97 protein-coding genes, 2 tRNA genes and 1 pseudogene (2 of these 100 running past the window's edge) are annotated in these 113,443 nt (G+C 72.6%); 56 read left to right on the top strand and 44 right to left on the bottom strand.

Annotated elements, in window-relative coordinates:
* Both IEY99_RS00775 and icmA read right to left on the bottom strand, forming a co-directional pair.
* A protein-coding gene (locus IEY99_RS00775; protein ID WP_189198727.1) for a tetratricopeptide repeat protein crosses the window boundary here: on the bottom strand, positions 1-875 show its 5' portion. The gene continues 58 nt to the left of window position 1, outside the view; 875 of the gene's 933 nt are visible here — the first part of the coding sequence; it begins with the start codon at positions 873-875; its stop codon lies beyond the left edge, outside the window.
* 81 nt (positions 876-956) lie between these two features.
* The gene (gene icmA, locus IEY99_RS00770) at positions 957-2,630 is read right to left on the bottom strand and encodes a coenzyme B12-dependent isobutyryl-CoA mutase large subunit (protein WP_189198726.1); all 1,674 of its coding nucleotides are present in this window, start codon (positions 2,628-2,630) and stop codon (positions 957-959) included.
* 66 nt (positions 2,631-2,696) lie between these two features.
* Here icmA and IEY99_RS00765 point away from each other — a divergent pair, with 66 nt between their 5' ends.
* On the top strand, positions 2,697-3,329 hold the full coding sequence (locus IEY99_RS00765; protein ID WP_229797964.1) for a Pr6Pr family membrane protein: 633 nt from the start codon (positions 2,697-2,699) through the stop codon (positions 3,327-3,329).
* Here IEY99_RS00765 and IEY99_RS00760 read toward each other — a convergent pair.
* The 4 genes from IEY99_RS00760 to IEY99_RS00745 all read right to left on the bottom strand — a co-directional run bounded on the left by IEY99_RS00760 (position 3,322) and on the right by IEY99_RS00745 (position 8,433).
* Positions 3,322-4,437, bottom strand: coding sequence for a sugar ABC transporter substrate-binding protein (locus IEY99_RS00760; RefSeq protein ID WP_189198725.1), 1,116 nt, complete (start codon positions 4,435-4,437; stop codon positions 3,322-3,324). The genes IEY99_RS00765 and IEY99_RS00760 overlap by 8 nt on opposite strands.
* A gap of 88 nt (positions 4,438-4,525) precedes the next feature.
* A complete protein-coding gene (locus tag IEY99_RS35045) occupies positions 4,526-6,085 on the bottom strand; it encodes a GGDEF domain-containing protein (protein ID WP_308427001.1) in 1,560 nt (519 codons plus the stop codon).
* 144 nt (positions 6,086-6,229) lie between these two features.
* A complete protein-coding gene (gene meaB, locus IEY99_RS00750; protein WP_189198724.1) occupies positions 6,230-7,249 on the bottom strand; it encodes a methylmalonyl Co-A mutase-associated GTPase MeaB in 1,020 nt (339 codons plus the stop codon).
* Positions 7,246-8,433 (bottom strand): acetyl-CoA C-acetyltransferase, encoded by a 1,188-nt coding sequence (locus IEY99_RS00745; RefSeq protein ID WP_189198723.1) that lies wholly within the window; start codon positions 8,431-8,433, stop codon positions 7,246-7,248. Before IEY99_RS00745 ends, meaB begins: the two co-directional genes overlap by 4 nt.
* 119 nt (positions 8,434-8,552) lie before the next feature.
* Between IEY99_RS00745 and mce the strand changes: the two genes are divergently transcribed.
* From mce to IEY99_RS00730, 3 genes are all read left to right on the top strand, one after another.
* Entirely contained in the window at positions 8,553-9,041 is a 489-nt protein-coding gene (gene mce / locus IEY99_RS00740) for a methylmalonyl-CoA epimerase (RefSeq protein ID WP_189198722.1), read from the top strand.
* A gap of 280 nt (positions 9,042-9,321) precedes the next feature.
* Positions 9,322-10,644 (top strand): DivIVA domain-containing protein, encoded by a 1,323-nt coding sequence (locus IEY99_RS00735; protein ID WP_189198721.1) that lies wholly within the window; start codon positions 9,322-9,324, stop codon positions 10,642-10,644.
* A gap of 224 nt (positions 10,645-10,868) precedes the next feature.
* Complete coding sequence (locus tag IEY99_RS00730) at positions 10,869-12,461, top strand: Laminin subunit beta-1 (RefSeq protein ID WP_229798197.1); 1,593 nt, start codon at positions 10,869-10,871, stop codon at positions 12,459-12,461.
* A gap of 61 nt (positions 12,462-12,522) precedes the next feature.
* Here IEY99_RS00730 and IEY99_RS00725 read toward each other — a convergent pair whose 3' ends face one another.
* Both IEY99_RS00725 and IEY99_RS00720 read right to left on the bottom strand, forming a co-directional pair.
* Positions 12,523-13,323, bottom strand: coding sequence for an alpha/beta hydrolase (locus IEY99_RS00725; RefSeq protein WP_189198720.1), 801 nt, complete (start codon positions 13,321-13,323; stop codon positions 12,523-12,525).
* A 29-nt stretch (positions 13,324-13,352) separates the two neighbouring features.
* Complete coding sequence (locus tag IEY99_RS00720) at positions 13,353-13,679, bottom strand: Rv1322 family protein (protein ID WP_189198719.1); 327 nt, start codon at positions 13,677-13,679, stop codon at positions 13,353-13,355.
* A gap of 56 nt (positions 13,680-13,735) precedes the next feature.
* Here IEY99_RS00720 and IEY99_RS00715 point away from each other — a divergent pair, with 56 nt between their 5' ends.
* From IEY99_RS00715 to IEY99_RS00695, 5 genes are read left to right on the top strand one after another with little or no spacing between them, the layout of a single operon-like run.
* Positions 13,736-15,229: an aldehyde dehydrogenase family protein gene (locus IEY99_RS00715; RefSeq protein ID WP_189198718.1), complete on the top strand. Its 1,494-nt coding sequence runs from the start codon at positions 13,736-13,738 to the stop codon at positions 15,227-15,229.
* 25 nt (positions 15,230-15,254) lie between these two features.
* Positions 15,255-15,896, top strand: a complete 642-nt coding sequence (locus tag IEY99_RS00710) for an ABC transporter ATP-binding protein (RefSeq protein ID WP_189198717.1) — start codon at positions 15,255-15,257, stop codon at positions 15,894-15,896.
* Entirely contained in the window at positions 15,893-17,392 is a 1,500-nt protein-coding gene (locus IEY99_RS00705; RefSeq protein WP_189198716.1) for a DUF6297 family protein, read from the top strand. Before IEY99_RS00710 ends, IEY99_RS00705 begins: the two co-directional genes overlap by 4 nt.
* A 56-nt stretch (positions 17,393-17,448) precedes the next feature.
* The gene (locus tag IEY99_RS00700) at positions 17,449-17,964 is read left to right on the top strand and encodes a hypothetical protein (protein ID WP_194505952.1); all 516 of its coding nucleotides are present in this window, start codon (positions 17,449-17,451) and stop codon (positions 17,962-17,964) included.
* The gene (locus tag IEY99_RS00695; protein ID WP_189200460.1) at positions 17,964-18,209 is read left to right on the top strand and encodes a helix-turn-helix transcriptional regulator; all 246 of its coding nucleotides are present in this window, start codon (positions 17,964-17,966) and stop codon (positions 18,207-18,209) included. The genes IEY99_RS00700 and IEY99_RS00695 overlap by 1 nt, the downstream gene beginning before the upstream one ends.
* Positions 18,210-18,413: 204 nt before the next feature.
* Here the strand turns inward: IEY99_RS00695 and IEY99_RS00690 are convergent, their stop codons facing one another.
* A complete protein-coding gene (locus IEY99_RS00690) occupies positions 18,414-20,294 on the bottom strand; it encodes a penicillin-binding transpeptidase domain-containing protein (protein WP_308427000.1) in 1,881 nt (626 codons plus the stop codon).
* A 262-nt stretch (positions 20,295-20,556) separates the two neighbouring features.
* Here IEY99_RS00690 and IEY99_RS00685 point away from each other — a divergent pair, with 262 nt between their 5' ends.
* Positions 20,557-25,542 carry an NAD-glutamate dehydrogenase gene (locus IEY99_RS00685; RefSeq protein ID WP_189198713.1) on the top strand — a complete coding sequence of 1,662 codons (4,986 nt, stop codon included), beginning with the start codon at positions 20,557-20,559 and terminating at the stop codon, positions 25,540-25,542.
* 87 nt (positions 25,543-25,629) lie between these two features.
* On the opposite strand, the gene IEY99_RS00680 is transcribed toward IEY99_RS00685, so the two are convergent.
* A complete protein-coding gene (locus IEY99_RS00680) occupies positions 25,630-26,412 on the bottom strand; it encodes an alpha/beta fold hydrolase (RefSeq protein WP_189198712.1) in 783 nt (260 codons plus the stop codon).
* Positions 26,413-26,503: 91 nt separating this feature from the next.
* Positions 26,504-27,652, bottom strand: a complete 1,149-nt coding sequence (locus IEY99_RS00675; RefSeq protein WP_189198711.1) for an MFS transporter — start codon at positions 27,650-27,652, stop codon at positions 26,504-26,506.
* Between the two features lie 50 nt (positions 27,653-27,702).
* Here IEY99_RS00675 and IEY99_RS00670 point away from each other — a divergent pair, with 50 nt between their 5' ends.
* Positions 27,703-29,835 carry a heavy metal translocating P-type ATPase gene (locus tag IEY99_RS00670; RefSeq protein WP_189198710.1) on the top strand — a complete coding sequence of 711 codons (2,133 nt, stop codon included), beginning with the start codon at positions 27,703-27,705 and terminating at the stop codon, positions 29,833-29,835.
* Between the two features lie 312 nt (positions 29,836-30,147).
* Here IEY99_RS00670 and IEY99_RS00665 read toward each other — a convergent pair whose 3' ends face one another.
* From IEY99_RS00665 to IEY99_RS00650, 4 genes are all read right to left on the bottom strand, one after another.
* Positions 30,148-30,957 (bottom strand): TetR/AcrR family transcriptional regulator, encoded by an 810-nt coding sequence (locus tag IEY99_RS00665; RefSeq protein ID WP_189198709.1) that lies wholly within the window; start codon positions 30,955-30,957, stop codon positions 30,148-30,150.
* Entirely contained in the window at positions 30,938-31,363 is a 426-nt protein-coding gene (locus tag IEY99_RS00660) for a thiol-disulfide oxidoreductase DCC family protein (protein ID WP_189198708.1), read from the bottom strand. Before IEY99_RS00660 ends, IEY99_RS00665 begins: the two co-directional genes overlap by 20 nt.
* Complete coding sequence (locus tag IEY99_RS00655; RefSeq protein WP_189198707.1) at positions 31,360-31,827, bottom strand: hypothetical protein; 468 nt, start codon at positions 31,825-31,827, stop codon at positions 31,360-31,362. The genes IEY99_RS00660 and IEY99_RS00655 overlap by 4 nt, the downstream gene beginning before the upstream one ends.
* 105 nt (positions 31,828-31,932) lie before the next feature.
* Positions 31,933-33,393, bottom strand: coding sequence for a glycoside hydrolase family 3 N-terminal domain-containing protein (locus IEY99_RS00650; protein ID WP_189198706.1), 1,461 nt, complete (start codon positions 33,391-33,393; stop codon positions 31,933-31,935).
* A 162-nt stretch (positions 33,394-33,555) separates the two neighbouring features.
* Between IEY99_RS00650 and IEY99_RS00645 the strand changes: the two genes are divergently transcribed.
* From IEY99_RS00645 to IEY99_RS00635, 3 genes are read left to right on the top strand one after another with little or no spacing between them, the layout of a single operon-like run.
* Positions 33,556-34,734, top strand: a complete 1,179-nt coding sequence (locus IEY99_RS00645; RefSeq protein WP_189198705.1) for an ROK family transcriptional regulator — start codon at positions 33,556-33,558, stop codon at positions 34,732-34,734.
* Positions 34,731-35,603 (top strand): ABC transporter ATP-binding protein, encoded by an 873-nt coding sequence (locus IEY99_RS00640; protein ID WP_189198704.1) that lies wholly within the window; start codon positions 34,731-34,733, stop codon positions 35,601-35,603. The genes IEY99_RS00645 and IEY99_RS00640 overlap by 4 nt, the downstream gene beginning before the upstream one ends.
* Positions 35,604-35,613: 10 nt before the next feature.
* Positions 35,614-36,522 carry a ribokinase gene (locus IEY99_RS00635; RefSeq protein WP_189198703.1) on the top strand — a complete coding sequence of 303 codons (909 nt, stop codon included), beginning with the start codon at positions 35,614-35,616 and terminating at the stop codon, positions 36,520-36,522.
* On the opposite strand, the gene IEY99_RS00630 is transcribed toward IEY99_RS00635, so the two are convergent.
* Genes IEY99_RS00630 through IEY99_RS00615 form a run of 4 tightly spaced genes read right to left on the bottom strand, consistent with a single transcriptional unit; the run spans position 36,513 to position 38,799 of the window.
* Entirely contained in the window at positions 36,513-37,400 is an 888-nt protein-coding gene (locus tag IEY99_RS00630; protein ID WP_229797960.1) for a methyl-accepting chemotaxis protein, read from the bottom strand. The genes IEY99_RS00635 and IEY99_RS00630 overlap by 10 nt on opposite strands.
* Positions 37,397-37,939 carry a PAS domain-containing protein gene (locus tag IEY99_RS00625; protein WP_189198702.1) on the bottom strand — a complete coding sequence of 181 codons (543 nt, stop codon included), beginning with the start codon at positions 37,937-37,939 and terminating at the stop codon, positions 37,397-37,399. Before IEY99_RS00625 ends, IEY99_RS00630 begins: the two co-directional genes overlap by 4 nt.
* A gap of 27 nt (positions 37,940-37,966) precedes the next feature.
* On the bottom strand, positions 37,967-38,338 hold the full coding sequence (locus IEY99_RS00620; protein ID WP_189198701.1) for a DoxX family protein: 372 nt from the start codon (positions 38,336-38,338) through the stop codon (positions 37,967-37,969).
* On the bottom strand, positions 38,335-38,799 hold the full coding sequence (locus IEY99_RS00615; RefSeq protein WP_189198700.1) for a DUF6232 family protein: 465 nt from the start codon (positions 38,797-38,799) through the stop codon (positions 38,335-38,337). The genes IEY99_RS00620 and IEY99_RS00615 overlap by 4 nt, the downstream gene beginning before the upstream one ends.
* A gap of 90 nt (positions 38,800-38,889) precedes the next feature.
* On the opposite strand from IEY99_RS00615, the gene IEY99_RS00610 reads away from it, so the two are divergent.
* From IEY99_RS00610 to IEY99_RS00595, 4 genes are all read left to right on the top strand, one after another.
* A complete protein-coding gene (locus IEY99_RS00610) occupies positions 38,890-39,663 on the top strand; it encodes an enoyl-CoA hydratase/isomerase family protein (RefSeq protein ID WP_189198699.1) in 774 nt (257 codons plus the stop codon).
* Positions 39,664-39,730: 67 nt separating this feature from the next.
* Positions 39,731-40,294 carry a hypothetical protein gene (locus IEY99_RS00605; protein ID WP_194505951.1) on the top strand — a complete coding sequence of 188 codons (564 nt, stop codon included), beginning with the start codon at positions 39,731-39,733 and terminating at the stop codon, positions 40,292-40,294.
* A 35-nt stretch (positions 40,295-40,329) separates the two neighbouring features.
* Complete coding sequence (locus tag IEY99_RS00600) at positions 40,330-41,937, top strand: Hsp70 family protein (protein WP_189198697.1); 1,608 nt, start codon at positions 40,330-40,332, stop codon at positions 41,935-41,937.
* Positions 41,938-42,002: 65 nt separating this feature from the next.
* Positions 42,003-43,625, top strand: coding sequence for an acetolactate synthase (locus IEY99_RS00595; protein WP_189198696.1), 1,623 nt, complete (start codon positions 42,003-42,005; stop codon positions 43,623-43,625).
* Positions 43,626-43,632: 7 nt separating this feature from the next.
* Here IEY99_RS00595 and IEY99_RS00590 read toward each other — a convergent pair whose 3' ends face one another.
* The 3 genes from IEY99_RS00590 to IEY99_RS00580 are packed head-to-tail and all read right to left on the bottom strand — an operon-like array spanning position 43,633 to position 44,821.
* Positions 43,633-43,971 (bottom strand): PLDc N-terminal domain-containing protein, encoded by a 339-nt coding sequence (locus IEY99_RS00590; RefSeq protein WP_189198695.1) that lies wholly within the window; start codon positions 43,969-43,971, stop codon positions 43,633-43,635.
* Between the two features lie 54 nt (positions 43,972-44,025).
* Entirely contained in the window at positions 44,026-44,451 is a 426-nt protein-coding gene (locus IEY99_RS00585; RefSeq protein WP_229797958.1) for a DUF202 domain-containing protein, read from the bottom strand.
* Positions 44,452-44,479: 28 nt separating this feature from the next.
* Positions 44,480-44,821 (bottom strand): YidH family protein, encoded by a 342-nt coding sequence (locus IEY99_RS00580; protein ID WP_189200454.1) that lies wholly within the window; start codon positions 44,819-44,821, stop codon positions 44,480-44,482.
* A 428-nt stretch (positions 44,822-45,249) separates the two neighbouring features.
* Between IEY99_RS00580 and IEY99_RS00575 the strand changes: the two genes are divergently transcribed.
* From IEY99_RS00575 to gatB, 11 genes and pseudogenes are all read left to right on the top strand, one after another.
* Positions 45,250-46,029 carry an electron transfer flavoprotein subunit beta/FixA family protein gene (locus tag IEY99_RS00575; RefSeq protein WP_189198694.1) on the top strand — a complete coding sequence of 260 codons (780 nt, stop codon included), beginning with the start codon at positions 45,250-45,252 and terminating at the stop codon, positions 46,027-46,029.
* 14 nt (positions 46,030-46,043) lie between these two features.
* Positions 46,044-46,994, top strand: a complete 951-nt coding sequence (locus IEY99_RS00570; RefSeq protein ID WP_189198693.1) for an electron transfer flavoprotein subunit alpha/FixB family protein — start codon at positions 46,044-46,046, stop codon at positions 46,992-46,994.
* Between the two features lie 129 nt (positions 46,995-47,123).
* Entirely contained in the window at positions 47,124-48,305 is a 1,182-nt protein-coding gene (locus IEY99_RS00565) for a cysteine desulfurase family protein (RefSeq protein WP_189198692.1), read from the top strand.
* Between the two features lie 356 nt (positions 48,306-48,661).
* A pseudogene (mnmA, locus tag IEY99_RS00560) lies at positions 48,662-49,726 on the top strand (tRNA 2-thiouridine(34) synthase MnmA); the annotation flags it as partial.
* A 277-nt stretch (positions 49,727-50,003) separates the two neighbouring features.
* Positions 50,004-51,002 carry a methionine synthase gene (locus tag IEY99_RS00555; RefSeq protein ID WP_229797956.1) on the top strand — a complete coding sequence of 333 codons (999 nt, stop codon included), beginning with the start codon at positions 50,004-50,006 and terminating at the stop codon, positions 51,000-51,002.
* 171 nt (positions 51,003-51,173) lie between these two features.
* Positions 51,174-51,527 carry a VOC family protein gene (locus IEY99_RS00550; RefSeq protein WP_189198690.1) on the top strand — a complete coding sequence of 118 codons (354 nt, stop codon included), beginning with the start codon at positions 51,174-51,176 and terminating at the stop codon, positions 51,525-51,527.
* 396 nt (positions 51,528-51,923) lie between these two features.
* Positions 51,924-54,098: an NAD-dependent DNA ligase LigA gene (gene ligA, locus IEY99_RS00545; protein WP_189200452.1), complete on the top strand. Its 2,175-nt coding sequence runs from the start codon at positions 51,924-51,926 to the stop codon at positions 54,096-54,098.
* 375 nt (positions 54,099-54,473) lie between these two features.
* Complete coding sequence (locus IEY99_RS00540) at positions 54,474-56,528, top strand: putative bifunctional diguanylate cyclase/phosphodiesterase (protein ID WP_189198689.1); 2,055 nt, start codon at positions 54,474-54,476, stop codon at positions 56,526-56,528.
* A 156-nt stretch (positions 56,529-56,684) separates the two neighbouring features.
* Entirely contained in the window at positions 56,685-56,984 is a 300-nt protein-coding gene (gene gatC / locus IEY99_RS00535; protein WP_189198688.1) for an Asp-tRNA(Asn)/Glu-tRNA(Gln) amidotransferase subunit GatC, read from the top strand.
* Positions 56,985-56,989: 5 nt separating this feature from the next.
* Entirely contained in the window at positions 56,990-58,465 is a 1,476-nt protein-coding gene (gatA, locus tag IEY99_RS00530) for an Asp-tRNA(Asn)/Glu-tRNA(Gln) amidotransferase subunit GatA (RefSeq protein WP_189198687.1), read from the top strand.
* A gap of 135 nt (positions 58,466-58,600) precedes the next feature.
* A complete protein-coding gene (gene gatB / locus IEY99_RS00525; RefSeq protein WP_189198686.1) occupies positions 58,601-60,094 on the top strand; it encodes an Asp-tRNA(Asn)/Glu-tRNA(Gln) amidotransferase subunit GatB in 1,494 nt (497 codons plus the stop codon).
* A gap of 1,126 nt (positions 60,095-61,220) precedes the next feature.
* Here gatB and IEY99_RS00520 read toward each other — a convergent pair.
* From IEY99_RS00520 to IEY99_RS00510, 3 genes are all read right to left on the bottom strand, one after another.
* The gene (locus tag IEY99_RS00520) at positions 61,221-61,601 is read right to left on the bottom strand and encodes a VOC family protein (protein ID WP_189198685.1); all 381 of its coding nucleotides are present in this window, start codon (positions 61,599-61,601) and stop codon (positions 61,221-61,223) included.
* Between the two features lie 684 nt (positions 61,602-62,285).
* The gene (locus tag IEY99_RS00515; protein ID WP_189198684.1) at positions 62,286-63,872 is read right to left on the bottom strand and encodes a metallophosphoesterase family protein; all 1,587 of its coding nucleotides are present in this window, start codon (positions 63,870-63,872) and stop codon (positions 62,286-62,288) included.
* 51 nt (positions 63,873-63,923) lie between these two features.
* Positions 63,924-65,084, bottom strand: a complete 1,161-nt coding sequence (locus tag IEY99_RS00510) for a PQQ-dependent sugar dehydrogenase (RefSeq protein WP_189198683.1) — start codon at positions 65,082-65,084, stop codon at positions 63,924-63,926.
* A gap of 73 nt (positions 65,085-65,157) precedes the next feature.
* On the opposite strand from IEY99_RS00510, the gene IEY99_RS00505 reads away from it, so the two are divergent.
* Positions 65,158-66,084, top strand: coding sequence for a 2-hydroxyacid dehydrogenase (locus IEY99_RS00505; protein WP_189198682.1), 927 nt, complete (start codon positions 65,158-65,160; stop codon positions 66,082-66,084).
* Here the strand turns inward: IEY99_RS00505 and IEY99_RS00500 are convergent.
* Complete coding sequence (locus IEY99_RS00500; RefSeq protein ID WP_229797954.1) at positions 66,059-66,442, bottom strand: PH domain-containing protein; 384 nt, start codon at positions 66,440-66,442, stop codon at positions 66,059-66,061. The two genes, IEY99_RS00505 and IEY99_RS00500, sit on opposite strands and share 26 nt — an antisense overlap.
* Before the next feature lie 64 nt (positions 66,443-66,506).
* Between IEY99_RS00500 and IEY99_RS00495 the strand changes: the two genes are divergently transcribed.
* The 3 genes from IEY99_RS00495 (at position 66,507) to IEY99_RS00485 (ending at position 70,662) form a co-directional block, all read left to right on the top strand.
* The gene (locus IEY99_RS00495) at positions 66,507-67,592 is read left to right on the top strand and encodes a WD40/YVTN/BNR-like repeat-containing protein (protein WP_189198680.1); all 1,086 of its coding nucleotides are present in this window, start codon (positions 66,507-66,509) and stop codon (positions 67,590-67,592) included.
* Entirely contained in the window at positions 67,592-67,867 is a 276-nt protein-coding gene (locus IEY99_RS00490; RefSeq protein ID WP_189198679.1) for a MoaD/ThiS family protein, read from the top strand. Before IEY99_RS00495 ends, IEY99_RS00490 begins: the two co-directional genes overlap by 1 nt.
* Positions 67,868-68,040: 173 nt before the next feature.
* Entirely contained in the window at positions 68,041-70,662 is a 2,622-nt protein-coding gene (locus IEY99_RS00485) for a putative bifunctional diguanylate cyclase/phosphodiesterase (RefSeq protein WP_229797952.1), read from the top strand.
* A 693-nt stretch (positions 70,663-71,355) separates the two neighbouring features.
* Here IEY99_RS00485 and ilvD read toward each other — a convergent pair.
* Positions 71,356-73,203 (bottom strand): dihydroxy-acid dehydratase, encoded by a 1,848-nt coding sequence (gene ilvD / locus IEY99_RS00480; protein ID WP_189198677.1) that lies wholly within the window; start codon positions 73,201-73,203, stop codon positions 71,356-71,358.
* A 79-nt stretch (positions 73,204-73,282) separates the two neighbouring features.
* Between ilvD and IEY99_RS00475 the strand changes: the two genes are divergently transcribed.
* The 4 genes from IEY99_RS00475 to ilvC all read left to right on the top strand — a co-directional run bounded on the left by IEY99_RS00475 (position 73,283) and on the right by ilvC (position 79,228).
* A complete protein-coding gene (locus tag IEY99_RS00475; protein WP_189198676.1) occupies positions 73,283-75,688 on the top strand; it encodes a putative bifunctional diguanylate cyclase/phosphodiesterase in 2,406 nt (801 codons plus the stop codon).
* 146 nt (positions 75,689-75,834) lie between these two features.
* Positions 75,835-77,667, top strand: coding sequence for an acetolactate synthase large subunit (locus tag IEY99_RS00470; protein ID WP_189198675.1), 1,833 nt, complete (start codon positions 75,835-75,837; stop codon positions 77,665-77,667).
* A 2-nt stretch (positions 77,668-77,669) separates the two neighbouring features.
* Positions 77,670-78,185, top strand: a complete 516-nt coding sequence (gene ilvN / locus IEY99_RS00465) for an acetolactate synthase small subunit (RefSeq protein ID WP_071805667.1) — start codon at positions 77,670-77,672, stop codon at positions 78,183-78,185.
* 29 nt (positions 78,186-78,214) lie between these two features.
* Positions 78,215-79,228, top strand: a complete 1,014-nt coding sequence (ilvC, locus tag IEY99_RS00460; protein ID WP_189198674.1) for a ketol-acid reductoisomerase — start codon at positions 78,215-78,217, stop codon at positions 79,226-79,228.
* Between the two features lie 34 nt (positions 79,229-79,262).
* Here ilvC and IEY99_RS00455 read toward each other — a convergent pair whose 3' ends face one another.
* From IEY99_RS00455 to IEY99_RS00445, 3 genes are read right to left on the bottom strand one after another with little or no spacing between them, the layout of a single operon-like run.
* Positions 79,263-80,024, bottom strand: a complete 762-nt coding sequence (locus tag IEY99_RS00455) for a glycosyltransferase family 2 protein (RefSeq protein WP_189198673.1) — start codon at positions 80,022-80,024, stop codon at positions 79,263-79,265.
* On the bottom strand, positions 80,021-81,460 hold the full coding sequence (locus IEY99_RS00450) for a hypothetical protein (RefSeq protein ID WP_189198672.1): 1,440 nt from the start codon (positions 81,458-81,460) through the stop codon (positions 80,021-80,023). Before IEY99_RS00450 ends, IEY99_RS00455 begins: the two co-directional genes overlap by 4 nt.
* Positions 81,435-82,121 (bottom strand): class I SAM-dependent methyltransferase, encoded by a 687-nt coding sequence (locus IEY99_RS00445; protein WP_189198671.1) that lies wholly within the window; start codon positions 82,119-82,121, stop codon positions 81,435-81,437. Before IEY99_RS00445 ends, IEY99_RS00450 begins: the two co-directional genes overlap by 26 nt.
* A 312-nt stretch (positions 82,122-82,433) precedes the next feature.
* Here IEY99_RS00445 and serA point away from each other — a divergent pair, with 312 nt between their 5' ends.
* Entirely contained in the window at positions 82,434-84,035 is a 1,602-nt protein-coding gene (gene serA, locus IEY99_RS00440) for a phosphoglycerate dehydrogenase (protein ID WP_189198670.1), read from the top strand.
* Between the two features lie 33 nt (positions 84,036-84,068).
* Here serA and IEY99_RS00435 read toward each other — a convergent pair whose 3' ends face one another.
* Positions 84,069-84,419 (bottom strand): hypothetical protein, encoded by a 351-nt coding sequence (locus IEY99_RS00435; protein ID WP_373293294.1) that lies wholly within the window; start codon positions 84,417-84,419, stop codon positions 84,069-84,071.
* Positions 84,420-84,796: 377 nt separating this feature from the next.
* Here IEY99_RS00435 and IEY99_RS00430 point away from each other — a divergent pair, with 377 nt between their 5' ends.
* Both IEY99_RS00430 and IEY99_RS00425 read left to right on the top strand, forming a co-directional pair.
* Positions 84,797-85,822 carry a 3-isopropylmalate dehydrogenase gene (locus IEY99_RS00430; protein ID WP_189200450.1) on the top strand — a complete coding sequence of 342 codons (1,026 nt, stop codon included), beginning with the start codon at positions 84,797-84,799 and terminating at the stop codon, positions 85,820-85,822.
* 122 nt (positions 85,823-85,944) lie between these two features.
* Positions 85,945-87,042, top strand: coding sequence for a branched-chain amino acid aminotransferase (locus IEY99_RS00425; RefSeq protein WP_189198668.1), 1,098 nt, complete (start codon positions 85,945-85,947; stop codon positions 87,040-87,042).
* Positions 87,043-87,045: 3 nt separating this feature from the next.
* Here IEY99_RS00425 and IEY99_RS00420 read toward each other — a convergent pair whose 3' ends face one another.
* A complete protein-coding gene (locus tag IEY99_RS00420; RefSeq protein ID WP_189198667.1) occupies positions 87,046-87,792 on the bottom strand; it encodes a tyrosine-protein phosphatase in 747 nt (248 codons plus the stop codon).
* Positions 87,793-88,015: 223 nt separating this feature from the next.
* On the opposite strand from IEY99_RS00420, the gene cimA reads away from it, so the two are divergent.
* Positions 88,016-89,602, top strand: a complete 1,587-nt coding sequence (gene cimA, locus IEY99_RS00415; protein WP_189198666.1) for a citramalate synthase — start codon at positions 88,016-88,018, stop codon at positions 89,600-89,602.
* A 5-nt stretch (positions 89,603-89,607) separates the two neighbouring features.
* On the opposite strand, the gene IEY99_RS00410 is transcribed toward cimA, so the two are convergent.
* From IEY99_RS00410 to IEY99_RS00390, 5 genes are all read right to left on the bottom strand, one after another.
* On the bottom strand, positions 89,608-90,606 hold the full coding sequence (locus tag IEY99_RS00410) for an endonuclease/exonuclease/phosphatase family protein (protein WP_189198665.1): 999 nt from the start codon (positions 90,604-90,606) through the stop codon (positions 89,608-89,610).
* A gap of 66 nt (positions 90,607-90,672) precedes the next feature.
* On the bottom strand, positions 90,673-92,103 hold the full coding sequence (locus IEY99_RS00405; protein WP_189198664.1) for a hypothetical protein: 1,431 nt from the start codon (positions 92,101-92,103) through the stop codon (positions 90,673-90,675).
* A gap of 111 nt (positions 92,104-92,214) precedes the next feature.
* Complete coding sequence (locus IEY99_RS00400; RefSeq protein ID WP_189198663.1) at positions 92,215-93,561, bottom strand: M16 family metallopeptidase; 1,347 nt, start codon at positions 93,559-93,561, stop codon at positions 92,215-92,217.
* Positions 93,558-94,871, bottom strand: coding sequence for a M16 family metallopeptidase (locus tag IEY99_RS00395; protein ID WP_189198662.1), 1,314 nt, complete (start codon positions 94,869-94,871; stop codon positions 93,558-93,560). Before IEY99_RS00395 ends, IEY99_RS00400 begins: the two co-directional genes overlap by 4 nt.
* Positions 94,872-94,942: 71 nt before the next feature.
* Entirely contained in the window at positions 94,943-95,833 is an 891-nt protein-coding gene (locus tag IEY99_RS00390; RefSeq protein WP_189198661.1) for a LysR family transcriptional regulator, read from the bottom strand.
* Positions 95,834-95,898: 65 nt separating this feature from the next.
* Between IEY99_RS00390 and IEY99_RS00385 the strand changes: the two genes are divergently transcribed.
* The 4 genes from IEY99_RS00385 to IEY99_RS00370 all read left to right on the top strand — a co-directional run bounded on the left by IEY99_RS00385 (position 95,899) and on the right by IEY99_RS00370 (position 98,549).
* Positions 95,899-96,756 (top strand): EamA family transporter, encoded by an 858-nt coding sequence (locus IEY99_RS00385; protein ID WP_229797950.1) that lies wholly within the window; start codon positions 95,899-95,901, stop codon positions 96,754-96,756.
* 42 nt (positions 96,757-96,798) lie between these two features.
* The gene (gene arfB / locus IEY99_RS00380; protein WP_189200446.1) at positions 96,799-97,239 is read left to right on the top strand and encodes an alternative ribosome rescue aminoacyl-tRNA hydrolase ArfB; all 441 of its coding nucleotides are present in this window, start codon (positions 96,799-96,801) and stop codon (positions 97,237-97,239) included.
* A 391-nt stretch (positions 97,240-97,630) separates the two neighbouring features.
* Complete coding sequence (locus IEY99_RS00375; protein ID WP_189198660.1) at positions 97,631-98,104, top strand: Hsp20/alpha crystallin family protein; 474 nt, start codon at positions 97,631-97,633, stop codon at positions 98,102-98,104.
* A gap of 145 nt (positions 98,105-98,249) precedes the next feature.
* Positions 98,250-98,549 (top strand): hypothetical protein, encoded by a 300-nt coding sequence (locus IEY99_RS00370; protein ID WP_189198659.1) that lies wholly within the window; start codon positions 98,250-98,252, stop codon positions 98,547-98,549.
* A gap of 73 nt (positions 98,550-98,622) precedes the next feature.
* On the opposite strand, the gene IEY99_RS00365 is transcribed toward IEY99_RS00370, so the two are convergent.
* The 5 genes from IEY99_RS00365 to IEY99_RS00345 all read right to left on the bottom strand — a co-directional run bounded on the left by IEY99_RS00365 (position 98,623) and on the right by IEY99_RS00345 (position 101,686).
* Complete coding sequence (locus tag IEY99_RS00365) at positions 98,623-99,471, bottom strand: mechanosensitive ion channel family protein (RefSeq protein WP_189198658.1); 849 nt, start codon at positions 99,469-99,471, stop codon at positions 98,623-98,625.
* A 72-nt stretch (positions 99,472-99,543) separates the two neighbouring features.
* Positions 99,544-99,954 carry an Hsp20/alpha crystallin family protein gene (locus IEY99_RS00360; RefSeq protein WP_189198657.1) on the bottom strand — a complete coding sequence of 137 codons (411 nt, stop codon included), beginning with the start codon at positions 99,952-99,954 and terminating at the stop codon, positions 99,544-99,546.
* A 78-nt stretch (positions 99,955-100,032) separates the two neighbouring features.
* On the bottom strand, positions 100,033-100,545 hold the full coding sequence (locus IEY99_RS00355) for a YflT domain-containing protein (protein WP_229797947.1): 513 nt from the start codon (positions 100,543-100,545) through the stop codon (positions 100,033-100,035).
* Positions 100,546-100,626: 81 nt separating this feature from the next.
* Positions 100,627-101,091: an Hsp20/alpha crystallin family protein gene (locus tag IEY99_RS00350; RefSeq protein WP_189198656.1), complete on the bottom strand. Its 465-nt coding sequence runs from the start codon at positions 101,089-101,091 to the stop codon at positions 100,627-100,629.
* Between the two features lie 172 nt (positions 101,092-101,263).
* Positions 101,264-101,686: an Hsp20/alpha crystallin family protein gene (locus IEY99_RS00345; protein ID WP_189198655.1), complete on the bottom strand. Its 423-nt coding sequence runs from the start codon at positions 101,684-101,686 to the stop codon at positions 101,264-101,266.
* Between the two features lie 143 nt (positions 101,687-101,829).
* Between IEY99_RS00345 and IEY99_RS00340 the strand changes: the two genes are divergently transcribed.
* The 6 genes from IEY99_RS00340 (at position 101,830) to clpB (ending at position 109,017) form a co-directional block, all read left to right on the top strand.
* Positions 101,830-102,129: a MerR family transcriptional regulator gene (locus IEY99_RS00340; protein ID WP_229797945.1), complete on the top strand. Its 300-nt coding sequence runs from the start codon at positions 101,830-101,832 to the stop codon at positions 102,127-102,129.
* Between the two features lie 459 nt (positions 102,130-102,588).
* Entirely contained in the window at positions 102,589-104,478 is a 1,890-nt protein-coding gene (gene dnaK / locus IEY99_RS00335; RefSeq protein WP_189198653.1) for a molecular chaperone DnaK, read from the top strand.
* 29 nt (positions 104,479-104,507) lie between these two features.
* Positions 104,508-105,113 carry a nucleotide exchange factor GrpE gene (locus IEY99_RS00330; protein WP_189198652.1) on the top strand — a complete coding sequence of 202 codons (606 nt, stop codon included), beginning with the start codon at positions 104,508-104,510 and terminating at the stop codon, positions 105,111-105,113.
* The gene (locus tag IEY99_RS00325; RefSeq protein WP_189198651.1) at positions 105,097-106,065 is read left to right on the top strand and encodes a DnaJ C-terminal domain-containing protein; all 969 of its coding nucleotides are present in this window, start codon (positions 105,097-105,099) and stop codon (positions 106,063-106,065) included. The genes IEY99_RS00330 and IEY99_RS00325 overlap by 17 nt, the downstream gene beginning before the upstream one ends.
* Positions 106,062-106,370, top strand: coding sequence for a chaperone modulator CbpM (locus IEY99_RS00320; protein WP_189198650.1), 309 nt, complete (start codon positions 106,062-106,064; stop codon positions 106,368-106,370). The genes IEY99_RS00325 and IEY99_RS00320 overlap by 4 nt, the downstream gene beginning before the upstream one ends.
* Positions 106,371-106,377: 7 nt before the next feature.
* Positions 106,378-109,017 (top strand): ATP-dependent chaperone ClpB, encoded by a 2,640-nt coding sequence (clpB, locus tag IEY99_RS00315; protein ID WP_189198649.1) that lies wholly within the window; start codon positions 106,378-106,380, stop codon positions 109,015-109,017.
* 58 nt (positions 109,018-109,075) lie between these two features.
* Here the strand turns inward: clpB and IEY99_RS00310 are convergent, their stop codons facing one another.
* Positions 109,076-110,014, bottom strand: coding sequence for a 3-methyladenine DNA glycosylase (locus tag IEY99_RS00310; RefSeq protein ID WP_189198648.1), 939 nt, complete (start codon positions 110,012-110,014; stop codon positions 109,076-109,078).
* A gap of 142 nt (positions 110,015-110,156) precedes the next feature.
* Here IEY99_RS00310 and IEY99_RS00305 point away from each other — a divergent pair, with 142 nt between their 5' ends.
* A complete protein-coding gene (locus IEY99_RS00305) occupies positions 110,157-110,960 on the top strand; it encodes a fumarylacetoacetate hydrolase family protein (protein ID WP_189198647.1) in 804 nt (267 codons plus the stop codon).
* Here the strand turns inward: IEY99_RS00305 and IEY99_RS00300 are convergent.
* Positions 110,949-111,695: a TetR/AcrR family transcriptional regulator gene (locus IEY99_RS00300; RefSeq protein WP_189198646.1), complete on the bottom strand. Its 747-nt coding sequence runs from the start codon at positions 111,693-111,695 to the stop codon at positions 110,949-110,951. The genes IEY99_RS00305 and IEY99_RS00300 overlap by 12 nt on opposite strands.
* Before the next feature lie 74 nt (positions 111,696-111,769).
* Here IEY99_RS00300 and IEY99_RS00295 point away from each other — a divergent pair, with 74 nt between their 5' ends.
* The 4 genes from IEY99_RS00295 to IEY99_RS00280 all read left to right on the top strand — a co-directional run.
* Positions 111,770-112,576 carry an NAD(P)H-binding protein gene (locus tag IEY99_RS00295; protein ID WP_189198645.1) on the top strand — a complete coding sequence of 269 codons (807 nt, stop codon included), beginning with the start codon at positions 111,770-111,772 and terminating at the stop codon, positions 112,574-112,576.
* 93 nt (positions 112,577-112,669) lie between these two features.
* Positions 112,670-112,741: transfer RNA gene (locus IEY99_RS00290), tRNA-Gln, on the top strand.
* A 104-nt stretch (positions 112,742-112,845) separates the two neighbouring features.
* Positions 112,846-112,921: transfer RNA gene (locus IEY99_RS00285), tRNA-Glu, on the top strand.
* Between the two features lie 134 nt (positions 112,922-113,055).
* Positions 113,056-113,443 carry the 5' portion of an MBL fold metallo-hydrolase gene (locus IEY99_RS00280; protein WP_189198644.1) on the top strand. 305 nt of this gene lie beyond the right edge of the window, so only the first 388 of its 693 coding nucleotides appear in the window; the start codon lies at positions 113,056-113,058; the stop codon falls past the right edge of the window.

The raw sequence follows: 113,443 nt of genomic DNA, 5'->3' as shown, positions 1-113,443 counted from the left end.
CCGGCGACGGCGAACAGGGACAGCAGATGCTTGCGTACGGCGTCGCGATCGTCGCCCGTGGACCGCTTGACGGCGGCGACCAGGCGCTCGTAGGCCTCGGGCGCCTGTCCGCTGAGGACCTCGATGTCGGCGGCGAGCCGCTGCGCCTCGAGGTCGTCGGGGTCCGCCGCGGCCCGGGCCAGCACGCTCGCCGCGTCCGCGCCGGCGACCCGGCGGTAGAGCTCGACCTGGGCGAGGCCGGACTCGGCCGCGCGGTCCTGCGGCGACTCGGCGAGGATCTTCTTGTACGCCGCCTCGGCCGCGTCCAGGTCGCCGCTCATCAGGGCGTCGTCTGCCGCGTCCATCCGCGGGTCCTCGGGCGGGGCGACCTCGACCCCGCCGGCCTTGAGCACGGCGTCCACGTAGCGGCGGACCTCCACCTCGGGCAGCACGCCGGTGAAGCCCTCCACGAGCTGCCCGCCGACCAGCGCGACCACCATCGGGATGCCCTGCACCCGCAGCGCCTGGGCGAGCCGCGGGTTGGCGTCCACGTCGACCTTGCCGAGCACCCAGCTGCCGCCGCCCTCGGCGGCGAGCTTCTCCAGGACCGGGGAGAGCTGCTTGCACGGCTCGCACCAGTCGGCCCAGAAGTCGAGGATGACCGGGGTGGTCATGGACAGCTGGAGCACGGTCGTCTGGAAGTTCGCTTCGGTCACGTCGATCACCGCGGCGGCCGGCCCGCCGGGGCCGGTGGGCGCCGGCGACGCGGCGGGCCCGGCGGATGCCGCGCCGGCGCCGGCCGGGCCGGAGGGCGCGGGCTTGCTCGCCGGCCGCAGCGCGCCGAGGTCGACCGCGCCGCGGGTGAAGATCGACGGAGTGGTCCGTGGGTCGCTCATGGTTACCTAGTCTCGCACGCACCCACCGCCGGCCGCCGCGCCGCCGGGCAGGCGATATCGGACGTCACACCGACTTGTCCATCAGAAGCGGGCGGGTTCCCGGTAGATCCCCCACTCGTCCTTGAGCACGCCGCAGATCTCGCCGAGGGTGGCCTCCGCGCGGGCCGCGTCGAGCATCGCGGGGATCATGTTGTCGCCGGTGCGGGAGACCTCGACCAGCCGGGTCAGCGCCTGCTGGACCCGTACCGGATCGCGGCCGGCCTTGCGGGCACCCAGCTCGCGCTTCTGCTCGATCTCGACCTCGTGCGAGACGCGGAGGATCTCGAGGTCCTTCGCGACCGTGCCGGTGTGCACGTTGACGCCGACGATCTTCTTCTCGTTCTTCTCCAGGGCCTGCTGGTAGACGAACGCCGCCTCCGCGATGTTCGCGGTGAACCAGCCGTCCTCGATGCCGCGCAGGATGCCGGAGGTCATCGTGCCGTCGTGGCCGAGCTCGCGGATGCGGGCGAAGATCTCCTCCGCCTCGGCCTCGATCCGGTCGGTGAGCGCCTCGACGTACCAGGAGCCGCCCAGCGGGTCGGCCACATTGGTCACCCCGGTCTCCTCCATCAGCACCTGCTGGGTGCGCAGGGCGATCTCGGCGGACTCGTCGGTCGGCAGCGCGAGTGTCTCGTCCAGGGCGTTGGTGTGCAGCGAGTTGGTGCCGCCGAGGACCGCGGCGAGGGCCTCGACGGCCGTCCGCACGACGTTGTTGACCGGCTGCTGCGCGGTGAGCGAGACGCCGGCGGTCTGCGTGTGGAACTTCAGCCAGAGCGCCTTCTCGCTGGTGGCGCCGTACTCGTCGCGCAGGTGCCGGGCCCAGATGCGGCGGGCGGCGCGGAACTTGGCGATCTCCTCGAAGAAGTCGACGTGGGCGTCGAAGAAGAAGCTCAGGCCGGGCGCGAACTGGTTGACGTCGAGCCCGCGGCTCAGGCCCAGCTCGACGTAGCCGAAGCCGTCGGCGAGCGTGTAGGCCAGCTCCTGCGCGGCGGTCGCCCCGGCCTCACGGATGTGGTAGCCGGACACCGACAGCGGCTTGTACTTGGGGATCTCGCGCGCGCAGTACTCCATCAGGTCGCCGATGAGCCGCAGGTGCGGCTCGGGCGCGAAGAGCCACTCCTTCTGCGCGATGTACTCCTTGAAGATGTCCGTCTGCAGCGTGCCGTCGAGCTTGCTCAGGTCGGCGCCCTGGCGCTCGGCCGCGACGAGGTACATGCAGAAGACCGGGACGGCCGGGCCGGAGATCGTCATGCTGGTCGTGACGTCCTGCAGCTCGATGCCGTCGAACAGCACGTCCATGTCGGCCGCCGAGTCGATGGCGACGCCGCAGTGGCCGACCTCGCCGAGCGACTGCGGGTCGTCGGAGTCGCGGCCCATCAGGGTGGGCATGTCGAACGCGACGCTGAGCCCGCCGCCCCCGGCGGCCAGGATCATCTTGTAGCGCTCGTTGGTCTGCTGGGCGTTGCCGAACCCCGCGAACTGGCGGATGGTCCAGGTCCGTCCGCGATATCCGGTCGGATAGAGACCCCGGGTGTACGGGAACTCGCCCGGCCACCCGATCCGCTCGAACCCGTCGACGGTGTCACCGGGGGCGGGACCGTAGACCGGGTCCAGGCTCACCCCGGAGAGCGTGGTGAAGTCGGCGTCCCGTTTGCGGGCGTCGTCGTAGCGCTTCTGCCAGCGCTCGCGACCGGCGGCGATGTCGGCTGCGTCCATGGCGCACATCGTATGCGCAATGCTGAACGATCGCTAAGGCCGGACGGCTGATCTACCCTGCCATACGTGAAGATCCTGCGGATAGTGAGCGTCATCGCCGTCGTCGCCGGGGTGACGCTGAACGCCTCCGGCCCCCAGACCCTGACCGGAATGCTCCCCTATTTCACGAACCAGAGCAATATCGCGTACGCGCTCGTCGCCGCCTGGACCCTGGCCGGGAATCGCGTCGCGCCGACCGTGCTCAAGGGCGCCGTCACCCTGTACGTGGCGATCACCGGACTCGTCTACCACCTCGTGCTGGCCAACCCGGCGAGCGGCTTCGCGAACGCCCCGTACGACCGCACGCCCGCCGAGGCCGTCGGCAACCAGCTGCTGCACACCGTGGTCCCGCTGCTGGCGGTCCTGGACTGGCTGATCTTCGACGAGCGCCGGCGGTTCAAGCTGCGGTACGCCGCCTACTGGCTCGCCTTCCCGCTGGGCTACCTGGTCTTCGCGCTGATCCGGGGGCTGGTCACCCACACCTATCCGTACCCGTTCATCGACGTGAACGACCTCGGCTACGGCGGGGTGGCGCTCAGCACGGTGTTCTTCGCGGTGGTGTTCTGGCTGCTGGGCCTCGCGTTCGTCGGCATCGACCGGCTCGCCGTCGGCTCCCGTGCCCGCCGGGCGGCCCCGGCCGGCGGGGACCTGCCTACCTGATGCCGTTCTTCGCGCAGAACGCGGCGAACCGGCCCGCACAGACCGCCGACCTCTCCACGAAGCCGTCCCGGATGACGGAGCCGACGTCCTCGGCGAAGATCGGCCGCGGCTCCAGCAGCTTGGCCGGGATGTAGGCGCCGGACTCCGGGTCCTTCACCGCCGACCCCGCCAGGTTCGGCTTCTGGCCCTTGAACAGCTGGATCGCGAGGTCGGCCGCCGCGTCGGCCTCCTGCTCGATCGGCTTGTAGACCGTCATGCACTGGTCGCCGGCGAGGATGTTCTGCAGACCCTGGACGGTCGCGTCCTGGCCGGTGACCGGGACCCTGCCGTTCATCCCGTCCTGCTTCAGCACGGAGATCGCCGCGTTGCCCAGGCCGTCGTTGGCCGCCAGCACACCGCGGATCTTCTTGCCGGTCCGGAACCACATCTCGCGGAAGACGATCTCGGCCATGTGGGTGTCCCAGTCGTCGATCGACTGGTCCGGGCCCTTGAGGTAGGTGCCGCTGTCGTACCGCGGCTGCAGCACCGACTCGTAGCCCTCCTTGAACTGGGTGGCGTTGTGGTCGGTGGGCGAACCGTTGAGGTCGGCCACCATCGGGACCCGGGCGCCCTGCTCCGTCAGGCACCGCACGAGTCCCTTGCCCTGCATCTCGCCGACCGCGACGTTGTCGAAGCTGACGTAGTAGTCGGCGCCGCCGTTGAGGGTCAGCCGGTCGTAGTCGATGGTCTTGATGCCCCGGGCCCGGGCCTTGTCGAGCACGGCCTTGCCGCTGACCGAGTCCAGGTTGACGATCATCAACACCCGCACGCCGCCCGCGATCATGCTGTCGGCGATGCGCTGGAAGTGCGCCTTGTCGCCCTGGGCGTTCTGGATGTCCACGGGCACGCCCGCCTCGGCGAACGCCGCCTTCAGCAGCTTGGGATCGTCGGTGCCCCACCGTTGCGAGGTCGTGGTGTCGGGCAGGATCACGCCGACCTTGCCCGCGCCCGCGGCGCGGTTGCCGCTGCCGCCGGACGCCGCGCCGTCAGCCTTCCCGTCCGTGCAGGCGGACACGCCGGAGAGGGCGAGCAGGCCGGCCGCGGCAAGAGCGGGCAGTTTCGTACGCATGGCGTCCTTCCTCCCGGGTCAGAGGGCGGCAAGGCTACCAGCCATCACCGCTGCGTGACCCTGGAGGTACCGGCGTTCGTCGATTTCCCTACCCGCGCTCGGTGTCCAGGAGCGCGCGGTGCCGGTCCTTGACCGCGTACATCGCCATGTCGGCCTCGTGCAGCAGGCTGTCCGGGTCGTGCACGCCGTGCCGCCCGGTGGCCATGCCGATGCTCGCCCGCAGCGGCACGACGGCCGCGCCGATCCGGACCTCCCCGCTCAACGCCTGCGCCAGCAGGCCGGCGAGCTCGTCGCGCCGGTCGGCGGACAGGCCCTCCACGAGGACGGCGAACTCGTCACCGCCCAGCCGCGCGACCGTGTCGCCGTCGCGGACGCAGGCCCGCAGCCGCCGTCCCACCTCGATCAGCAACTGGTCGCCGGCGGCGTGCCCGTACGCGTCGTTGACCGGCTTGAACTCGTCGAGGTCGATGAGGAAGACGGTCGCCGGGCCGGCGGCGAGGGCGTCGTGCAGGCGCCGCATGAACAGGCCGCGGTTGGCGAGCCGGGTCAGTCCGTCGTAGAACGCGAGCTCGGTGAGCTGGGCGGCGAGCTCGTCGCGCTCGCGCAGCAGCTCGGCGATGTGCCGGAAGGCGGCCACCTGCCGGCCGACGACCAGCGTCGTGGTCACCATGGCGCCGGTGGCGACCACCCAGGTCCGGGTGTCCAGCCCGTGCAGCGCCAGCACCACGGCGGTCAGCGACCAGACCGCCCCCATCGCGCCGTACGGCAACAGGCTGTACGGGCGTACCGCCTCCCGCGCGGCGACCGGGGCCGCGGCGCGGATGCGGCGTTCCTGCACCCGGACGGCGATCGCGAGCAGGCCGCTCGTCAGCACGTTGGCCGCCAGCAGCCACGACTGCGTGGGCGGCTGCGCGTACATGGAGAGGGGAACCGCCTGCAGTATCGCCTGCAGCGTGGCGGCGACGCCGCCGAGGATGCCGGCCGAGCGGGTGAACGGCGACTGGCCGCCCAGCGTGACCTTGACGACGGCGAAGATCACCACGAGGAAGAGGCCGGGCTGGACCAGCAGCGTCAGCGAGGTCCGGGTGATCCACCCGAGGTCCCGGGATCCGGGCGGCAGCTCGGCGAGCCACAGTCCGAAGGTCAGTGCGGCCGCCATCACCGTGGCGACGTCGATGCGGAGCCGGAACGTCTCCGCCGCGCTCAGGTCGCCGAGCGGGTGGCGCAGCATCCCGACCACGACGAGCCCCATCGCGACGGCGAGGGAGCCGATCTGTGCGCCGGTCCCGGTCGAGGCGACCGGCGCCAGCGGGTTGCCGACGACCGTCACGAGCTGCGCCAGGGTGCCGCCGACCAGCACGACGCCGGCGACCGTGAACAGCCGCCACATGCTCTGCCGGGCGCGGGCCCGCGCCGCCTCGGGGCGACCGGCGCCCGCCGCCGGACCGGCGAGCCGCGCGACGCGCCACGACGACCGCACGAAGCTGCCGAAGACCACGGCGAGGATCAGCCAGAAGACCGTCACCTGGACGGCGACCGGGACCAGCCCCGGCCAGGCGCCCAGCATGGCACCGAGGATCACCAGGACGAGGCCCGCGAGCACGGGGTCGGCGCGCCACCTCGGCTGCGCTGCCCACTGTCGGCCCATGGGTACCCTCTTCCGGTCCACTGCCCGCCGGGGTGGGCGAGAGTGTGGCTCCTCCCATCGGCCACCGGGGCACGAACTTGAGGAACTCGAACCGGTTGATGCGCGAGGATCCGGGCGGTGGGTCGGCGCCGGGGCCGCGGTGGGTCAGCGGCGGTCGCCGAGCTCGGCGAGGAGGGCCTCGGCCGCCGCGTACGGGTCGATCGCGCCGTCGGCCACCTGGGCCGCGAGCTTGGCGAGCGCCGTACCCTCGTGCAGGGAGCCCATGCGGGCCCGCAGCGTGCCCAGGGCGATCGCCTCGACCTCGACGGCGGCCCGCTTCTCGTGCGCGGCGCGCAGCGAGCCGCTCTTCTCGAGCCACTCGCGGTGCTTCGCGATGGCCGCGACCACGTCGTCGATGCCCTCGCCCTTGACCGCGGTGGCGCGCACGACCTGCGGGCGCCAGTCGCCCGGGCCGCGCTCACCGAGGCCGAGCATGCCCTGGATGTCGCGGTAGGTCGCGTCGGCGCCCGGCCGGTCCGCCTTGTTGACCACGAAGACGTCGGCGATCTCCAGGATGCCGGCCTTGACCGCCTGGATGGCGTCGCCCATGCCCGGGGCCAGCAGCACCAGGGTGGTGTCGGCCAGCGAGGCGATCTCCACCTCGGCCTGGCCGACCCCGACCGTCTCGACGAGCACCACGTCGCAGCCCGCGCCCTCGAGCACGCGGACCGCCTGCGGTGTGGCCGCGGCCAGCCCGCCGAGCTGGCCCCGGCTGGACATCGAGCGGATGTAGACGCCCGGGTCCGTGGTGTGCTCCTGCATGCGCACCCGGTCGCCGAGGATCGCTCCGCCGGTGAACGGGCTGGAGGGGTCGACGGCCAGCACGCCCACCCGGTGCCCGGCCCGGCGCAGGGCGCGGACCAGCTCGTTGGTGGTGGTGGACTTGCCCACGCCGGGGGAGCCCGTGAGGCCGACGACCTGGGCGCGGCCGGCGTAGGGAGCCAGCGCCGCGGCGACCTCGGCCAGCCGGGGGTCGCCGTTCTCGACCATGCTGATCAGCCGCGCGACGGACCGCGGGTCACCGTCGCGGGCCCGGGCGACCAGCGTGGGGACGTCCTTGAGGCGTTTCGCGCCGCCGGCCGGGGAGGCCGCGGTCACCGCGGCCTCGCCGCCGCCGCCACTCATGCCGCCGAGGGTACCTTGATGATCAGGGCGTCGCCCTGGCCGCCGCCGCCGCACAGGCCCGCCGCGCCGGTGCCGCCGCCGCGGCGCTTGAGCTCCAGCGCCAGGGTCAGCACGAGCCGCGCGCCGGACATGCCGATCGGGTGGCCCAGCGCGATGGCGCCGCCGTTGACGTTGACGATCTCCTCGCCGACCCCCAGCTCGCGCATCGAGTGGATGACGACCTGGGCGAACGCCTCGTTCATCTCGATGAGGTCGAGGTCGGCGACGGTCATCCCGGCCTTGCCGAGGGCGTGCTTGATGGCGTTCGCCGGCTGGGCCTGCAGCGAGCTGTCCGGGCCGGCGACGTTGCCGTGCGCGGTGATCTCGGCGAGCCAGGTGAGGCCCAGCTCCTCGGCCTTGGCCTTGCTCATCACGACGACCGCGGCGGCGCCGTCGGAGATCGGGGAGGCGCTGCCCGCGGTGATCGTGCCGTCCTTGGCGAAGGCCGGGCGCAGGCCGCTCAGCGACTCGGCGGTGGCGTCGGGGCGTACGCCCTCGTCGGTGTCGACCACGACGTCGACGCCGCGCTGTCCGGTCTTGACCGGCACGATCTCCTCGGCGAAGTGGCCGTTCTTCTGGGCCGTGGCCGCGCGCTGGTGGCTGAGCGCGGCGAAGGCGTCCTGCTCGGCCCGGGTGATGTTCAGTTCCTTGCCGCTGCGCTCGGTCGACTCGCCCATGGAGATGCCGTCCCACGGGTCCATCAGGCCGTCGTAGGCGGTGTGGTCGCGGACCAGGATGTCGCCGTACTTCTTGCCCTGGCGCTGGCCCATGAGCAGGTGCGGCGCGTTGGTCATGGACTCCATGCCGCCGGCCACCACGATGTCGAACTCGCCGGCCCGGATGAGCTGGTCGGCCAGCGCGATGGCGTCGATGCCGGAGAGGCACACCTTGTTGACGGTCACGGCCGGGGTCGTCATCGGGATGCCCGCGGCCACCGCGGCCTGCCGCGCGGTGATCTGCCCGGTGCCCGCCTGCAGCACCTGGCCCATGATCACGTACTGCACCTGCTCCGGGCTCACCCCGGCGCGCTCCAGCGCGCCGGCGATCGCATAGCCGCCCAGGGTGGTGGCCGGAACGTTCTTGAGGTTTCCGAGGAGGCGGCCCATGGGGGTACGGGCGCCGCTGACGATCACCGAACTGGTCACGGAAGCTCCGCTTTCGGGTGGCTTTGTGGATAGCTACGACGGGGTGGAGCAGGGACGCGGCGGCGCCCCTCGGGGGACCGGCCGCGACGCCTGAACGATGGTTAGGTCAGACTAGCCCGATGAGCCTTTCGTCACCCAGCGGGGACAGCAGCGACAATGTCACACTCTCCGGCATGGGCTCCCTACCGGCCGTCGGCATCCTGCGTATCGATCACGTCGGCATCGCCGTGGCGGATCTCGACGAGGCGATCACCTTCTACGAGCAGACCTTCGGGCTGCGCTGCGTGCACCAGGAGACGAACGAAGAGCAGGGCGTACGCGAGGCGATGGTGGCCGCCGACGCGGACGGCACCGGCGCGCGCATTCAGCTGCTCGCCCCGCTGCGGCCCGACTCGGCGATCGCCAAGTTCCTCGACCGCGCCGGGCCGGGGCTGCAGCAGCTGGCCTACACGGTGCGCGACGTCGAGGCGGCGAGCGCCGCGCTGCGCGCCCGGGGGCTCCGCCTGCTCTACGACGAGCCGAAGCGGGGGACGGCCGGCTCCCGGATCAACTTCGTGCACCCGAAGGATGCCGGCGGGGTGCTCGTGGAGCTCGTGGAGCCTGCCTGATTCGTCAGTCTTCAGGGTGAAACGTCCTGACGACGCCGCCGCGGGCTGGCAGGATCGTCGGCATCGAGGAGCGCCGCCGGGACCCGCTGTGGGACGATCTTTCTTTTTCCCGCTGCACAGCAGGTAGCGGCGCGGCAACGCTCTGCGGGGGTCCTCCGAACGGCGCCGCCCGAATGGCCCATCGGGCCCCCGCGCGGCCGGTCAGAAGGCGATCTCGGGCCGGATTACCCGGCCCGTACGGTCTTGCGTATCCCCCTGGGGGGTCTGCCAGTATGTCGCAATGCCCCAGCAGCCGGATGCCAACCTCGCGTTCTTCGAAACCGCAAATTCGCAGCACGACTTCACGGTTGTCCTGCGTGGATACGACCGCGGGCAGGTGGATGCCCACCTAGGCCGGCTGGTCGCCGCCCTGAACCAGTCCGAGCAGGCCCGCGGCGAGGCCGAGCAGCGGATGAACGACGCGCAGCGCCGCCTGCGGCAGGCGGAGCAGCGCCTGAACGCCCTCGAGCAGAAACTCGCGGACAGTAACAAGCTGCTCGAGGAGAACAATCGGCCGACGCTCTCCGGGCTGGGCACCCGGGTCGAGCAGATCCTGCGGTTGGCCGAGGAGCAGGCGAACGACCACCGCAGCGAGGCCAAGCGAGAGTCCGAGGGCATCCTCTCCGCGGCCCGGCTGGAAGCGCGCGAGATCACGGACAAGGCTCGCGCCGAGGCCGCCGCCATGAAGGCGACCGCCGAGCGCGAGGCGGGGCAGGTCCGGACGCACGCGGAACGCGAAGCCGCCGAGGCCCGGGTGCAGGCCCGGCGCGAGGCCGACACGCTGCGCTCCGACGCCGACCGCGAGACCAAGCAGCTGCGTACGGTCACCGCCCACGAGGTCGCCGAGCTGAAGTCGACCGTCGAGCGGGAGGTGGCCTCGCTGCGGGCCACGGCCGAGCGCGAGATCACCCAGCTGCGCGCCAAGGCGGCCCGGGAGGCCGAGGAGAAGCGCGCCGAGGCCACCAAGCTGCTGACCGACTCGCGCGACAAGCGCGACAAGGACCTGCAGGCGCTGGCCCTGGAGATCGCCGAGCGCCGGGAGAAGGCGGAGCGCGAGGAGTCCGAGCGGCACGCCGCCCAGGTCAACGCCACCCAGCGGATGGTCGCCGAGGCCGAGGAGCGCGCCCGCGCCGCCGAGGACCGCGCCAAGGAGATCGAGCAGCGCGCCGAGTCGCGCCGCGTCGAGTCCGAGCGCACCGCGGTCGAGACGGTCGAGAAGGCCCGCGCTCTCGCCGACAAGACGGTCAGCGAGGCGCGCAGCGAGTCGCAGCGCCTGCTGAGCGAGGCGCGGCAGGAGGCCGAGCTCACCACGCAGGCCGCCAAGCGGGAGGTCGAGGACCTCACCCGGCAGAAGGACGCCGTCACCAACCAGCTCGGCCAGATGCTCTCCGGCCTGTCCGGCCTGGTGCCCACCGTCGGTGCCGCCGCCAAGGCCGCGGAGACCGTGCAGAAGGCCGAGGGAGCCCAGAAGGGCGAGGCCGCCAAGCCGGAGGCACCCGCCCAGCGGGCCGCCGGCGGGGACGCCGAGGCGGGCAAGACCGGGGCGGCCGCGAAGACGAGCTGAGTATTTTCGCCACTCGGTGTCCGGTTGCGCCACCCAGGCGGGTGCGCAACGGTTAGAGAACCGGGCCGGCTTTGCGAGACCTGTGTGCGGGGCCGTACCGGGAGTTCCCGGTGCGGCCCTTGACGTTTCTTGCAGGCAGCTCGATACCAGACAACTGCGACTAAGCGCACAGTCCTGGTAGGCCGGTGTGTATCCACACGTCCCGGGACGATGCGTATGTGAGGATGGACGACATGTCGCACGGCGGGGAAATCTTCGGTCTCGGTGGAGAGACGCCACCGGAGCCCAGCTTCGAGACCGCCCTGCGGGGTTACGAGAAGAAACAGGTCGAGCGCTACGTCGCCCGCGCCGAGACCGAGATCGCCACGCTGATCAGCGAGCGGGACGGCGCGCAACTGCAGAACCAGGCGCTGATGGGCCAGCTCGACCGGCTCCAGCAGGAGCTGGCCCAGGCGCGCCGCCAGCCCGGCGTCGGCGCCGAGGTGTCGTTCCGCCACCTCGGCCCCAAGGTGGAGGAGATCCTCGCCAAGGCCGAGGAGGTCGCGGCGGACATCAAGAACTCCGCCACCGACGACATCGCCGCCCGCCTGGCCGAGGCCGAGCGCATCCGCGCCGAGGCCGAGGCGCACGCGCACGACGGCATCCGGGACTTCGAGATCGCCCTCGCCGCCCGCCGGGCCGACGAGGAGAAGGCCGACGCCGCCCGCCGGGCCGCCGCGGAGAAGGCGCTCGCCGCCAGCCGCCAGTCCGCCGAGCAGATGCGCGCCGAGGCCGAGGCGACGCTGACCCGCGCCCGCGCCGAGGCCCAGCAGCTCACCGAGCGCACGGCGCAGGAGGCCCAGCGGGTCCGCGCCGAGGCGGACGGCTACGCCAAGTCCACCCGCCTGCAGGCCGAGCAGGAGATCAAGGCCCTGCGCGACCAGGCCCAGCAGGAGATCGCCAAGCAGCGCGCCGACGCCGACCGCGAGCACGCCGAGCTGAAGGCCAAGGTCGAGCGCGAGGTGGGCCAGCGCCGCCAGGAGGTCGTGCAGGAGCTCGGCCAGATGCGCACCGCCGTCGAGAAGCAGTGCGCCGACCTGCGCAGCGAGGCGGACAAGTACGCCGAAGAGGTCCTGCGCCGCTCCGACGAGCAGGCCACCGCCGTCCGCAAGGAGATCGCGTCGCAGCAGGACAAGATCGCCGCGGCCGGCCGGGACCTGGAGGCGGCGCGGGCCAAGGTCACCCAGTCGGAGCGCAAGGCCACCGAGGCCGCCGAGCGCCGCAAGGTCGCCGAACGCGAGGCCGAGCGGGTGCAGCAGCGCCTCGCCGAGGTCACGCGCGAGCTCGAGGCGGAGCTGACGAAGGTCGCGGAGGCCAAGCGCGCGGGCGAGGCCGCCGAGCGCCACGCCGCCGACGTCCGCCGCCAGGTGCAGAAGGAAGCCAAGCGGGTGGCGGAGCTGGCCGCGGCGGCGGTCCTCGCGGCGGCGGCCGCGCCGGAGGACGACACCGACGACACCGGCGACGCGGCCGCTCCGGGCTCGCAGGGGTCCGGTTCGCCCGCCGCCACGGCGAGCCCGGCCCCGGCGGCGGGGGGCGCCAGCGGCACGGCGCCGGGCACCGCGGCCGCCGGCGCGGCGGCCGCGGCCACCGGCTCGGCGCCGGTCACGGGGACCGCCCCGGTCGCATCCCAGCCCGCGGCGGCGGCGACGCCGGCCGGGCCGCAGCCGCCGGACCTGCCGCCCGCGCCCGGCGCGGTGGCGAGCCCCGGCAAGATCACCGCGTCGGCCAAGGTGACCTCCCGCCCGAGCGCGAGCCGGGTCGGCGTCGACGCGGACTGACCGGCGGTGGGCCGACCAGGGTTGTCGGCGGTGGTGCCCGGCCGCGGCGGCGGGCGGCGCGCTACTCGGCGGCCGGTCCGGGTACGGGGACGTCCGCGAAGGCGGCCACGGTGCGGTCCGCGTACGCGTTCATGTCCCCGGATTCCATCGGCCCGTCCCACTCGCGCGGCAGCGGCACGCCGACCTGCGGGGCGACCCGGCGCACGATCTCGTCGAGGACCGTCTCGGCGTCGCCGACCCACAGGTGCTTGGCGCCGGGCACGCCGACCACCTCGGCCTGCGGGATCGCCCGGAACCGCTCGACCGCGGCATCCGGGCGCAGGTAGTCGTCGAACTCCGGGACCAGCGCCGTCACCGGCTTGCCGGCCTCCGCCCAGGCGGCCAGGTGCTCGGGGCCGGAGAAGCGCAGCGGCGGCGACAGCAGGATGGCGCCCGAGACGACCGGGTCGAGGCCGTGCATCAGCGTCAGGTCGGTGCCGAAGGACCAGCCGAGCAGCCAGACGTGCGGCAGGTCGTGGAACTCCGCGTACTCGATGGCGGCCGCCACGTCGTACTTCTCGTCGACCGCCGCGGAGAACGTGCCCTCGCTCGTGCCGCGGACGCTGGAGGTGCCGCGGGTGTTGAAGCGCAGCACCGCGATGCCGGCCAGGGCGGGCAGGCGCCAGGCCGCCTTGCGGAAGACGTGGCTGTCCATCATGCCGCCGTGGGTGGGCAGCGGGTGCAGGCACACCAGGGTGGCGACCGGGTCGCGGTCGAGCGGCCGGGCCAGCTCGCCGACGAGGGTCAGCCCGTCGGCGGTGTGCAGTTCGATGTCCTCCCGGCGGGCCGGCAGGACGGAGTTCGCGCGGATCTGCTTGGTCACGTCCTTGATCTTTCCCCAGGAACGGCAGGTCACCCGTAGCGGGGCGCGTTGCGGGAGCGTTCCACCGCCGGGCCGCGCCGGTCGCGGGCGCGCCAGCAGCCGGTGTGCCAGTGCCGGCGGTCCGACGCGTCGCCGCGGTCGTCGGCCGGCCAGGCCACGACGTGCGCCACCCCCGGCGGGATGTCCTGCACGCAGCCCGGGCACCGGTACGTCTTCACGGCGGCACCGCCGAAGACCGACCGCACCATCCACTCGCCGTCCTGGTACTGCTGGACGCCCTCCACGCCCCGGCGGACGCGCTCGTCCGGGACGAGGCGCAACTCGTCACGGCGGGGGCGATTCCGGCGGGGACTCATGATTATCAAGCGTACGTGGGAGCCCCGGGACCCCGAACGCGACATAGACTCGCGTCATGACGGCTACCCGTACTCCCGGAGTCCCTGTGGTCGAGGACGGCGTCCTCATCTCGACCAGTCCTGCGACCGGGGCGGAGGCGGGGCGCGTGCCCGTCGCCGACGCCGCCGCCGTCACCGCCGCCGTGGAGCGCGCCCGCGCGGCCGGCGCGTGGTGGGCCGGCCTGGGCTTCGAGGAGCGCAAGACCCGGATGCTGAGGTGGCGCGCCCTGCTGGCCGAGCGGCTGGAGGAGCTGGCCGCGCTCACCCACACCGAGACCGGCAAGCCCGTCGCCGACGCCATCGTCGAGGCCAGCGCCGCGATCGAGCACACCGACTGGGCCGCCCGCCACGCCCGCCGCGTGCTCGGCCCGCGCCGGACGCGGTCCCGGCTGCTGCTCGCCGAGCACGCCGGCCACCTGGAGTACCAGCCGTACGGCGTGATCGGCGTCATCGGCCCCTGGAACTACCCGATCCTCACCCCGCTGGGCCCGATCTCCGGCGCCCTCGCCGCCGGCAACGCCGTGGTCCTCAAGCCCAGCGAGTACACCCCCGTGGTCGGCCAGTGGCTGGTCGACACCTTCGCGGAGGTGGTGCCCGAGCAGCCCGTCCTGCAGGCCGTGCACGGGCTCGGCGACGTCGGCGCCCTGCTGTGCCGCTCCGGCGTCGGCAAGGTCGCCTTCACCGGCTCGACCGCCACCGGCAAGAAGGTCATGGCCGCCTGCGCGGAGACCCTGACGCCGGTCGTCATCGAGGCCGGCGGCAAGGACGCGCTGATCGTCGACGTCGACGCCGACGTGAACGCGGCGGCCGAGGCCGCCGTCTGGGGCGCCATGACCAACGCCGGGCAGACCTGCATCGGCATCGAGCGCGTGTACGCCGTCGCGCCGGTCTACGACGCCTTCGTGGCGGCGGTCGCGGCCAAGGCCGGCAAGCTCACGGTCGGCGAGGACATCGGCCCGATGACCATGCCCGGCCAACTCGACGTGGTCCGCCGGCACATCGACGACGCCCTGAAGAGCGGCGGCCGGGCCGTGGTGGGCGGGGCCGAGGCGGTGCAGCCGCCGCACGTCGCGCCGACCGTGCTGGTCGACGTGCCCGAGGACTCGGCGGCGATCCGCGAGGAGACCTTCGGCCCGACCCTGACGATCACCAAGGTCAGCGATGCGGACGAGGCGGTGCGGCGGGCCAACGCGCTGCCGTACGGTCTCGGCGGCGCCGTCTTCGGCAAGGCCAACGCCATCCGGATCGCCCGCCGGCTGCGCACCGGCATGGTGTCGGTGAACTCGACGCTGAGCTTCGTCGGCATGGCCAACCTGCCGTTCGGCGGCGTGGGCGACTCCGGCTTCGGCCGCATCCACGGCGAGGACGGGCTGCGCGAGTTCGCCGTGCCCAAGGCCATCACCGTGCGCCGGGCGCCGTCGATGCTGCCCGCGATGACCTTCGAACGCACCCCGGCCCAGGTCCAGCGCATCGTCAAGGCCCTCAAGCTGCTCTACGGCCGCCGCCCATAAGGAGGCGTTTGCTACCGTCTGGCCGGTGGATCAGCAACCTGCGATCGCCGTCCGCGGCCTGTCGGTGAGCTACGGCTCGACCCCGGTGCTGGTCGACGTCGAGCTCACCGTGCCGGCCGGCGCCGGAGTCTGCATCACCGGCGAGAACGGCATCGGCAAGTCCACGTTGCTGCGCTGCATCACCAGCCTCCAGCGGCCGGATGCGGGTGAGATCGAGGTCCTCGGCGGCCCGCCCGGGTCCACGCCGGAGTTCTGGCGGGCGGTCGCGACCACGGTCGAGCCGCCCACCTGGTATCCGGGCCTGACCGCCCGCGAGCACGCCGAGCTGGTGTGCCGCGCGCACGGCACGGACCCGGCGCAGGCCGGCGTGGACGAGACGTTCCATCGGTTCGGCATCGGCACCCACGCGGACGCGATGCCGCCGTCGCTGTCGTCCGGCCAGAAGCAGCGGCTCACCCTGGCCCTGGCCCTGCTGCGCCCGAGCCGGCTGCTGGTCCTCGACGAGCCCGAGCAGCGCCTCGATCCCGAGGGCCGGGCGACGGTGGCGGAGCTGCTCGCGGCGTACCGCAAGGACGGCGGCACCATCCTGATGGCGAGCCACGACGACGCCTTCGCCGCCGCGGCCGGCGCCGTGGTCACCGGCATGGCCGATCTGGCCCCGGCATGACGGCGGTCGTCGGGGTCGGGGAGGTCCGCGCGTGGGTGCGGCGCGCCCAGTCGGCACACCGCGGGCGCGGTGAGACGCTCGGCAACGTCTACTTCGCCGTGCTCTTCGTCGCGATCGTCGGCGGGATGCTGCACAAGCAGCTCATGGTCGTCCTCTGGCCCGGCACACCGCGTGCGTCCCTCCTCGCCGCCACCGCGATCGCCGTGGCCCTGACGGGCGGCACCTATCTGCTCCTGCGCCGCCTCGGCCCGCTGGCGCTGAGCCGCCCGGCCGCCTCGTGGCTGCTCACGGCGCCGGTCAGCCGCCGCCGGCTGCTCCTGCCGTCACTGTGGTTCGCGGCCGCCGGCGCGGCCGTCACGGGCGCGCTCGGCGGGTTCGCGATCCTCGGGCACGCCACCGCCCGCCCGGTGCCGGCCGCCGCCACGCTGCTGCCCGCGGTCGGCGCGCTGGCCGGCGTCGCCCTGCTCCTGACGGCTCTGGCCGCGCAGGCGGACCGCTGGTGGTCGGCCCGGTCGGACGATCTCGCCTACCTGCTGCTCGCCGCGGGGCTGGGCGGCCTGGTCGCGGACTCGGCCGGGTTCACGCCCGGCACGGCCCCCGGCTGGCCCGCGACCTCCGTCGTGGCCGGTGCCACGGCGGCCGTCGCGCTGGTCGTCGCGGTGCTGCTGCTCGTCGCCGTACGCGGCCTCGCCCGTACGCCCAACGACCGCATCCTGGAGGCGTCCCGCACGGCCGGCACGCTCTGGGACTCCGCGTACGGCGTGGAGCCGTCGTTCGTCACCGAGATGGTGGAACGCCGCTACTGGGCCCACCGCAAGCTGAGGTCGGTACGCCTCCCGGCCCGGCTGCCCGTCCTGGTGGCCCAGGACCTGCTGATGGTGCGCCGCCGGCCCCGCCGTCTGCTGTGGCTGGTCGCGGCGACCGCCCTCCCGGCCCTGCTGGGCGGCGCCCCGCCCTGGGCCCTCGCGCTCGCGACCCTCGCCGGTGGCCTCCTCGCCGGCGGCGTGACGGCGGCGGCCGTCCGCACCGACGCGGGCAACCCGTGGATGCTGCGCATGCTGGGTCTGAGCTCCCGAGCGGTGGTGCTGCAACGCCTCTGGGTCCCGGGAGTCCTCGCCGCCGCCTGGTACGCCGCGGCACTCACTCTCCTGCACGCCCTCGACCGCCTGCCGCCGGGGCCGTGGTGGGCGCTGGGCCTCGCCCTCGGCCCGGTCGGCGCGGTGGCCGCGGTCCGCAAGGGCCGCACCGGCTTCGTCGACAACTCCCTGATGCCCCTGGACACCCCGATGGGCTCGGTGGCGACCGGCCCGGTGATCGCGGCGCTCGCGGGCCTCGACGTGCTCCTGCTGGGCCTCCCGACGATCGTCCAGATCGCCCAGCACCACCCCCTGACCTGGACGGGGGTCGTGGTGCAGGCGGCGGTCGGCGCGTTCGGCGCGCGCGCCTACGTCAGCGGCACCACCGCGAAGGACCGCGTCGAGCTCGCGGGCAGCTGAGACCCCGCGGGTTAAGACAACTTGACGTCAGGAGAACTTTACCTCAAGCTGGGCCCATGAGACGACCGCGACGTCGAGAGGGGCGGACGACGGTGATCGACCGTATCGCCCACTGGGCCCTCGACCCCGACGGCGACCTCTACGGCGATGAACGGGAACGGTTGCGCTGGTACGAGGGCACGGCGATCGCCGCTTCCCTCCAGTGGCCCGTCGTGCCACTGGTTTCGGCGGTCATGGTGTGGACTCTCGGGCGACCCGCCGTCGTGCCGCTGGCGGTGGTTCTCGTAGCGAACTACCTGCCGATGCTGATCTCCAACTCCTATGTGCAGCGGCGCCGGGTGGAGACCATGCCGGCGAGGTGGTCTCGCAAGCGCATCGCCGTAACGGCGATGGGCGTGGTGCCCTATCTCCTGTTCGCCGTCGGTGCCGTGTACGCCGTCGTCGACTCCGCCGCCCACGTCGTCGCCCTGATCGCGATCCTCGTCGTCGCAGCGGCCAGCGTTCTCCTGCTGGGCCTCATGACCATCCGGCGCCGCCGTCGCGAGGCCACTGCAGTTCCGGAGGCTGAGTGATGGCGCCCCCTTCCGGCCCGGTGCGGTCGAGCACCCATGACGGCACCGCCGGCGTCCTGATCCGCCGGACCCGCCGGGACGCCGGCCTGACCCAGCAGGACCTGGCGGCGAAGGTCCAGGTCAGCCGACAAACGATCATCGCCATGGAGACCGGGGACTACGCGCCTTCCGTCTACCTGGCGATCAAGATCGCCAGAGTGCTGCGGACGACGGTCGAGCAGCTCTGGGGATCATCGACATCCTGAGCATGCGGTGCCACGGGGGTGACCGAAGCTCAGATGATCGGCAGCTCACTGTGCTGCCTGCCTGCAGCCATCCCGTCTGCCGTCCGCTCGGCTTGCCCGGGTCGATGGCGGGCGGGATGGCTGCTTCCCCGAGGCCGGAGCGCCCGAGCCTCCCGGTGCGGGAGTGATCGGGCAATCAAGCGGTCGGCGCCTGGTGACGGGCGCTCAGAAGGCGCTCCGCAGGGAGCGCAGGAAGGTTTCGGCGATCGGGACCGCTGCTTCCGCGCCGGCGCCGCCCTTCTGCACCAGCACCGCGAACGCGAGGTCGCCCTGCCAGCCGATGAACCAGGCGTGCGTGTCCGCGGAGCCGTTCGCGAACTCGGCCGTGCCCGTCTTGCCGTGCACCGGCTCGCCCGGCACGTCCTTCAGTGCCTCCGCGGTGCCGTCCGTGACGACCTGGCGCATCATCGTCCGCAGCGGCGTGACCGACGACGCCGTGAGCGGCGGTCCGTCCGGCAGCGCGTTCGGCGGGGCCGGGTCCAGCACCAGCCGGGGCTGCCGGAAGCGGCCGCGCGCGACCGCCGCCGTCGCGCCGGCCATCGCGAGCGGGCTCACCGCCGTGGCGCCCTGACCGAAGGAGGCCGCCGCCAGCTCGGTCGGGGTGTCCGCCGGGGAGATCTTTCCGGTGAACGAGTCGGCGCCGAGGTCCCACTTGGCGCCCAGGCCGAGCTTGGCCGCCGCGTCGCGGAGCCCGTCGGCGCCGAGCTTGGGGGCCAGGTTGACGAACGCGGTGTTGCACGACTGGGCGAAGTCCGTCCGGAACGGCACCGAGCCCAGGGCCATGTCGTGCGAGTTCTTGAACTCGCGGCCGTTCACCGTCTTGGTCTTCGGGCAGTCGACGCGGGCGTCGAGGGTGACCGCCTTCTTGTCCAGCAGACCGAGCGCGGACACCATCTTGAAGGTCGAGCCGGCCGGCACCTGGCCGGTCAGGGCGGTGTCGGTGCCGCCGCCGTCGGGCCCGTTCGCCACGGCGACCACCGACGAGTCGCTGATCTTGACCGCGACCAGCGCGCTGGGCTGCTTCACCGTGGCGACGGCCCGGTCGGCGGCGTTCTGGGTACGGGTGTCGAGCGTGGTCCTGACCGGCGCCCCCGCGACGGGCTCGATGCTGTGGAGCTGCGTGTCCTCGACCTTGTCGTCCGGGGTCTTGCGGGCGATCACCACGGACTGCCCCGGGGTGCCGCGCAACCGGGTGTCGTAGCGCTGCTGAAGCCCGCTGTGCCCGACCTGGTCGCCCTGTGCGAGCGTCTCCGGGTTGGCGTCGAGATCCTCCCGGGTGGCCGTGTCGACCGTGCCGAGCGAGGCGCGGGCGAACGCCCGGGTGGGGGCGAGCTCGCGCACGTCCTCGCGGGTGAGCGTGCCTTCGAGGTCGAGGATCCGCTTGCGCACCTTGGCGAAGTCGGCCTGCCGCAGCGTGATCACGTCGACGAACGCGTCCGGCTTGGAGCCCTCGATGCGGGTCTCGAGGTCCTTGCGGTCCAGGCTGACCTTGATCTTCTTCAGCTCGGCGGAGAGGCCGTCCAGCACCTTGTCGCGATCGGTCATCTGCTCGGGGCTGACCCCGACGACGGTGACCGGCCGCTGCGTCACGATCGGTGCGCCGTCGGCGCCGAGGATGTCGGCCCGGTCGGCCGGCCTGCGGCGCAGCTCCAGGCGGTCACCGTCGGTGAGCTCTCCGTGTACGACGGCCGGCTCCCAGACCACCCGCCAGCCGTCGGACCCGGCCTTGGTCAGCCGTACCGTGCTCTGGTAGGACCACGCGGCGCCGCCCGGCAGCGTCCAGTCGAGCTTGATGGGTGCGGACGCGATGTCCCCGGTCTCCTTGGGCTCGCCCTGCTTGGACAGCAGCAGGGAGGACTTCGCCAGGTCGCCGGAGAGGCTCTGGATCGCCGCGTACGCGTCCTTGGCCGAGATCCTGCCGCCGGCCGCCGTCACGAAGCCGACCTTGCTCAGGTCGCCGCCGCGCCAGCCGTCGAGGAACGCGTCGAGCGTCGTGCCCGGGCCGTCCCCACCCGAGCACGCAGCCACCCCGGAAGCCGCCAGCACCAGGCACCCCAGGGCCGCGAGAGCTCGGCGAGCGCGTCCGCTCGGGTGCATGAGGCGCCCCTCCTCGGGTACAGATCGCAGAACGTACGGAACGGTAGCCGCTCACTGACCGTTCCGCTGAGCCGGCCTGCGTGAGATGTATGAATTCGTTGTCGGATCGTGCCTGGAGGGCCCCGGGTGCGCCCAGGCTGTCGGAGCCAGGCTCTAGGCTGTTGCCGACACGTCGAACCCACAATGTCGTGGGTGAGGGGAGCCGTCCGCCATGCCAGTCACCGACGAGGCAGCCACCGAATCCGATCCCGAGCTCGACTTCGGCCCGGGCCCCGGCCTGGCCCTGACGGGCCGGCTGGGCACGTCCGACGACGAGCTCGACGAGCCGCTGCCGAACGCCGAGCGCCTGGTCGCCGACGCCGTGGCCCTCGCGGGTGAGGACCACGCCACCGCGGCCCTCGTGAGCCGCTACTGGCGGTTCGCGCCGGACGAGGAGCTTGTCGGTTACACCGCCGAGGAGATGTTCGCGGCCGCCCGCCGGCACCGCGAGCTCGCCGCCACCCGGCTGCCGGGCGAGCTGAAGCTCGACATCAGCGCCCCCAGCGGGGGCCAGCCGCACACGGTCATCTCGATCGTCACCGACGACATGCCGTTCCTGGTCGACTCGGTGACCGCCCTGCTCACCGCCCACCAGCTGCAGGTGCACCTGCTCGTGCACCCGCTGATCGTGGTCCGCCGGGAGCCGCTCGGCGCGCTGTCGCAGGTCGAGGCGGACGTGGAGCCGGACGACGCGATCGACGGCGACCTGGTCGAGAGCTGGATCCGGGTCGAGATCGACCCGGTGCGCACCGCGGAGGCACGCGAGCAGCTGCACAACGAGGTGCGCCGGATTCTCACCGACGTGCGCGACGCGGTCGAGGACTGGCCGCGGATGCGTCAGCGGGCCCTCGTCATCGCCGACGAGCTGGCCGCCGCGCGCGGGTCGGAGCACAAGCTCCCGGTGCCGGACAAGGACGTCACCGACTCGATCGAGCTGCTCAAGTGGCTCGCCCACGACCACTTCACGTTCCTCGGCTACCGCGAGTACCAGCTCGGCGGCGGCGCGGGCGACGGCGACTACGACGTGCTGACGGCCGTGCCGGGCACCGGCCTGGGCATCCTGCGGGGTGACCAGAGCACGCCGCGCAAGCTGTCGTCGATGGCGCCCGAGGCGCACCAGCGCGCGCTGGAGAAGCGGCTGCTGGTCATCACCAAGGCCAACTCCCGCGCCACCGTGCACCGCTCGGCCTACCTCGACTACATCGGCGTCAAGGTCTTCAACGACCGTGGTGAGGTCTGCGGCGAGCGCCGGTTCCTGGGCCTGTTCTCCAGTTCCGCCTACCGCACCAGCGTCCGCGAGCTGCCGGTGGTGCGCCGCAAGGTCATGGAGGTGCTCGACCGCTCCGGCCTGTCGCCCCGCGGGCACTCGGGCAAGGACCTGCTGCAGATCCTCGAGACCTATCCGCGCGACGAGCTGTTCCAGATCAAGACCGACGACCTCTACGAGGCCGTCATCGGCGTGCTGCGCATGGCCGGCCGCCGCCAGCTGCGGCTCTTCCTGCGCCGCGACGGGTACGGGCGCTTCATCTCCTGCCTGATCTACCTGCCCCGCGACCGCTTCACCATGAGCAACAGGCAGGCGATGCAGGAGATCCTGCTGCGCGAGCTCAACGGCGTCGGGGTCGACTACACCACCCGGGTCACCGAGCGGATGCTCGCCCGCGTGCACTTCATCGTCCGCACCGACCCGACCGACCCGCCGGGCGTGGTGGACCCGAACGCGCTGGCCGAGAAGCTCGCCGACGCGACCCGCATGTGGGACGACGACTTCTCCCTGGTGCTGGAGCGCAAGCTCGGCGAGGAGCCGGCCAAGGAGCTGTTCCAGCGCTACGCGGCCGCGTTCCCCGACAGCTACAAGGACGGTCACACGCCGCACGACGCGGTCCAGGACATCGCCAAGCTGGAGCTGCTGGAGGAGGCCGGCCAGCTCGAGATGCACCTGTACCGCAAGCGACGGGTGACCCGCGAGGGCGCCGCCGAGCCCGACGACCACGACGTGCGGTTCAAGGTCTTCCGCTACGGCGAGCCGATGATGCTCTCGGCGGTGCTGCCGGTGCTGCACTCGCTCGGCGTCCAGGTGGTCGACGAGCGGCCCTACGAGGTGCGCCGCCCCGACGGCACCGTCTACCTCTACGACTTCGGGCTGCTCCCGCCGGCGGCGCACCGCGAGCTGTCCGAGGTGCGCCCGCAGGTGGAGAACGCGTTCGCCGCCGCCTGGCAGAACGAGGCGGAGGTGGACGGCTTCAACGAGCTGGTACTGCGCGCCGGGCTGACCTGGCGGCAGGTCGTGGTGCTCCGGGCATACGCGAAGTATCAGCGGCAGACCGGCGCCGTCTTCTCGCAGCGCTACGTGGAGTCGACCTTCATCGCCTACCCGGAGATCACCCGGCTGCTCGTGCGGCTGTTCGAGGTCCGCTTCGCGCCCAACCTCGAGATGGGGGAGGAGGAGCGTGCCCGCCGCTCGGGTGAGCTGGTCGAGGAGATCACCGGCCTGCTCGACGGGGTGGACAGCCTCGACCAGGACCGGATCCTGCGGTCGTACCTGACGCTCATCCAGGCGACCCTGCGCACCAGCTTCTTCCAGCGCGGCACCGACGGGCGGCCCAAGTCGTACGTCGCGTTCAAGCTGGACCCGCAGGCCATCCCGGACCTGCCGCAGCCCCGGCCCAAGTTCGAGATCTTCGTCTACTCGCCGCGGTTCGAGGGCGTGCACCTGCGCTTCGGCGCGGTGGCGCGCGGCGGTCTGCGCTGGTCCGACCGGCGCGAGGACTTCCGCACGGAGATCCTGGGTCTGGTCAAGGCGCAGATGGTCAAGAACGCGGTGATCGTGCCCGTGGGCGCGAAGGGCGGCTTCGTGCTGAAGCAGAAGCCGGGCGACCGTGACGAGGCCGTCGCGTGCTACCGGCTCTTCATCGGCGCGCTGCTCGACGTCACCGACAACATCCTCAGCGGCAAGATCATCCCGCCGCGGGACGTGGTCCGCCACGACCCCGACGACCCCTACCTGGTGGTGGCGGCCGACAAGGGCACCGCGACCTTCTCCGACATCGCGAACGAGATCTCGGTCGGCAAGGACTTCTGGCTGGGCGACGCGTTCGCCTCCGGTGGGTCGGCGGGCTACGACCACAAGAAGATGGGCATCACCGCGCGCGGTGCCTGGGAGTCGGTCAAGAAGCACTTCCGTGACCTCGGCACCGACACCCAGACGCAGGACTTCACCGTGGTCGGCGTGGGCGACATGTCCGGCGACGTCTTCGGCAACGGCATGCTGCTCAGCGAGCACATCCGGCTGGTGGCGGCGTTCGACCACCGGCACATCTTCCTCGACCCGGAGCCGGACGCGGCGGTGTCCTTCGCCGAGCGGCGGCGCCTCTTCGACCTGCCCCGCTCCTCCTGGGCCGACTACGACTCGGCGCTGATCAGCAAGGGCGGCGGGGTCTATCCGCGGACGGCCAAGTCCATCCCGGTCTCCCCGCAGGTCCGTGCGGCGCTCGACCTCGGCGACGCCGCGGCGGTCAGCCCGGTCGAGCTGATGCGGGCCATCCTGGCCGCGCCGGTCGACCTGCTGTGGAACGGCGGCATCGGCACCTACGTCAAGGCGCGGTCCGAGACCCACGCCGACGTCGGCGACAAGGCCAACGACGCCATCCGGATCAACGGCAGCGAGGTGCGCGCCAAGGTGGTCGGGGAGGGCGGCAACCTGGGCCTCACCCAGCGCGGCCGCATCGAGTACGCCCGCAGCGGCGGCCCGCGCGACGACGCCGGCAACGGCATCGGCGGCCGGATCTTCACCGACTTCATCGACAACACGGCCGGGGTGGACTGCTCCGACCACGAGGTCAACATCAAGATCTTGCTCGGCGGGGCGGTCACCGACGGCGAACTGACGCTCCCCGAGCGCGACGAGCTGCTGGCGGCGATGACCGACGAGGTGGCGGCGCTGGTCCTGCGCGACAACTACGAGCAGGCCACCGCGCTGGGCAACGCGCGGCAGCAGGCCCACTCGCTGCTGCCCGTGCACCGCCGGATGCTGACCGCCATGGAGCAGGCCGGCCAGCTCAACCGCGAGCTCGAGGCGCTGCCCACCGACAAGGAGCTCGCGGTCCGGCACGAGAACGGCGAGGGGCTGACGCCGCCGGAGTTCGCGGTGCTGCTCGCGTACGTGAAGATCTCGCTCGAACGCCAGGTGCTCGCCGACGTCATCGTCGACGAGGAGTGGACGAACGGGGTGCTCGCCCGCTACTTCCCGACGCCGCTGCGCGAGCGGTTCGCCGCCCGGATGGCCGGCCACCGGCTGCGCCGCGAGATCATCTCGACCGCCCTGGTCAACGAGGTGGTCAACCGCGGCGGCACGTCGTTCGTCTTCCGCGCGATGGAGGAGAGCGGCGCGTCGGCGGCGGACGTCATCCGGGCCTACGTGGTGATCCGCGACGTGTACGGCCTGCAGGAGCTGTGGGACGCCGCGGAGCGGCTCGACAACGAGGTGCCGACCTCCGCGCAGACCGCGGTCTACCTGGAGACCCGCCGCCTGCTCGACCGCGCGGTCCGCTGGCTGGTCAGCAACCGCCGGTCGCCGATCGACGTGGCCGGCGAGATCGCGCGCCTGCGCCCCGGGGTCAGCGCCCTGCTGCCCCAGCTCACCGAGGTCGTGGTGGGCGGCGAGCGGCGCTCGATCGAGGCGCACGTCGAGACGCTCGTCTCCCGGGGAATCCCGGAGGACCTGGCCCGCTCGGTGGCCCGGGTCGTCTACGGCTTCGGCCTGCTGGACATCCTGGAGACCGCCAAGGCGACGGGCCGGGACGCCACCGAGGTGTCCGGCGTCTACTTCGTGCTCTCGGAGCGTTTCCAGATCGACCGCCTGCTGTCCCACATCTCCCGCCTGCCGCGCGGCGACCGCTGGCAGACCCTCGCCCGCATGGCGCTGCGCTACGACCTGTACGCGGCGCTCGCCGGCCTGACCGCGGAGGTCCTGCAGTCGACGCCCGCGGACGCGCCGGCGGAGGACCGGGTCTCGGAGTGGGAGCAGGTCAACGCCGCATCGATCGCCCGCGCGGGCAACGCGATGGGCAACGTGGACGAGTCCCCGGCCGACCTCGCGGCGCTGTCGGTCCTGCTCCGCCAGATCCGCACCCTGGTCAAGACCTCGGCCGCGGGCTGACCGGCCCGGCACGACCCCGGCGCGCCTCACCGCGCGCCGGGGTCGGCCGCCTGCGTCGTGGTCCGGCCGCGTCGCGGGGCGCGGCCGTCAGCGGCCCTGCTCCTCCATGAAGGTGGTGATGGCGGCCGCCAGGCGCCCGGGTGCCTGGCGCTCGGCGTTGTGGCCCTGCCCGTGCATCAGCAGCCGCCGGGCGCGCGGCAGCACCCGCTCCAGCGCGTCCAGCCGCTCCCCGAGATGCCAGGGCGACCTGTCCCCGCCGACCAGCAGCATCGGCAGGTCGAGGCCGGCGTACTCGCCGAGCCGGTTGCCCAGGGCGTCGATCGCGTCGCTGTCGTCGAGCTGCCGGACCACCCGGTCGCGGTAGCGGCTGTGGCCGACGACGAGACCGGCCGCGGCCGCGGCGACCGGTGACATCCGGACGACGTCCCGGAGGAAGATCGTGAGCGCCTTGCCCGGCTTCCCGGCGGCCAGCGCCGCGCGGGCCGGGACCAGGCGGTCGCCGCCCAGGGGTTCGCCGATGACGACCGGCGGTTCGTAGAGGACGGCGCCGCCGTAGCAGGCCGGCTCCGCGAGCATCGCCTCCAGGGCCAGCACCGCCCCCGAGGAATGTCCGACCAGCACCGGGCGGTCCAGTTCCGCCGCGATCGCCGCGACGTGGTCCACCTCGTCCGCCATGCTGACCGGGCGGGGCAGGTCCAGCCGGTACTGGCGGCGGTGCAGCCGTACGGTCCGGAAGCGGTCGCGCAGCAGGTCGGTCACCCGGCGCCACGTCGTGCTGTCGCCCATGCCGCCGTGCAGCACGAGGATCGGGGCGCCGAGCCCCTCGTCCACCGCCTCGGCCACCGTTCGGTCGATCGCCGTCGCCCGCATCGAGCCTCCTCCTCGGCACGGCCGGCGAGTCCGGCGCCTCCAGGCCAATCTAGGCGCTACCGGGCGATATCACCGGCACGAGCGCGCTTCCTCACCGAGACGGAGTCACCGCCGGTCGCAGCAACGGGGCACCCAGGCCCATCAGCACGGTGAGTGCCGCCACCAGGACGAACGACGCCGTCAGCGACGAGGCGTGGGCGATCCCGCCGATGATTCCGGGCGCGACCAGCCCGCTTCCGTACGCGATGCCCGCCACGCCGGCGAGGCTGCGCCCGGGGTGCTCACCGAGGCGTCCGGCCGTGGCGAACACGAGGGGCACCACGACGGCGATGCCGACGCCGACGAGCCCGAAGCCCAGGATGCCCAGCAGGACGCGGTCTCCGAGCACCACCGTCACGGCGCCCGCGCTCGCACACAGGCCGGCGAGCCGTACGGTCGTCACCGGGCCGAGCCGCTCGATCACCCGGTCGCCGGCGAAGCGGGCGAGCGCCATGCTGATGGAGAACATGGACACCGTCAGCGCCGCCGTGCTGGCCGTGCCGCCGAGGATGTCGCGGATGTAGACCGCGGCCCAGTCCAGGCCGGCGCCCTCGGCGAACACGGCGCAGAGCGCGACCAGGCCGATCGGCAGCACCGCCCGCGACGGCAGCGCGAACGCGGGCGGCGCGCCGGCCTCGGGTTCCGGGCGGTGCGGCAGCAGCCGGGCGGCCGCGGCGAGGGTGACGGCGCCCAGCACCACCGCGGTGACCAGGAAGTGCGGGCGGGCGTCGAGCCCGGCGCGGGCCGCCAGGGCCGCCACCGCCGAGCCGGCCAGCCCGCCGAGGCTCCAGAAGCCGTGGAAGCTGGACATGACCGAGCGGCCGTACCGCTCCTCGATGACGACGGCCTGCGCGTTCATGGCGACGTCCGCGACGCCGGCCGCCGCGCCGTAGGCCACCAGGGCGAGGCAGAGCCCCGCGATCGTGCTCGGCAGCGAGGGCAGGACCAGTGCCGCGCACCACAGCAGGATCAGCGCCCGGGTCAGGGCGCGCAGGTCGTACCGGTGGGCGAGGCGGCCGGAGAGGGGCATGGCGAGCACCGCGCCGACGCCCGGCATGAGCAACGCCAGGCCGAGGCCGCCGGCGCCGGTGCCGACGTGGTCGGCGATCCACGGCACCCGGGCGGCGAAGGTGCCGGTGACCGCGCCGTGCACGGTGAAGATCATGGAGGTGGCGGCGCGGGCGCGGGGGAGCGTCTGCATGACGGGTCACCCTAGTCGCCGCGTACCCCCTGGGGGTATATGCTGGATCCATGACCCGGCAGATCGAGCTCGAGATCGGCGGCATGACCTGCGCCGCCTGCGCCAACCGCATCGAGCGGAAGCTCAACCGGATCGAGGGCGTGACCGCCACGGTCAACTACGCGACGGAGAAGGCCCGCGCCACCGTCCCGGCCGGCCTCACCGCCGCCGACCTCATCGCCGTGGTCGAGAAGACCGGATACACCGCCGCCGAGCCGCGCGCCGAGCGGGCACCGGAGGTTCCCGCCGCCGATCCGCTGCGGACGCGGCTGATCGTCTCCGCGGTGCTGACCGTCCCGGTCGTGCTCCTCGCCATGGTGCCGGCGTGGCAGTTCGACTACTGGCAGTGGCTCTCGCTCACCCTCGCCGCGCCCGTCGTGGTCTACGGCGGCCTGCCGTTCCACCGGTCCGCCGCGGTCAACCTGCGCCACGGCGCCGCCACCATGGACACGCTGGTCTCGCTCGGCACGCTCGCGGCCTTCCTCTGGTCGCTCTGGGCGCTGTTCCTGGGCGACGCCGGCATGCCCGGCATGACCCATCCCTTCGCGCTGCGGGCCGGCGGCGACGGCGACGCGATCTACCTCGAGGCGGCCGCCGGCGTCACGACGTTCCTGCTGGCCGGCCGCTATGCCGAGGCCCGCGCCAAGCGGCGCGCGGGCGACGCGCTGCGCTCGCTGCTGGAGCTCGGCGCCCGCTCGGTCACCCTGCCGGACGGCCGCGAGATCCCCGTCGACCGGCTGTCGGTGGGCGACCTCTTCCAGGTACGCCCGGGGGAGAAGGTCGCCGCCGACGGGGAGGTCGTGGACGGCGTCTCCGCCCTCGACCAGAGCCTGATCACCGGCGAGTCGGTCCCGGTGGAGGTGACCGTCGGCGACCCGGTGACCGGCGGTACGGTCAACGCCGGCGGCCGGCTCATCGTGCGGGCGACCCGGGTCGGCGCCGACACTCAGCTCGCGCAGATGGCCCGCCTGGTCGAGCAGGCGCAGGACGGCAAGGCCGCGGTGCAGCGCCTCGCCGACCGGATCTCGGGCGTCTTCGTGCCGGTGGTCATCGCCCTGGCGGCGGCGACGCTGGGCTACTGGCTCGGCGCGGGCCACGGGACGACGGCGGCGTTCACGGCCGCGGTCGCCGTGCTCATCATCGCCTGCCCGTGCGCCCTCGGGCTGGCCACGCCGACGGCCCTGCTGGTCGGCACCGGCCGCGGCGCTCAGCTGGGCATCCTCATCCGCGGCGTGGAGGCGCTGGAGTCGACCCGCCGGGTGGACACGATCGTGCTGGACAAGACCGGCACCGTGACGACCGGCGCGATGACGGTCGCCGAGGTCGTCCCGGAGTCCGGCCACGACGCCGCGGAGCTGCTCCGGCTGGCCGGCGCGGTCGAGGCCGCGTCGGAACACCCCCTCGGTCGCGCCATCGCCCGGGCGGCGGCCGAGCAGGGCCCGCTGCCGCCGGTCGCCGGCTTCAAGGCCACGGCGGGCGTCGGCGTCCGCGGCGTGGTCGGTGACGCGCTGGTCGAGATCTCCCGGGGCGCGGGCGAGACCGCGCAGACCTGGGTCGAGGTCCGCGTCGACGGCACGCTGCGGGGGCGGCTGGCCCTCACCGATCCGGTACGCCCGACCAGCGCCGCCGCCGTCGCGGGCCTGCGCGCCCTGGGCCTGGACCCGGTCCTGGTCACGGGCGACGCCGCCGGCGTGGCGGAGCGGGTCGCCGCGGAGGTCGGCGTGACGCGGGTCGTCGCCGGCGTCCTCCCGGCGGGCAAGGTCGACGTGGTCCAGCGCCTGCAGGCGGAGGGCCGCTCGGTCGCGATGGTGGGCGACGGCGTCAACGACGCGGCGGCCCTGGCCCAGGCGGACCTCGGCGTGGCGATGGGGGCGGGCACCGACGTGGCGATCGAGGCCTCGGACCTCACCCTGATGCGCGACGACCTGACGGCCGCGGTCGACGCGGTGCGGCTGGCCCGGCGTACGGTGCAGATCATCCGCGGCAACCTGTTCTGGGCCTTCGCCTACAACGTGGCGGCGCTGCCGCTCGCGGCGATGGGCCTGCTGAACCCGATGATCGCGGGCGCGGCGATGGCGCTGAGCTCGATCTTCGTGGTGGCCAACAGCCTGCGGCTGCGCCGCTTCCGGCCCGCGGCAGTGTGAGCCGGGCGCTTGTTCCCGGCGGTCGCTCCCGAAACCAGCGGGGCGCCCGGCTCACCATCTGAACCGCCACGGCTGCCCCTCGGACTGGTCCCGAAGTCCAAGGTCTTCCGCGGCGGCATCCCCAGATCCACCTGCGGACATGACGCTATGTGATGACCGCCCACCTATGGAAGCGCTGCGTACGTGAATTAGCCGTTCGGTCGGCCTTGTCCGGCGACAGATCCGACCCGCTCCGCCCCAGGAGTTCTCCGCAGCCTCACAGATCACTTCATCGTTACTCAGAGTGACGTGGGACCGAAGTGCGCAGCGTGATCAGTCGTCCTCGCGGATCGCCTCGAGCAGGCCCAGGACCTGCCGCAACGCGGGTCGCAGGACGCGCAGCCGGGACAGCCCGACGAGCCGGTCGATGAGCGGCACGACGCCGTCGATCAGCCGGCGCGTGCGCCTGCGGTCGGGCGAGCGGTCGTACACCCAGAAGAGCACCACGCCCATCCAGCCCAGCCACAACAGCTCCGGCAGGACCTTGCGCAGCTCCGGATCGAGCTTCGCGGTCGAGCCCTCGACCACGTCCCGGAAGATCGCGATGGCCGCCTCGCGCGCGGGCGACGACTCCCGCGAGAACGGGCTCAGTGGCGACGACGGCTCCGCGGCGGTCTTGAAGAACGTGGCCGCGAACGAGTGGTACGGGTCGTTGACATCGATCCCGGCATGCAACACACCCCGCAACCGGGCGGCGAACTCCTTCTCCCGCGCCAGCACCGGCGCGGAGGCAACCCGGTGCGCGGCCTGGTTCTGGTCGTAGAACCCCTGGATCAGGTGTTCCTTCGAATCGAAGTAGTAGTACGCGTTCCCGACCGCCACCCCAGCCTCCTTGGCGATGGCGCGCATGGTGGTCTCGGTGTACCCGCGCTCCCGGAAGAGCCGGAGCGCCGTCTCGAGAATGAGCTGACGGGTCTGCTCCCCTCGCTGCCGCCGCGGCCGCTCCTCCCCGCGGCCGGCCGGGCCCGCGTCCGCGGTCTCCGCGGCCCCGAAGGATCTGGTGGAGCGACCCGCCTCCGGTGCGGCGTGGCCGGCACCGGTGCCCGGCTCGTCGGCGGCGGAATCAGCGGCAGCTGTCGTCACACCCGTCACCGTAGTCTTCCCCGCGCGACGACTGCCGCACGGCCGACGCCGCCGCGATGAAGCGCCGCGCCGCCGGGAGCAGCGACGGCGTGCTGAGCCGCTCGGCGACGCCCCGGTAGTCCGCCAGCGCCCACAGGCAGGCCAGCCACGCGCCGTCCGAGACGTACACCAGCCCGTTGTCCGCGATGACCGTCAGGTCCCGCAGCGTCGCGGCGTGGTCCAGCCCGGGAAAGCGCTGCCGGGCCGTCTCCGACCCGGCCGGCACGAACCGCAGGGGTACGAGCTGGGCCCGGCCTTGCAGCCACCGGTGTGCGGTCCGGCAGATCGGGCACGCCTCGTCGTAGAGCACGGTGAAGGACCCGATCCGGCCGGCCCCGAGCCCGGCCGGATCGACGTCGATGGTCATGCCTGGGCGGGTGGCGGAACCGGGCCGGTCGTCGGGAATGCCGGCGGTCCCAGGGGCCCGGCTCCGGGCGGGACCATCGGCAGCCGGCCCGCCGGCGGCAGGGGCGGCAGGGGCTGCTGCTGACGTAGCCGCCCGCGCCGGTACCGGCCGAGGACCACCACGTTGAGCACGTGCAGCAGGCCCAGCACCAGCAGCACGAGGCCGATCTTGCCGGACAGGATCTCCAGCCCCCGGGAGGTGTCCCGGACGCTCTCGGCGGATCGCATGGCGACCGCGACGTAGCCGAGGTTGAGCAGGTAGAACCCCATGACGAGCAGGTGGTTGACCGCCTTGGCGAGCCGGCTGTCGGCGAAGACGTCCTCGAGGAAGACCAGCCCGTTGCGGGACAGGGTCGTTGCGACCCAGACCGTGAGGCCGACGCTGATCGCCAGGTAGACGAGATACATCCAGATCTTGTGGTCCATCGGCCTCACCCTTGTTGAACGCGTTCAACTGCTGTCGGCTCCAGGCTAGGGCCATTCTTGAACGCGTTCAAGGGAGACCTGCGGCACACCCGGCGGGCGGGCGGCTCAGCGCACCAGGCCGAGCGCCTCCGCGGCCGCGCGGCCGTTGGCGTGGCTGGCGCCGTACGTGGTGACGAAGGCCCGTGCCCCGGCCGGCCGCCACCGCGACGGCCAGCCCATCTCCACCACCGCGACGGCGTGCCGGGCCGCGAGCGACTCGACCAGCGTCCGGGTCGCCTCGGCGCGGTGGACGTGCCGGCCGACCACCACGACGGGGCGCGGCCCGGCCCGGCCGGCGAGCCGCTCCGGCGATGTCTCCGCGGGCACGACGGTGACCTGCTCGGTGCCGTTCAGGTGGGGCGAGAGTCCCCACGGCACCCTGCCCTCGGCGATCGAGTGCGCCGACACGAGCTGCACGACCAGCGGGTCCGCCAGGTCCGCGACCGAGCCCTCGACCCGTACCGCCCGCCGGGCCGCCGCATAGCCGAGGTCCGCCGCCCGCGCCGCCGCGCCGGTGGGCACCCGCGGCCGTGCGGCCCAGGCGGCCAGTTCGCCCGTACGGGTGGCCGCATCCTCCAGCCGGCGCCGGTCGAGCCGGCCGTCGCCCACCGCGGAGACGATCTCCGCCACCACGTGCTCGACCAGGCCCGCGTCGACCCGGGCGCCGAGGCACAGCAGGTCCGCGCCCGCGGCCAGCGCCCGCACCGCCGCCGGCCCGATCCCCCCGGCGGCCTCGCACGCGCCCCGCATCTCCAGCGCGTCGGTGAGGACGGCACCGGTGAAGCCGTATTCGCCGCGGAGCAGGTCGCGCAGCGCCGGGGCCGTGAAGGTCGCCGGATCGGTGCCGGTCAGGGCCGGCACCCGGATGTGCGCGGTCATCACCGATCGGGCGCCGGCGGCGATCACCGCGGCGAACGGCGGCAGATCGCGCTCGCGCAGGACTTCCAGGGGTACGTCGACCGTCGGCAGCGCCAGATGCGAGTCGACGAGCGTGGCGCCGTGGCCCGGGAAGTGCTTGGCACACGCGGCGACGCCGGTCGACTGGAGACCCTGCACCGCGGCGGCGGCGTGGCGCGCCACCTGTGCCGGGTCGGCCCCGAAGGAGCGCGTACCGATGACGGGGTTGTCCTCGGCGGTGTTGACGTCGACGGCCGGCGCCAGGTCGAGGTTGATCCCGGCGGCCGCCAGCTCCCCGCCCAGCGCCGCGTAGATCGTCCGGGTGAGGTCCGGGTCGCCGATCGCGCCCAGCGCGGCGTTCCCCGGGTACGGGCTGCCGGTGCGGTGCGCCAGCCGGGTCACGTCGCCGCCCTCCTCGTCGATCGCGACGAGGACGTCCGGCCGTGCCGATCGCAGCTCACCGGTGAGCCGGGCGACCTGGTCGGGGTCGCCGACGTTCGCGCCGAAGAGGGTGAGCCCGGCGAGGCCGTCGGTGACCAGGGCCGACGCCCAGGCGGGCGGGGACGTGCCGGCAAAAGCCGCAAGCAGGGTGCGCAGGGCGAGGCGGCGCAGTCCCGGGTCGATCGCCATGGTTACCTTCCTCGGTGGGGCTCTGTCCTGCGGTCGCGGCGAGCTGTCATGATCGCTGAACGTCTATTGACACGCCGGACGGCCAGTATGTGCTGACCGTTACGCTGCGGCTACGCAAGAGTGCCGACAACGCACGAGGAATGTCGAAAAGTAGGGGAAGTAATGGCTGCCACCCGCCTGCCGGGCACCCCCCGGTTGCTGCGCGCGCTCAACGATCGCGCGGCACTCGAGCTGCTGCTCTCGAAGGGGCCGCTGACCCGCGCGCAGCTCGGTGAGATGACCGGGCTGAGCAAGGTCACCGCCTCGCAGCTGGTCGAGCGGCTCGAGGAACGCGGGCTGGTCCGCCGCGTCGGCGAGCAGGCCGGTGGCCGGGGGCCGAACGCGCAGCTCTACGCGGTCGCTCCGGGCAGCGCGCACGTCATCGGCGTCGAGGTCCTGCCGGACCGGGTCGTCGCCGCCTGCGCCGACATCACCGGCGAGATCGTCGGCCGCAGCGAGCGGACCACCCACGACAGCGACGATCCCGTACGCGCGGTGCACGGCGCCGTGCTGCAGGCCGCGACCGAGGCGGGCACCAATCTCGACTCCATCCGCCGCGTGGTGCTCGGCACGCCCGGCCTGGTCGACCCGAAGACCAGCGAGGTGTCCTTCGCGTTCGACCTGCCGCGCTGGCACCGCGGCCTGCTCGCCGAGCTGCGCAAGGACCTCAGCACGCCGGTGGTGTTCGGTAACGACGTCAACCTCGCCGCGATCGCCGAGCAGCACACCGGCGCCGCCCGGGGCGTCGACGACTTCGTGCTCATGTGGGTGGGCCGCGGCGTCGGCCTCGCGATGGTGCTCGGCGGCCGGCTGCACCAGGGCAGCACCGGTGCCGCGGGCGAGATCGGCTACCTGCCCGTCGCCGGGGTGGAGGTGCCGCACCACGTCTCCCAGCGCGGCGTGAAGGGCGCCTACCAGACGCTGGTCGCCTCGGACGCCGCGAAGGCGATCGGCCGGCAGTACGGCTTCGAGGGCGAGGAGTCCGCCGACGTGGTCCGCGCCGCCGTCGCCGCCGGAGAGGCGGGCGCGCCGGTGCTGGACGAGCTGGCCCGGCGGCTCGCGCTCGGCGTGGCCGCCACCTGCGTGGTGCTGGACCCGCCCCTGGTGGTGCTGGCGGGCGAGGTGAGCCAGGCCGGCGGCGTGGCGCTCGCCGAGCGGGTCGAGGCCGAGGTCGCCTCGATCAGCCTGGTGACGCCGAAGGTGGTGATCAGCGAGGTCGCCGCGGAACCGGTCCTGCACGGCGCGCTGCTCACCGCCCTGGATGCCGTCCGCGACGAGGTCTTCGGCTCCACGACCGCATGAGGCGGCCCGGCACGCCGTCGGGCGCCGCCGCCGGTGCGTGGTTGGATGGACGCGTGCTCGAGGCAGAGACCCCCACACCCCCTGACGACGACACCGTGATCTCCTTCGACCGGGTGAGTGTCATCCGCGGCGGCAACTTCCTGCTGCGCGGCGTGTCCTGGCAGGTCGAGCTGGACGAGCGGTGGGTGATCCTGGGCCCCAACGGCGCCGGAAAGACCACTTTGCTCAATCTGGCGTCCGCCCGGATGCACCCGTCGCGCGGCGTGGCGTGGGTGCTCGGCGAGCGGCTCGGCCGCACGGACGTCAGCGAGCTGCGTACCCGGGTCGGCATCACCACCGGCCAGCTCGCCGACCAGGTCCCGGCGGGGGAGCGGGTCCTCGACGTCGTCGTCACGGCCGCCTGGTCGGTCGTCGGGCGGTGGCGGGAGTCCTACGACCCGCAGGACGAGCGGCGGGCCCGCGCGCTGCTCGACCAGCTCGGCATGGGCGCGCTCACGGAGCGCCTGTTCGGCACCCTCTCCGAGGGCGAGCGCAAGCGCACCCAGATCGCCCGGGCCCTGATGACCGATCCGGAGCTGATGCTGCTCGACGAGCCCACCGCCGGCCTGGACCTGGGCGGTCGCGAAGACCTGCTGGCCCGGCTGAGCGAGCTCGCCGAGGATCCGGACGCGCCCGCGATGGTGCTGGTCACCCACCATGTGGAGGAGATCCCGCCCGGGTTCACCCACGCGATGCTGGTGCGCGAGGGCTCGGTCGTCGCCGCCGGCCTGCTGGGCGAGACGCTCACCGCGGACAACCTCTCCAAGACGTTCGGCCTGCCGCTGGTCGTGCAGCGTACGGGCGGCCGGTACACGGCCCGCGCCGCCTGAGGAGCCCGGCATGCCCGACGCGTCGCCGCCGCGGATCGTGGTCGCCGGCAGCGCCAACATGGACCTGGTGGGGCTCGCGGAGCGGCTGCCCCGGCCGGGCGAGACGGTGCTGGGCGACGACTTCGTGATGACCCCGGGTGGCAAGGGCGCCAACCAGGCGATCGCCGCGGCGCGGGCGGGCGGCGCCTGCACGATGCTCGGCGCGATCGGCTCCGACGCGTTCGGCGTCACCATCAAGGCCCGGCTGACCGCCTCCGGGGTGAACACGGAGCACCTGCGGACGAGCTACGGCGCGTCCGGCGTCGCCGTGATCATGGTGGACCGCGCGGGGGAGAACGCCATTCTGGTGAGCCCCGGCGCGAACAGCACGTTCGCCGGGCTGAGCGCCGCGGAGACCGCGGTGATCGCCGCGAGCGACGTGCTGCTGTGCCAGCAGGAGATCCCCCCGGACACCGTCGTGGCGGCGGCCCGCGCGGCTCGCGCGGGCGGCACCCGGGTGATCCTGAACGCCGCGCCCGCCCGGGAGCTGCCGCCGGAACTGCGGGAGTGCGTCGACCTGCTCGTGGTGAACGAGGGCGAGGCCGTCGCGATCACCGGGACGCCGGAGCCGGACGTGGCCGCCCTGCTCGAGCTGGTCCCGCGGGTGGTGCTGACGCTCGGCGCCGAGGGCTCCCGGTACGCCGACCGCGACGGCCGCGACGAGCGGATCCCGCCCTTCCCGGTCGACGCGGTGGACAGCACCGCGGCGGGTGACGCGTTCACCGGGGCGCTGGCCGTGGCGTGGGGCGAGGGCCGGGAGCTCGTCGCCGCCGTGCGCTGGGCCAGCGCCGCCGGAGCGGTCTGCGTCCGTACGGTCGGCGCCTCCGGTTCGCTGCCCACCCGGGCCGACATCGACGCCCTCTACGCCCCCTACTCCTGACGGGCCATCGTCACGAAGCGGTGCACCTCGCCGCGCAGGACCTCGGCGAGCCGGCTCAATCCGGCCGTACCCGACTCGGCGTGGCCGTCGATGGCGGTCGCGATGCCGTCGATGAGGCCGCTCATCTCCCGGATGCTGCCGGTCACCGCCTCCAGGACGCGCACCGCGTCCGCGGTCGCCTGCTGCACCGTGTTGACCTGGCCGAGGATCTCCTCCGACGAGCTGCTGGTCTCGTTCGCCAGGTTCTTCACCTCGCTCGCGACGACGCTGAACCCGCGCCCCGCCTCGCCCGCCCGGGCCGCCTCGATGGTCGCGTTGAGGGCGAGCAGCCGGGTCTGCGAGGCGACCGAGTTGATCAGGTCGACGGCGTGACGGATCTCCTCGGACGCGCTGCGCAGCGAGCCGACCGACGCGACGCCGCCCTCGGCCTCGGCGACCGCCTTGCGCGCGAAGTCGGCCAGGCCGTTGGTCGAGGCGCCCATCTCCGTCGCCGCGGTGGCCACCTGCTCGGAGACCGTCAGCACCGCGGACTCGAGCTGGTCGGCGAGCTCGGAGCGCGACCGCCCGGCCTCGCGCAGCCGGGCGGCCGAACGGCTCATCTCCTCGGTGGACCGCGAGATGAGCGCCGCCGCCTGGCCGAATGCGCCCCGCATGCCGCGGGTGAGGAAGCGCCGGTGGAAGCGCCCCTCCGCGGCCGCGGCGAGCGACGCCCCGGCCTCCCGGACGAACGCGTCGGTGGTGTCGAGCAGGGCGTTGAGCGCGTTGCGGGCGTCCCGCTCCTCGGCGGAGTCGCCGAGCGCCGGCAGCCGGGCCTCGAAGTCGCCCGCCGCGGCCCGGCGGCACACCTCGGCGATCATGCGCAGCTCTTCGGGGTTCACCGGCGCTCACCGTCCGTGAGTTCCCACACGAACTCGTCGTACGTCTGCCCGCGCTCGTCGAGCAGGCGCTGGAGCCGGTCCCAGGACGCCTCCAGGCCGTCGCGCGAGCCGGTGTGGCGCTGCTCCTCGGCGCGCAGGTCGGCGTACACCTGCCGGACCGCGTGGACGGCGGCGGGTTCGGGAGCGCGCCGGGAGGAGTGGTAGCCCACGAGGCGGCCACCGGCGTCGTAGGACGGTGTCACGTGCGCGAGAACCCAGTAGTGCGCGCCGTCGGCGGCCAGGTTCTGGACGTACGCGAAGACCTCGTGCCCGCGTTCGAGCGTGTCCCAGAGAAGCTTGAACACGGCCCGCGGCATGTCCGGATGCCGGATGAGGTTGTGCGGCTGCCCGAGGGCCTCCGCCTCGGTCAGGGCCGACATGCGGAGGAAGACGTCGTTGGCGTACGTGATTCTGCCCTGTGTGTCGGTCTTCGTGACGATCAGCTCGTCGTCGCCGAGGGTGCGTTCGACGCCGGTGGGGCGGATCTGGGTGGCTCTCATGGTCCCCGTATCGTCCCGGCAAATTCGTCAACCGGGGGGTCGTTTGGCGCAAGACGCGACGCGCAGTCCCCACAGCACCAGGGGCACCTGCAGGGGCAGCCGGCCGTACGCGACGGCTCGCCGGGCCGGGGAGGCGTGCCGCCAGTCGACCGCCATCTTGACGTTCGCCGGGAAGACCGCGGCGAAGAGGCCGGCCGCGGCCAGGCCGCCGAGGCGGCGGGTCCGCGGGTGCGCCACCGCGGCGGCGACCGCCAGCTCGGCGGCGCCGCTGAGGTAGGTCCAGGTGCGCGGGCCGCCCGGCAGGGACCGCGGGACGAGGGCGTCGAAGGGGCGCGGTGCCGCGAAGTGCAGGATGCCGGTGGTGGTCAGCAGGCCGGCGAGGGCGCGGAACGATCTCATCGAGGAACGGTGTCATGATCGAGCGCGCGCTGCAATGCCCGATAGATCTGACCGAAACGCTGCGCGTTGTCCGTCCGCAGCAGCAGTGTCCGGTGGCCGCGCACGTCCGCCCAGATCTCCATGCGGCGGCTGCCGCGGTCGTAGGAGCGGTCCATCAGCTCGAGGAGCACGTCGGCGAGCGGCGCGGCGGCCAGGCCGACCAGGATGCCGCCGCCGGCCAGCGCGATGGTGGTGCCGGTGGAGGCGTCGACCACCAGGGCCAGGAGCACGCCGAGCGCGCCGATCACCAGCGGAGCGACGATGGCGATGCCGATCGCGCCGCGCCCGGCGACCGCGCTCCACTGCCGGCGCCCCCGCGCGTGCCAGACCTGCACGAAGTCGCGCAGCCGGTAGTCGTGACCGCCGATCCGGATCCCGCTGGACGTGACCAGCACGTCGCGGTCCCGGTAGTAGGTGACCATGTCCCCTCCCTGTGCGTGCAATGGTACTTACCCAGCGGCGTACGCCTTACGCTGTCCGCACCTTGAACGATCGATCAGGAGGCAGTCCGGGTGAGTGAGTTCGTGAAGCTGGAGATCGGCGACGGCATCGGCACGATCCGTCTTCAGCGGCCGCCGATGAACGCCCTCAACACGCAGGTGCAGGAGGAGCTGCGGGCGGCCGCCGAGCAGGCCACCGCGTCCGCCGACGTGCGCGCGGTGATCGTGTACGGCGGAGAGAAGGTGTTCGCCGCCGGCGCCGACATCACCGAGTTCACGACCACCACGTTCCAGGAGATGACCGTACGGGCGGCGGCGCTGTCCAGCGCGTTCGACGCGGTCGCGCGCATCCCCAAGCCGGTGGTCGCCGCGATCACCGGGTACGCCCTGGGCGGCGGCTGCGAGCTGGCGCTGACCTGTGACTGGCGGGTCGTCGCCGACGACGCGAAGCTGGGCCAGCCGGAGATCAAGCTGGGCATCATCCCGGGCGCCGGCGGCACGCAGCGGCTGGCCCGGCTGATCGGCCCGGCCCGGGCCAAGGACCTGATCTTCTCGGGCCGGATGGTCGACGCCGAGGAGGCGCTGCGCATCGGTCTCGCCGACCGCGTGGTGCCCGCCGCCGACGTCTACGCCGCCGCGGTCGAGCTGGTGCGGCCGTACGTGAACGGCCCGGCCATGGCCCTGCGCGCCGCGAAGCAGGCGATCGACGGCGGCCTGAGCATGGATCTCGCCTCCGGCCTGGCCCTGGAGAGCCACCTGTTCGCCGGCCTCTTCGCTACGGACGACCGGATCGAGGGCACGACGGCGTTCGTGGAGAAGCGCAAGCCGGGCTTCACCGGACGGTGACCGCCGTCCGGACGGATACCCGATAGGATCTCGCGGTTATCGATCTGTTGCCATAAAGTTCCCCTCTGTGACGATGCCGGGGGTTCGGGGGACGTCGGTGCGCCGCACCGTGATCGTCGCGGTGGGGCTCGTGACCGGGCAGGCGCTGCTGTGCGCGGTGATCGGCTTCGTGACGTTCGACGGGCGCGGGGATGTGCCATCGGCGCGTTCCCGCGTCGCCGCGCCCAAGCTCGACGCGCCGATCGCCGTGCCGCCCCCCGCCCCGCCGGCGCCGACCGGGTCCTCCCGCATGCCCCGCGGGAACGCCGGTGCCCACCTCTCGAAGAGCTCCCTGCCGGCGACCCGGCCGGCGTCGCCCGCGGCGTCGCCGGCCGGGTCCAGCCGCCCGAGCAGCGCTCCGCTCCCGGCATCACCGCCGGAGCCGCCCCCCGCCCCGCCGATCCCCCCGCCGCTGCCGGATTCCCCGCCCTCGGAGCCCCCGGACGACCGGCGCCGCACGCTGCCCGTCCTCGGGGATTTCTGCGCCGACGAGGGTGCGACCGGCGAGACCGGCGACGGCCGCAAGGTGCGCTGCGCCTGGGACCGCCACGGTGACCTGCGCTGGCGCCCGGACGACCGGCGTCGGCCCTGATCAACTGGTGCGCGGCAGCGCCTACACTGGCGCGCATGTCCATCGACCAGGGTCGGCACTCGCTCGGCGTCGACTTCGGCACCTCGAACACGGTCGCGGTCGCCCGCTGGCCCGACGGCCGGGCCCGGCCGATCCTCGTCGACGGATCACCCCTGCTGCCCTCGGCCGTCTACGCCGAGCCGAGCGGGCTCGTCCTGGTCGGCCGCGACGCCGTGCACAGCGCCCGGCGCGACCCGGCCCGGTTCGAGCCGAACCCCAAGCGTCGCATCGACGACGGGCTCGTCCTGCTCGGCGAGCGGGAGCTGCCGGTGGTCGACCTCATCGCCGGCGTGCTGGTCCGGGTCGCCGAGGAGTGGCACCGGGCGGTCGGCCCGGTGCGGCCCCACGTGACCCTGACCTGCCCGGCGACCTGGGGCGCCACCCGGCGCGGGCTGCTCGCCGAGGCCGCCGCCCGGGCCGGGCTCGAAGGTGCCCGGCTGGTCGCCGAGCCGGTCGCCGCCGCCACGTACTTCGCCGAGGTGCTGGGCCGCGACGTACCCATCGGTTCCGTCGTGGTGGTGCACGACTTCGGCGCCGGCACGTTCGACGCCAGCGTGGTCGCGCGCACCGCGGAAGGCTTCGAGGTGCTGGCCGTGGACGGCCGCGATGACATCGGCGGGCTCGACGTCGACGCCGCGCTGGTCGAGCACCTCGGCGTCCTCTGCGCCGAGCGCGACGCCGAGGTCTGGAAGCGGCTGACGGAACCGGCGACCCTGGAGGACCGCCGCGCCCAGCGGCAGCTGTGGGACGACGTACGGATCGCCAAGGAACGGCTCTCGCGCACCCAGTCGGCGGACGTCATGGTGCCGCTGCTCGACCTCGAACTGCACGTGACCCGCGAGGAGCTGGAGAAGCTCGCCCGCCCGGTCCTCGACCAGACCGTCCGGGTGACCCACGACCTGCTGCGCTGGGCGGACCTGCCGGAGGGCCGGCTGGCCGGGGTCTTCCTGGTCGGCGGGGCGAGCCGGATCCCGCTGGTCGCCACGCTGCTGCACCGCGAGCTGGGCGAGGCCCCGGTGGTGATCGAGCAGCCGGAGCTGGTGGTCGCCGAGGGCAGCATCCTGGCGGGTGCCGCGCTGCTAGCGTCCGAGCCCGCGGCGCCGGGGCCCACCTCGGAGCTGCGCCTCGTCTCCCGGCCGGATGCGGCCGCACCCGTCCCGGCCGCCGCGGCCGATCCGGCTCCGGCGCCGGTCGTCTCGGAGGACGACGTGGAGACGGTCCGGACCACCCGCGACGAGCTCACCGGTGCGCTGCCGCCCGCGGTGGACCCCTGGCCCGACGCGACCCAGCAGTGGCAGCGGGACCCCGAGGCGACGATGGCGGTGTCGCCGGCCGCCGTGCATCCGGTCTCGCCGGTTCCCCGGCCGGTGTCGCCGCCGCTGGACATGGCGCATCCGAGAGGCGCCACGGTGCGGTGGGAACAACCGCCGGTGCGCCGCCGCGGCGGCCGGGTGCTGCGGGGTGTGCAGATCCTGCTGAGCGTCGTGCTGCTGGTCACGGCGCCGGTCGTCGCGCTCCTGGTGGCGTACAGCATCTCGGCAGAGGTGCCCTTCGATGCGAGCATGAGCAGTCTGATCGAGGATCTGCGCCGCCTCACGGGGTGAGTCTCGTTCACGTTCCGCCGCCGGGCCGGTAGCGTGCTCGGCAGGACCGGACGGCGGAGGCGGGCATGGCGGACATGATCGAAGGCCACGGCGGGGACCTGGCGCTGGCGGCGCTGCGGGCGTACGGAGTCACGGAGATGTTCACCCTCTCCGGCGGACACGTCTTCCCGATCTACGACGCCGCGCACAAGGCCGGTTTCCCGATCTACGACGTACGCCACGAGCAGTCCGCGGTCTTCGCCGCCGAGGCCGTCGCCAAGCTGCAGCGCCGCCCCGGCCTCGCCGTGCTGACCGCCGGACCCGGCGTCACCAACGGCGTCTCCGGGCTCACCAGCGCCTTCTTCAACGCCTCGCCGGTGCTGGTGCTGGGCGGCCGGGCGCCGGCCTTCCGCTGGGGTTCGGGCAGCCTGCAGGAGATCGACCACGTCCCGCTGGTCGCCCCGGTCACCAAGTACGCGGCCACCGTGACGGACACCGGGCAGATCCCGGCGGAGATCGGCCGGGCGCTCACCGCCGCGCTCACCGCCCACCGCGGTCCGTCCTTCCTCGACCTGCCGCTGGAGGTGCTCTTCTCCAGCGAGGACGTCGCGGCGCCCGGCGAGCCCGCCGTGCCGGTGCTCGAGCCCGACCCCGACGAGGTGGCCCGCGCGGCCGCGCTGCTCGCCGAGGCGGAACGTCCGGTGATCATCGCGGGCTCCGACGTGTGGGGCGGCGACGCGGTCGCCGAGCTGCGCGCCGCGGCCGAGGCGCTGCAGGTCCCGGTCTTCACCAACGGCATGGGCCGCGGCGCGCTGCCGCCGGGGCACCCGCTCGCCTTCGCCAAGGCCCGCCGCCCCGCGCTGGGCGGGGCCGACGTCGTCGCGGTCGTCGGCACCCCGCTCGACTTCCGGCTCAACTTCGGCGAGTTCGACGCCGCCCGGGTGGTGCACATCGTCGACGCGCCGAGCCAGCGCGCCACGCACGTCCAGGCGGCCGCCTCGCCCGCCGGCGACCTGCGGCGGATCCTCGCCGCGCTCGCGAACCACGAGGGCAGGCGCACGGATCACCGCGAGTGGGTCGAGGGTCTGCGGGCTGCCGAGGACGCCGGCAAGGCCCGCGACGCCGAGGCCATGGCCGCCGAGAGCGACCCCATCAAACCCGCCCGCGTGTACGGGGAACTGCGCAAGGTCCTGGCCCCCGACGCGGTCACCATCGGCGACGGCGGCGACTTCGTCTCGTACGCGGGCCGCTACCTCGAGCCCGCCCAGCCCGGCACCTGGCTCGACCCGGGCCCGTACGGCTGCCTCGGCACCGGCATGGGTTACGCCATGGGCGCCCGGGTCACGTACCCGGACCGGCAGATCTGCGTCCTCATGGGCGACGGCGCGGCGGGTTTCTCCCTGATGGACGCCGAGTCCCTGGCCCGGCAGAACCTCCCGGTCGTCATCGTGGTCGGCAACAACGGCATCTGGGGCCTGGAGAAGCACCCCATGCAGGCCATGTACGGCTACGACGTGGCCGCCGACCTGCAGCCGGGCCTGCGCTACGACGACGTGGTCACGGCGCTCGGCGGTGCGGGGGAGACGGTGGAGAAGTCCGGCGACCTGGGCCCGGCCCTGGCGCGGGCGTTCGCCTCCGGCGTGCCGTACCTGGTCAACGTGCTCACCGATCCGGCGGACGCGTACCCCCGCTCGTCCAACCTGGCCTGAGCCGCCCTCAGCTGTCGTCGTTCTTGAGCTCGCGCTCCCACTGGTCCAGCAGCTCGCGGTCGCGGCGGGACTGCTCGGTGTTCATCGAGCGCAGGAAGTCCGGGTCGTCGTCGGGTGACATCGGGCGCGGCCCGGTCCGGCGGGCAGGTCCGCCCTCGCGCGGCGGCGGCAGCGGGCGGCCCCAGAGGAAGTACGCCAGCGGGCCGAACAGGGGAACGAGAAGGATCACCAGGACCCAGAGCACGCGCGGCATGCCGCGGACCCGATCGGCCGACAGCACGCCGATGAGTGCGAGCACCAGGAGAACGAGCTGCACCGCAGCCAGGAAGACGAACAACCGCACCATGTGGCAATGATGACGCGCCCGGAGCGCAACGGCGATGGTCCGCGCTGCCGGTTCTCAGAGCAGGACCAGCGCCGTGCCCAGAAGTGAGAATGCCGCCGTGATCATTGCGTAGCAGGTCACCGTCCGGCGGCCCGGGCGGGGCGGCCAGACGGCGAGCCAGTGGGCCCGCCGGTAGGCGAGCGCGACGAGCACCGCCCAGCCGGCCATCGCGAGCGCCGCGAGCAGGATGACCGCCGGGCGGGCGTGGGGCGCGAAGGCGGGGCGGGCGGCCAGCAGGGCGACGGCGGTCGCGGACATTCCGGTACGCCGCCAGGCCAGGCGGGTGCGCTCGGCGGAGGCGCCCGGGTCCCGGACGTACCCCGGCGCGGGCTCCGCCGTCACCGCGTCGCCGTGATCGGCACTGCGAGCCGTCACCGCGTCGCCGTGATCGGCGCTGGGAGCCGTCACCGCGTCGCCGTGATCGGCGCTGGGAGCCGTCACCGCGTCGCCGTGATCGGCATGCGACTTGTCATCGCGCCGCCTTGATCAGGACTGCGACGACCAGGAGCAGGGCGCCGACCGCGACGATCAGGGCCAGGACGGCGGGGAACCGGGACCGGGGCAGGTCGGTGCCGAGGCGCATGGCCTTCTCCGTACGCGCCCAATGGTCCACCGCCCGGACCGCGACCACGCCGCCCAGCAGGAGCAGCGCGACCGAGATGATCTCCCGCAGGTGGCTGATCGGCAGGGGCGGCAGGAACTGGGCGCAGGCCAGCCCCCCGGCGAGCAGGGCCAGGGCGGTGCGGATCCAGGCCAGGAAGGTGCGCTCGTTGGCCAGCGAGAACCGGTAGTCGGGCTTCTCGCCGGCCATCGGGGTCCGGTGCGGGTCGAACCACTGAACGAGCACGGCTCGATTATCGACCGCGGCGGTCAAGAAGGCGGGCGCGAGTGCGCCATCTCATGGTCCGCCAGCTCGCTCCAGAGCCGGCGGATCTCGGCGCTGAGGCAGGCCTCACGGGGCTTACCGCACGTGCACCAGGCTCCCTCGGGCCCGGCCGGGGCGTGCGGTGGGGGAGGATGGGTCCGGAGCGGGGCCGACCCGCTCCGCGAAGGAGTGATCTGTCCGGACATGTCGTAGCACCTCCTTGTCGTCGACTCTAGCGATCATGAGAGAGCCGCGGGTGAGGTGAGTCACTCTCAGTGGCGGAGACCCGAAACCTACTGGCGGGTAACATCTGCTGGGAAACATGAAGCCGGCTGCAGGCGTGCGTCCATAAACAGGAGGGTCGTCGAAGCGCGATGAACATCGTCGTACTGGTCAAGCAGGTGCCCGACTCCGGTGCCGAGCGCACCCTGAGCGCGAGCGACAACACGGTCGAGCGCGGCTCGGCGAACAACGTCATCAACGAGATGGACGAGTACGCCATCGAGGAGGCGCTGAAGATCAAGGAGGCGCACGGTGGCGAGGTGACCGTCCTGACGATGGGCCCCGCCGGTGCGACCGAGTCGATCCGCAAGGCCCTCTCCATGGGTCCCGACAAGGCCGTGCACGTGCAGGACGACGCCCTGCACGGCTCGTGCGCCGTGGCGACCTCCAAGGTCCTGGCCGCCGCCCTGGGCACGCTCGACGCCGACCTGATCCTCTGCGGCGCCGAGTCGACCGACGGCCGCGTCCAGGTCATGCCGCACATGCTCGCCGAGCGCCTCGGCATCGCGGCGCTGACCGGCGCCCGCAAGCTCACCGTCGACGGCTCGCAGCTCACCGCCGAGCGCCAGACGGACGAGGGCTACGAGGTCGTCACCGCCGCCACCCCGGCCGTGGTCAGCGTGTGGGACACCATCAACGAGCCGCGCTACCCGTCCTTCAAGGGCATCATGGCGGCCAAGAAGAAGCCGGTGCAGAGCCTGTCGCTCGCCGACCTCGGCGTACCGGCGGAGGAGGTCGGCTTCGCCGGCGCGACGTCGACCGTGGTCGAGTTCGCCCCGCGCCCGCCGCGCAGCGCCGGCACCAAGGTCACCGACGAGGGCGACGGCGGCGTGCAGCTCGTCGAGTTCCTCGCCACCGAGAAGTTCGTCTGAGAAGGGGTCCCACAATGGCTGAGGTACTGGTCGTCGTCGAGGCCTCGCAGGCTGCCGGCGTCAAGAAGGTCACGCTCGAGATGCTGACGATCGCCCGCGGTCTGGGCGACGTCTCGGCCGTCGTGTTCGGCGACGCGGGGGAGCTCACCGCCAAGCTGGGCGAGTACGGCGCAAAGAAGATCTACGTCGCTTCCGGCGAGGACGTCGAGGGCTACCTGGTGGCGCCCAAGGCCACCGCGGTCGCCGAGCTGGTCAAGCGCGTCCAGCCGGCGGCGGTCCTGCTCGCCTCCACCCAGGAGGGCAAGGAGATCGCCGGCCGCCTCGCGGTCAAGCTGGACAACGGCCTGCTCACCGACGCGGTGGAGCTGGCCGCCGACGGCACCGCCACGCAGGTGGTCTTCGCCGGTTCCGCCATCGTCAAGTCGAAGGTCACCCGCGGCCTGCCGATCGTGACCATCCGCCCGAACTCGCTGACCCCGGCCCCGGCCCCGGCCACCCCGGCCGTGGAGCAGCTCACCGTCACGGTGACCGAGGCGGACAAGCTGACCAAGGTCGTGGAGCGCGTCGCGGAGCAGAAGGGCTCGCGCCCCGAGCTCACGGAGGCCTCGATCGTCGTCTCCGGCGGCCGCGGCGTCGGCAACGCGGACAACTTCAAGCTCGTCGAGGAGCTCGCCGACCTGCTCGGCGGCGCGGTCGGCGCGTCCCGCGCGGCGGTCGACTCCGGCTACTACCCGCACCAGTTCCAGGTCGGCCAGACCGGCAAGACGGTGTCGCCGCAGCTGTACGTCGCCCTGGGCATCTCGGGCGCGATCCAGCACCGGGCCGGCATGCAGACCTCGAAGACCATCGTCGCGGTCAACAAGGACCCCGAGGCCCCGATCTTCGAGCTCGCCGACTTCGGCGTGGTGGGCGACCTCTTCAAGATCGTGCCGCAGGCCGGCGAAGAGATCCGCAAGCGCAAGTAGCTTCCGTACGAAACGGCCCGGTGTCCTCGGACGCCGGGCCGTTTCTCGTGGTGCCGCATCGCCCCGTCGCAAGCGGCGGTGGCGGGCGCGGCGTATCGGTTGACGGCTCAAGGCATAAGCTTTCCCACGATGGCCTACCTGGATCACGCGGCGACCACGCCGATGCTCGCCGAGGCGCTCGACGCGTACGTCGCAGCGGCCCGGCAGGTCGGCAACCCGTCGTCCCTGCACGCTGCCGGCCGATCCGCCCGCCGGCTGGTCGAGGAGTCCCGCGAGCGGATCGCCGCGGTCCTCGGGGCGCGCCCCTCCGAGGTGCTCTTCACCAGCGGCGGGACGGAAAGCGACAACCTCGCCACGAAGGGCATCCACTGGGCCCGCCGCGGCGCGGATCCGCGCCGCAACCGGGTCGTGGCGTCCGCGGTAGAGCACCACGCGGTCATGGACGCGGTGCAGTGGCTCGGATCCCACGAGGGGGCGGCCGTCGACTGGCTGCCGGTCGACCGCTCCGGCCGCGTCGACCCGGCGTCGCTGGCCGAGGTCGTCGAGGCCCACGGCGACGAGATCACCATGGTGAGCGTCCAGTGGGCCAACAACGAGGTCGGCACCGTACAGCCGCTCTCCGAGCTGGCGGCGCTGGCCACCCGGGCCGGCATCCCGTTCCACACCGACGCGGTCCAGGCCGTCGGCCAGGTCCCGGTCGACTTCGCGGCCAGCGGCGCGGCGGCGATGACCGTCAGCGGCCACAAGCTGGGCGGCCCGGTCGGCGTCGGCGCCCTCCTGCTGGGCCGCGACGTCGCCGCCACCCCGCTGCTGCACGGCGGCGGCCAGGAGCGCGACGTACGTTCCGGCACCCTCGACACCCCCGGCGTGGTCGCGTTCGCCGTCGCGGTGGAGTCGGCGGTCAAGAGCCAGCAGGAGTACGCGGCCCGCATCGCCGCCCTCCGGGACGAGCTGGTCGCCCGCGTGCGTGCGGCCGTACCGGACGCGGTCTTCAACGGTGACCCGGCCGACCGGCTGCCGGCCAACGCGCACTTCTCCTTCCCCGGCTGCGAGGGTGACGCGTTGCTGCTGCTCCTGGATGCGCAGGGGATCGCGTGCTCGACGGGTTCCGCTTGCTCGGCGGGTGTGGCGCAACCGTCGCACGTGCTGCTGGCCATGGGCGCCGACGACGACCGGGCCCGGTCGTCGCTGCGCTTCACGCTGGGCCACACCTCGACGTCGCAGGACATCGACGCACTGCTGGCGGCGTTGCCGGGCGCGGTCGAGCGGGCCCGCAGGGCGACGGCCTGGAAGACGCCGCGCCAGCAATAGGTGTGCGGGGCCTCGATCGACCGCTTCACCGGCAGGGCCTGGCCTACACCCTGCGCCGCTCCGGCCTTCCTCCCCTTCACCTCCGCCACTCAGCTGTCCTTTCCCTGCCTGCCTGCCTCCCTCCTGCCGCCTTCCTCCCTTTCGCCTCCCTCGCCTCGGTGTCCCTTCCCCGTCGCCCTCCTCGCTGCCGCCGTCCTCCCCTTCCTCCCTCGCCTCGCTCTCCCGCCCCCGCGCCCTCCTTCCTGCCCTCCTCGCTTTTGCCTTCCCCCGCGTTCCTCCGGCTTTCCTCCTGGGGCGGGTGCATCGGCTGGGCGGGCGGTGGGGGAGTGTCGGTGGCGGCGGCTAGGCTTGCCGGCGTGCGAGTGCTTGCAGCAATGTCCGGCGGTGTCGACTCCGCCGTCGCTGCCGCGCGCGCCCGGGATGCCGGCCATGACGTGACCGGCGTGCACCTGGCGCTGGCGCGGAATCCGCAGACGTACCGGACCGGGGCGCGGGGCTGCTGCACCCTCGAGGACTCCCGGGACGCCCGGCGGGCCGCCGACGTCATCGGCATCCCCTTCTACGTGTGGGACATGGCCGACCAGTTCCACGAGAGCGTGGTCGACGACTTCGTCGCGGAGTATGCCGCCGGCCGGACGCCGAACCCGTGCCTGCGATGCAACGAGAAGATCAAGTTCGCCGCGGTGCTGGACCGCGCGGTCGCCCTCGGCTTCGACGCGGTGGTCACCGGCCACCACGCCCGCCTCGGCGCCGACGGGCTGCTGCGGCGCAGCGTCGACCTCGCCAAGGACCAGTCATACGTGCTCGCGGTGCTCACCCGCGCACAGCTCGACCGCGCGATCTTCCCGCTGGGCGACTCCACCAAGGCGCAGGTCCGCGAGGAGGCGGCGGCCCGGGGCCTCGCCGTCGCGGAGAAGCCCGACTCGCACGACATCTGCTTCATCGCCGACGGCGACACCCGCGGCTTCCTCGCCGGCCGCCTCGGCGAGACCCCCGGCGACATCGTCGACGGCCGCACGGGCGCGGTCCTCGGGCAGCACTCCGGCGCCTACGCCTACACGGTGGGCCAGCGCAAGGGTTTGGATCTGCGCGTCCCCGCACCCGACGGCCGTCCCCGCTACGTCCTGTCCATCACGCCGAAGACCAACACCGTCACGGTCGGGCCCCGAGAGGACCTCGCCGTCAGCACGGTGACCGCCGAACGCCCCATCTGGCACGGCCAGCGCACCCCGGTCGACTGCGACGTGCAACTCCGCGCGCACGGCGAGGTCGTGCAGGCGGTGGTGACCCTCGACGGCGCCGGATTGACCGCCCGGCTCCGGACACCGGCCCGAGGAGTGGCCGCCGGCCAGGCGATCGTGGCGTACCGGCCGGACCCCGATGGCGACATCGTCCTCGGCTCGGCCACCATCACGGCGGGCACCCACGACGAGGCCGCTCCCAGCGGTGGCGCCGGCTCTGCGGCGGCTTCCCGGGGCGGCGAGGGTTCTGAGTCGGGCGCGCGTGATGGCGTCGGTTCCGCGGCGGCTTCGGAGGATCGCGTGGCGTCCGGCTCTGCGGCGGCTTCCGGGGAGCGCGTGGCTTCCGGTGCTGCGGCGGCCTCCCGGGGTGGCGTGGGTTCTGAGGCGAGTCCGGGCGATGGCGTCGCTTCCGCGGCGGGTGTTCGGGATGCCGTCCGTCCTGGGGCGGGGTCACGCGGTGCCTGACTTTCCCTGGGCCCCCGGCTCGGCGACCGGCATCGGGTCGTTGCCCGGCAACGACATCGCCGAAGCGCAACGGCTCGTCGTGGGCGAGCTGCCCGAGCTGCCGCACCTTGCCGAGCTGCCCGCCCGCGGCCCCGGCGCCGACATGATCGGGCGGGGCGCCGGGTTCCTGGTGGAGCTGCCGGTCCAGCTCTACGCCGGTCGGTGGCAGATGGCGCCGCGGCCCGGAAAGGACATGCGGCGCACGGCCGACCTGCTGGAGCGCGACCTCGACCAGCTCACCGAGCAGGCCGACGGCTACAAAGGCACCGTCAAGGTGCAGGCCGCCGGTCCGTGGACGCTCGCCGCGAGCCTCGAACTGCCCATCGGTGGAAGGATGTTGCGCGACCCGGGCGCGGTGCGCGACGTGACCGACTCTCTCGCCGAGGGACTGCGCCGCCACGTGGCCGACGTGAGCAAGCGGCTGCCCGGCGCCACCGTGCTGCTGCAACTCGACGAGCCCTCCCTGCCGGCAGTGCTCGCCGGCCGCGTGAAGACGGACAGCGGCCTGAGCGCCTACAAGGCCGTCGACGGCCCCGACGCGGCCACCGCGCTGCGCACCGTCGTCGAAACCGCCGGTGTTCCGGTGGTCGTGCATTGCTGCGCTCCGGACGTACCGTTGCCGGTTCTGAGGGATTCCCGGGCTGCCGCCCTCGCGCTGGACCTGACGCTGCTCAAGGATCTCGACCCCCTGGGCGAGGCGATCGAGGCGGGCCTCGGCCTCTTCGCCGGCGCCGTGCCGACCCGGCCACCGTCGGCCGGTCGCGCGCCGACGTCCGCCCAGGTCGCCGATCGCGTACGCGGATTGTGGAGAACGCTGGGATTCCCGGCCGCGCGCCTTCCGGAGCAGGTGGTGGTGACGCCGGCATGCGGCCTCGCGGGAGCGCCACCGGACTACGTGCGCGCGGTGCTCAAGGCATGCCGCGACGCTGGCCGCCGACTCGTGGAGGCCTGAGCCCCGCTGGAGCTGCCGACCCCGGGGCATCGCCTGAAGCCTGCGGAGCCTTATTTCTTGGGCGATGCGCTACCCCTGCATCGAAGCAACTGCCTCGGCGTGGTCCGTCGGCGGGCGGAAGTCTGATCGTTCCGGTCTTTTCCGTCGGACCCGGCGGGCATCATGCGAGGCATGATTGGACGTCTCGACACCGTCGTCATCGACTGCCCCGATCCGCGCACCCTGTCCCGGTTCTACATCGAACTGCTCGGCATGCACGTCGTCCAGGACGACGACGACTGGGTGCTGATCCGCACCGACTCCGACGCGCCCAGCCTCGCCTTCCAGAAGGCGCCCGACCTGCTTCCGCCGCAGTGGCCCGACCCCGACCGGCCCCAGCAGTTCCACCTGGACGTCCGCGTGGACGACATCGACAAGGCGGAACAGCGGGCGCTCGCGGCGGGTGCCAAGCGGCTGGAAGGCGGCGGTGACAAGTTCCGGGTCTACGCCGATCCGGTGGGACATCCGTTCTGCCTGGTCTGGTGACCGCTGGGGGCTTTGAAACCCGGGCGGGGTATGAGGCCGCGGGGGCCGGACGGGGCCGGCCACGCGGAGAACACGGTCGTTGGTCACGACGGCCGTGCGGGTCGGCCGGTTTTGTCGGAGGGGCCGACTAACGTGCCTCCTGAAAGACGAACACGGAGGTCCCCGGTGCCCGAGAAGCAGTATTCCCACGCCGAGTCGGCGACAGACGGTGCCGAGGCAGGCAAGCTCGCCGACGCCGAGGAGACCGGCGCGGAGAATGCCGGCGGCGCCGGGCGGTCGGCCGGGCAGAGTGCGGCGAAGGATGCCGGCGGCGCCGGGCGGTCGGCCGGGCAGAGTGCCGCGGAGGGTGCCGGCGCTGCCGGGCGGTCGGCTGAGCGAGTTGGCGCGGGGCAGGTCGTGTCGGACGAGAGCGCCGAGGGTGGGGAGCTTGCCGCTGGGCAGCCGACGCCCGAGCAGGTCGCCGCCGCCGGAAGCGAGCCGACGCCGGAGGCCAGCTCCCGTCATGCCGAGCTGAGCGACGAGATCCGAGGGCATCAGTACCGCTATTACGTGCTGGACTCGCCGACCATCTCGGACGCCGAGTTCGACAAGCTCCTGCGCGAGCTCACGGCGCTCGAGGAAGAGTTCCCGGCGCTGCGCACTCCGGACTCGCCCACCCAGAACGTCGGCGGGACCTTCTCCACCCAGTTCACCCCGGTGGAGCACGCCGAGCGGATGATGTCGCTGGACAACGTCTTCGACGATGCCGAGCTCGGCGCGTGGGCCGAGCGGACCGTGCGCGACGCCGGTGGGCCGGTCGAGTTCATCTGCGAGCTCAAGGTCGACGGTCTCGCCATCAACCTCACCTACGAGCGGGGCAGACTCGTCCGCGGTGCCACCCGGGGCGACGGGCGTACGGGCGAGGACGTCACGCCGAACGTCCGCACGATCCGGGAGATCCCCGAGCGCCTGGCCGGCGAGGATCCGCCCGAGCTGCTCGAGGTGCGGGGCGAGATCTACTTCCCCGCCTCCGCCTTCGCCGACCTGAACGCCTCGCTGGTCGAGCAGGGCAAGGCGCCGTTCGCCAACCCTCGCAACGCCGCCGCCGGCAGCCTGCGGCAGAAGGACCCGCGGATCACCGCGACCCGGGGGCTGCGCATGGTGGTGCACGGGATCGGCGCTCGCCAGGGTTTCACCCCCGTTTCGCAGTCCCATGCGTACGAAGCGTTGAAGGCCTGGGGGCTTCCGACGAGCGACCGGTGGAAGCGGGTCGACGGCATGGACGGCGTCCGGGAGTACATCGCCTACTACGCCGAGCACCGCCACGACGTCGAGCACGAGATCGACGGGGTGGTGGTCAAGGTCGACTCCGTGGCCATCCAGGGGCGGCTCGGCTCGACCAGCCGGGCGCCCCGGTGGGCCATCGCCTTCAAGTATCCGCCCGAGGAGGTCACCACCAAGCTCCTCGACATCGACGTCAACGTGGGGCGGACCGGGCGGGTGACACCGTTCGCCGTGCTCGAGCCCGTACGCGTGGCGGGGTCGACCGTCGCCCTCGCCACCCTGCACAACGCGCGGGAGGTCGAGCGCAAGGGCGTCTGGATCGGTGACACGGTCGTGCTGCGCAAGGCCGGCGACGTCATCCCCGAGGTGCTCGGCCCGGTGATGGACCTGCGTCCCGAGGATGCGCGGCCGTTCGTGATGCCGACCGAGTGCCCGGCGTGCGGCACGACGCTGGCGCCCGCCAAGGAAAGCGACGTCGACATCCGCTGTCCCAACACTCGTTCGTGCCCGTCCCAGTTGCGGGAGCGGGTGTTCCACCTGGCCGGCCGCGGCGGGTTCGACATCGAGGTGCTCGGTTACAAGGCGGGCCAGGCGCTGCTGGATTCGCAGATCATCACCGACGAGGGTGACCTGTTCCGGATCACCGCCGACGATCTGCGGCGAGCTCCCTTCTTCGTCAACAAGGACGGCAGCCTCGGCAGCAACGCGGTCAAGCTTCTGGACAACCTCGAGGAGGCCAAGCACCGGCCGCTGTGGCGGGTGCTGGTCGCGCTCTCGATCCGGCACGTCGGCCCGACCGCCGCGCAGGCGCTGGCACGGCACTTCGGCTCGCTGGAGGCCATCGAGGCGGCGGTGTCGGAGGAGCGCGTCGAGGAGCTGTCCGCCGTGGAGGGTGTCGGCCCGACTATTGCGGAGAGCCTCCGGGAATGGTTCGCGGTCGACTGGCACCGCGACATCGTCACCAAGTGGCGCGAGGCCGGGGTGCGGATGGCCGATGAGCGTACGGACGAGGGGCCGCGACCGCTGGAGGGGCTGACGGTGGTGGTCACCGGCACGCTCGCCTCGTACTCGCGGGACGCCGCAACCGAGGCGGTGACCGCCCGCGGCGGCAAGGTGAGCGGCTCGGTCTCGAAGAAGACCGGCTTCGTCGTGGTCGGCGACAACCCTGGCAGCAAGTACGACAAGGCTCTGCAACTGAAGGTCCCGGTGCTGGACGAGGACGGCTTCGCGGTGCTGCTCGCGGACGGCCCCGAGGCGGCGCGGGCGGTGGCGGAGATCGGGGAGGCGCCCGCCAAGGAACAGCCCTGACCGCAAGCCCGCCCGCGATCGCCCGGTCGAGATGGACGGTGTCCCGGCCTCGCGGACGAGGTCGCGCTCGGTGGCGCCGGCGTGGGCGCGTGGGCTGGGAGGAACCAGCCTGTGGCCGTGCCCGCTCGAAAAACTCGGTCTGGTGGGCGTGCCTACTTGCCTCGGCCGGCTTGTGGAGTGGCTCGGCCGTCTCTGCCGGCAAACGCCGGGGAAGAACACCACCGACGGGTGGACGCTCCAACGGGTGAAAGTACCGCGGTTCCGGGTTCTATCACTTATGCCAATTTGATAACGGCGAGTCTGTTTCGCGTAGTTTTGTCGATACGGATCTAGGGTGAGGAGGACTCGGTCGGTCGACGCCATCGTGGAGGTCGCATGGGTGCCGCAGAGCAGCGCAGCTCCATGCCGGGTGAGCGGCGACCCCGGTCGGCCAGGCGCGGTGCCGTAGCCGCCGTCGGCGGAGCGCTGTTCGTCGACGCCGTTCTCGCTGTGTCCTTCTCCGGCACCTTCGCGAACCTGCCGACCGCCTTCTGGGTGATGGCCGGCCTGGCCCTCGCCGTCGACGTCCGTCCCTACGTGGTGGCGAACCGGCGAGCCAGCTCGGTCATCCTGCCCTCGATCTGTTTCACCTTCGGCATCGCGCTGGCGTGGGGGTTCGTACCGGCCGTCAGCGTGCAACTGGCCGCCATGGCCGTCGCCGGCGTACGGATGGGGCAGTCGCCTCGACGGGCCCTGCACCTGGCCGTTCAGCACGCCTGCGCGCTGGCCGGGGCCGCCCTCGTCGCCGGACTGGCCGGGCTGCGCCTCGACGCCGAGCCGGACTGGGACGACGCCCTCGTCACGGTGGCCGCCGCGGCCGCCTGGATCGGCGCCCGCTACGGCCTCGACGCCCTCGCCGCGCGGCTGCTCGGCGACGGGCGTAGGCGCCGGCGGGTGCAGCGGTGGGGCCTCGAGTTGTTCGCCACGGCCGCGCTGCTGCTGCTCGGCCCCATCGTGCTCGCCGCCGCGCAGGTCGGGCTCGCGCTCGTCCCGTTGGTGCTGCTGGCGCTGCACGCCGTGCACCGGATGGTGCGGTCGGCGGGTGAGTACGAGCGGGCCGCCCGTGTCGACGTTCTCACCGGCCTGCCCAATCGGCGCGCGCTGCAGGCGTCGGTCGCCGAGCGGGGCAACGGCCGGGGCTCGCACCGCCCCGAGCGGCGGATCGCACTGTTGTTGCTGGACCTGGACCGGTTCCGTACCGTCAATGACGCGCTCGGGCACACCCACGGCGACCGGCTGTTGGTCCAGGTGGCACAGCGCCTGGCTGCGGCCGTACCCCCGCATGATCTTGTCGTCCGGCTCGGGGGTGACGAGTTCGCGGTGCTGGCGACCCGGGTCGACGGGCCGGCCGCGGCCCGGCGGATAGCGGCGCACCTGGCCGACGCACTCGGCTCGCCGTTCGCTCTGGACGGTCTGATCATCGACATCAGTGCGTCCATCGGTATCGCGGTGCAGTCCGAGCGCGGCGGTGACGGCGCCGCGCTGCTGCGCCAGGCCGAGGCCGCGATGTACGACGCCAAGCAGCGCGGCGCCCAGGTGGCGGTATATGCGCGCGACGCGGAGCACCACACACCCGACCTGACCCTGCTGGCCGATCTGCGTCATGCGCTGCAACAGGAGCCGGCCGAGGGTCTGATGCTCTACTACCAGCCGCAGATCGCCATCGCGACAGGTGAGGTCGTCGGCGTGGAGGCGCTGCTGCGGTGGCGGCATCCCGAACGCGGTGTGGTCGGTCCCGACGAACTGCTGCGCGTCGTCGAGCAGACGCCGGTGATGCGGCTGCTGACCAGCCGGGTGCTGCGCGAGGTCGTCAGCCAGCTCGCGCACTGGCAGGCCGGCGGTCGCCCGGTCCGGGCCTCCGTCAACGTCAGCGTGCGCGACCTGCACGCCACGGACATCGCCGAGGAGATCAAAGGCCTGCTGCTCGCGTACGGCGTGCCGGCCGACCTGCTGCAGCTCGAGATCACCGAAAGCGCGCTGATGGCCGACCCGCACCGGGTCCTGGACACCATCACCCGGCTCGATCGGATGGGGGTGGCGATCTCGCTGGACGACTTCGGCACCGGCTACTCCTCGCTGCAGCATGTGCGCCGGTTGCCGCTGTCCGAGGTGAAGATCGACCGGTCCTTCGTGCTCGGCATGGCCGCCGACCCCGGCGACTCGGCGATCGTCCGGTCGGTCATCGCGCTCGCCGGCTCGCTCGGCCTGCGGGTGGTCGCCGAGGGCGTCGAGGACGAACGCACCTGGCGCCTGCTCGCCGCCGCCGGCTGCCACGCCGCTCAGGGCTGGTTCCACGCCCGCCCGATGCCGGCCGCGGACTTCACCGAGTGGATGGCGCGGTATCGCCCGCTGCGGCCGGGCCGCGAACCGGGCGCCTTGGCCACGACGTAGGAGAAGCATCGCCCCAGTCTTCCGGGTCGCCGAGCCGGACCGGTCCGTTGTCCACAGGCGGTGGTTATCCACAGACCGGGGAGCCGCCCGGCAAACCGCTCGCCGGGGCAAATAGACTTCTCCGGTCAGCATCACCGTCGGAAACCAGGGGGCACGATGGCCGCCATCTCCCGCGAAGAGGTCGCGCATCTCGCGCGCCTGTCGCGGCTCGCCGTGACCGAGGAGGAGCTGGACAAGTTCGCCGGTCAGCTCGATGTCATCCTCCAGTCCGTCGCCCGCATCGGTGACGTCGCGGCCGAGGACATCCCGCCCACGTCGCACTCCGTCCCGCTGACCAACGTCTACCGCGACGACGTCGTGCGGCCCGGCCTGACGCAGGACGAGGCGCTGGCCGGCGCGCCGGACGCCGCCGAGGGCCGCTTCCGCGTGCCGCGCATCCTGGACGAGGAGGAGTGAGTGCCGTGACGGACGTCACCAGGATGACGGCGGCGCAGATCGCCGGCCTCATCGCGACCGGTGAGGCCTCGGCCGTCGAGGTCGCCACCGCGCACCTCGACCGGATCGCCGCCGTCGACGACCGGGTCCACGCGTTCCTGCACGTCGACCGGGAGGGCGCGCTCGCCGCCGCGGCCGACGTCGACGCGCGCCGCGGTCGCGGGGAGCAGCTCGGACCGCTGGCCGGTGTGCCGGTCGCGGTCAAGGACGTCATCGCCACCAAGGGCGTGCCGACGACCGCGGCCTCGAAGATCCTCGAGGGCTGGCGGCCGCCCTACGACGCGACGCTCGTCGAGCGGCTCCGCGCCGCGGGCACCGTCATGCTCGGCAAGACGAACATGGACGAGTTCGCGATGGGCTCCTCCACGGAATACTCCGCGTACGGCGCGACCAACAACCCGTGGGACCTCGGCCGCATCCCCGGCGGCTCCGGTGGCGGCAGCGCGGCGTCGCTCGCCGCCTTCGAGGCGCCGCTCGCGATCGGCACCGACACCGGCGGGTCGATCCGCCAGCCCGGCGCGGTCACCGGCACGGTCGGGGCCAAGCCGACGTACGGTGGCACCTCCCGTTACGGCCTCATCGCCTTCTCCTCCTCGCTGGACACGCCCGGCCCCTGCGCGCGGACGGTCGAGGACGCGGCACTGCTGCACGCCGTCATCGGCGGCCACGACGTGCGCGACTCGACGTCGATCCCGCAGCCCGTGCCGGACGTGGTCGGCGCGGCCCGCCTCGGTGCTACCGGCGACCTCACCGGCGTGAAACTCGGCGTGGTCAAGGAGTTCGCCGGCGAGGGTGCCGAGCCGGGTGTCCTCGCCGCGTTCCGGGAGTCGGTCGAGGCTCTGGTCAAGCTGGGCGCCGAGGTCGTCGAGGTGTCGTGCCCGCACTTCGAGTACGCGCTTCCGGCCTACTACCTCATCGCGCCGAGCGAGGCGTCGTCCAACCTGGCCCGCTTCGACGGCGTGCGCTACGGCCTGCGTTCCGGTGACGACGGCAGTCGCTCGCTCGAGGAGGTCATGTCGCTGACCCGCGACGAGGGCTTCGGCCCCGAGGTCAAGCGGCGCATCATCCTCGGCACGTACGCGCTCTCCAGCGGTTACTACGACGCGTACTACGGCCAGGCGCAGAAGGTCCGCACGCTGATCACGCGGGACTTCACCTCGGCGTTCGAGCGGGTCGACGTGCTGATCTCGCCGACTACGCCGTTCGTGGCGTTCCCGTTCGGGTCCCGCACCTCCGACCCGTACCAGATGTATCTCGCCGACCTCTACACGATCCCCACCAACCTGTACGGCGGGCCGGCGATCTCGGTGCCGTGCGGGCTGTCCGAGGGGCTGCCGGTCGGCTTCCAGGTCATGGCGCCGACGATGGCCGACGACCGGATGTACCGGGTGGCCGCGGCGCTGGAGTCGGCGGTCGGCACGCTCACCCCGCCCGAGCTCTGACAGCGGTGCTCCGGCCGGCTTCCGGGCCCGGCCGGGGCACCATCGGATCGTAAGAAAACCGGCGGGATCTCCGCCGGTCCCGCCCACTAGGCTTGGTTCCGTCAGGATGCCCCGCTGCCACCTGGAGTCTCCCGCATGAGTACGACTGTGCTTCCCTCGTACGAGGACGCGACCGCCCGCTACGAGCCGGTGATCGGCCTGGAGACGCACGTCGAGCTCGGCACGAACACCAAGATGTTCTGCGGCTGCCCGACCGAGTTCGGTGCCGAGCCGAACACCCAGGTGTGCCCGGTCTGCCTGGGCCTGCCGGGCGCGCTGCCGGTCGCCAACCGCGCCGGCATCGAGGCCACCATCCGTATCGGCCTCGCCCTCAACTGCGACATCGCGAGCTGGTGCCGCATGGCCCGGAAGAACTACTTCTACCCGGACATGCCGAAGAACTTCCAGACCTCGCAGTATGACGAGCCGTTGTGCGTCGACGGTTACGTCGACGTGGAGGTGGACGGCGAGACCGTGCGCATCGGCATCGAACGGGTCCACCTCGAGGAGGACACCGGCAAGACGCTGCACGTCGGCGGCGCCACCGGTCGCATCCACGGCGCCACGGAGTCGCTGGTGGACTACAACCGGGCCGGCATCCCGCTGGTCGAGATCGTCACCAAGCCGGTTCCCGGCATCGGCGCCAAGGCTCCCGAGGTCGCCCGCGCCTACGTGACGGAGCTGCGCGACATCATCCGCTCGCTCGGCGTCTCCGACGTCCGCATGGAGCAGGGTTCGCTGCGGTGCGACGTCAACACCTCGCTGAACAAGCCGGGCGAGGAGTGGGGCACGCGCACCGAGACCAAGAACGTCAACTCGCTGCGCTCGGTCGAGCGGGCCGTCCGCTCCGAGATCATCCGCCAAGCCGGCATCCTCGATGACGGCGGCAAGATCGTGCAGGAGACCCGCCACTTCCAGGAGGACACCGGCGACACCCGCCCGGGGCGTTCCAAGGAGACGGCCACCGACTACCGCTACTTCCCCGAGCCCGACCTCGTTCCGATCGCGCCGGACCCGGCCTGGGTCGAGGAGCTCAAGGCCGCCCTCCCCGAGCGTCCGAGCGCCAAGCGCGCCCGCCTCCGTGAGGACTGGGGCATCAGCGAGCTCGACATGCAGTCGGTGGCCAACGCCGGCGCGGTCGAGCTCATCGAGGAGACGATCGCCGCCGGCGCGAGCCCGGCCGGCGCCCGCAAGTGGTGGATGGGCGAGCTGGCCCGCCGGGCCAACGAGACCGGCGTCGAGCTGGCCGAGGTGGGTGCCACCCCGGCCCAGGTCGCCCAGCTGCAGGCCCTGGTCGACGAGGGCAAGCTCAACGACAAGCTCGCCCGCACGGTCCTCGAGGGCGTCGTGGCCGGCGAGGGCGACCCGGCCCAGGTCATGACGGCCCGTGGCCTCGAGGTCGTCTCGGACACCGGCGCCCTCCAGGCCGCCGTCGACGAGGCGATCGCGGCCAACCCCGACATCGCCGCCAAGATCCGCGACGGCAAGGTAGCCGCAGCGGGCGCCCTGGTCGGCGCGGTCATGAAGACAACCCGAGGCCAGGCCGACGCGAAGACCGTCCGAGAGCTCATCCTCGCCCGTCTCAGCTAACCAGCCGGCTGCGCAGGGGCCGGCTGCGCTCAGGTCGGTTCCGCTCGGGTCGGTTGCGCAGGGGCGGTGCGTTCGGGTCGGTTGCGCTCGGGTCGGCTCCTCACCAACCGGCTCCTCACCGGCCCGCGCCTGACCGGCCTGCGCCTGACCGGCCTGCGCCTGACCGGCCTGCGCCTGACCGGCCTGCGCCTGACCGGCCTGCGCCTGACCGGCCTGCGCCTGACCGGCCTGCGCCTGACCGGCTTGCGCCTCACCGGTGTGCTTCGCACGGCCCGCTTCCCGTCGGTCCGCTTCCTACCGGCCCCGTCGGGTCCGGGTCGACGCGGCCCTCTTCCGGACCGGAGCGGAAGCGGGCGACACCGTGGTGGACCGGCTGACCTCGCGCATGCCCAACTCCAGCGGCGTGTCCCTCCATCCCCGGCGCGATACGACCCGGTCGGCGCCGACAGGCACCGGTGGGTCGGTTCGTCAGCCGCGGCGGGGGCATGGCTGGTCAGCCGCGGTGGGTCAGGTTCGGTCAGCCGCAGCGAGAACGACCGGTCAGCCGCGGCGAGGCAGGACCGTTCAGCTGTGGTGGATCGGAGTCATTCTGCTGCCGCGGAGGCAGGACCGGTCAGCCGCGGGTGGGACAGGACGGTCAGCTGTGGCGGGGTCAGGGCCGGTCTGTTGCCGTGAGGGCAACCGGTCAGCCGCGGTAGCGTCACCGCGATCCGTTGCGATGGCCTCCTTGTGGCAGTTCGGCGGCGATCGGAGACGCGCTGCTGTCGCGAGCGCCGGCGTGCGCAATGGGCCAGCGGTGATGTGTTTCGCGGTGCGCTCGGCGGTGGCTGGCTGCGCGGTGGGTAGTGAGCCGTTGCCTGGTGCGGTCGCCTGTGGCTGGGCTGGGGGCGGTCGCCTGTGGCTGGGCTGGCGGTCGGCTGGGGGGCGGTCGCCTGTGGCTGGGCTGCGGTGGGTGATGAGCGGTAGCCGATGCGGTTGCTAGCGGTCGCTTACTTCATGAGCACGACACGGCCGGTCACTCCGGACCAGACGCGATTCGGCGGTGGTGGCGTAGATCGTGGTCAGCCCCCCACCGCCGGTGGTGGTCCGGGGGCGTGCCTTGGTGGCGGGGCGTGACCGATGAGCGTCAGAGTGGGTTGAGGCGTGCCTTGAGGAGGCAGAACTCGTTACCTTCGGGGTCGGCCAGGACGTGCCACTGCTCTTGTCCTGTCTGGCCGATGTCCGCCGGGCGGGCGCCGAGCTTCAGGAGGCGTTCGAGTTCGGCGTCCTGGTCGCGGTCGGTGGCGTTGACGTCAATGTGCAGCCGGGATTTCCCTGGCTCCGGCTCGTCCCGGCGGCTCAGGATGATCGTCGGCTGGGCGCCGCCGAAGCCTTCGCGCGGTCCGATCTCCACGGAGCCGTCGTCCTCGCGGTCGAGCACGACGAAGTCCAGGACCTCGCACCAGAACCGTGCCAGCACCTCCGGTTCGCGGCAACCGAGCACGAGTTCACTGATCCGACATGCCATTGAGGAACCTGCTCTCAGTGTGGGAACTGCCGGGGACACCACACGAAGCGCCGGCCGGCCACCTCCGCGGGCCAGCAACAGATCCTCGCGGACCCCAGCAGTGAAAACAATTCCGCGAGAGTAGCGGAGCAGGTGAGCAGAGGCGAGTTGTTTCAAGGTCCGCCGGATGCGCTGCCGGGCAGGGGCCCATCCTCTTGCGGGAAGGCCCAGTCCGTAGTGGACGGTGGAACGTGACCAGATGTTCCGCGCCGGAAAGGGGTTCCGCGGAACCGAGGGCAACGAACCCCGGAAGGACACCGCAGCCGGCGGGTGGAGTTGACGGCAGGTCCGCCGGGACGCGCGCGGCTCGCAGCCGGAACGGCAGCAGACCAGGAGGGCCGCTGGCCGAGCGGGGCAGTGGGCCGGGAGGGCGGCAGGCCGGAGGGCAGTGGGCCGGGAAGGCCGCGGCTGGCAGGCGGGGAGGACGGCACGGCGAGAGGGCGGCAGGCCGGGGGACGGAAGTGGGCCGGGAGGGCGGCACGCCAAGAGGGCAGTGGGCCGGGGAGGCTGCGGCTGGCAGGGCAACAGGCCGGGAAGCGCGGTAGGCCGGGAAGCGCGGCAGGCCGGACAGCAGCGAACATCGGCCCGGCCCGGCTGCTGGCCGGCCGCGGCTTGCTGGCGGCCGCGGCTTGCCTGGGGGCGTACCTATCGGCGGCTGGGGCTGAGGCCTGGGGTGACGCCGTTGACGACCGAGGGGTGGGTGGTGGGTTCGGGGTCGACGCCGATGACCTTGCGTTGCATTTCGACGTTGGATTGGCCGGTGCCGCCGAGCTGGATGTCGTCGTAGGCCTTGAGGGTCTGGTTCTCGTCGAAGTACAGGACCGACATCTGCAGCGGTGTCGGCTCCTCCTTTTCCAGACCGCGCAGGCCCGCGCCGCCCGTCGAGCCCTCCACCAGCAGGCGGGTCCGGGGAGTGGGTGCCGCCGGTGACGGGGTCGGGGAGCGGGAGGCGGCGTCCTCCGGGGCGCTGGGCGGGTCGAGCATGCTGACCTCGCGCTTGTGCAGGTGGCCTGCCAGCACCACCGGGACCACCCCGGACAGGGGCGGTGCCATCGCCGGGTCGTGGACGAGGGCCACTCCCACCTTGGTCCTCGACTGGGTGATCGTCGTGGCCAGCCGCTCGCCGCTGGCGAGCAGCGGGTTGGTCACCGGCTCGTCCGCGGACCGGGCGGGTGGGGTTTCGCTCTTGTCGGGAGTGAATTCCGGGTCGCCGATGCCCGCGAGGGTGAGGCCGTTGATGGTGACGGTGGAGTTGTCCAGGACCTTCGCGTTCTTCTGGCGGGCCACCGCCGCCTGGATGGCCATCGAGTCGTGGTTGCCGCGCACGTAGATGTACGGCACGCCGAGCTGGCCGATGCTGTTCACGTACGTCGTCTCGGCGCTGCTGCCCCAGTCGACGATGTCGCCCGTGTCCACGATCGCGTCGACGTCCCAGGCCTTCACCACCGTCTTGATGACGTTCCACGCGGCCGGGTTCAGGTGCAGGTCGGAGACGTGCAGGATGCGGGTGGTGTTGCCGGACGGCTCCACCGGCAGGCTGGAGACCGTGGTGTAGATGCGGCTGACGTTGCTGACCAGCTCGGCGAGCTGGTCGGCGTAGCGGCCGTAGTTGTCCGCGATGCGGCGGGCGTCGCCGACCACGGCCGGGGCGTTGACCAGCAGTCCCTCGTACCGCGGCTCGCCGATCGAATCCGGGCGGGTGGTGCCCGCGGCCAGGCCCAGGCTGCCGCCTGTCACGATCAGCGCGATCACGCCCGCCGAGGCGACCCGGCGGACGTTGCGGAAGATCAGTGCCGCCAGGACCAGCGCGCACGCGATCGCGGCGCCCATCGCGCGCAGGCTCAGCTGCAGCACACCGCGGGTGACGTCGTCGACCGCGGACTGGCCGACCACCCCGATGGCGGTCGGGTCCTCGATCAGCGCCTCGGTGCGCTGCTGGTCCAGCGCGCCGAGGTTGACCTTCAGGTGGATGGGGCCGGCGTGGCTGTCGAGGTGCAGCGAGCCCAGGGGCGGGATGTCGACCTCGGTGCCGCCCTTGACCGACGGGCTGATCGACATGTCGGCGCGGAACGGGCCCACCGGGATCTCCGACTGGGCCAGCAGCATCGTGCCGACGACGACGCCGGTGAGGCTCACCAGGAGGACGGCCGCCCACACGCGGAGACGGTGGGCCCAGGAATGCCGCCACACGCGCAGCACGGCGGCCGCCAGCTGAGAAAGTCTGTTCTTCATGGTCAACGGCTCACCTGCCCCCGTGTGCCGGTCGTCAAACGGTAACGCCGGTCAGCTGCGGCCCGCGCCACCATCGGAGAACACCAGTCGGATGATGCGGTCGTCCTCCGGGGCCGGGTCGCCGCCGTCCTCCTGGTTCGAGGTGGCGACCCAGAGCGAACCGTCCGGTGCCGCGGCCACGGCGCGCAACCGGCCGAACTCGCCGGCCAGGAGCGCGCGGGGCTGGCCGAACACGGTGCCGTTGCCGGTGACGTCGACCATCCACAGCCGCTGGCCGCGCAGGCAGGCCGTCGCGACCATCCGCTCCAGCACCGCCACACCGGAACAGGACGACTCGGCGATCGGCCAGCTCACCAGCGGGTTGGTGAACTTCGCGTCGGTGCCGCCGCCCTCGACCGCGGGCCAGCCGTAGTTCTTGCCCTTCTGGATCACGTTGAGCTCGCCGGTCTTGCTCTGGCCGGACTCGCTCGCATACATCCGCTTGCCGGAATCCCACGCGATGCCCTGCACGTTGCGGTGGCCCGACGACCAGACCGGTGAGTCCTTGACCGGGTTGCCCGGCGCGGGCTTGCCGTCGGCGGTGATCCGCAGGATCTTGCCGCCCAGGCTCTTGGGGTTCTGCGACTGGGCACCACCCGTGCCGTCCGAGGTCGTCACGTAGAGCCGCCCGTCCGGACCGAAGCCGAGCTGGCCACCGTTGTCCTCGCGGGAGCGCGGGATGCCGGTGAGGATGGGCTGTGGCCTGCCCTTCAGCTTGAGCTTCGCGACGCGGTTGTCCTTGGCCGTCGAGTAATACACGAAGACGGTCTGATCGGTGGCGTAGCCGGGCGAGACCGCGATGCCCAGCAGCCCGCCGTCGCCGCCCGCGGTGACCTCGGAGAGCCGCTGCACCTCGGTGACCCGGAGCCCGGCGGCGTCCGACTCCGGCCCGACCTTGAGGATGCGGGCCGTGTCGCGCTCGGTGACCAGCGCCGAGCCGTCCGGCAGGAACGCCATGCCCCAGGGGACTTCCAGGCCCTTGGCCAGCACGGTGACCGCCACCTCGCGCTCACCCCCGCCCTCCGGCGCCGCGGAGCCCGACGGCGTGGGCAGGTTGGGCGGCGCGCCGGCGACATCGGGGTCCGGCGGGCCGAAGGCGCAGGCCGTGGTGAGGGTCAGCACGGCGCCGAGCGTCAGGGCACACGCGCGGGCGCGGCGGCTGCGCACGGTCACGGGATCTCCTCGTTCACGAGACCAGGGTAGCGGCGCACGGGCCGGCGGCCGGGGCCCCGACTAGTTTGGTGACGTGATGGTATGGATCGCCCATGAGGCGGGCCGTGAGCTGCTCGGCGCGGTGCCGCCCGGCGTCGAGGTCGAGGTGTGCGCGGACGCGGCGGTCTTCCCGTCCGATCCCGCCGCGGTCCGCTTCTGGGTGCCGCCGTTCCTGTCCACCGCGCGGACCGCGGGGCAACTGCCCAGGTTCTCGAAGCTGGCGGCGATCCAGCTGCTGTCGGCGGGAGCGGACGCGTGGGTGGGGCGGGTGCCGCCCGGCGTCACGTTGTGTGACGCGCGGGGAGTGCACGACAAGCCCGTCGCCGAGTGGGTGCTCGGGGCCGCCATCGGCGCGTTCCGGCGGTTCCCGGACTTCGTCCGCGCCCAGGAGCGGGAGGAGTGGGCGATCAAGGCGTACGCGCCCACCCGGGAGCTGACCGGTAAGAAGGTCCTGATCCTGGGCGCCGGGTCGATCGGGCGGGCCATCGAGGAGCACATGGCGCCCTTCGGCGTGACGATCACGCGGGTCGCTCGTACGGCTCGGCCCGGCGAGGACGTGCACGGTGTGGACGAGCTGCCGCGCTTGCTCCCGTACGCGGAAGTGGTGATCTTGGTGGTGCCGCTGACCGACCTCACCCGCGGGCTGGTGGATGCGGTTTTCCTGGCCGCGATGCCGGATGGCGCGCTGCTGGTGAACGCCGCCCGCGGCCCCGTGGTGGACACCGATGCCCTGGTCGCGGAGCTGGCCTCCGGACGTCTCTCGGCCGCGATGGACGTCACCGACCCGGAGCCGCTGCCTGCCGGTCACCCGCTGTGGCGGTTGCCGAACGCGTTCATCACCCCGCACGCCGCCGGTACCGTCGCCGGTCTGCTGCCGCGCGCCTACGGCCTGGTGGGTGACCAGCTCCGCCGCTTCGTGGCCGGCGAACCGCTGATCAATCAGGTGTCGGAGGGTTACTGAACTCCTGGCCGCCCGCCGCCAGCACGGCCGGGAGGTTTTCCGTGGTGACCCCGGTGAGCGGCACCGCCATCCCGTCGAAGAGCAGGGCCGAGATGCGCCCTCTCGGGTCCGGGGCCAGCTCGGCCACCCGCGACCAGGCCACCTCGTGGGAACCGATCAGTGCCCGCACCCGCAGCCCCTCGGCGTCGACGTCGGTGCCCGCCCGCCAGGCCCAGACCGCGACCGCCAGCGGGACCAGCAGGACCGGAGCGAGCTGCCAGCCGGCGCTGAGCAGGGGAACGGTGCCGACGAACGCGATCAAGGCGGCGAAGAAGAGGGCGCCGGGCTTGCGGACGCGCAGGACGGGCTTTCGACTCACGGTCGCCATCCTCCCACCCGGCGGAAGGACGATTTTTGTCGGACCCGGCGCTCATACTTCCCCCATGACCGAACTGCTCGCGATCGGTACCCAGAAAGGCCTGTTCCTGGCCACCAGCGACGACGACCGGCAGAGTTGGCAGGTCAGCTCTGCGCACTTCCCGATGCAAGCCGTCTACTCCGTCGCCTTCGACACCCGGGGCCCGTCGCCCCGCGTGCTGGCCGGGGTCGAGAGCTCACATTTCGGCCCCAGCGTGGCCGTCAGCGACGACCTCGGCAGCACCTGGCAGGAGCCCGACAAGGCCCCGCTCGCCTTCCCGTCCGACGCCGGCGCCGCGGTGGAGCGGGTGTGGCAGATCGTTCCCGCGGGCCCCGACCAGCCCGGCGTCGTCTATGCGGGCACCCAGCCGTCCGCGCTGTGGCGCTCCGCGGACGGCGGCCACACCTACCAGCTGATCCGCGGCCTGTGGGACCACCCGCACCGGCCCGAGTGGGGCGCCGGCTTCGGCGGCCAGGCGGTCCACACCATCCTTCCGCACCCCGCCGACCCGCAGCGCATCCTCGTGGCCATGTCCACCGGCGGCGTCTATCGCACGGCCGACGGCGGCCGGACGTGGGCGCCGGCCAACGAGGGCATCAAGGCCTACTTCCTGCCCGACCCGTGGCCGGAGTTCGGCCAGTGCGTGCACAAGGTGGCCCGCGACGGCGCCAATCCCGACCACTACTACGCCCAGAACCATCACGGGGTCTACCGCTCGACCGACGGCGGCGCGTCCTGGCAGTCCATCGCCGACACGCTGCCCGCCGACTTCGGCTTCGCGATGGTGGCCCATCCGTCCGCTTCCGGCACCATCTGGAATTTCCCGCTGACCGCCGACGGTGAGCGGCATCCCGTCGACCTGATGTGCCGGGTCTTCCGATCCACCGACGCCGGCACCACCTGGGTGCCCCAGCACAAAGGGCTGCCCGAAGGCCGCTACTACCCGGTCGTGCTGCGGGACGCGATGTGCGCCGACAACGCCACCCCGGCCGGCGTCTACTTCGGCACGCGGGCGGGGGACGTCTTCGCCAGCCGCGACGAAGGGGAGAGCTGGTCCACGGTGGCCACGCACCTGCCCGACGTGCTGTGCGTGCGGGCGGTGCAGGTCTGATGCCGACCGTGCTGGTGCCGGGCGTGCTGCGCACGGATGCCGGCGGGGCCGCACAGCTGGAGGTGGCCGCCGACGGATCTTTGCGAGCGGTGCTCGACGAGATGGCGCGGCGGTGGCCGCGCCTGGAACGCCGGATCCGCGACGAGAACGGCGTCCTGCGGCGCTACGTGAACGTCTACGTGGACGGTGAGGACTGCCGTCGCTCGGGCGGCCTGGAGACGCCGGTGCCCGCGGCCGCCGAGATCCAGGTGCTCCCGTCGGTCGCCGGGGGATGACTGTCACGGCCCGTCGCCACGGGAAGCTCCATACCCGACGATCCGCCCGTGCGCGGGCAGACGTCCCGCACGTAACCTGTCCGGGGGACGATCGTTACCGATATGGGAGCGGCGTTCCTCGCGCCGATCCCTGCCCCGCCCACCCCACGATGTTCGTAGAGGATCCCGCCGCCGTGGCCGTGCCACCCCTCGCACGCCCCGCCACCCGGGCCGGCGCCCGGGTGTCGTTCCTGCTCGTTCCCGTGACCGGTGCGCTCATCCTGGTCGCCGGGGCGGCGGGGCTTCTGCCGCCGCTCGCCGCCCTCACCGCGGGCGTCGGGGTGGTGGCGCTCTTCGCCACGGCCGTCCTGTGGCACACGGCGCTCGCCATCCACCACGAGGAGGGCGTCTACGCCGCGTGCCGCGGGGCCGGCTTCATCGGCATGGCGTCACTCGCCACGGCGGTCACCTGCGGAGTGTTGCTGGCGAGGCCGCCGCCGGTGGCCGTGTGGGCGGCGCTCGGGCTGGCCACCGCGGCCGGGTTCTCCGTGTTCGGCACGATGCTGCTGCCCGGGGCCGCCGCCACGGTCGCGGTGCGGCTGCGGCGGGCGTTCGACGGGCTGGGGCTCGGCGTGAGCCTGGGCTTCGCGGCGTACCTGGTGACGCCCCTGCACCGCACCCCCTGGCCGGGCCTGGCCAACACCCTCATCGCCGCGGCCGGCGCCTCCATCGTCACGGTCGTCGTACTGCGCGCCCGGCTGCACCGGCCCGCCGCCCTGCGCTGCGGTTTCGGCGTCATCGCCGTGCTCATCGTGCTCTGCACGATCGTCAACCTCGTGCTGAGCGGCTCCGCCGGCCGGCTCGTTCCCCTGCTCGGCCTGGTCGTCGTGGCCGGACTCACCCTGGCCGCCGACGGTGGATCCCGGCGCCACCTGCCGGAGCGCCTCGAGTCGCGCGAGCCGGACCTGTATCTGTCGAGCTACCCGCTGCTCGCCGTCCCGGCCGGGGTCGGCGTCGTGGCCGCGCTGATCCACCTCGTCGTGGTCGGCACCTTCAACACCACGGCGATCGCGCTCGGCGTCTCGATGGTCGCCGTGCTCACGATGCGCGAACTGCTCGTGGTCAGCGACATCCGGCGGTACACGGCCCAGCTGCGGGTCAAGGAGGCACACTTCCGATCGCTCGTCGCCGGGGCCACCGACCTCACCCTGGTGCTCGACGAACGGTTGCGGATCCGCTGGCAGTCGCCGGCCGCCGCGCGGTTGTTCGGGCTGGCCGACGCCGAGGTCGTCGGCCGGACGTTCCTCCAGCTCATCCATCCCGACGACGTCGCCGGCGCGCAGGCCGGCATCGAGGCGCTGATCGCCGGCGAGCGCGCCGACGGGCCGCCCGCCCTGATCAACGCCCGGTTGCTGGACGGCTACGGCATCTGGCGCGACACCGAGTCGACCGTCGCCGACCAGCGGTCCGTCCCCGAGGTCGCCGCGCTCGTCGTCCACGTCCGTGACGTCGGCGAACGCCGCCATCTCGAGCGCACCCTGCACCGGCTGTCCTACACCGATCAGCTCACCGGGCTCGCCAACCGCCGTGCCCTCATGCGTGATCTTCTCGAGTTCCGGCGGCGTGCGGGCCAGCATGGCACGCTGCTCGTCATCGACCTGCACGGCCTCGCCGAGATCAACGACAGCCGCGGCCGGGAGACCGGCGACGCCGTGCTGATCGAGGTGGGCCGCCGGCTCCGCTGCCTGCTGGGCGAGGACGACGTGGCGGCCCGGCTGGGCGGCGACGAGTTCGCCGTCCTCACGCCGGACGGCGCGGTGCTCGCGTACGCGCTGGCCACCCGGATCGTCACGGCGGTGATGGAACCGTACGAGCTGCCCGGCATGATCGTCGAGCTGCACACCAGCGTCGGCCTCGCCGAGCTCGCCGGCGGCAAGGACTCCGAGGAGGTCCTGCGCCACGCCGACCTGGCCCGCAGCCGTGCCCGCCAGCTCGGCAAGGACCGCGTCGAGTGGTACGACACCGATGTCGAGATCCAGCTGCACCGCCGCATGGACCTCGAACGCGAGCTGCTCGGCGCCGCCGACCGCGGCGAGTTCGACCTCGTCTTCCAGCCGGTGGTGTCGCTCCGCGACGGCCAGCCCGTCGGCGTCGAGGCACTGCTGCGCTGGCGTCACCCGAAGCTCGGCACGGTGCTCCCGGCCGAGCTGCTCCCCATCGCCCGCGCCGTGGGCTGCGCGGCCGAGCTGGACGAATGGGTCCTCGAAGAGGCGTGCCGGCGCCTGCGCGGATGGACCGCCGGCGGCACCGACTTCTGGCTCTCGGTGAACGTGGCCCCGCGCGAGCTGCTCACCGCCCGCTTCCCGGACCGGGTCGCGGAGATCCTGAACCGCTACGACATCGCCCCGGAACGCCTCGTCGTCGAGGTCCAGGAGACCTGGGTCGCCGAGGACGTCCCGGCCATCGTGGCGTCGCTGGCCGGCCTGCGCACGCTCGGCGTCCGCGCCGGCCTCGACGACTTCGGCGCCGGCCAGGCGTCCCTCGCCCACCTGCGCAGGCTTCCGGTCGACATGCTCAAGCTCGACCAGGCCCTGGTGAACAAGCCGAGCGAGCACGCCAGCACCCCGGCGGTCCTGGACGTGGTGGTGAGCCTGGGCCGGCGGCTCGGCCTCGAGATCGTCGCCAAGGGCCTGGAGTCGCAGGAGCAGATAGACCTCGCCCGCCATGCGGGCTGCCACTACGGGCAGGGATTCGCACTCGCGCGGCCCGCCCCCGCCGAGCGCATGGAGGCGTACCTGGAGAGTCATCGCGGGTAGTCCGGGTCTTTTTACAGTACGGCCACAGACGCGGCCGAAAGCAGCACCGGGCGCCCGCCACTACGCACGCACCTCCGTGCCTGGTCGAGCTCCGCGGTCGGCCGCCGGGCTGTGCGGGGCCGGGTGCGGGTCGGGCTACGCGGGCGAGGCGCGCGTCGGGCTGTGCGGGTGGTGTGCGGGCGAGGCGCGCGTCCGGCTGTGCGGGTGGTGTGCGGGCGAGGCGCGCGTCGGGCTGTGCGGGTGGTGTGCGGGCGAGGCGCGCGTCGGGCTGTGCGGGTGGTCTGCGGGCGAGGCGCGCGTCCGGCTGTGCGGGTGGTGTGCGGGCGAGGCGCGCGTCCGGCTGTGCGGGTGGTGTGCGGGCGAGGCGCGCGTCGGGTGTGTGCGAATGCGGTCTACGGGCGAGTGTGCATCGGGCTGTGCGGTGTGGTGTGCGGGCGAGGTCTGCATCGGGCTGTGTGGGCCGGTGTGCGGCGGGCTTGCGCGCGGTGGGGTGTGCTCGGGTGGTGATCAGGACAGCCGGGAGGCCCGGGTCACGGTCCGGCGGGCGCTGTGCGACGCGAGTGGCGAGAGCCGTACCGCTTCGGCCGGCGGATGCGCGACCGGCCCGGCCACGCGCGGGCATCCGTGCGTGAGGCGGGCCGGTCGGTGTTGCTTCTGTCTGCCTGTGTGGCCGTACTTATGAAAAGGAAGAGCTCACTCCGGCACCAACCGGTACGCCCCGTCGCTGGCGCTTGTGGCCATGGAGGCGTAGGCGCGGAGTGCCGCCGAGACCGGGCGCACCCGGTCGGCCGGGGTGTACGGCTTGGGCCGGCGTTCCTGTTCGTGGCGGCGCTGGGCCAGCTCCTCGTCCGGGACGTTGAGGGTGATGGCGCGGCCCGGGATGTCGATGGTGATCTCGTCGCCGGTCTCGACCAGGGAGATCAGGCCGCCGGACGCCGCTTCCGGCGAGATGTGGCCGATCGACAGGCCGGAGGTGCCGCCGGAGAACCGGCCGTCGGTGATCAGGGCGCAGGCCTTGCCGAGGCCGCGGCCCTTGAGGAAGGACGTCGGGTAGAGCATCTCCTGCATGCCCGGGCCGCCCTTGGGGCCTTCGTAGCGGATCACCACCACGTCGCCCTCGACGACCTGTTTGCCGAGGATGCCCTCGACCGCCGCGTCCTGGCTCTCGTAGACGCGGGCCGGGCCGGTGAACTTCCACAGCTCCTCGGCGACGCCGGCGGTCTTCACCACGCAGCCGTCCGGTGCGAGGTTGCCGAAGAGGATCGCCAGGCCGCCGTCGGCGGTGTACGCGTGCTCGATCGACCGGATGCAGCCCGCGGCGGCGTCCGTGTCGAGGGTGGCCCACCGGTTGGTGGTGGAGAACGGCTGCGTGGTGCGCACGCCGCCGGGAGCCGCGTGGAAGAGCTCGAGCGCCTCGGCCGAGGGCGATTCGCCACGAATGTCCCACTTGTCCAACCAGGCGGACAGGGACGGCGCATGCACCGCGCGGACCTGGTCGCGCAGCAGCCCGGCCCGGTGGAGCTCGCCGAGCAGGGCCGGGATGCCGCCGGCCCGGTGCACGTCCTCCATGTGGTACTTCGGGCTGTTGGGAGCGACCTTGGACAGGCACGGCACGCGCCGGGAGATGCCGTCGATGTCCGCCACGCTGAAGTCGATGCCGGCCTCGCGGGCCGCGGCCAGCAGGTGCAGCACCGTGTTGGTGGAGCCGCCCATCGCCACGTCCAGGGCGACCGCGTTCTCGAAGGCGTCTCGGGACGCGATCGAGCGGGGCAGCACCGACGCGTCGTCGTTCTCGTAGTACTGCTTGGCGATCTCGACGATCAGCGAGCCGGCCCGCTCGAAGAGCGCCTTGCGGGAGGCGTGCGTGGCCAGCGTCGAGCCGTTGCCCGGCAGCGCCAGGCCGATCGCCTCGGTGAGGCAGTTCATCGAGTTGGCGGTGAACATGCCGGAGCAGGAGCCGCAGGTGGGGCAGGCCGACCGCTCGATGGTGTCGAGCTGCGCGTCGGTCACCTTCTCGTTCGCGCTGGCGCTCATCGCGTCGACCAGGTCGAGCTTCTCGTGCACCACGCCCTCGATCGCGACCGTCTTGCCGGCCTCCATCGGGCCGCCGGAGACGAAGACCGTGGGAATGTTGAGCCGAAGGGCCGCGATCAGCATGCCCGGGGTGATCTTGTCGCAGTTCGAGATGCAGACCAGGGCGTCGGCGCAGTGCGCGTTGACCATGTACTCGACCGCGTCGGCGATCAGCTCGCGGCTGGGCAGCGAGTAGAGCATGCCGCCGTGGCCCATGGCGATGCCGTCGTCGACCGCGATGGTGTTGAACTCGCGGCCGACGCCGCCCGCCTGCGCGACCGCGTCGGCCACGAGGCCGCCGAGGTCCTTGAGGTGCACGTGCCCGGGTACGAACTGGGTGAAGCTGTTGGCGATCGCCACGATGGGCTTGCCGAAGTCGTCGTCGGTCATGCCGGTGGCGCGCCACAGGGCGCGCGCGCCGGCCATCGTCCGACCGTGGGTCGAGGTCCGGGAGCGCAGCTCAGGCATCACTACATAGTGCCACCGCCGGTGCCGGGCGGGGGTGCACCGGCGCCGCGCATGTCCACCCCTCGGGATAGAGAAATCGATGCGCGTACGGCAGAGTGTTGGCGTGCACTCACCGTCCGGCGTGGAGCTGGCCGGGCTGGCGAGCCTCCTCGTCGCGGTCCCGGCGGTCGCGTTGCTGGGTAACTCCGGCCGTAAGCACACCGGCGCCGCCCGGCGTGCCCACCTCCTGCTCGCCGCGGGCGCCGCCGTCGCCACCGGCGCGGCGCTCGCCGGCCTGGTCAGCGCCCTGTTCATGGCGCACGACGAGATGCGCGAGCACGTGCGGACCCTCGGGCAGGCCGTCGCGGTGGCGATGGCGCTGGGCACGCTGACCCTGCTGGCCGGCACGCTGATGCTGCCCGGTGCCGCGGAGAACCGCCGGGCCGCGCTGCGGCACCTGCTCGACGGCCTGGTGATCGCGGCGGCGCTCTGGTTCGTCGGCTGGACCCTGGTCTCCGAGCCCACCCGCATCCTCGGTGAGCTGACGCCGGTGAGCTGCCTCTCGATCCTGCTGGGCGCCGGGGTCGCCACCATCGCCACCGGGCTGACCACGATCCTGGCCGTGCACGCGCACCGGCCGCGGCACGTCACGGTCCGGGTCGCCGCGGGCGTGACCCTGGTCGCGGTCTCGGCCACCGCCCTGCCGGGCGGCATCTGCCAGGGCGGGCCGGTGGTGATCCTGGTCGGCGCGCTGCTGCTGCCGGCCGGGCTGGTCGTGGTGGCCCGCGCGGTCAAGGTCGCGGACCGCCCGGTCACCGTGTCCGGCGACATCATCCAGCGCGGCACCGGGTACGCGTTCGTCCCGATGACCGCCATGGTGATCGCCGGCACCTGTCACATCCTGGCCGGCGGGGAGATCGCCGGATTCGGCTTCCTCGGCGCCAGCATCGAGGGCTTCGCGCTGGTCGGCCGGCAGTATCTGGCCCTCGGCGACGTGCGCAGCTACACCCTGCGGCTGCGCCAGCGGGAGGCGCACTTCCGTGAGCTGGCCCACACCGATCCGCTCACCGGGCTGGCCAACCGCCGGGGCCTGGTCCGGGCGCTGCGCGAGCCGGCCGTGCCGGGGCGGCCGCGCACCCTGGTCGGGCTCGACCTGGACGGCTTCAAGAACGTCAACGACATGCGGGGGCACGACGTCGGCGACGCGGTCCTGGCCGAGGTCGGCGCGCGGCTGCGGGCCCAGCTGAGCCCCGGGGACGTGGCGGCGCGGCTGGGCGGCGACGAGTTCGCGGTGCTGATGCGGGCCACGCCCGACGAGGCGATGGCGGTCGGCAAGCGGCTGCTCTCGGTGCTCTGCGAGCCGTACGAGACGGAGGACGGCTCGGTCTTCCTCTCGGCGAGCGTCGGCGTCGCGGGTTCCCTCACGCCCGGCGACACCGGGGAGCTGATGCGCGACGCCGACCTCGCCCTGCGCTACGCCAAGCAGCGCGGCAAGAACCGGGTCGAGCGCTACCAGAAGCGCTACGACGAGCTGCTGCGCCGGCACAGCGTGCTGGAGAACGAGCTGCGTCACGCGATCGAGCGCGGTCAGCTGCGGCTCGTCTTCCAACCGGTGGTCGCGCTGCCCTCGGTGCGCCCGGTGGGCGCGGAGGCGCTGCTGCGCTGGCACCACCCCGAGCTCGGCGCGGTCCGGCCCGACGAGTTCATCCCGGTGGCCGAGGAGTCCGGCCTGATCGGCATGCTCGGCGCCTGGGTGCTGGACCAGGCGTGCGGGCAACTGGCCCAGTGGCTGGCCGCCGGGCACGACGTGTGGGTCTCGGTGAACCTGTCGCCCAAGGAGCTGCACGCCGCCGACTACGCCGGCCAGGTGGCGGCGGTGCTGGACAAGTACGGCGTGCCCCCGCAGCGCCTGGTGCTGGAGGTGACCGAGCACGCGGTGGCCACGGACCTGGACGAGCTGATCCGGCGCCTGGTGGAGCTGCGGTCCACCGGCGTGCGCATCGCGCTCGACGACTTCGGCGCGGGCTACTCCTCGCTCGGGCAGCTGCGCAACCTGCCCGTCGACATCCTGAAGATCGACCACGCGCTGGTGGCGGAGCCCGAGTCGCGGACCGGCACGGCCGCGCCGCTGGTGGACGTGGTCGTGCGGCTGGGGCACCGATTGGGGCTGGAGGTGCTGGCCGAGGGCATCGGCACGCCCGCGCAGCGCGAGATCGTCGAGGCGGCCGGGTGCCGGCTCGGGCAGGGCTCGCTCTTCGGCTGGGGGGTGCCGGCCGAGCATCTGGAGGCGCAGCTGCGCGCGGGGCGCTCGTGCGGCTCGCGGCCCGTGCCGGCGCCGCGCAGCCGGCCGGCCGCGGTCGCGCCGGGGGCCCCCGCACGCAGCCAGATCGTCATGCTGGGGCCCGGCATGCGGCAGGTGCGGGCGGTGCTGCCGACCGATCCCGCTTTTTCGAGTGACCAGGATGTGAGATCAGTTGACGCACCCCGTGAGATGGGGCAGTCTTAGCCGCATGTGTTCGTCGTTCCTCGTAGTACTTAGTTGAGCGCGCTGCCCGATCCGCTTGGGCAGTGCGCCAGGTCCCGTGCTTAGCACGAGGACCTTTTTTGTTGCACGAGAATGACGCCGAAACCCGAACGAAGGTCTGAATCGCCATGACGAGACCCACGCCCGAGACCCTCGCCCACCGTGCCACCCCGGCCACCGTCGCGGCCGCCGCCGGCGCCCCGGCGGTAACCGCGGTCTCGCCGACACCCACCTCCGGGGCCGGCTCCCTCGTGCGTTCCCTCGAGGCGCTCGGCGTCGACGTGGCGTTCGGTATCCCGGGCGGTGCCATCCTGCCGGCGTACGACCCGCTCTACGACTCCAAGGTGCGGCACATCCTGGTGCGTCACGAGCAGGGCGCCGGGCACGCCGCCACGGGCTATGCGCAGGCCACCGGCAAGGTCGGGGTCTGCTTCGCCACCTCGGGCCCGGGCGCCACCAACCTGGTCACCCCGATCGCCGACGCCTACATGGACTCGGTGCCGATCGTGGCCATCACCGGCCAGGTGCCGCGTCCGGCGATCGGCACGGACGCCTTCCAGGAGGCCGACATCCAGGGCATCACGCTGCCGATCACGAAGCACAACTTCCTGGTCCAGACGGCCGAGGAGATCCCGCGGATCCTGGCGGAGGCCTTCCACCTGGCGTCGACCGGCCGGCCCGGCCCGGTCCTGGTGGACATCCCCAAGGACGTGCTCCAGGCGCAGACCACGTTCTCCTGGCCGCCCACGCTGGACCTGCCCGGCTACCGCCCGACGCTGCACCCGCACGGCAAGCAGATCCGGGAGGCGGCCCGGCTGATCGCCGCGGCCAAGCGCCCGGTCCTGTACGTGGGCGGCGGCGTGCTCAAGGCCGGCGCCACCGACGGGCTGCGCAAGCTCGCCGAGCTGACCGGGATCCCGGTGGTCACCACGCTGATGGCGCTCGGCGCGTTCCCGGACTCGCACCCGCAGCACCTGGGCATGCCCGGCATGCACGGCACGGTCCCCGCCGTGTACGCGCTGCAGAAGGCCGACCTGCTGGTGACCCTCGGCGCCCGCTTCGACGACCGGGTGACCGGCAAGCTGGACTCCTTCGCCCCGGACGCCAAGGTCGTGCACGCCGACATCGACCCGGCCGAGATCGGCAAGAACCGGCACGCGGACGTCCCGATCGTGGGCGACGCCCGGCACGTGATCGATGAGCTGATCGCGGCGGTCTCCGGCACGGCCGCCGGCGCGTCCGCGTACGAGCCGTGGTGGGCCCTGCTCAACGACCTGCGCAAGCGCTACCCGCTGGGCTACGACGAGCCCACCGACGGCACCCTCGCCCCGCAGTACGTGATCGAGCGCCTCGGCGAGCTGGTCGGCCCGGACGCGATCTACGTGGCGGGCGTCGGCCAGCACCAGATGTGGGCCTCTCAGTTCATCAAGTACGAGAAGCCGGCCACCTGGCTCAACTCCGGCGGCGCCGGCACCATGGGCTACGCGGTCCCGGCGGCGATGGGCGCGAAGGTCGGCAAGCCCGAGCTGCAGGTCTGGGCGGTCGACGGGGACGGCTGCTTCCAGATGACCAACCAGGAGCTGGCGACCTGCGCCCTCGAGGGCATCCCGATCAAGGTCGCGCTGATCAACAACGGCAACCTCGGCATGGTCCGGCAGTGGCAGACGCTGTTCTACGAGGGCCGCTACTCCAACACCGAGCTGGGCACCCACAAGCACCGCATCCCCGACTTCGTGAAGCTCGCCGAGGCGCTGGGCTGCGTCGGCCTGCGGTGCGAGACGAAGGCCGAGGTGGACGCCACCATCAAGGCCGCCATGGAGATCGACGACCGCCCGGTGGTCATCGACTTCACCGTCGGCAAGGACGCCATGGTGTGGCCCATGGTCGCGGCCGGCACCAGCAACGACGAGATCATGTTCGCCCGGGACGTGCGCCCCAACTTCGACGAGGACGACCTGTGACCATGAACAAGCACACGCTCTCCGTGCTGGTCGAGAACAAGCCCGGCGTCCTCGCCCGGGTGAGCGGCCTCTTCTCGCGGCGGGGATTCAACATCGACTCTCTGGCGGTGGGCGAGACGGAGAACCCGGACGTCTCCCGCATCACGATCGTGGTCAACGCCGACTCCTCACCCCTGGAGCAGGTGACCAAGCAGCTCAACAAGCTGGTGAACGTCCTGAAGATCGTCGAGCTGGACCCGCAGCAGTCGGTCCAGCGCGAGCTCCTGCTCGTCAAGGTGCGCGCCGACCGTGCGGTGCGCGGGCAGGTGCTCGAAACGGTCGAGCTCTTCAGGGCGAAGGTGATCGACGTGGCGCCGGACACCCTCACGATCGAGGCGACCGGCAACCCCGACAAACTGGACGCGCTGCTGCGTGACCTCGAACCGTTCGGCATCAAGGAGATGGTGCAGTCCGGCCTCGTGGCCATCGGCCGCGGCTCGCGTTCCATCACCACCGGCCCGGCGCTGCGCGCCGCCTGAACTTCCAGATTTACCGAGAGGGAAAAGCAATGACCGCCGAAACGTTCTACGACGACGACGCCGACCTGTCCATCATTCAGGGCCGCAAGGTCGCCGTCATCGGGTACGGCAGCCAGGGCCACGCGCACTCGCTGTCGCTGCGCGACTCGGGCGTCGACGTGGTGGTCGGCCTGCAGGAGGGCTCCAAGAGCCGGGCCAAGGCCGAGGAGCAGGGGCTGCGGGTGGCCACGCCGGCCGAGGCGTCCGCCTGGGCCGACGTGATCATGGTGCTGGCGCCGGACACCGCGCAGCGCAAGATCTATGCCGAGTCGATCGAGCCGAACCTGACCGCCGGCAAGGCGCTCTTCTTCGGCCACGGGCTCAACATCCGCTTCGAGCTGATCAAGCCTCCGGCGAATGTGGACGTCGCGATGGTGGCCCCGAAGGGCCCCGGTCACCTGGTCCGCCGCCAGTACGTCGACGGCAAGGGCGTGCCGGCGCTGATCGCGGTCGAGCAGGACGCCACCGGTGGCGCGCAGGCGCTGGCCCTGTCGTACGCGAAGGCGATCGGCGGCACCCGCGCCGGCGTCATCAAGACCACGTTCAAGGAGGAGACGGAGACCGACCTCTTCGGCGAGCAGGCCGTGCTCTGCGGCGGCACGGCCGCGCTGGTGCAGACCGGCTTCGAGGTGCTCACCGAGGCCGGGTACGCGCCCGAGATCGCGTACTTCGAGTGCCTGCACGAGCTCAAGCTGATCGTCGACCTCATGTACGAGGGCGGCATCTCCCGCATGCGCTACAGCGTCTCCGACACCGCGGAGTTCGGCGACTACGTCAGCGGCCCGCGCGTGATCAACGCGTCGGTCAAGGAGGAGATGAAGAAGATCCTCGCCGAGATCCAGTCGGGGGAGTTCACCCGGACGCTGATCGCGGACGACGAGGCCGGCGGCCAGCGCCTGCAGCAGTTCCGCAAGGAGGGCGCCGAGCACCCGATCGAGGTCACCGGCAAGAAGCTGCGCGACATGATGAGCTGGGTCAACCGGCCGATCACCGAGACGGCCTGACCCGTTCCGGGGCGGCCGGTCCGGCCGCCCCGGCCTATTCCTCGCGCAGCTCCAGCAGGCGGCGCATCAGCGCGGCGCGCTCGAAGGTGTGTCCCTGCACCCGGCTCTTGATCGCCTGGTAGTACGCCGTCTGCGTCATCTGCCCCGGGTGGATCAGATAGCGGTACACCGGCACGTCCTCGTACCAGCAGGGGAACAGCGCCTCGGCCGAGATGAACGGGTGCGTGTCGATCGATCGCGGCAGCGCGCCGTATCCGCCGACCGCGACCAGGTGCGTACGCCGCCACAGCACCGCGCCGACGTGCACCGCGAACCTGCCCGTGGCCTGGAACTGCGCGCCGATCGTCCCGGCCGGGATCTCGCCGGGCTCCGGCCACGACTTGAACACCTCGGCCGTCGCGGGATCGGGCGGCGTGGCCGGATCGTGCATCAGATCGGTGCGCCCCCACACCCCGAGGCACTGCGGCTGCTTCTCGGCCACCGCCAGCAGCGTGGCGATCCCGCCGGGATAGAGCAGGTCGTCGTCGTCCACACAGAGCACGTACGGCGCGCAGCTGCGGATCAGGGCGAGATTGCGGGTGGTCCCCGAGCCCAGCGGCTTCGGGTTGCGTTCCAGCTCGACCCGTGGATCGCGCAGCCAGCCGTCGCGGTCGGCCGCCGGGGGATCCCAGCCGATCGCGTCGCCGTCCAGTTGCACACACCACGTCCAGTCGAGGTCCTGTGCGCACAGCGACGCGTGCAGGCCCCGGAGCAGCTCCGGCCGGGTGGCTCCGGTGAGGAAAGCGACAGCCGTCATCTAGTCCATCCCAAGGTGATCAGCAGAACGGTGGTCAGCACCAGCGCGAAGAATCCGGCCACCAGGATCAGCACCGCGACCATGCGCCTGCGGGAGGCCATCGCGCGCAGGGTCGAGAAGGTGGACAGCGCGCCGACGGCGGCGTACGCGGCCATGGCGACCAGCCCGAACGAACCGCCCATGCCGGGCAGGCCCGTGACCTCCGCGCCGTAGAGGCTGAGCACCAGGCCGGGGACGAGCACCAGCGCGGCGACCAGACCGGCGGCGTTCTGGAAACCCTGGGTCCGTTCCGAGGTCTCCCGGTCCAGTTGCAGCCGGGCGCCGCCGGCCGCGCTGGACAGCAGCGTCCACCCCTCGCGCAGGCTGCCGTTGAGCTGCTCCAGCCGGGCCCCCACCCGGTCGGTGCGGCGCTGCACCTCGAGCCGCAGCGACGTCACCGACTCCTCGATCGGGGCGACCTCGGGCTGCGGCAGCCAGCCCAGCCGAGCGCGCCGGGCCATGTCCCGGTTGATCCGGCGCAGCATCCCCAGCAGTTGATGCGTCTCGTCCAGCTCGGCGCCGAGGTGGCGGGCGTCCAGATGGGCCTCGAAGGCGCCGTCCCGGGCGAGCGCGAAGAACCGCCGTTCCCAGCGCTCCACCCGCTGGGTCAGCTGCCATTCGGTCCAGTCGTGGTGCTGCATGACGTCCTGCACCAGCCGACCGGCCTCGGCCGTACCGTCGGTGCCGGCGACGGCGGTGAGCTGGCCATGGCGCCGCCGGCATTCCGGCAGCGGGACCAGATACCGCTTTCCGGGCGGCAGCGGCTCGTTCGGGTTCCAGTCGTGCTCCTCCGCGATCGGGTGCCACACCATCAGGGTGCCGGCGCGGCCGTGGACCACGCGGACCGCCCGCAGGCACCACGGCGTGCGGTGCTCCATCATCTTGGGCGCCAGCGACGTGAGCAGCCACATGTCGGCGGCGTCCCAGCCGCGCTCGCGGAGCCGCTCGGACACGGGCGGCCGGTCCGAGGAGTTGTCCGGCGCGGGTGGGCGCAACACCAGGTCGGTGAGCTCGGTCCCGTCCTCGCCCCAGGCCCATCCGGCGAGCATGCGGACGACGCGCCGCTGCTCCTCGGCCGCGCCGGGCACGGTGCCGTGGCGCGGTCCGCGGTGCGGTTCGAGGTCGATCTCCATCCGGACCGGACCGACGGTGGACAGCTGCACCTCGTGCAGGCCCGCGGTCTCCCCGACGGTCGAGAGCGTCCCCAGGGCCGGATGGTCGAGGTACGCCGACTCGGCGAAGACGGCCTTCTCCATGGTGAGCCGCGATCCGCACGTCCATCGTCGTACCTGCGCGGACGGCGGGGTGACCTGGATGTCGAAGTGCAGGCACGGGTCCGGGGCGACCGAGCCGCCCGGCGGGAAGGCGGACTCAGAGCGTTGGTGCAAATCCACCATCGGTACTCCCCATGCCGAGGCCGAGGCGCTCCACGATGGTGAACGGGATGCCGAGCTGGCTCTCCCACATCGCCAGCGTCTCCCGTTCCGGCTCCCTGTCGGCGTCGTCGAGGTAGACGGAGAAGGAGGCGGCCAGTTTGTGCCGCAGGACGCGCACCGCCGGCTCGCGCACCAGCACGTGGCCGAGGTCGCCGGCGGGTGGACCGTCCACGACGAGCAGGTCGATGCCGTGCGGGGTGGCGGCCTGCAGGGCGTCCAGGTCGTACCAGCGCCGGGGAGCGCGACGGCTTCCGGCCGGGGTTTCCTGCGCCGGCAGCGCGGTCAGTGGCACGTGCCGGACGACGGCCCGCTCGTGCAGACCGGCGGCGTGCAGCTGCCGGTCGAGGGCGGCGGCGAAGGCGGCGTCGTGCTCGACGCTGACCAGGCTGCCCCCGGTCAGCGCCAGGGCCCGGGCGAGCACCATCGTGGACGATCCGGCGCCCAGCTCGACCACCGTCCGCCGGTCGCGCAGCAGCACGTCGTTGACCACGCTCGCCAGCGCGGCGGGCCGCATGGACCAGGAGGTCCACGGCACGTACCGCGGCATCAGCGGCTGCAGTGCCTGCATGGCGAGCAGATCACCCAGCGACCACTTCTCGGGCGTGGCGCGAGTCTCGGGCAACGGCTTCCCATCGAAGAGTGAGGTAACTGTCGGCAGAGCGTAACCGAGCGGCGCGCCGTGCGCCGTCGGCCGAGGGGACGCCGGCGGCGGGCGATCATGCGAGGTGGAGATGGGCCATTGCCCTGATGGTGTCCGTCATGTGGCTGGCCACTCAGCGCGGTGGGAGCGGAAGTTCTCCACCGGCGGGGGCCGGACCTGGGAGTCGAACTGGGTCATGGAGTACACCACGATGTGATGCCAGTCACATCGAAGGGCGTGACCGGGCCGCGCGGTGTCCACATACGATCGCGGAAGGTCCGCGAATGGAGACTCATGACTCCCGTCGTCCTGATCGCTGAGGAACTCGCCCCCGCCGCCCTCGACGTGCTGGCCCACGACTTCGACGTACGCCAGGTCGACGGCACCGACCGGGCCGTGCTGCTCGGCGCGCTGGCCGACGCCGACGCCGTGGTCGTGCGCAGCGCGACGCGGATCGACGCCGAGGCCATCGCCGCCGCGCCGCGGCTCAAGGTCGTCGCGCGGGCCGGGGTCGGCCTGGACAACGTGGACGTGCCCGCGGCCACCGCGCGCGGCGTCATGGTGGTCAACGCGCCGACCTCGAACATCGTCTCGGCCGCCGAGCAGGCGATCGCGCTGCTGCTGGCCGTCGCGCGCCACACCGTCGCCGCCGGGACGGCGCTCAAGCGGGGCGAGTGGCAGCGGGCCCGGTTCACCGGTGTCGAGGTGCAGGGCAAGACCGTCGGGGTGGTCGGGCTGGGTCGCATCGGCGTGCTGTTCGCGCAGCGCATGGCCGCCTTCGGGGCGCGGCTGATCGCGTACGACCCGTACGTCCAGCCGGCCCGCGCCGCGCAGCTCGGCGTGCACCTGGTCGCGCTCGACGAGCTGCTGCGGGAGAGCGACTTCATCTCGGTGCACCTGCCCCGTACGCCGGAGACCGTGGGTCTGATCGGCGAGAAGGAGCTGGCGATCGTCAAGCCGGGCGTACGCATCGTCAACGCCGCCCGCGGAGGCCTCGTCGACGAGCGCGCCCTGGCCGACGCCCTGGCCGAGGGCCGGGTGGCCGGCGCCGGGCTGGACGTGTTCGCGACCGAGCCGACCACGTCCTCGCCGCTGTTCGCCTTCGACAACGTCGTGGTCACGCCGCACCTCGGTGCGTCGACGGCCGAGGCGCAGGACAAGGCGGGCCTCTCGGTGGCGCGCAGCGTCAAGCTGGCGTTGCAGGGCGAGTTCGTGCCGGATGCGGTCAACGTGCAGGCGGGCGGGGTCGTCGACGAGGACGTACGGCCGCTGCTCGGTCTCGCCGAGCGGCTGGGCAAGGTCTTCACCGCGGTGGCCGGCGGCGTGGCGGCGAGCGTGGCGGTCGAGGTGCGTGGCGAGATCGTCTCGCACGACGTCACGGTGCTCAAGCTCGCCGCGACCAAGGGGCTGTTCGCGTCGGTGGTCGAGGAGCAGGTCACCTACGTCAACGCCCCGCAGCTCGCGGCCGACCGCGGCGTCGACGTCGAACTGGTCGTCTCCGGCGAGGACCCCGAGCACCACAACCTGGTCACCGTACGCGGCGCGCTGCCGGACGGCCGTCGCGTGACCGTCTCGGGCACGCTCGTGACGACCGGAGGCCGCGAGGCCCGCAAGCTGACCCGGGTGGACGAGTTCGACCTGGAGCTCGACGCCGGCGGGGTCCTGCTCTTCTTCCGCTACGCGGATCGCCCGGGCATCGTCGGCGCGATCGGCACGATCCTCGGCGAGGCCGGTGTCAACATCGCGGCCATGCAGGTGGCACGCCGGGAGGCCGGCGGCGAGGCGCTGATGGCGCTGACGGTGGACTCGTCGGTGGACCTGGAACTGCTGTCCACGGTGGCCACGGCCATCGGGTCCGCCCGCGGCCACATCGCGGACCTGCGGGACGAGGACTGACGGCGGCGGCCGGCCGGCACGGCCGGTGGGCGGTCAGCGGGACGCGGCCGCCCGGGCCTTCACCGGCGGCGGGTAGACCGTGCCGTCCTGCAGGTCGAGCAGGTCGAGGTTGAGCTCGCCGGCGAGGCGCTCGATCCGCTCCAGGACCTCGTCCGGGCAGTGCTCGTCCAGGCGCATCTGGATGTGGTCCGCGGCGGCGTGCAGCGGCGCGCTCGCCCACGGCGAGCCGTCCAGGGTCGCCCGTGGGCCACGGTCGGGATAATCGCTGGTCAGCGCGTCATAGAAGGCGACGACGCGGGGGTCGGCGGGGCGTTGCGGGTGCTCGCCGCGCGCGCACCGCTCGTTGGCGGCACGCACGTCGTCCGGCATGTCCGCGTTGTCCATGGCCCACACCACGAGGTCGAAACTCACCGGCGCATGGTGCCATACCGGTGGGCGTTCGATCCCGATGTCGGGGCGACACGCGGGGGATGCGTCTTGCGCGACATTAGTCCGCATCGCTACCGTTGGTCCTTGCCGCGCGGGCGTCGCGGGCGTGTCTTCGGGTGACATGCCGGTGGCCGTTCCGCGCGGTAGTGCACCCGGCGGGCGCGAGCCACGCGTTTTCGTCGTGACAGCCCCCGCGATCGTTGCCGCGATCGGCGGGGGCTGTTCGCGCCGGGCCCCGCTCATCCACATCCTGGGAGTTGCGTACCGGAGATCGGGACGGCCGGTTAGGCTCGGCCCCGGTTCGTCGGTCGGATGAGGGAGTTGACGTGGCGGTGGCGCGGATCGCGGTGGTGGCCGGGGACGGCATCGGGACCGAGGTGACCGCGCAGGCCCGCAAGGTGATCGAGGCCGTCCTCCCCGGCGTCGCATACCAGGAGTACGACCTCGGCGCCCGCCTCTACCACCGCACGGGCGAGGTCCTGCCGGCGTCGGTGCGCGACGAGCTGGCCGGCCACGACGCCATCCTGCTCGGCGCGATCGGCGACCCCAGCGTGCCGCCGGGCGTGCTCGAGCGCGGCCTGCTGCTCCGGCTCCGCTTCGACTTCGACCAGTACGTCAACCTGCGCCCGTCGCGGCTGTGGCCGGGCACCACCAGCCCGCTCGCCGGCGTCAAGCCCGGTGAGATCGACATGGTGGTGGTCCGCGAGGGCACCGAGGGCCTCTACGTCGGCGCCGGCGGCGTCCTGCACCGGGACACCCCCGCCGAGATCGCCACCGAGGAGAGCCTGAACACCCGGCACGGCGTCGAGCGGGTCGTCCGGGACGCGTTCGCCCGGGCGCAGCGCCGCGAGCGCCGCCATCTCACGCTCGTCCACAAGACCAACGTGCTGACCCACGCCGGCGGGCTGTGGGCCCGCACGTTCCAGGCGGTGGCCGCCGAGTTCCCCGGCGTCACGACGGAATACCAGCACATCGACGCCGCGAGCATGTTCATGGTGAGCAATCCGCAGCGCTACGACGTCATCGTGACCGACAACCTCTTCGGCGACATCCTCACCGACGTCGCCGCCGCGGTGACCGGCGGCATCGGCATGGCCGCCAGCGGCTCGGTCAACCCCGAGCGCGCGTTCCCGTCGACCTTCGAGCCGGTGCACGGCTCGGCGCCCGACATCGCCGGCCAGGGCATCGCCGACCCGGCCGCCGCCATCCTCTCCGCCGCCCTGCTGCTCGACCATCTCGGCCACGCGGACGCGGCCCGCCGGGTGTCCGAGGCGGTCGCGGCCGAGGTGGCCGGCCGGGTGCCGGGAGCGCCGCTGCGCACCGACGAGGTCGGCGACCGGGTCGCCGCGGCCGTCTGACCCCTGCGGCGCTCTCTCCGCGCGTGGTCGGCTTTAACGGCCGTTCGGGGTAAGTTCATCGGAGCACTGCGGGTGCTGCCTCATGTCCACCCCTTTCCGTGAGAGAAAGCAGGTCAACCCCCATGAGCGGTGGTGACAACCTCGACTTCGAGATCCGTCCCAACCCGGCGCCCGTCAGCGACGCGGAGCGCGCGACCCTGCTGGCCAACCCGGGCTTCGGCCGCATCTTCACCGACCACATGGTCACCGTGCGTTACGCGGAGGGCAAGGGCTGGTACGAGCCCCGCGTCGAGGCCCGCGCGCCGATCCCGATGGATCCGGCGTCGGCCGTGCTGCACTACGCGCAGGAGATCTTCGAGGGGCTGAAGGCGTACACGACGCCCGACGGCGGCGTCACGCTGTTCCGGCCCGATGCCAACGCCGCGCGGTTCGCCCAGTCGGCGCAGCGCATGGCGATGCCGCAACTGCCGCAGGCCATGTTCCTCGAGTCGCTGCGGCAGATCATCAGCATCGACCGGAAGTGGATCCCGCAGAGCGACGAGGGCAGCCTCTACCTGCGCCCGTTCGCGTACGCCAGCGAGGTCTTCCTGGGCGTGCGCCCGGCGATGGAGTACCTCTACCTCGTCATCGCCTCCCCGGTGGGCGCCTACTTCAGCGGCGGCGTCAAGCCGGTGACGGTGTGGGCCACGCCCGACTACACCCGGGCGGCCCCGGGGGGCACCGGCGCCGCGAAGTGCGGCGGCAACTACGCCGCCGGGCTCTCCGCGCAGGCCGAGGCGATCGAGCACGGCTGCGACCAGGTCGTCTACCTGGACGCCGTCGAGCGCAAGTACGTCGACGAGCTCGGCGGCATGAACGTCGTCTTCGTGATGGACGACGGTTCCCTGGTGACCCCGCCGCTGGGCGGCACGATCCTGCCCGGCATCACCCGCGACTCGGTCCTGAAGCTCGCCGCCCACGCCGGCCGCGCGGTGCACGAGCGGCCGGTCAGCATCGACGAGTGGCGCGAGGGCGCCGCCTCCGGACGGATCCGCGAGGCGTTCGCCTGCGGCACCGCCGCCGTGATCACGCCGATCGGCACCATCCGGTCACCGGAGGGCGAGTTCAGCGTCGCCGACGGCGGCCCGGGCGAGGTCACGATGGCGCTGCGCCAGCAGTTGTCGGACATCCAGCGCGGCCGCGCCGAGGACCCGTTCGGCTGGGTCCACAAGGTGCTCTGATCCTCAGGAAGGCGCCAGCAGGTGGTCGCGCATGGCGGCCACCTGTTCGGCGCTGACGCCGATCTCCCGGACGAACTTCTCCACCGAGCCGTGGCGCTCCCGCAGGTCGCCGAGGAACATGTGCATGGCGTCCTGCGGGCAGTCGAACATGTGGTACTTGTCCTGCACCATGTCCGGCCTGGTCCGCATCAGGTACTCGGTCAGCGAGGCCATCGCCACCTCGGTCAGCGCGTAGTCCTCCGCGATGGTGTCGTCCGGGACGCCCAGCAGCGCCAGCGTCAGGGCGCAGACCACCCCGGTACGGTCCTTGCCGGCCATGCAGTGCACCACCACCGGCGCCGCGGCCGGGTCGGCGATCAGCGTGAGCGCCGCGGCCAGGCCCTCCCGGCCGTCCTCCGTGAAGTTCAGGTAGCGGTCGGCGAGCCAGCGCTCGTGCGACATGCCCTCCGGGTGCGGCACCGAGTCCCAGTCCACGTGCTCGATCACCGGGTTGTGGTAGGCCAGGCCGTCGTCGTCCGGCACGCGGCCGTGCTCCTCGATCTCGAAGAGGCGGCGCAGGTCGATGACGGTCTTGACGCCGAGCCGGCCGAACGCGGCCAGGTCGTCGCCCTTCAGCCGGTGCAGGGAGTCGGCGCGGAACAGGCGCCGCCAGCGGACCGTTCTGCCGTCGAGGCCGGCGTACCCGCCGACGTCACGAAAGTTGTAGCTGGCGGAGAAGGACAAGGTCCGGGGGTACGGATCGACGGTCACCCCTCCAACCTACGTCACCCGCCGAGGCGACAAGTGTCCCGGATGCTGGACTTCGGCCCCGCAGTAGTGGGAATCGGTGGCATGCTTCGGTACGTGACCCACCTTCCCGTGCTGATTATTCGCACCTAGCGCGCCGGCTGACGCATCGCCGACGCGCAGACCTCCCGCATCCGCGGGGGGTCTTTTTGTTGGGTCGACCCGTCCTGCGGAAAGGAAGCTCACGATGACCTACCAGGTGTTCGACACCACGCTGCGCGACGGCGGGCAGCGCGAGGGCATCAGCTACTCGGTCGCCGACAAGCTCGCCGTGGCGCGGCTGCTGGACGAGTTCGGGGTCGGCTTCATCGAGGGCGGCTGGCCCGGTGCCATGCCCAAGGACACGGAGTTCTTCCGCCGGGCGCGTACCGAGCTGGACCTGCGGCACGCGGTGCTGGTCGCGTTCGGCGCGACCCGCAAGGCGGGCGTGGACGTGGCCGCGGACCCGCAGGTGCAGGCCCTGCTCGACGCCGAGACGCCGGTGGTCTGCGTGGTCGCCAAGTCCGACATCCGGCACGTGGAGCGGGCGCTGCGCACCACCGGCGAGGAGAACCTGGCGATGGTCCGCGACACCGTCGCCCACCTGGTCGCCAACGGCCGCCGCGCCTTCGTCGACTGCGAGCACTTCTTCGACGGCTTCCGGTTCGACCCGGCGTATGCGTCGAGTGTCGTGACGGCGGCGATCGAGGCGGGCGCCGAGCGGGTCGTCATGTGCGACACCAACGGCGGCATGCTCCCCTCGATGGTCACCGCCGCGATCCACGCCGTGGTCGAGCGGACCGGCGTCCCCGCCGACCGGCTCGGCATCCACTGCCAGAACGACACCTCCTGCGCGGTGGCGAACACCGTCGCCGCCGTCGAGGCGGGCGTACGCCACTTCCAGTGCACGGCCAACGGCTACGGCGAGCGGCCCGGCAACGCCGACCTCTTCGCCGTCGTCAGCAACCTGCAACTCAAGCTGGGGCTGAAGGTCCTACCGGACGGATGCCTCGAGAAGGCGACGCGGGTCTCCACCGCGCTCGCCGAGATCGCCAACATCGCCCCCGACACCCACCAGGCCTACGTCGGGGCCGCGGCCTTCGCCCACAAGGCGGGACTGCACGCGAGCGCGATCAAGGTGGATCCGCTGCTCTACAACCACGTCGACCCGGCGGTGGTGGGCAACGACATGCGGATCCTGGTGACGGAGATGGCCGGCCGGGCCAGCATCGAGCTCAAGAGCCGTGAGCTCGGGCTGGACCTGGCCGGCCACCCGGACACCCTCACGGAGGTGACCCGCCGCGTCAAGGACCTGGAGGCCGGCGGCTGGTCCTTCGAGGCCGCGGACGCGTCCTTCGAGCTCCTGGTCCGCGACGCCCTGCCGGGCGCGGCCCTCGCCCGGCCGTTCGCCCTGGAGTCCTACCGGGTGCAGGTCGAGCACCGCGAGGACGGCGCGGTGGTCTCGGAGGCCACCGTCAAGGTCCGGGTACGCGGCGAGCGCGTGATCGCCACCGCGGAGGGCAACGGCCCGGTCAACGCCCTCGACGAGGCGCTCCGCACGGCGTTGTCGAAGCACTACCCGGAACTGGAGAACTTCGAGCTGGCCGACTACAAGGTCCGCATCCTGGAGGGCTCGCACGGCACCAACGCCATCACCCGCGTGCTGGTCGAGACCAGCGACGGCGGCCGCGACTGGACCACGGTGGGCGTGCACGAGAACGTGGTCGAGGCGAGCTGGAAGGCCCTCACCGACGCCCTCACGTACGGCCTGGCCCGCGCCACCGCGCGCGCCTGAGCGCCTCAGGCCGCGGGGAGGACCACCTCGGCGATGATCGAGCGGTGGTCGGTGCCGCGGATGTCGTGCACCTCGGCGTCCGCGACGCCGAGGCGGTTGTCGACCAGGACGTGGTCGATGGTGACCGGGGGGATCGCGTCGCCGTCGTACGGGCCCCAGGTGCCGGTCAGGCCGTCGCCCGTGGCGTCCGCGGCGTCCCGGTAGCCGCTGTCGATCAGCGCTCGCATCGGCTGGTGGTCGAGCGTCGCGTTGAAGTCGCCGAGCAGGATGCGCGGCAGGCCCTTCGGGTCGGCGCGGGGCTCGGCCTCCAGGTCGGCGCGCCAGCGGTCGACGACGTCCACCGAGAAGGGCGCCAGGGGGTGGGCCGACTCGACCGTCAGCGGGCCGGCACCGGGCGGCTGGATGGTGCCGTACGCCTGGTGGAAGAAGCCGCCGTTGACGCGGACCCCGGGGTTCGTGATCGGGTAGCGGGAGTAGAGCCCGGAGCCGCCCGCGCCGTATTCCGCGCCCAGCGACGAGTACGGCAGCAGCTGACCCAGCCCGGCCTCGGCGAGCCGGGTCTGCGCGGCCGGGGTGAACTCCTGCACCGCGAGCACCGCCACGTCGTTGTCCCGGACGAGCTGCACGATCTGGGCCGGGTCCGCGCCGCCGAAGAGCATGTTCGACGTCATGACGTGCAGCTTCACCCCGGTCTGCGGGCCGCGGTCGCCGTCGGCGAGGGCGCGGGGGAGCACGGTCACGGCGAACAGCGCGAAGGTCACCGCCGCCACGGCCGCGGCCACCCACCGGCGGGTGGCGAGCGCGGCGACCAGCGGCACGGCGGACCACGCCGCCACGTACGGCGTGAAGGCGAAGAGCTGGACCAGCGGACCCCGCTCCCAGCCGCCCAGCCGCAGCACGACCCAGACGGCGCCCGGCAGCACCAGCAGCCACAGCAGCACCAGCCAGGCGGTCCTGCGGGTCCGGGCCGGCTTCTCGACGGGCGCCGAGGTCGTGATGGTCATGGCCGCGACGGTATCCGGAGGTGGCCACCCGGGCCGAACGATCCGGTGGTACGTCACATTCCGTGGTCACTGGAACGGGTTGAAGTTCTGCCCCGCCATCAGGAACCACGCCGTGGTCCCGACGTGCTGCCGGCGGAAGTAGCCGAACGCGAAGCCCGTGTCGAGAGCGCTGGTGGCGGCCACGATGCCGGCGGCGGCCGGCAGGGGAGTGCCGGTCCAGGTGCCGCCCTCGCCGGGGTTGGCCAGCCGGCCGGCGTGCGGGTCGCGGGTCAGGCCGACGGTCTGGCCGGCGCCCAGTTCCTCCTGGGCCGTCACCATCGCCCGCAGGAGCCGCCCGGCCCGCGCGGCGTCGCCCGGCCCGCCACGTTTGAGCAGGGCCAGCGCCGCGTGACCGGTGCCCTCCAGCCACACCGCCTCCGGGTGGGTGGGCAGGGCACTGCCGGAGACCGTGCCGGTGGCGACCTTCGCCTGGCTGCTGTAGGTCACGCCGGTCACCGCGCCGTCGGTGGTGCCCAGGTTCCCGGTGGCCCAGTCGACGGCCCGGTCGAAGCGATGGTCGCCGAGGGCGAGCAGCGCCCAGCTCTGCACGTCCTCGGGGACGTTGGCGACGTTGACGACGTCCGGGTCCTCCTCGGCGGTGCCGGTCCAGAAGTGCCCGCCCGCGGGGTTCCACATCTCGCGGACGAAGGCGGCGGCGATCGCCGCCCGCCCCCGCCAGCGCCGGTCCCGGGTCAGCTTGGCGAGCAGGGCGAAGAGGGCGTACGCATCGATGTTGTGCTCGGTCGACGCCCACCGCTGCGGGGTCTCGCCGTCCGCGCGCAGGCCCCCGTGGTAGCCGCCGTGGCGGTACGGCGACCGCCGTGCGCCGATCCAGTGCCCGAGCGCGACCGCGCCGTCGAGGTACTTGGTGATGCGCGTGTCGACGTAGAGCTGCGCCAGCGCGAGGGCCACCCAGGCCATGTCGCCCGTCGACGAGCCGCCGAAGCCGAACGGCCACAGGAACGCCGCCTTGCCGTCCGAGCGCTTGAGGCCGGGGAACGACGGGCCGTCGCCGTAGAAGAGCATCGGGCCCGCCGCGTACGCCTGGCGGAGCCGGCCGTCGGCGTACGTCTCGTCGTGGGCCTGGGCCCAGAGCAGGGCGTCGCCGACGAGCCGCGCCCGGCGCACGTTCGCGACGGTCGGGCTGGCGAGGTAGGCGAGGATCGCCAGCGCGTTGTCGTAGACGAACGCGGTGGTCATCAGCTCGCTCTCGTTGTTGTAGCTCTGCAGCAGCCGCGGTTCGCCGCCCTTGACGTAGGCGTCCTGCACGACGTCGAGGTAGTGGTAGGCCCGCCCGATCGGCCCGGCCAGGGCCGGGTCGGCGAGGTGCCGCAGCGGGCAGGAGCCGGCCGAGGCGGGCACCGGGCCGCGCGCCGCGCCGGGGCTCGCCGGGTCCGGAAGGCGCCGGGTCCGGCGGCGGGAGAACTGTGCGGCCGAGGCGGTGAGGTTGGTGGGCATGACCGGGTCCCCACTTCTGAGAGCGCTCTCCACCGGGCGCTGGTGGCCATTGAAACCCCCGGCCGCCCGTACTGGCAAGAGAAGGGCCCCCGGCCAGGCCCTTCGCCCGCGTCAGACCTCGGTGTCCACGATCTCGCCGATCCCGGCCGCGGCCAGCTCGTCGCGGATGAGCGCGCTGTCGCCCTCGACGACCAGGGTCAGGCCGTCCGGGTGCAGATACCGGGCGGCGGCGGCCGACACCTCGTCGACCGTCGCGTCCAGCAGACGTTGCCGCAGCGTGGCGTAGTAGTCGTCGGGCAGGCCGTGCACCACCAGCGTCGCCAGGGCGCTCGCGATCGAGCCCGGCGTCTGCATGTCGACCGAGAGCGAACCGGCCCGCCACGTCCGCGCGACGGCCAGCTCCTCCTCGGTGACGCCGTCGTCGCGGGTACGGGTGATCTCGCCGACGGTGTCCACCAGCGCCGGCGCGGTGACCGCGGTCTGCACCGACGAGCTGACCCCGAACCGGCCGAACCGCCGGGTCATCGCGAAGTCCGCGCGGATGCCGTACGTGTAGCCCTTGACCTCGCGGATCAGGTGGTTGAGCCGGGAGGTGAACGCCCCGCCGAGCACCGTCGCCGCCAGCGTGATCGGCACGTAGTCGGGGTGCGCCCGCTCCGGGGCCCGGTGGCCCAGCCGCAGCGTCGACTGCACCGAGCCGGGGCGGTCCACCAGCAGCACCCGCCGGCTCCCGGCGATCGGCACGTCCAGCGGCGCCTCGGGGGGCACGGGCGCGCCCGAGGTGCCCGCGAAGGCCGCGGCGCCCAGCTCGTGCAGGTCCAGCTTGTCGAGGTCGCCCGCGACCAGCAGCACGCCCGGGCGGCTCAGCCAGGTGCCGTGGAACTCCCGGACGTCGGCGACCGTGACCGCCGCCATCGAGGCCGGATCGCCGTGCAGGGGCCGGCCGTACCGCTCGCCGGCGCCGAAGAGGTCGGCCCGCAGCGCCGCGTCCGCCCGCGGCCCCGGCTGGGCCCAGTCCATCCGCAGCGCGGTCGCCTCGTCGTCGCGGACGCGCTCGACGTCGGCCGGGTCCAGCCGCGGCCGCCGCGCCGCCTCCGCCATGAGGGCCACGGCCCTCGGCAGCAGATCCACGGGTACGGAGACGCCGACGCGGAAGGCATCCCAGTCGACGGCGGTGGTGAGCTCCGCGCCCAGGCCCTCCAGCGCCAGCGCGTACGCGGCCGAGTCGCGCTGCTCCGTACCCTCCTCGAGGCACTTGGCCAGGACCGAGGCGGTGCCCTCGCGCCCGCCGGTCTCCCGGGCCGCGCCCGCGTCGAGCAGCAGGGAGGCGGTCGCCAGCAGGTGGCCCGGCAGGTGCGCGGCGACGACCTCGCCGCCCGCGACCGAGGCGCGGTGGATCGCCGGGAACACGTACGGACGGGCGTCGCCCGGCTCGGGCCGGGTCGCGACGAGACTCATGCTGCGGTCCCTTCCGGGAGGTAGGTCAGGGTGACGCGGGACTGCGGGTCGAGCGTGCGGGCCGCCTCGGCGATGTCGCCGGCGGTCACCGCCTGCCACTGCGGCAGCCGGTATCCGGCGCTCGCCGCGTCGCCGAACTGGGTCGCGTACCGGCCGAGGGTGTCCGCCCGGCCGCCGACGGTGGACATCTGCCGCCACCACGAGGTGGTCAGCAGCGCCTTGGCCCGCTCCAGCTCGGCGTCGGTGACCGGCTCGGTGGCCATGCTGTCGAGGACCTCGGCGACGCCCGCCTCCAGGGTGGATGCGTCCACCCCGTCCTTGGCCGTCGCGGTGACGATCAGCGGCGCCGGTGCGTGCGCCAGGTCGACGCCGTACGCGCCGACGTAGTCCGGCTGCGCGATCCGGGCGCCGTCGGCGAGCCGCTGGTACAACCGGCTGCCCCGGCCGCTGCCCAGCACCGCCGCCAGCACCGTGATCGCGTCGTAGCCGGCCGTCCCGAACGGGTGGGTGCGGTGCGACAGGTACACCCGCGGGGCCGGCACGTTGGCGGTGACCGTCTCGCGGGCCGGCGAGGTGGCCGGGCCGGGAAGGTGGCCGGACGGCGGCGGCGGGATGTCCGGCACGGCCTCGATCATCCCGAAGTACTTGTCCGCCAGCGCGACGACCTCCGCGGGCACGACGTCGCCCACGACGGTCAGCACCGCGTTGTTCGGCGCGTAGTACCGCGCATGGAAGGCCTGGAACGTCTCCAGGCTCGCGGCGTTCAGGTCCTCCATGGACCCGATCGTCGCGTGGTGGTACGGATGCCCGGGCGGGTACAGCAGCGGCAGCAGGCGCAGCCACGCGTCGCCGTACGGCACGTTGTCGTACCGCTGGCGCCGCTCGTTCTTGACCACCTCGCGCTGGTTGTCCAGCGTCTCCTGGGTCAGCGCCGGGACCAGGCCGCCCATCCGGTCCGCCTCGAGCCAGAGGGCGAGCTCGAGGTGCTCGGCCGGCAGCGTCTCGAAGTAGTTGGTCCGGTCCGGGTTGGTGGTGGCGTTGAGCGAGCCGCCCGCGCCCTGGACGTGACGCATGTGCTCGGTCTTGCCGACGTGCACCGACCCCTCGAACATCAGGTGCTCGAAGAGATGCGCGAAGCCGGTCTGTCCCGCGGGCTCGTGCCGGGAGCCGACGTCGTACCAGAGATTCACGCAGACCACCGGCGCGGTGTGGTCCTCGCTGACGACGATGCGCAGGCCGTTGTCCAGGCGTGCGGTTTCGATGGGCCACGGATAACCGGTTCCGGCGACCGGCGCGGGCTGAGCAGACACACAACCTCCCTGTTTCGGGCTCCAGTATCGTCCCTTCCGGACCGAGCCCCGCTCACTCCGGGACTTTGCTCTCACTCCTCGGCCTTGCGGTGCAGCGCGGCGCGGAATGCGCGGATCGCCGGCTGCCCGGCCGAGCCGCTGCGCACACCCGTGTAGAGCCGGCGCCGCGGGCGGCCCGGCAGGGGATGCAACTCCAGGTTTCCGGGCGCCCGGTCGGTCCAGAGCAGATCGGGTACGAACGCGACGGCGTGGCCCGTCTCCACCAGCCGCAACTGGAGCAGGAGGTCACCGCTGCGGAACCGCACGTCCGGCTCGAAGCCGGCGGCGCGGCAGACCTGCCGGGCCCACCGCCCCGGCGTGACGTCGGCGGGATCGAAGACGAAGGGCGCACCCGCCAGGTCGGCGAGCCGGGCGCGATGCCAGGGCCCGCTCGTCGGCACGGCGACGCGCATCTCGTCGTGCAGCAGATCCTCCTCGTCCACCCCGGGCAGGCGCGGCTCGCTCAGGCCCGGATAGTCCTCGCCCAGCACCACGTCGAAGTCCCGGGCGAGCAGGCCGGCGAAGGCGGAACCGGCCTCCGCCTGGGTGAACTCGACGCGCAGCCCGGGATGCTCGGCCGCGAGCCGGGACAGCGCCGCCGGCACCAGCGCCAGCAGCACCGACTGGAAGGAAGCGACCCGCAGCGTCCCGGTGACCTCGGTCCTGCTGGCCGCCAGCTCCGCCTCGGCGAGCTCCATCCGCTCCAGGATCGCCTCGGTGTGCCGCACCAGGATGCGCGCCTGCCCGGTGAGCCGTACGCCCCGCCCGACCCGCTCGAGCAGGGTCGCCCCGGTCTCCGTCTCCAGCAGGCCGAGCTGCTGGGAGATCGCGGAAGGGCTGTAGTTCAGCGCCTGGGCGACGGCGGCGAGGGTGCCGCGCCGGTCGAGCTCGCGCAGCAGTCGGAGCCGGTGAACATCCAACATATCTGACGATTATCGCTCAGAAACATTCGCTGGACGAACCGGTTCCTCCTGGCGATGGTGAGTACGTGACCACTGCCGCCCCGCCGCTCGCCGCCCGCCCCGGCCCCGCCGTCCTGATGGTGCTGGGCTCCTGCGTCTCGCTCCAGGTGGGTGCGGCCCTCGCCGCCGGCCTCTTCCCGGTGACCGGCAGCGCCGGCGCCACGCTGCTGCGACTCGGGCTGGCCGCCGGCGTCCTCCTCGCGCTGGCCCGGCCCGCGGTCCGCGCCTGGCGGGCCCACCAGTGGCGCGCCGTCCTGCTGCTGGGAGTCTCCCTGGCGGGGATGAACGGGTTCTTCTACGCGGCCATCGCCCGCATTCCGCTGGGCCCGGCCGTCACCATCGAGTTCCTGGGCCCGCTCACCCTGGCGGCGGTCCTGTCCCGCCGTGCCCGCGACTACGGCTGGGTCCTGCTGGCCGCCGCCGGCGTGGCGATGCTCGGCTTCGCCGACGGCGCCGAGGGCCTGGACCCGCTGGGCGTGCTCCTGGTCCTCGGCGCGGCGGCGTTCTGGGCCCTCTACATCCTGGCCGGCAGCCGCGCCGGCGCCGCGGTCCCCGGGCAGGGCGGCCTCGCGGTCGCGATGGCCATCGGCGCGCTGGTCCTGCTGCCGGGCGGGGCGATCGGCGCGGAGAAGGCGCTCACCTCACCGCACCTGCTGCTGGTCGCGCTCGGCACCGGCCTGCTGGCGTCGGTGATCCCGTACTCCCTGGAGATGTCGGCCCTGCGCCGCCTGCCGCAACGGGCGTTCGGCATCCTGCTCAGCCTGGAACCGGCGGTGGCGGCCCTGGCCGGCTGGCTGCTGCTGGCCCAGCCCCTCGGCTGGATGAGCAGCACGGCGATGGTCGTGGTGGTGCTCGCCAGCATCGGCTCCACCGCCCTCTCCTGATTCCCTGCCGGAGCAAACCGCGTGGCGGGTTCCGGCGGACAGATGCGATGCTGTGGCGTGCCCGATGACGTCCTGGTGAACGAGCGGCTGGTGATCCCGGCCGCCGAACTGTCGTGGCGGTTCTCCCGCTCGAGCGGCCCCGGGGGCCAGGGCGTGAACACGACCGACTCCCGGGTCGAGCTCTCCTGGGACCTCGCCGGCTCCGACCTCCTGCCGCCGTCGCTGCGCGAACGAGCGGTCGAGCGCCTCGCCTCCCGCCTGGTGGGCGGCGTGCTGACCGTCGTCGCCTCGGAGCACCGCTCCCAGCTACGCAACCGCGAGGCCGCCGCGGCCCGGCTCGCCGGCATCGTCGCCGGAGCGATCGCCCCGCCACCCCGGACCCGCCGAGCCACCCGTCCCTCCCGGGGCGCCGTGGAACGCCGCATCGCCGACAAGAAGCGCCGAGCCCAGATCAAACGAGGTCGCCGAGGCGAGCACGACTAGCGCCACTTCGGCCTCGTCGTCGAACACGCTGGTGTTCTGGCCTGCGGTGAGCGGCCACCTTTCCTTGGCCATGACGAACAACGGCGTGCCGACTTGCTGGCCGTCGAAAGTGCGATACACCTCGCGAACCTTCACCGCGGCGACGTCGGGGCTGACGAACAGCACTCGTTCGACGTCGACGTCAAGCTTGGTTGAGGTCGAGGATCATCGGCAAACTAGCCGAAACACTTGGCACTCCCCGGCTTCAAGTGCTAAATAATCAATTGTCGCTGCTGGTCAATCGCGGTGATGCACCGCGGGAGACTCCTGGCAGTGGCTTGACAGAACCGATCCTTAGCCAAGTGCCACGCGTCCGCCGGACCGCCCGGCGGACCACGACAAGGAGGTGTTCGTGGTGCTGACTTTCGATCCTTTCCGCGGAATCGACCGCCTCGCCGGTCAGATGTTCGGCACCGGTACCGCCATCACCGGCGCCGCCACCCTGGCGATGCCGATGGACCTGTACCGCTCCGGTGACCACTTCGTGCTGCATTGCGACCTCGCCGGCATCGACCCCGGCTCCGTGCAGGTCGACGTCGACCAGAACGTCCTGACCATCCGCGCCGAGCGCACCGCCACCACCGACGAGGATCTGCAGTGGGTCCGCCGGGAACGCCCGACCGGCACCTTCGAGCGGCGCCTCACCCTGGGCACCGGCCTCGACCTGGCGAAGATCACCGCGACCTGGCAGGACGGCGTGCTCACCCTGACCATCCCGATCGCCGAAGCCGCCAAGCCCCGCCGCATCGCCATCACCACCGGCACACCCGCGCACGACACCGTCGAGGGCTCGAGCACGCCGGCACCGGCGCTCACCGAGTCCTGAGTTCCCACCCGCGCGTGATCAGCCCGGGAGGTGCTCCCGGGCTGATCAGCCGCGTACACCCCACTGGGCGCACGCCGCGTACTCGACCGACTTGCTGCCGCAGGCCGCCTCGGGCCGGCCGGCAACTTCTCAGGGAATGATCATCATGTGGTCACAGCCCCCGCCACCGGTCGCCGACTGGTGGACGTTGCACATTGCCCTCTGCCCGCATGAAGTCGACGAGGTCCTGCGGGACCTGTGCATCCACAAGCATGCCCGCCCTGCCACGGACCCGGACTTCCCGGCCTATCTGGCCGGCACCAACACCCCGACGGTGGCGCCCGCCTGGATGAGCATGGTCCACACGGAGCTGCAACGTCGTGGCATCCCGTCGGTCTGGTGCACTCCCGCGTGCCCGCATCACGCCACCCCGCGCTCCGCCAGGAACGACACGACCCGGACCTGACCTCCGGCAGTGACCCACCTCCGCGAGCGCCGGGTGACTCCGTCGGAGCGGGACCGGCTGCTGCCGCCGCTGGTCAGCGCGATGCTGTGGTGGCAGTGACGCACCGCTGCGTCGCGTCTGTCGCATCCGCCGCAGGCATGGCCTCGGCGGCGCTCGAGGTTGGCAGGACCCGGGTGCTGTCCAGGAACCGGGTGTCGTCCACGGTGGGCAACACCTGGGTCGTGCGCAGAACCGTGGTGTGGCTGATCCGGCGCTGCCGCCTGGTCGGGCGGATGGCGCGGCGGCGCGGACGGGTGATCGGTGCGGCGGGCAGGGCCGCCTGGGGTTCGAGCACGCAGATCGCGGCGCCGAGGACCTGCGTGTTGGGGATGGTCAGCGGGGCGTCGCTGGTGCGCAGGTGGACGTGGATGAGGCCGATCTCGGTGATGGTGCCTTCGAAGGTTCCGCCGAGGCTGCCGGAGTGCAGGCGGATGCGGTCGCCGACGGTGATGGTGCGGGTGGCGAGCAGGACGACGCCGGCGATGAGGTTCGCCAGGGTCTGCTGACCGACGATGCCGAGCAGCGCACCGGTGAGCGCACCACCGAGCAACAGTTGGCCGACGGGTACGGCCAGCAGGCTCAAGGCGATCAGCGCAGTGACCGCGATACCGGCCGCGACGGCGACGATGCGCAGCACGCCGGCGTGGGTCTCGCTGAGCTTTCCGCGGGTGTAACCGCGCAGCCAGGCGGCGCCGCGCAGGACTGCGGCCATGGCCAGGACGAGGAAGGCGATGGTGCCGGCGGCGCACAGCATCCGCGTGCTCAGGTGTGGTGAGTGCAGGTCTGTTGCCGCGGCGACCACGGCTGCTGCGCCGGCGAGGGCGGTGAGCAGGGCGGGTTGCCAGCCGGGCAGGACGTGGCGTGGCCGGCTGTTGGTGGACATGTAGACGGTCGACGGTGTGGGAAGCGGCTGTGGGATCGGTGCGGATCGTTTCATGGCATCGGGCAGATGAGGTCAGGCTGTTACGGGGTGCGGCCACCGGCTGTCGTGACGATGCCGGGGCCGTGCCGGGGCGAGCGGCACGGTGAGGACGAGCACGCCGTCGGTGTAGGTGGCGGTGACGCCGGCGGGAATGGCCGGCTGGTCGAGGGGTATGACGTGTTCGAGGCGGCCGGTCGGTCGCTGCTGGAGCACGGGTCGCGCGTCGGTCAGGTCCGGGCGGCTGCGGTGGCCGCGGATGGTGACCGTGCGGCCGTCGACGTGGACGTCGAGGGTGCCGGTGTCGAGGCCGGGCAGGTCGCACAGGACGACGTAATGGTCTTCGCAGCGGTACACGTCGGCCGGTGCCGCCGGGCGCCGTCGCGCGCGTGACCGCGGTCGTGCACCGCCCGGATGCTGCCGGTGGTCGGTGGCTGTGGTGGTCATCGTGGTCACCTCCTTGTCCCAGCGCAGCCGATTCGTGGCCTCGGCCACCGCGCTGGTGGCCGAGGCCCTGAGGCGTGATCAATCGCGGGCCGGTGCGCCGGGGTGGGTGAGTAGTCGCCGGGCCTGGTCGGCGTAGGTGTCGTCGACCAGGATCTCGTAGCTGTCGGCGCGGAAGGCGATCGTGGAGGTGAAGTCCCGTCGGCCGCCCGTGAGGGCGTGTGCGACGGCGCCGCCGATCCCGCCGAGGACGGCGCCGATCAGCGCGCCCCACAAGGCCAGCATGGCCCCGGAGACCAGCGGGTTGACCAGGTCGAACATGCCGAGTAGCCAGCCGAGCAGGGCGCCGAGCAAGGCGCCGGCGGCCGCTTGCATGCCGGCCGCCTTGGGCAGGGTGAGCCGGCCGAGGATCTCCTCGTAGGAGTGCAGGCCGCGGCCGACGATGGTGACGTGCTGGACCGGGAACCGGTGGTCGGACAGGTAATCGACGGCTTGTTCGGCGGCCTGGTAGGTCGGATAGGAGCCGACCACCTGCTGCGCGGGTGTGGTCACCGCGGCGGTGGTGGGTGTGGTGGTGTTCATGGTCGGCGTCATCGCAGGAGTCCTCCTTTCGCTGTGCGAGTCAGCCGAACAAGGATGCGGTGGCGAAACGGGGTCGGCCGGAAACGTAAGGGGTCAGCCGGATACCGGAATCCGGCGTGGCCTGGCGGCCTCGCTCTTGGGGACGCTGACGGTGAGCACCCCGTCGGCGAGGTCGGCTTTGACGTGGTCGGCGTCGATGTCGCCGGGTAGCAGGGTCTGGTAGGAGAACTGGCCGACGCGGCGGGTACGGTGCCGCAGCCAGCCGGCCTTCTCCTTCTCGACGATCTCGCCCCTGACGTGCAGCCGGGTGCCGGTGACCTCGACGGTGAGGTCCTTGCGGTCGACGCCGGGCATGTCGATCTCGACGAGGTAGGCGTCGTCGGTCTCGGTCACGTCGGCCAGCGGCGTCCAGGTGCCCGAGGTGCCGGGCGACAAGTCGCCGATCATGGTGGTGAACAGCTGGTTCATGCGCTGCTGCAACTGCGCGATCTCGTGCAGGGGGTCCAGGCCTGCCGCAGCGGCCGGCGGGTTCTGCGATCGAAGAACGGGAAGTGTCATCGTCTTCTCCACAGGATGATCCGAAAGACGGGATGATCCGAAAGGCACCGAAGACTGTGGCCGGGTTGCCACGTCTGGTCTGATCACGGTCCGGCACCCGGGCCGGGGTGCCGGACCGCTTCGGGAGGTGGCCGGAAAGTGAGGTCTGGGCCGGTCACGCCGGCGCGAGGGCTCAGCCCTTGATCTGCTTGCGGCCGCCGCCGGAGCCAATGGTGATCTTGCGGGGCTTGGCCTTGTCGGACACCGGGATCTGCAGGGTCAGCACACCGTTGTCGTAGCTGGCCTGCAGCTTGTCGGTGTCGAGGGTGTCGCCCAGCAACAGCTGCCGGCTGAACACACCCATCGGCCGCTCGCTGATCACCGTCTCGACGCCGTCCTTGCTCTGCCGCTGGCGCTGGGCCTTGACCTGCAGGACGTTGCGCTCGACGGTGACGTCGATCGAGTCGGGGTCGACGCCGGGCAGGTCGAAGTACACGTTGAAGGTGTCACCGTCGCGTTCGGCGTCGACGTGCATCACCGCGGGCCGGCTGGCGGTGCCGACGATCTGCTCGAACATCCGGTCGAGGTCGCGGAACGGGTCGGTACGCAGAAGCATGGTCATCTCCTCCGTGGTGCTCCTTCACCAGGCTTGATGGTCCGGGGCTCGCCCGGCGGTTGAGTGCCCTTGACTCAACTTGCTTCTACCGATACAACGAGACCATGTCGACGTCAAGTCCGTCGCCGAAGATTTTCCGGGGCGTGCCGGTGGCCAGCTCGGACGAGGGTCTGTACCCCATTTCGGTGGTCACTGAGCTGACCGGCATCGGCGCGCACACCCTGCGCGGCTACGAACGTGCGGGCCTGCTGCGCCCGGCGCGCAGCGAGGGTGGGATGCGGCGGTACAGCCGCGACGATCTGGCGGTGATCCGCCGCGCTGCGCAGCTGGCCGGCGAAGGCGTCAACCTGGCCGGCATCCGGCAGATCTTGCGCCTGGAAGCCGAGCTCGGAAGGCTCCGCGCCCGGATGCGCGACGGCAAGGCCGGAGGCGGCGCCGCCTGACCGGCGGGGCGTGTCCGGCGGGTCGCTTCCGTGTCCGGCGGGTCGCTTCCGTCGCCTCGGGTGAGCGGTGCGGGATCCCGGGGTGAGCGGGCGGTGCGGGATCCCGGGGTGAGCGGTGCGGGATCCCGGGGTGAGCGGGCGGTCCGGGATCCCGGGGTGAGCGGTGCGGATCCCGCCGGTCGGCCCGGCCGGAAGACGTCGGCGCCCCCGCGGGTCCCAAGTGGTCACCGCGGGGGCGGACTCTGTGCGAGAGGGGCCTCAGGCCGAACCGGTCCCGGCCCGCGCAGCCGGATCAGGTGCGCTAGATCTGTGTTAGCACTCTCGCCTCGCGAGTGCAAGAGCCGGGTTTGTGGACTGCAACCTCTGCCAAGAGTTGACAGTGCTCCGCTCAAGTTCTATTGGTTGATTCAGAGAGCTATCCAGCGGTGCAACGGTCCCGATGCGAGGAGGAGGTTGACCATGGGACGCGCCGTAGGTATCGACCTGGGCACCACGAACTCGGTGATCGCCGTCTACGAGGGCGGTCAGCCACAGGTCGTCGCGAACAGCGAGGGCGGCCGTACCACCCCGTCGGTGGTCGCCTTCACCGACACCGGCGAGCGCCTCGTCGGGCAGCTGGCCCGCCGGCAGGCGGTGCTGAACCCCCAGGGCACGATCTCGTCGGCGAAGCGGTTCATCGGCCGCCGCCACGACGAGATCACCACCGAGGCGGACCAGGTGTCGTACGACGTGGCCGCCGGTCCGGACCAGGCGGTCCGGTTCGGCATTCGCGGCAAGCAGTACGCGCCGGAAGAGATCAGTGCGCAGGTGTTGCGCAAGCTGGCCGATGATGCCGCCAAGCACCTGGGGGAGAAGGTCACCGACGCGGTGATCACCGTGCCGGCGTACTTCAACGACGCGCAGCGGCAGGCCACCAAGGCCGCCGGCCGCATCGCCGGGCTGAACGTGCTGCGCATCATCAACGAGCCCACCGCGGCCGCCCTCGCGTACGGGCTGGACAAGAAGGGCCACGAGACGGTCCTGGTGTTCGACCTCGGCGGCGGTACCTTCGACGTGAGCATCCTCGACGTCGGTGACGGCGTGGTCGAGGTCCGTTCCACCGCCGGCGACACGCACCTGGGTGGTGACGACTTCGACCGCCGGCTCGTCGATCACCTCGCTCAGCAGTTCCACCGCGAGAACGGCATCGATCTGCGGAACGACCCGCAGGCGTTGCAGCGGTTGTACGAGGCTGCGGAGAAGGCCAAGACCGAGCTGTCGTCGGTGGCGCAGACCAGCATCAACCTGCCGTTCATCACCGCGGACGCGTCCGGCCCCAAGCACCTGATCACCACCGTGACCCGGGCGACGTTCGAACAGCTGACCGCCGACCTCGTCGAGCGGTGCATGGGTCCGGTGCGCCAGGCCTTGGCCGACGCGAACATCACCGCCAACGATCTGGACGAGGTGATCCTGGTCGGTGGGTCCACCCGGATCCCGGCGGTGCAGGCGCTGGTGAAGCGGCTGACCGGCGGCAAGGAACCCAACATGTCGGTCAACCCCGACGAGGTCGTCGCGCTCGGCGCCGCGGTCCAGGCGGCCGTGCTCCAGGGCGAGGTCGATGACGTGCTGCTGCTGGACGTCACCCCGCTGTCGCTGGGCGTCGAGACCCTCGGCGGGCTGATGACGAAGCTCATCGAGCGCAACACCACCATCCCGACCCGGCGCAGCGAAACCTTCACCACCGCCGAGGACAACCAGCCCGCCGTGGACGTGGTGGTGTTGCAGGGCGAGCGGGAGAAGGCCGCCGACAACCGGGTGCTGGGACGGCTGCGCCTGGAGAACATCCCGCCGGCGCCGCGCGGCGTCCCGCAGGTCGAGGTCACCTTCGACATCGACGCCAACGGCATCCTCAACGTCTCGGCCAAGGACTCCGCCACCGGCCGCGAACAGCAGATCACCATCTCCGGCAGCGGCACCCTGGACGAGGCCGAGGTGCAGCGGATGGTCGCCGACGCCGAGCGGCACCGCGCCGACGATTCCCGGCTGCGTGAACTGGTGGAGGCCCGCAACACCCTCGACTCGGCCGCCTACCAGGTGGAACGGCGGCTCACCGAGCTGGGTGAGCAGGTGGCGGTGCACGACAAGGCCCGCGCCGAGATGCTCATCGCGGACGCCCGGCAGGCGGTCAAGGACGAGGCCCCGCTGGACCGCGTACGCGGCTTGACGGCGGACCTCCAGCAGATGCTGCACGGCCTCGCCACGGCCGCGTCCGGCGGCCCCTCGCCTTCGGGGTCCGCCGCCGGTAGCGCCGGCGGTCCGGCCGGCAGTGACGACGTGATCGACGCCGACTACACGCCCGCCGGGTGACGACATTTCACGACCGGAGGTGACCTGCGATGACCAGCGCCCAGCACAAGGCTCCGGCCGACCCGGCCCGGGACGGGGCGCAGACCGGCGCGGACGAGCCGGCGGTGCCGGCCGGCGCGGACGCCGCGGCGTCCGGCGCCGGGCCCGGTGCGAGCCGGCCGGCTGCGGTGGAGATGGAGGACCGGTGGCGGCGGGCGGTCGCCGAGCTGGACAACACCCGGAAAAGGCATGAGCGGCAGCTGGCCGAGCAGGCCCGCGCCGAACGCGCCCGGACGGCGGCGGCGTTCCTGCCGATGCTGGACAACCTGGAGCTGGCCTTGCGGCACGCCGACGCGGACCCGGCCGCGATCGTGTCCGGCGTCATGGCCGTGCGCGCCCAGACCGTGGACGTGCTGTCCCGCCTGGGACTGCACCGCATCGACCCGGGAGGGCAGCCGTTCGACCCGGCCAGGCACGAAGCCGCCCGGGTCGTCGCGGCCGGCGAGGACACCCCGCCGGGAACCGTGGTCGAGGTGCTGCGGCCGGGCTTCGTCGACGCCGACGGCACCCTGGTCCGCCCGGCCGTGGTGACCGTCGCCCAACAGCAGCTCGAGGAGCAATCGTCGGAGGGATGCAGCGGTGGCGACGGCAGGTGACTACTACCAGGTGTTGGGAGTGGACCGGTCGGCGGGCCAGCAGGCCATCCAGCGCGCCTACCGCAAGCTGGCCCGCCGCTACCACCCCGACATCAACAAGGACCCCGGCGCGGAAGAACGCTTCAAGGACATCACCGAGGCCTACGAGGTGCTGTCGGATGAGAAGAAGCGGGCCCGCTACGACCGGTACGGCGAGCACTGGCGGCAGGTGCCGGAGGACTACGCCGGGCCGATGCCCGGTACCGGCCCGTCCGGTGGCTCCGGTAGGCGGCGGGTGCGCGTCAACACCGGCCGCGGCGGCTACGACGACCTGGGCTTCGGTGGCGTCGGATTCGACGACTTGCTGGGCGGGCTGTTCGGCGGCGGTTTCCGGGGCGGCCGCGTGCAGGCACCCGGCGCCGATACCGAAGCCGAGATCGAGCTCGGTGTCGAGGACGCGTACGCCGGTGGGCGGCGGCGGATCACCCTGCAGACCGCGTCGGGTCCGCGCAGCTACGAGGTGGACATCCCTGCCGGGGTGACCGACGGGCAGCGTATCCGGCTGGCCGGACAAGGGGCCGGCGGCCTCGGCGGCGGCCCGCGCGGCGACCTCTACCTGGTCGTGCGTCTGGCACCGCACCCGCGCTACCGGGTCGACGGCCGCGACATCACCGTCGAACTACCGGTGGCGCCCTGGGAGGGCGCGCTCGGCGCGAGCGTGCCGGTCGACACTCCGGGCGGCCCGGTGCAGGTCCAGGTGCCGCCCGGCTCGTCGACGGGGCGTCGGCTGCGGCTGCGTGGCCGCGGAATGCCGCATCCCAAGGGCACACCCGGCGATCTGTACGCCGAGGTCAAGGTCGCCGTCCCCGCCCGGGCCAGCGAAACCGAACAGCGGTTGTGGAAGCAGCTGGCCGCGGCCTCGACGTTCGACCCGCGCCGGCAGAGCCCGGGTGGGAAAGGAGGCAGCCGATGACCCGGTACGCCCTGGTCCGGCGCGCCGGTGTAGCCGGCCTGACCGTGCCGCAGGTCGCCGCCGCTGCCGGCGTCGACACGCACATGATCGAACGGCTGGTGGCGCTGGGACTGCTCGACACGCACCCCGGTGCGGCCGGCTGCCTGCTGCCGGCGACCCAGGTGGCGCGTGCGGCGCGAATCGTGCGGCTGCGCGCCGGGCTGGGCTTGAACTACACGGCGGTCGGTGTGGTCCTCGACCTGCTGGACCGCATCGATGCGTTGGAGGCGGCGCTGCGCGCCCGCCCGATCCGACGGTGGAGGTGATCAGCTGATGGATGCCAACCGTTTGACCCAGAAGTCTCAGGAAGCGCTGCATGACGCGCAGACCAGGGCCGTGCGCTTCGGTCATGTCGAAGTTGACGGCGAGCACCTGCTGCTCGCCCTGCTGGAGCAGGCCGACGGTGTCGCCCCGCGTCTGCTGGTGCAGGCCGGTACCGACTGCGCCGCGGTCCGCGCCGCGATCGAGGCCGAACTCGGCCGCCGCCCCAAGGTGTCCGGACCGGGCATCGAACCGGGCCAGGTGTTCGTCACCCAGCGGCTGTCACGGCTGCTGGACACGGCCGACCGGGAGGCCAGGCGGCTCAAGGACGAGTACGTCTCGGTCGAGCACCTGCTGTTCGCTCTGGCCGAGGAGGGCTCGGCCACCGCGGCCGGCCGGGCATTGAAGGAGCATGGTCTGACGCGGGACCGTTTGCTGTCCGCTCTGACGGGGATCCGCGGCAATCAGCGGGTCACCTCGGCCAACCCGGAGGTCGCCTACGAAGCTCTGGACAAGTACGGCCGTGACCTGGTCGCTGACGCCCGCGCCGGCAAGTTGGACCCGGTGATCGGCCGTGACACCGAGATCCGCCGCGTGGTGCAGATCCTGTCGCGCAAGACCAAGAACAACCCGGTGCTCATCGGTGACCCCGGCGTCGGCAAGACCGCCATCGTCGAAGGACTGGCACAGCGGATCGCCCACGGCGACGTCCCCGAAGGTCTACGGGACAAGACCGTCTTCTCTCTGGACATGGGCTCGCTCGTGGCCGGGGCGAAGTACCGCGGCGAGTTCGAGGAGCGGCTCAAGGCCGTGCTCGGTGAGGTGAAGGCCGGCGAAGGGCGGATCCTGCTGTTCGTCGACGAGCTGCACACCGTCGTCGGTGCCGGCGCGGCCGAGGGCGCGATGGACGCCGGCAACATGCTCAAGCCGATGCTGGCCCGTGGCGAGCTGCACATGATCGGCGCGACCACCCTGGACGAGTACCGCAAGCACATCGAGACGGACGCCGCGCTGGAACGCCGCTTCCAACCCGTGGTGGTCGACGAGCCGAGCGTGGCGGACGCCATCAGCATCCTGCGCGGGCTACGGGAACGGCTCGAGGTGTTCCACGGCGTGCGCATCCAGGACTCGGCTCTGGTGTCGGCCGTCACCCTGTCGCACCGCTACATCTCCGATCGGTTCCTGCCGGACAAGGCCATCGACCTGGTCGACGAGGCCTGCGCCATGCTGCGTACCGAGATCGACTCCCAGCCCGCCGCACTCGACCAGGCGGCCCGGCGGCAGATGCGCCTGGAGATCGAGGAAGCCGCACTGGCCAAAGAGGACGACCCTGCCAGCAGGGCCCGGCTCGACCAGCTGCGCAAGGAGCTCGCCGACCTGCGCGGCGAGGTCGACGCGATGCGCGCGCAATGGCAGGCCGAACGCTCCGCCATCCGTAAGGTCCAGGCGCTGCGCGAGGAGATCGAGCAGATCCGGCACGAGGCCGAGGCCGCCGAACGCGCCTACGACCTCGACCGGGCCGCGGAGCTGCGGCACGGCAGACTGCCCGACCTCGAACGGCGATTGCAGGGCGAGCAGGAGCGCCTGGCCGGTAAGCAGGGTGAGCGGCGGCTGCTGCGCGAAGTGGTCACCGACGACGAGATCGCCGGGATCGTCGCCCGCTGGACCGGCATCCCCGTCTCCCGGCTCGTCGAGGGCGAGCGGCAGAAGCTGCTCCGGCTGGACGAGATCCTGCACGAACGCGTCGTCGGCCAGGACGAAGCCGTCCAGCTGGTCGCGGACGCAGTGATCCGCGCCCGCTCCGGGGTCAAGGACCCGCGCCGCCCGATCGGCTCGTTCCTGTTCCTCGGCCCCACCGGCGTCGGCAAGACCGAGCTCGCCAAGACCGTCGCCGCGGCGCTGTTCGACACCGAGGACAACATCGTGCGCCTGGACATGAGCGAATACCAGGAACGGCACACCGTCTCCCGGCTCGTCGGTGCGCCGCCCGGCTACGTCGGCTACGACGAGGGCGGCCAGCTGACCGAGGCGGTACGCCGCAAGCCGTACAGCGTGGTGCTCTTCGACGAAGTGGAGAAGGCCCACCCGGACGTGTTCAACACGCTGCTGCAACTGCTGGACGACGGCCGGCTCACCGATGCCCAGGGGCGCACGGTCGACTTCCGCAACACCGTGGTGGTGATGACGAGCAACATCGGTTCACAGCATCTGCTGGCCGGGGTGACCGCGGAGGGCGAGATCGAAGACGACGCCCGTACGGCGGTGATGAACGAGCTGCGCGCCCATTTCCGGCCGGAGTTCCTCAACCGCGTGGACGAGATCGTGCTGTTCCGACCGCTGACCCTGCCGGAGATCGAACGCGTGGTCGACCTGCTCACCGCCGACCTGCGGCACCGGCTCGCCAGCCGGCGGCTCGACCTGCAGCTGACCGAGGCGGCACGGCGGCACATCGCCGCCGAAGGCTTCGACCCGGTGTACGGCGCGCGGCCGCTACGCCGGTTCCTGCAGCGCGAGGTGGAAACCCGCATCGGCCGGGCGCTGCTGTCCGGCGACGTCCTGGACGGCTCCGTCGTCGTCGTCGACCACACCGACGCCGGACTGACCGTCACCTGGACGGCGCCGGCCACCAGCACCCCGGCGCACGCCGCTTGACGAGGAGGCGGCCCTCATCCCGGGAACAAGCCCTGGAGGAGTCTGTGCGCGTACCCGATCAGATGTTGTGGGGTGCTACGGCCTCGCGGTTCTCGGCGGCGAGGGCCGGGCCGAGGAGCTCGTCGCAGACACGGATGAGGCGGGCGCGCAGCGCCGCGGCCCGGCGGGCGAACTCGCGCTGGCGGGTGACGTACTCGGCCTTGCCCTCCGGGGTTTCGATCTTCACCGGGGGCTGGCCGTAGGAGCTGAGATCGTACGGGCTGGCCTGCATGTCGAGCAGGCGGATGTCGCCGGCCAGGGCGAAGCAGTCGAGGGCCAGGGCCCCGGGTACGGCCGGGCCGAGCTTGCTCGCCCACTTGTGGCAGTCCATCGCGGCGTGCAGGCAGCCCGGCTGGTCGAAGTCGACCTGGGTGGCGCGGGTCGGCTGGAGGCGGTTGAGGCCGACCGCCTCGGGGGTGAAGAAGCGGAAGGCGTCGAAGTGGGTGCAGCGGATCGGGTGCTCCTCCACCACCCGGTCGGTCTCCGCCTGCCCGAGGCGCAGCGGCAGCGGGTGGCGGTGCTCCGGCTGGCGGTAGACCATCGCCCACTCGTGCAGGCCGAAGCAGCCGGAGAACGCGGGACGCGACGCCGTCGCCGTGAGCAGGCCGTGGATGTAGCGGACGCTCTCGCCTCGCGCCTGCATGTACGCCTCGACGTCCAGGGTCACCACGCCGTCGGGGCGGGTGGAGTAGAACTTCCAGGTCGCCTGCTCGGGCAGGCCGTCGGGGGCCGGGGCGAGGCCGGTGCCGACGCCGGGGTGCCAGCGGCGGAGCTGGGCCGGGCGGGTGCCGTAGTAGTCGTAGAGGAAATCCTCTATGGGGTGCTTCTCGCCGGCGGCCCGGCGGGCCCGGTGGCCGGCCGTCATCTCGTCGGCCCGTTCGGCGTGGGCCCGGGCGAGGGGGATCCAGCTGATGCTGGGCAGCACGGTAGTCAGCGCGTGACTCTCGCTGATACCCATCGCACCAGCGTATCCAGCGAGTCCAGTCCGATCGAGCCTCGGCGCCGCCGGTTGTGAGCAAGGCCCGGCGCAGCGGGGTCCGGGCGGGAGCCGGGGCGTAGCCTCGGTGCTGCGTGCAAGCTTTCGATGGATGGGGTTATCCGTGCGTTTCGCTCGTTTTGTTCATGCCGGTGGCGTGTCCTTCGGCGTCGTCGAGGGTGAGGCGCAGCCCGGCGCCCAGGGCCTGACGATCGCCGAGATCGACAGCATCCCGTTCCAGAACGTCCGCTTCACCGGGCAGCGTTGGGCGATCGCCGACGTCCGGCTGCTGGCACCCATCTTCTCCAGCAAGGTGATCGGCGTCGGGCGCAACTACGCCGACCACGCGGCCGAGATGGGCAACGAGGTGCCCAAGGAGCCGCTGATCTTCATCAAGCCGTCGACCTCGGTCATCGGTCCGAACGACGCCATCCGCATCCCGCCGGTCACCCGCCAGGTCGAGCACGAGGGCGAGCTGGCCGTGGTGATCGGCGCCAGCGGGGCCCGCCGGGTGGACCGGGCCGGCGCCCAGAAGGCCATCTTCGGCTACACCGTCGGCAACGACGTCACGGCGCGTGACCTGCAGCGCAGCGACCCGCAGTGGACCCGGGCGAAGGGCTTCGACTCGTTCTGCCCGCTCGGGCCGTGGATCGAGACCGAGCTGGACGTGAGCGACCTGGAGGTGCGCTGCGAGGTCGGCCGCAACCCCGAGGAGATGGAGGTACGCCAGCTCGGCCGCACCAAGGACATGGTCTTCGACGTGCCGGCGCTGGTGTCGTACGTGTCCCACGTGATGACCCTGCTGCCCGGCGACGTGATCCTCACCGGAACGCCGGCCGGCGTCGGGCCCCTCGTCCCGGGCGACACGGTGTCGGTGAGCGTCCAGGGGATCGGCGAGCTGCGCAACCCGGTGGTCTCACTCGACTGATCCGGCGATCCCGTCCAGCATGAGTCGCAGGCCGTAGGCGAACGCCGCCTCGGCCTGCTCCCCGGCGCCGCCGAAACCGCCCGCGTGCCACACCCGGGTCATCGCCGGGTGCTGCTCGACGTCGAACCAGTTCTCCCAGAAGCGGTCGCGCTCGCGCCACCACGCGTCGTTCGTCTGCCCGGTCGCCCGGTGCAGCAGCACGTTCTCGCCCTCCTGGCGGGCGGCGGCGGTGACGAACATGCCGATCGCCACCGCGGCCTCGTTGACGCGTGCCAGCGGCAATCCGGCATCCTCCACAGCGGACAGGACGTACTCGCGTTCGCGGAACACGCCGGGACCGAGCGGAGGCCGGACCGTCGGCACCCGGCTGAGCCACGGATGGGCCCGGTACATCGCCCGGGTCCGGTCCGCGTAAAGGCGGATCCGGTCACGCCAGTCCGGTGGCCGGGGATCGCCGGGGCCCGGCAGCTCGCGCGCGCCGAGCACCGCGTCCACCATCAGCTCGACGAGCTCGGCGCGCGAGGGTACGTACGTGTAGAGGGTCATCGTCCCCACGCCGAGGCGGGCGGCGACCCGGGCCATCGAGGTCGCCTCCAGGCCCTCCGCGTCGGCGAGGGCGACGGCGGCCGTCACCACCTCGTCCACGGTGAGCCGCGGCGGCCTGCCGGTCCGCGCCGGTGCCGCGGGGTTGCGGTGGCGCCACAGCAGGGGCAGCACCCGGTCCGGATCCGTCATCGACACCCCCGTCAATTTTCGTATAGCCTACGGGAACAGTTTTCGTAGGGCGTACGAGATGGGGAGGTGGCGCGATGCGGATCCTGGTGACCGGCGCGACCGGAGGCGTCGGACGGCTGGTCGTGGACGAGCTGCTAGCGCTCGGTGCCACGGACGTGCGGGCGCTCACGGTGAATCCGGCGCGGGCCGGGCTTCCCGCCGGGGTGGAGGCGGTCACGGGCTTCCTCGGCCGCCCGGCCGGTCTCCCGGCGGCCCTCGACGGGGTGGACCGGATGTATCTCGCTCCGCTGATCGAGACGAACGCCGAGGTGTGCCGGATGGCGGCCGCCGCGGGGGTGCGGCGCATCGTCGACATGGCCGGCGCCAAGGGGGACCACTGGCAGGCCGTCGAGGACGGCGTGGAGGCGTGCGGGGTGCCGTACGTGCACCTCGAGCCGGGCGAGTTCATGTCCAACGCCGAGCTGTGGGCCGGTCAGATCCGTGCCGGGGACGTGGTCCGCGACGGCTACGGCTCGGCCGCCAACGCGCCGATCGCCCTCGCCGACATCGCGGCGGTGGCGGCCCGCTGCCTGCTCGAGGACGGTCACGAGGGCCGGTCCTACGAGCTCACCGGCCCGGAGTCGCTGACCCGCCGGGAGCGCGTGGCCCTGATCGGCGCGGCGCTGGGCCGCGAGCTCACCTATGTCGACCTGCCCCACGACGAGCTGGTGCGGCAGCTGGAGGCGAGCATGGGCGAGCACGCCGCCTGGTACGCCGACGGCCTCCGGCTCCTGGCGGAACACCCGCAGCGCGCGGTACCCACGGTGGCCGAACTGACCGGACGCCCGGCCACCACCTTCGCCACCTGGGCCCGCACCCATGCGGACCTCTTCGAGGTGTGACCGGGGCGTTACCGAAACGCCAATTGGTAACCCGATTTGGAGGGCACCGGGGGCTCGGGTAGAGTTCCTACTCGGTACGGCAAGCCGTACCGATGGGGTATGGGGTAATTGGCAGCCCGACTGATTCTGGTTCAGTTAGTCTAGGTTCGAGTCCTGGTACCCCAGCGCTAAGGTCTCCCCGCGAGATCGGCGGCGCTGGACATCTGATAGAGTTCAGCACCGTTGCTGGAGCGGGAAAGACCGAAGCAAGAGCAACAATGGCAAGGCCTGGTCCCGTCGTCTAGCGGCCTAGGACGCCGCCCTCTCAAGGCGGTAGCGAGGGTTCGAATCCCTTCGGGACTACCAGCATCAAACGGCTCGTGTCGATGACACGGGCCGTTTTGCTTTCTCCACGCGTACTACGCGGCGCTGTGGATCGCTTACGCTGAGTTTAGCGCTGGGCGTAACCCCGCGGGCTTCAGACCCGCAACACTGTCAGTGTGACGGATCTTCAGGTACTGCGTGTCGATTTCGGCTATCTCATCCGGCCCGCCGCCGAGACCGGAACGGGATCGCCGCGGGTCGAGCCCTGTCTCGGCTACCTGATCGACCATCCCGACGGCGCGCTGCTCGTCGACACCGGCATGGGGTCGCATCCGGCCGTCGACGCCCACTACCGGCCGCGGCGGAGGGCGCTGGCGGACGCGCTCGCCGCCGTGGGGCGCCGGCCCGGCGACGTCCGGCACATCGTCAACTGCCATCTGCATTTCGACCACTGCGGCGGCAATCCGGAGCTGCCGGGGAGGCCCATCTTCGCGCAGCGGACGGAGCTGGAGCTGGCGCGGACGAAGGAGCGGCACACCCTGCCCGAGCTGATCGACTCGCCCG

The sequence above is a fragment of the Couchioplanes azureus genome, assembly GCF_014648355.1.
GTDB lineage: Bacteria > Actinomycetota > Actinomycetes > Mycobacteriales > Micromonosporaceae > Actinoplanes > Actinoplanes azureus.
The sequence above is the reverse complement of the archived record's forward strand: the minus strand, read 5'-3'. Positions and strand labels throughout refer to the sequence as shown.

Bases quoted from the DNA above. Each gene is read 5' to 3' on its own strand.
- IEY99_RS00640 (WP_189198704.1), top strand. From the start codon at position 34,731: ATGAGGCGGCCCGGCACGCCGTCGGGCGCCGCCGCCGGTGCGTGGTTG.
- IEY99_RS00350 (WP_189198656.1), bottom strand. From the start codon at position 101,091: ATGACACTTCCCGTTCTTCGATCGCAGAACCCGCCGGCCGCTGCGGCA.
- IEY99_RS00435 (WP_373293294.1), bottom strand. From the start codon at position 84,419: ATGGACAACGCGGACATGCCGGACGACGTGCGTGCCGCCAACGAGCGG.
- IEY99_RS00715 (WP_189198718.1), top strand. From the start codon at position 13,736: ATGACGGCTACCCGTACTCCCGGAGTCCCTGTGGTCGAGGACGGCGTC.
- IEY99_RS00660 (WP_189198708.1), bottom strand. From the start codon at position 31,363: ATGACCATCGACGTCGATCCGGCCGGGCTCGGGGCCGGCCGGATCGGG.
- IEY99_RS00425 (WP_189198668.1), top strand. From the start codon at position 85,945: ATGAGCGGTGGTGACAACCTCGACTTCGAGATCCGTCCCAACCCGGCG.
- IEY99_RS00470 (WP_189198675.1), top strand. From the start codon at position 75,835: ATGACGAGACCCACGCCCGAGACCCTCGCCCACCGTGCCACCCCGGCC.
- IEY99_RS00650 (WP_189198706.1), bottom strand. From the start codon at position 33,393: ATGGCGATCGACCCGGGACTGCGCCGCCTCGCCCTGCGCACCCTGCTT.
- IEY99_RS00365 (WP_189198658.1), bottom strand. From the start codon at position 99,471: ATGTCCACCAACAGCCGGCCACGCCACGTCCTGCCCGGCTGGCAACCC.
- IEY99_RS00705 (WP_189198716.1), top strand. From the start codon at position 15,893: ATGACGGCGGTCGTCGGGGTCGGGGAGGTCCGCGCGTGGGTGCGGCGC.
- ilvC (WP_189198674.1), top strand. From the start codon at position 78,215: ATGACCGCCGAAACGTTCTACGACGACGACGCCGACCTGTCCATCATT.
- IEY99_RS00655 (WP_189198707.1), bottom strand. From the start codon at position 31,827: ATGGACCACAAGATCTGGATGTATCTCGTCTACCTGGCGATCAGCGTC.
- IEY99_RS00550 (WP_189198690.1), top strand. From the start codon at position 51,174: ATGATTGGACGTCTCGACACCGTCGTCATCGACTGCCCCGATCCGCGC.
- IEY99_RS00600 (WP_189198697.1), top strand. From the start codon at position 40,330: ATGTCCATCGACCAGGGTCGGCACTCGCTCGGCGTCGACTTCGGCACC.
- IEY99_RS00680 (WP_189198712.1), bottom strand. From the start codon at position 26,412: ATGCGGGCGACGGCGATCGACCGAACGGTGGCCGAGGCGGTGGACGAG.
- IEY99_RS00475 (WP_189198676.1), top strand. From the start codon at position 73,283: ATGCGCGTACGGCAGAGTGTTGGCGTGCACTCACCGTCCGGCGTGGAG.
- IEY99_RS00515 (WP_189198684.1), bottom strand. From the start codon at position 63,872: ATGAAGAACAGACTTTCTCAGCTGGCGGCCGCCGTGCTGCGCGTGTGG.
- ilvN (WP_071805667.1), top strand. From the start codon at position 77,670: ATGAACAAGCACACGCTCTCCGTGCTGGTCGAGAACAAGCCCGGCGTC.
- IEY99_RS00570 (WP_189198693.1), top strand. From the start codon at position 46,044: ATGGCTGAGGTACTGGTCGTCGTCGAGGCCTCGCAGGCTGCCGGCGTC.
- arfB (WP_189200446.1), top strand. From the start codon at position 96,799: ATGCGATGCTGTGGCGTGCCCGATGACGTCCTGGTGAACGAGCGGCTG.
- IEY99_RS00595 (WP_189198696.1), top strand. From the start codon at position 42,003: ATGGCGGACATGATCGAAGGCCACGGCGGGGACCTGGCGCTGGCGGCG.
- IEY99_RS00320 (WP_189198650.1), top strand. From the start codon at position 106,062: ATGACCCGGTACGCCCTGGTCCGGCGCGCCGGTGTAGCCGGCCTGACC.
- IEY99_RS00625 (WP_189198702.1), bottom strand. From the start codon at position 37,939: ATGAGAGCCACCCAGATCCGCCCCACCGGCGTCGAACGCACCCTCGGC.
- IEY99_RS00345 (WP_189198655.1), bottom strand. From the start codon at position 101,686: ATGCTTCTGCGTACCGACCCGTTCCGCGACCTCGACCGGATGTTCGAG.
- IEY99_RS00675 (WP_189198711.1), bottom strand. From the start codon at position 27,652: ATGCAGACGCTCCCCCGCGCCCGCGCCGCCACCTCCATGATCTTCACC.
- IEY99_RS00615 (WP_189198700.1), bottom strand. From the start codon at position 38,799: ATGGTCACCTACTACCGGGACCGCGACGTGCTGGTCACGTCCAGCGGG.
- gatC (WP_189198688.1), top strand. From the start codon at position 56,685: ATGGCCGCCATCTCCCGCGAAGAGGTCGCGCATCTCGCGCGCCTGTCG.
- IEY99_RS00700 (WP_194505952.1), top strand. From the start codon at position 17,449: ATGAGACGACCGCGACGTCGAGAGGGGCGGACGACGGTGATCGACCGT.
- IEY99_RS00455 (WP_189198673.1), bottom strand. From the start codon at position 80,024: ATGACGGCTGTCGCTTTCCTCACCGGAGCCACCCGGCCGGAGCTGCTC.
- IEY99_RS00645 (WP_189198705.1), top strand. From the start codon at position 33,556: ATGGCTGCCACCCGCCTGCCGGGCACCCCCCGGTTGCTGCGCGCGCTC.
- IEY99_RS00355 (WP_229797947.1), bottom strand. From the start codon at position 100,545: ATGACGCCGACCATGAACACCACCACACCCACCACCGCCGCGGTGACC.
- IEY99_RS00300 (WP_189198646.1), bottom strand. From the start codon at position 111,695: ATGACGGATCCGGACCGGGTGCTGCCCCTGCTGTGGCGCCACCGCAAC.
- IEY99_RS00720 (WP_189198719.1), bottom strand. From the start codon at position 13,679: ATGAGTCCCCGCCGGAATCGCCCCCGCCGTGACGAGTTGCGCCTCGTC.
- clpB (WP_189198649.1), top strand. From the start codon at position 106,378: ATGGATGCCAACCGTTTGACCCAGAAGTCTCAGGAAGCGCTGCATGAC.
- IEY99_RS00410 (WP_189198665.1), bottom strand. From the start codon at position 90,606: ATGACCATCACGACCTCGGCGCCCGTCGAGAAGCCGGCCCGGACCCGC.
- IEY99_RS00390 (WP_189198661.1), bottom strand. From the start codon at position 95,833: ATGTTGGATGTTCACCGGCTCCGACTGCTGCGCGAGCTCGACCGGCGC.
- IEY99_RS00670 (WP_189198710.1), top strand. From the start codon at position 27,703: ATGACCCGGCAGATCGAGCTCGAGATCGGCGGCATGACCTGCGCCGCC.
- IEY99_RS00520 (WP_189198685.1), bottom strand. From the start codon at position 61,601: ATGGCATGTCGGATCAGTGAACTCGTGCTCGGTTGCCGCGAACCGGAG.
- IEY99_RS00400 (WP_189198663.1), bottom strand. From the start codon at position 93,561: ATGAGTCTCGTCGCGACCCGGCCCGAGCCGGGCGACGCCCGTCCGTAC.
- IEY99_RS00590 (WP_189198695.1), bottom strand. From the start codon at position 43,971: ATGGTGCGGTTGTTCGTCTTCCTGGCTGCGGTGCAGCTCGTTCTCCTG.
- IEY99_RS00695 (WP_189200460.1), top strand. From the start codon at position 17,964: ATGGCGCCCCCTTCCGGCCCGGTGCGGTCGAGCACCCATGACGGCACC.
- gatB (WP_189198686.1), top strand. From the start codon at position 58,601: ATGAGTACGACTGTGCTTCCCTCGTACGAGGACGCGACCGCCCGCTAC.
- IEY99_RS00495 (WP_189198680.1), top strand. From the start codon at position 66,507: ATGACCGAACTGCTCGCGATCGGTACCCAGAAAGGCCTGTTCCTGGCC.
- IEY99_RS00760 (WP_189198725.1), bottom strand. From the start codon at position 4,437: ATGCGTACGAAACTGCCCGCTCTTGCCGCGGCCGGCCTGCTCGCCCTC.
- IEY99_RS35045 (WP_308427001.1), bottom strand. From the start codon at position 6,085: ATGGGCCGACAGTGGGCAGCGCAGCCGAGGTGGCGCGCCGACCCCGTG.
- IEY99_RS00565 (WP_189198692.1), top strand. From the start codon at position 47,124: ATGGCCTACCTGGATCACGCGGCGACCACGCCGATGCTCGCCGAGGCG.
- IEY99_RS00295 (WP_189198645.1), top strand. From the start codon at position 111,770: ATGCGGATCCTGGTGACCGGCGCGACCGGAGGCGTCGGACGGCTGGTC.
- IEY99_RS00635 (WP_189198703.1), top strand. From the start codon at position 35,614: ATGCCCGACGCGTCGCCGCCGCGGATCGTGGTCGCCGGCAGCGCCAAC.
- mce (WP_189198722.1), top strand. From the start codon at position 8,553: ATGAGCCTTTCGTCACCCAGCGGGGACAGCAGCGACAATGTCACACTC.
- IEY99_RS00540 (WP_189198689.1), top strand. From the start codon at position 54,474: ATGGGTGCCGCAGAGCAGCGCAGCTCCATGCCGGGTGAGCGGCGACCC.
- meaB (WP_189198724.1), bottom strand. From the start codon at position 7,249: ATGAGTGGCGGCGGCGGCGAGGCCGCGGTGACCGCGGCCTCCCCGGCC.
- ilvD (WP_189198677.1), bottom strand. From the start codon at position 73,203: ATGCCTGAGCTGCGCTCCCGGACCTCGACCCACGGTCGGACGATGGCC.
- IEY99_RS00405 (WP_189198664.1), bottom strand. From the start codon at position 92,103: ATGCCCACCAACCTCACCGCCTCGGCCGCACAGTTCTCCCGCCGCCGG.
- IEY99_RS00310 (WP_189198648.1), bottom strand. From the start codon at position 110,014: ATGGGTATCAGCGAGAGTCACGCGCTGACTACCGTGCTGCCCAGCATC.
- IEY99_RS00575 (WP_189198694.1), top strand. From the start codon at position 45,250: ATGAACATCGTCGTACTGGTCAAGCAGGTGCCCGACTCCGGTGCCGAG.
- IEY99_RS00620 (WP_189198701.1), bottom strand. From the start codon at position 38,338: ATGAGATCGTTCCGCGCCCTCGCCGGCCTGCTGACCACCACCGGCATC.
- IEY99_RS00490 (WP_189198679.1), top strand. From the start codon at position 67,592: ATGCCGACCGTGCTGGTGCCGGGCGTGCTGCGCACGGATGCCGGCGGG.
- IEY99_RS00330 (WP_189198652.1), top strand. From the start codon at position 104,508: ATGACCAGCGCCCAGCACAAGGCTCCGGCCGACCCGGCCCGGGACGGG.
- cimA (WP_189198666.1), top strand. From the start codon at position 88,016: ATGACCTACCAGGTGTTCGACACCACGCTGCGCGACGGCGGGCAGCGC.
- IEY99_RS00730 (WP_229798197.1), top strand. From the start codon at position 10,869: ATGGACGACATGTCGCACGGCGGGGAAATCTTCGGTCTCGGTGGAGAG.
- icmA (WP_189198726.1), bottom strand. From the start codon at position 2,630: ATGGACGCAGCCGACATCGCCGCCGGTCGCGAGCGCTGGCAGAAGCGC.
- IEY99_RS00735 (WP_189198721.1), top strand. From the start codon at position 9,322: ATGCCCCAGCAGCCGGATGCCAACCTCGCGTTCTTCGAAACCGCAAAT.
- IEY99_RS00450 (WP_189198672.1), bottom strand. From the start codon at position 81,460: ATGGTGGATTTGCACCAACGCTCTGAGTCCGCCTTCCCGCCGGGCGGC.
- IEY99_RS00360 (WP_189198657.1), bottom strand. From the start codon at position 99,954: ATGACCACCACAGCCACCGACCACCGGCAGCATCCGGGCGGTGCACGA.
- IEY99_RS00370 (WP_189198659.1), top strand. From the start codon at position 98,250: ATGTGGTCACAGCCCCCGCCACCGGTCGCCGACTGGTGGACGTTGCAC.
- serA (WP_189198670.1), top strand. From the start codon at position 82,434: ATGACTCCCGTCGTCCTGATCGCTGAGGAACTCGCCCCCGCCGCCCTC.
- dnaK (WP_189198653.1), top strand. From the start codon at position 102,589: ATGGGACGCGCCGTAGGTATCGACCTGGGCACCACGAACTCGGTGATC.
- IEY99_RS00580 (WP_189200454.1), bottom strand. From the start codon at position 44,821: ATGGCCGGCGAGAAGCCCGACTACCGGTTCTCGCTGGCCAACGAGCGC.
- IEY99_RS00685 (WP_189198713.1), top strand. From the start codon at position 20,557: ATGCCAGTCACCGACGAGGCAGCCACCGAATCCGATCCCGAGCTCGAC.